Source organism: Micrococcus sp. 140720015-1 (genome assembly GCF_053627595.1).
Map to the genome: position 1 here is coordinate 115,344 of NZ_JBSEYC010000004.1, position 115,343 is coordinate 230,686.

The following is a 115,343-nucleotide window of genomic DNA, read 5'->3' on the forward strand; positions in this document are numbered from 1 at the left end:
CTCACAGCGCACCCGCCTTCCCGCCGGCGAGCACGGCCTCCGCCCAGTCGGCCACCCGGGCGCGGTCGATCTTGGAGTTGTGCCGGATGTCCGTGGGGATCTCATCGGCCACGAGCACCGCGGCCACCGGCAGCGGCTCGAGGGCCGCGCGCACGGCGGAGGCCAGCGCCGTCGGGGCGAGGCCCTGCTTGGGTCGGCCGTCGCGGTGGTGACCCGGGCGCCGCGCCGGGCGCGTGGCCGGCACGGCCGCCTCCACGACGACGACCACGGCCTGCGTGCCCCGAGGCCCGACGCCGACGACGGCGCTGCGCCGCACCGGCCCGAGGGCGTCGACGGTCTTCTCGGGCCCGCCCGGACCGATCGGGCCCTCGGGCGTGGTGATGACGTGCTGGAGCCGGCCCTCGAGCCAGACGCGGCCCTCGGCATCGATGTGGCCGACGTCGGCGGTGCGGTGCCACACCCGGCCGTCGCGCCGCCACAGCCCGTCTCGCTTGCTCTGCTGGTCGGTGTGCCAGAGCGCGTCGTAGCGGTCCTTCAGGTGGGGGGCGCTGACCACGATCTCGCCGAGGACGCCGTGGCCCCGCGCGGGGTCGAGGATGACGTCGTCGGCGCTGCCGTCCTCGAGCAGCGGCGCGATGGCCAGGGACACCGTGGGCAGCGCGGAGCCCACGCAGACGCCCTCGTCGTCGGCGGTGCGCAGGCGCTGCACCTCGGCGCCGTCGATGTCCGTGAGCAGCAGCCCCTCGGTCATGCCCCACGGCGTGTGGACCCGGGCGTTCGGCATGAGGTCCGAGACCTGACGCATCAGCTGCGGGTGCACGGGGGCGCCGGCCGAGAGCACGAGGCGCACGGCGTCGAGTGCCTCGCGCCGGGGCGCGTCGAGGCCGTCGGCGGTCGCGACCACGTTCGCCAGGGCGGCGGGGGAGGCGAACAGCACGCTCGACTGCCCGGCGATCGCGGCGTCGGCCAGCTTCTGCGCGGTGAGGGTGGCCGGCTGGGTGACGTCCATGTCCGGGGAGACGGACGCGGCGCCCAGGGCGGGTCCGAGCAGCGCGAACGGGGCGAAGCCGGCCAGCAGGGAGCCGCCCGGGCGGATGCCCAGGGTGCGGGAGATCAGCGCCACGAGGCGGCCCAGCCGCTCGTGCGTGTACACGACGCCCTTGGCCGGGCCCGTGGAGCCGGACGTGAACAGCACCGCGGCGTCCGCGTCCAGGGCTGGCTCGGGCAGCACGGTGCCGTGCTCGTCGACGGCGTCGGCCGCGGCCGGGTCCCGGTGGCGGTCGACCATCGCGTAGAGCGAGTCGGAGACGTCGAGCAGGCGGCGCTGGGCGGCGCCCGGCTCGGTCACGGAGATCCGGGTGCCCGGCCAGGACTGGGCGCGGGCGAGTGTCAGCCCGGGGGTGCGACCGATGATCCAGCGGGGGCGGGCCGACTTCATCGCCCGGGTCATGCCCTTGACGCCGAGGCCCTGGTCCGCCACCACGGCGACGGCGCCCACGCGCAGCACGGCGTACAGCGCCGCCGACAGGTCGCGGCCCGGCGGCACGAGCATGGCGACCCGGTCGCCCGGCCGCATGCCCGCGGCCCACAGCCCGGTGGCGATGGCCGAGACCATCTCCTGCAGCTCGCCCCAGGTGACCGCCACGGGTCGGCGGGCGGTGCCCACGAGCGAGCGGCCGGCCTGGGCGCCGGCCATGTCCACCAGCGCGGTGTACTCGCGGTGCTCCGAGCCGGGGGCGCCCCAGTCGCGGAGGTGGTCCCAGAGCCGGACCACACCGGGCTCGCGCGCTCCGGGATCCTCCCCGAGGTCCACCTCCAGGCCCGGTCCGGCGGCCGCGTCGGCGGTGGCGTGCGGGACAGGGCCCGGCAGCCCCGAGGCGGGGTCGGAGAGCTGCCCGCCGCGCAGCAGCTGGGCCCACTGCAGCAGGGGCGCGGTGATGTCGCGGTCGTCCACGAGCAGGTGCCCCGCCCGCTCGTAGCGGTGCACGCGCGCGTGGGGCAGACGGTCGCGGAGGTCGTCGAGGTAGCGGTCCAGGAAGACCGGGTCGTCCGCGCCCCACAGGATGAGGGCGGGCACGTCGGTGCGGCCCAGCGCGGCGAGGTCCTCGCCCACCTGCTGCAGTTCGGGATGGCTGCCGTGGCCGGGGTCGGCCGGGATGTCCGCGACGAAGCCGCCGACGCCGCCGCGTCGGGCCGCCGTGTCGTAGGGCAGGTGGTAGGCGGCCCGGACCTCGCGGTCGAGGGCCGGCGTGGCGAGGGAGGTCGTCACGGAGAGGAAGGCGTCCGTGGTGACGGTGGAGGCCGGCAGGACGGGCCCGGCGAGGGCGGCCTGCAGCGGGGCGGGGATCGGCGCCCCCTCGGGCTGGTGGACCGCGGTGTTCAGAGTCGCGACGCCGGCCACCAGCTCCGGATGACGCGCCGCCCAGCCAAGGGACACGACGCCGCCCCAGTCGTGGCCGAGCGTGATCAGCGGGTGGCCGGTGGCTGCCAGGTCGCGCAGCTCGAGAGCCGCCAGCAGGGCGTCCAGGTCGGCGATGCGGCCGCCCAGCGTGCGGTAGGTGTCGCCGGCGCGGCCCATCGACGCGGCGGACGGGGAGCCCGGGTGCGTGAGGCGCTCGGAGAAGCCCATGTCCAGCTGGTCCGGCGCCACGACGCGCCACGCGGCCATGCCCCGGCGTGCCCGGCGCACGGTCGCCGCGAGCAGGGAGCGCCACAGCCAGGACCACGTCGGGTTGCCGTGCACCGCCACGATCGTGCCGACGATCTCGGCCCCGGCCGCCGCGAGCACGGGACCGGTGTCCGCCACGTGCAGCGTCCGCACGGTCCCCTCCGGGTCCGCGGCGGAGCGGATCTCCACGAGGCGGGACCACGCCGGGTCCCAGCCGGGCAGTCGGTCGGCCGGCGGCAGGGCGGCGGGGGCGGCGGGGATCTGGGGCATGGCTCTGACTCCTTCAGCTCACCATTCGATCTCGAGCATCGCGGTGTTCAGGCCCGAGCCCACGCCCAGGCAGACCACCGTGTCCCCGTCCTCCAGGGCGTCCATCTCCCGCACGAGGGTGATGGGCAGCGACGCCGGGCCGACGTTGCCCAGCGTGGGGAACGTCGTCGGGATGCGCGCCGGGTCCAGGTGGGCGGACTCCGCGATCGCGTCGGTGTGCATCTGCGAGACCTGGTGGGTGATGAACCGGTCCGCCTCCGGCCACGCCCACTCCGCGGGGACGTCGTGCCACGCGTCCATCACGAGCTCGAGACCGTCCTTGAGCAGGGCGGTGGAGTCGGTGTACATGCCGTGGTGGTCGCCCACGCACAGGCCGTGGTGGTCGGTGCCGGCACGGGTGATCCCGCGGACGATCCGGTGGGCGTCCGGATGGTCCTCGATGCGGCCGACGACGGCGGCGGCGGCCCCGGAGCCCAGCGTCAGGGACGCGAACTGCTCCATGAAGTTGCCGCGGTGCGTGGTCTCGGCGTGCAGGTTGGCCACGGTGGCGGCCTGCACCTTCGAGGCGTCCTCGGCGGCGACCACGACCGCGTAGTCGATCTGGCCGGCGTCCACGAGGGTGGAGGCGAGCATGAGGCCGTTGACGAACCCGAGGCACGCGTTCGTGATGTCGAAGTTGGTCGCCGAGGTCGGCAGCCCCATGAGGTGGTGGATCCGCACGGCCACGGAGGGCTCGAGCGTGGCCCGGGTGACCGACGTGTTCACGAGCAGGCCCACCCGCTCCCGGGGCACGCCGGCCTGCTCCAGGGCCGCGACGCCGGCGCGGGCGGCGGCCTCCTGGAAGTCCTCGGTCTCGTCCCAGTTCCGTCGGCTGCGCACACCGGCCACCCGCTCCAGGAGTGAGCCGGGCAGGCGCAGGCGGGTGAGCACCTCCGCCAGCTGGTCGTCGAGGTCCTGCGAGGTGACTTCGACGGGGGCCTCCACCTCGGTGACCGCCAGGAGGGCGGCGCGGGAGTACTCGTAGCTGGCGTTGCCGGACACGTTCGTCACCAGGACCAATCTGCGGGGGGTCGGGGGAGGGGGCGCTCACCTGCGGTGAGACGACAGCCCACTGTATCGGAGGGGCCGGGCGGGGCGCCCGTCGGAGGCCTCGATCGGCCCGAGGCGAACACGCCCGGGGGTGCCGGCTCAGGGCAGGCCGAGCAGGGCGGCCGCGGTGGCCGCCGGCAGGGCGAGGGAGGCCGCCGCCACGAGCGCCGCCGCCGCGGCGGGCAGGGGCGCCGGCCGGGCGAGCAGCCGCGCGGCACGGTCGCCGAGGCCCGCAGGGGTCGGCCCGGTCGCGTCGGCCTGGCCGGCCGGACCGGCGGCGGGGCCCGGGGCGGCCTGCGCGAGGGCCCGGACGAGCACGTCCGCCGGGGCACGGCGCAGGGCGGCGTCGTCGGCGAGCATCTCGGTCACCTGGACCACGGCCAGGCGCGCGGTCTCGGCGGTGGGCAGCCACGCGCACGCCCGCGCCCACGCGGCGAAGGCCAGGCGCAGCAGGCCGTGGTGCTGGTCGAGGTGGGCCCGCTCGTGGGCCACGACGGCGTCCAGCTCCTCCGGCGACAGGCGCGCCAGCAGGCCGCTCGAGACGACGGTGAGGGCCTCCCCTCCGCGCGGGGAGCCGCGCACGCAGTAGGCCAGCGGGTCGTCGACGGGCAGCTCGCGGGCCCCGCGCGCCCCGCCGGGCCACCGGCCCGCGTCGGCGGGGCCCGTGGCCACGAGCTCGACGGCGTCCCGGTGGCGGGCCCGGGCCCGCAGGGTGCGGACGGCGGTCACGGCCGTGGTGAGCAGCAGGTGCACCGCGATCCCGGCCCCGGCGCCCACCGCCATCAGATGCAGGCCGACGGGCAGGCCGGTGGGCCGCGGCGCGGCGGCGGCGTCGCCGGCCAGGTGCGCGGCCAGCCGGGGCGCCGCCGCCACGAGGCCCTCGCCCCACGGCAGCAGGCCCCACACGAGGGGCGCGCCCAGCAGGGCGAGCCCGCCGGCGAGGGCGACGGCCTGCCAGGCGAGGGCGGCGAGCACGGGGGAGCGGGCCGGCCACGCGGCACGCCCGAGCAGCACGGGCACGGGTCCGGCCAGGGCCACGGCGACGACGGCGAGCAGCAAGACGGGGACGGACACGGTGCCTCGGCATCCGGGTCAGTCCAGCAGGCGGCGCAGGGCGGCGGAGTCGGTCTCCGAGATGCCGCCCACGAAGGCGGCCAGGACGGCCTCCCGGTCCGGGGCGGAGCCGAGGATGTCCCGCAGCAGCTCCGCCGTGTGGGCCTCCCGGGTCACGGCGGCGCGGAAGCGGCGGGGGCGGCCCCCCTCGACGGGGCGCACGCGGCCCTTGGCCGCCAGCCGGGTGAGGGCCGTGTGGACGGTGGTCAGGGCGGGCGGAGCGCCCTCGCGGTGCAGTAGGGTTCGGACCTCGGCGGCCGTGAGGCCCTCGGCGTGGTCCCAGAGGAGGTCCATCACGGCGCCTTCCAGGCGGGCGCGGGGCATGGGTCCTCCTTCGTCTCACCGGTGCGTGCCCCCCGATCCTAGGCCAGGGGCGCCGGCGAGGCACGTCGCCGTCGGCCGTTTTCTACAACGTGTAAAAAAAGTCGCTAGGGTGGAGGGGACCCTCCGGCCCGTACCCGCCGGAGCCCGCCTCGTCTCAGGAGCCGTCCGTGGATCCCCTCGACCTCGCCCGGTGGCAGTTCGGCATCACGACCGTCTACCACTTCCTCATGGTGCCCCTGACCATCGGCCTCGGCCTGGTGGTCGCCGTCATGCAGACCCTCTGGGTGCGCACCGGCCGGGAGCAGTACCTGCGCATGACGAAGTTCTGGGGCAAGCTCTTCCTGATCAACTTCATCATGGGCGTGGCCACGGGCATCGTGCAGGAGTTCCAGTTCGGCATGGCCTGGTCCGAGTACTCCCGGTTCGTGGGCGACGTCTTCGGGGCCCCGCTGGCCCTGGAGGCGCTCATCGCCTTCTTCCTGGAGTCCGTGTTCCTGGGCGTGTGGATCTTCGGCTGGGGCCAGGTGCCCCGCCGCCTGCACCTGGCGGCCATCTGGTGCGCCGTGATCGGGGCCCACCTGTCCGCGTACTTCATCATGGCCGCGAACGCCTTCATGCAGCATCCGGTGGGCTACGAGGTGGTCGACGGGCGGCCCGTGCTGAACGACATCGGTGCGGTGCTGGCCAACCCCATCGTCCTCACGCACTTCCCCCACACCATCGCCGGCTCCTGGGCCGTCGCCGGAGGCTTCCTGCTCGGCATCTCCTGGTACCACCTGTGGAAGCGCCGGCGGGACGGGATCGACACCGTGGACGAGCACGGGCGCGTCGTCGTCGGCACCACGGGCTCCAAGGCCCGCGACCGCCTGGACCACCGCGTGTGGATCACCTCCCTGCGCGCCGGCGCCGCGGTGGCGATCGTCGGCTTCCTCGGCACCGCGTTCACCGGGCACGCCCAGGCGCAGCAGATGATCGAGTTCCAGCCCACGAAGATGGCCTCCGCCGAGGCCGCGTGCCACGACGGCACCGCCTTCTCCGTCCTCACCCTGGGCGACCTGGGCGCGGGCGACCGCACCACGTGCACCGACGTCACCACGGTGATCGAGCTGCCCGGGCTGCTCTCCTACCTCGCCTACGAGGATTTCACCACCCCCGTGCCCGGCCTGAACTCCCTGCTGCCGGACTTCGAGGAGCGCTACGGCGCGCACCTGCCGGACGACCCGCTGTACGGCGAGCGCGCCGGAGCGCCCATCGACTACCAGCCGCTCATGGAGGTCACCTACTGGGGGTTCCGCCTCATGATCACCTTCGGCGGCCTCGGCGCGCTGGCCGGGGCGCTCACCCTCTGGATGACCCGCCGCGGCACGGTCCCCGACTCGCGGGGCTGGACGGCCACCGCCGTCGCCTCCATCGGCGCCCCCTTCGCGGCGAACGTGGCCGGCTGGGTGTTCACCGAGATGGGCCGGCAGCCCTTCGTGGTCTACCCGAACCCCGCCATGGGCGTCGACGAGGTGTACATGTTCACGGCCGCCGCGGTCTCCCCGGGCGTGAGCGCCCAGGAGGTGCTCGCCTCCCTGATCGTGCTCGTGGGGATCTACGCCGTGCTGCTCGTCGTCGAGGTGGTGCTGATGGTGCGCTACGTGCGCGGCGGCGTGCCCGCCGGCATGCCGGAGCTCACGGCGGACGAGCACCGGGACCCCGACGAGGACCGCCACGACCGCGACGACGTGCTCGCGTTCGCCTACTGACCCCCGCAGCTGAGAGGACCGAACGAGAATGGCCGAGGCCCAGCCCGTCTTCTGGTACGTGATCATCGCCGTGCTCTGGCTCGGCTACCTGGCCCTGGAGGGGTTCGACCTCGGCGTGGGCATGCTCATGCAGGCATGGGCCCGCGACGAGCGGCGCCGCCGGGTGCTGCTGAACGTGATCGGCCCCGTGTGGGAGGGCAACGAGGTCTGGCTCATCACGGCGATCGGCGCGATGTTCGCGGCGTTCCCGTTCTGGTACGCCTCCCTGCTCTCCACGCTGTACCTGCCCATGCTGCTGCTCCTGCTCGCCCTGATCCTGCGGGCGGTCTCCATCGAGTACCGCGGCAAGGCGCGCACGGACCGCACGCGGGCGGTGTGGACCTGGTGCCTGGCCCTGGGCTCCTTCACGGCCGCCTTCGTCGTGGGCGCCTTCCTGGCCCTGACCACCACCGGGCTGCCCATCGACGCGAACGGCGACCGCGTGGGCGGGCCCTTCGCGTGGCTCAACGGCTGGGCCGTACTGGGCGGGCTGGCCGTGGTCGGCTTCTCCATCGCCCAGGCGTGGGCGTTCATCGGGCTCAAGACCGACGGCGCCCCGCGGCAGGCGGCCGCCCGCTTCCTCTCGCGCTGGACCCCGGTGGCCCTCGCCCCGCTGCTCGTGTGGGCCGGCGCCGTGCTGCTGCGTGGCGACCGCCCCTGGACGTGGGCGCTGCTGGCCGCCGGCGTCGCGGCCGCGGCAGGGTCCGTCCTGGCCGCCCGCCGGGGCCGGGAGGGCCTCGCCCTGGCCGGCCTGACGCTGTTCCTCGTGGCGGCCTGGAGCGCCGTCATGATCGTCCAGTTCCCCGTGCTGCAGCCCTCCACCGTGGACCCGGCCTTCGACCTCACCGCCGAGATCGCGGCCTCCGGCCCGTACACGCTGGGCATCATGGCCGTCATCAGCCTCGTCTTCGTGCCGATCGTGCTGGCCTACTCCGCGTGGTCCTACTGGGTGTTCCGCCGTCGCGTGCGCGAGACCCACATCCCCGAGCCCCACGCCGTGGAGCCGGTGTGACCGACGACGGCGCGCCCCGTGGGCCCGGCCGCGGGCACGACGACGGCCCCCGGCGCCGCCGCGGCCCCGACCTGAGCCCGGCCGCGCGCCGCGCCGTCGCGGCGATGCTCGCGCTCGCCGCGCTGCGGGCCGCGGGCTGGATCCTGCTCGCCGAGTCGCTCGCCCGCCTGCTGACCCGCATGGCCGGCACGCTCGACCCCGAGGGCACGGCCCAGCTCTTCGAGATGCTCTTCCTCCCGCCCGCGCCCGTCGGGCCGGTCGGTGCGGCGTCGTCGTTCGCCGGGGCCCTCGCGCTCGGCGCCGCCGGCGTGGGGCTGCGCGCCCTGGCCGACGCCGGCCAGCGGGTGTGGGGCCACCGCGCCGCGCTCGGCGTGCAGGTGGGCGTGCGCCGCGACCTCGTGGCCCACCGCCTGGCCTCCGCGGACGGCTCGCGCCCCCGCTCGGGCGCGGACGCCGTGCTGGTCACCCACGGCCTGCAGGGCTTGGAAGACTACTACACCGAGGTCCTGCCGGCCCTGGCCTCCGCCGCCGTCGTGCCCCCGGTCCTCGGCGCCTGGATCCTCACCCGGGACCCGCTCTCTGCCCTCGTGGTGCTGCTGACCGTCCCGCTCGTGCCCTTCTTCATGGTCCTCATCGGCCGGCACACGCAGGAGCGGATCGACGCCGCCCAGGACGGGCTGGACCGCCTCTCCGGCCACCTCGTGGAGCTCGCCCGCGGACTGCCCGTGCTCGTGGGGCTGCGCCGGGCCGGCGTCCAGCGCCGCGCCCTCGAGCGAGCCTCGCAGCGGTACCACGCCGCCACCCTGGGCACCCTGCGCACCGCGTTCGTCTCCGGCATGGCCCTCGAGCTGATCGCCTCGCTCTCCGTGGCCGTGATGGCCGTGTTCATCGGCCTGCGCCTCGTCTACGGGCAGATGGACCTCGGCGCCGGGCTCGTGGTCCTCGTGCTGGCCGCCGAGGTGTACCTGCCCCTGCGCGACGTCGGCAGCGCCTACCACGCCTCCGAGGACGGCCGCGAGGCCGAGGGCCGGGCCCGCGCCGCCGCGCGGGCGCCCGTGCCCGAGGCGGCCCGGGACGCGCTCGCGGACCCGACCGCCGCCGCACCGGCGCGCGCGGCCGGCCCCGCGGCGGCCCCGCCCGGCGCGGTGGTCCTCGAGGACGTCGGCGTGGCCTTCGGGGACCGGCCCGTCCTGCAGGGCGTGGACCTGCGCGCGGCGCCGGGCACGCTCACCGTGCTCGGCTCGGCCTCCGGCACCGGCAAGTCCACCCTCCTGCACCTGCTCGCGGGACTGCTGCGCACCACGCACGCCCGCGTGCAGGGGAGGGTGGGCGGCGACCGGGAGCGCACCGTGTGGGTCGGCCAGCATCCGCGCCTGCTCGAGCCCACGGTGGGCGAGGAGCTCGACGCGGCAGCCGGCCGGGCGCTCGCGGACTCCGAGCGCGCCGCGGTGCTCGCCGCCGTCGCCCTGGAGGGCGCGGCGCACCGGCGGCCCGTGGAGCTCAGCCCCGGCGAGCTGCGGCGCGTCGCCCTGGCCCGGGCGCTGGCGCGCCTGACCGCCGCCGGCGCGGACCGGCGCCCCTGGCTCGTGCTCCTGGACGAGCCCACTGCCCACCTGGACGACGCCGCCGCGGCCGCCGTGCGCGCCGGCGTCGTCGCGCTCGCCCGCGCGGGCGTGCCCGGCCTGGCCCTGCCGCCGTGCATCGTGGTGGCCGCCTCCCACGACCCGGCGCTGCAACGCGCCGCGGACGCCCTCGTCGACGCGCAGGGCACGCCCCTGACCCCGACCGCGGCCGACGGCGCCGCGGATCCCGAGGCCGCCGCGCCCGTCGGCCCGGAGCCCGCCGCGTCGGCCGCCGTCGCCCTGCCGGCCGCGGTCGCCTCGCCGGTCGAGGCGGAGCCCGTCCCCGCCTCCGCGACCTCCACCGCGCCGTCCCCGGAGGCCGCGCGCCGCGCCCGCACGCGCGCCGCCCTGCGGATCCTGCCGTGGCGCTCGGGCCGGCTGTGGGCCGGCGTCGCGTGGGCCACGGGGACGCACCTGTCCGCGGCGCTGCTCGCGGGGCTCTCGGGCTGGCTCATCGTCACCGCGGCCGGACGGCCGCCCGTGCTGTACCTGCTCTCCGTGATCGTGCTGGTCCGCGCCTTCGGCCTGTCCCGCGCGGTGTTCCGCTACCTGGACCGGCTGGCCACCCACGACGCCGTCCTCGGCTGGTCCTCCCGGCTGCGGATGCGGCTATGGGACGCCCTGGGCCGCCGGCCCGCCCTGTGGGGGCGGCTGAGCCGCGCCGACGGGGCGCTGTCCGTCCTCGTCGCGGACGTGGACGCCCTGCGGGACGCCGCGCCGCGCGTGATGGTGCCCGTGCCGGCGGCCGTGCTCGCGTGGCTCGTGAGCGCCGGGGCCGTGGCCCTGCTGGCCCCGGAGCTGGCCGCGGCCGCCCTCGTGCCCGGCGCCCTGGGGCTCGTGGCGATCCCCGTCGTCGTCGCCCTGCTCGACCGGCGCCAGACCCAGGCGGCCGTGCGCCACCGCGCCGGGCTGCTGGACCGGGTCGCGGCAGTGCTCGCCGCCGCCCCGGACCTGCACGGCCTCGGCCGGGCCCGGGCGGCCGCCGACCGGCTCGCGGAGGCGGACGCCGCCCTGCAGGCGCCCCAGCGCCGGGCCGCGTGGGCCGCGGGCGCCGGCCGGGCGCTGGCGGTCCTCGTCTCCGGGGGCACCGCGCTGGCCGTGGCCCTGACGGCCACCCAGACCGGCACCGCCGCGGCCGTCGCCGCCTTCGCAGTGCTGCTCGTCCTGTCCTGGGCGGAGCCCTACGGGGCCCTCGCCCAGTCCGCTCAGGAGCTGGGCACCCTGGCGTCCCAGGCGCGCGCCGCGGCCGACCTGCTGGGCGAGGACGAGCCCGGCACCGCGGTCCCGGACGCAGCGGACCCGGGCCGGGCCTCGGCCACGCCCGACCCGACGTCCGCCCCGATGTCCGCCGACCCGGAGCCGGCGGCGCCCGTGCGCGTCACGGGCCTGGTCCTGCGCGGCGCGGCCGTCCGCTTCCAGGGCGCGGACGCGCCGCTCTGGAGCGGCGGCGACCTGCGCGTCGAACCGGGGCAGACCGCCGTCGTCACCGGGCCCTCCGGCGCGGGCAAGTCCACCCTGCTGGCCGTGCTGCTGGGGTTCCAGCCGCTGGCCGAGGGCGCCTACCTGCTGCGCACCGAGTCGGACGGGCGCCGCGTCGAGGCACCCGCGGACGCGGCGGCGCTGGCGCGCGTGGCGTGGACGCCGCAGGACGCGCTCCTGTTCGACTCCACCCTGCGCGGCAACCTGGCGCTCGCCCGGGATCCCGAGGACGCCCCGGACGACGCGGAGCTCACCGCGGTGCTCGAGCGCGTCGGCCTCGGCCCCTGGCTGGCCGCGGCCCCGGAGGGGCTGGACACGCCCGTGGGCGCCGGCGGCCGCGTGCTCTCGGGAGGCCAGCGCCAGCGCCTGGCCGTGGCGCGCGCCCTCGTGGCCCGGGCCGACGTCGTGCTCCTGGACGAGCCCACCGCGCACGTGGGCCAGGACGAGGCCCTGGCCCTGATGGCGGACCTGCGCGCGGCCCTGGCCGGGCGGATCGCCGTGGTGGTCACCCACGACGAACGCCTGGCCGCGGAGGCCGACGTGCGGCTGCGCCTGGGCGTCAGTCCGCCGAGACCCTCACGGGGTCGTCCGCGACCGGCGGCGCGCTGAGCAGCTCGGGGGAGGCGCCGGCGCCGACGGCCTCGATGCGCTGGTCCACGGGCACGCCCGAGCCGTCCCGGCGTCCGTACTCGATCGGCAGCGCGCGGGCCACCCCGGCCCGCGAGGCCGCGAGCGCGGGCGCGGCACCGATCCAGCCGAGCACGAGGCCGCTCTCGCCCTTGAGCAGCCGGTGGGCGCGCACGCCGCCGGTGCCGCGGCCCTTGGCCGGATACTCCCCGAGCGGCGTGACCTTGACGGAGCCCGGGGCCGAGCCGAGCACGTCCGCCTCGCCGTCCGTCACGGTCACCACGACGGCGGGCCGCGGGTGGGCCGCGGCGTCCGCAGCGGTCTCGGTCAGGGAGGCGGCGGGGGCCACCCCGAACGCGAGCACCGTGTCCCCGGCGGCCAGCCGGATGCCCGCGACACCGCCGCCGGCCGGGCCCTGGGGGCGCACGGCGGAGGCGGCGTAGCGCAGCAGCTGGCCGGTGCGGGTGAGGAAGACGAGCTGGTCGGCCTCGTCCGGGGCGGGGGCGGCGCCGACCACCGCGTCGCCGTCCTTCAGGGCGACGGCGTCGACGACCTGGCGGTTCAGGGGCCATTCCGGCCGGACGCGCTTGACGACCCCGTGGGCGGTGCCCAGCGCCAGGACGGTGTCCAGGGGGACCAGGGCCACGAGCGTCTCGCCCTTGGCCAGGGGCACCAGCTCTGCGGCGGGGACGGCCGCGGTCATCGCGGGGGCCGCGGACGGCTCGCCGGCCACCGGCAGGTCGACCGCCTGGAGACGGTGCAGCGCGCCGGCGGAGGTGAGGGCCCCGATCTCGCCGCGGGCCGTCGTCGGGACCACGGAGGTGAAGGCGTCGTGCTTGCGGCGCCGGCCCTGCGGGGCGATCGGCGTGCGGTCCGCGGTGCGCAGCAGGCGTCCGGAGGTGGAGAGCACGGCCCAGCACGCCGTGTCCGGGACCATCAGGTCCGCCCCGGCCTCCGCGGCGCCGGCGCGGGTGGGCCCGGACGGCGCGGGCCCGGCGGCGGGGGCCGCGGCGGTCTCGGCCTCCAGCAGGACCGTGCGGCGGTCGTCGCCGTGCTCGTCGGCCACGGACTGCAGCTCGGCCGAGACCACCTCACGCAGCCGCGCGTCGGAGGCGAGGATCGCCTCGAGCTCGGCGATCGCGGCCTGCAGCTCGTCGCGCTCGGCCTCCAGCTCGATGCGGGAGAACTTCGTCAGCTGGCGCAGCCGCAGCTCCAGGATGTGGTCGGCCTGCACCTGGGTGAGGTCGAAGACGCCCATGAGGCGGGTGCGCGCGGCCGCGGTGTCGTCCGAGGAACGGATGATCTCGATGACCTCGTCGATGTCCACGAGCGCCAGCAGCAGGCCCTCGACCAGGTGGAGGCGGTCGCGGTGCTTGCCGAGGCGGTGCCCGGTGCGGCGCCGCACCACGTCGAGACGGTGGTCCACGTAGACCCGCAGCAGGGGCAGCAGGCCCAGGGTCTGCGGCTGCCCGTCGACGAGCGCGACGTTGTTGATCCCGAACGTCTCCTCGAGCGGGGTGTGCCGGTACAGCGCGGCCAGCACGGCCTGGGGGTTGAACCCGGACTTGAGCTCGATCTGCAGGCGCAGCCCGTTCTTGCGGTCCGTCAGGTCCACGACGTCGGCGATGCCGCTGAGCTTCTTCGCGTCGACGCCGGCCTTGATCCGCTCGATGACCTTCTCGGGGCCCACGCCGTACGGCAGCTCGGTGACGACCAGGCCGGTGCGGCGCGCGGAGACCTGCTCCACGGCGACGGCGGCCCGCATGCGGAACGTGCCGCGGCCGGTCGCATAGGCGTCGCGGACGCCGTCGAGGCCCACGATCCGGCCGCCCGAGGGGAGGTCGGGGCCGGGGATGTGGGCCATGATCGCCTCGAGGTCCGCCTCGGGGTCCGCGAGCAGGTGGCGCGCGCCCGCCACGACCTCGCGCAGGTTGTGCGGGGCCATGTTCGTGGCCATGCCGACGGCGATGCCCGTGGTGCCGTTGACGAGCAGGTTGGGGTAGGCGGCGGGCAGCACGGCCGGCTGCTGGAGCTGGTTGTCGTAGTTGGGGACGAAGTCCACGGTGCCCTCGTCGAGGTCCGCGGTGAGCGCCAGGGCGGCCGGGGCCATGCGGGCCTCCGTGTAGCGCGGGGCCGCGGGGCCGTCGTCGAGCGAGCCGAAGTTGCCGTGCCCGTCCACCACGGGCAGGCGCAGGGAGAACGGCTGGGCGAGGCGGACCATCGCGTCGTAGATCGCGGCGTCGCCGTGGGGGTGCAGCTTGCCCATCACCTCGCCCACCACACGGGCGGACTTCACATGGCCGCGGTCCGGGCGCAGGCCCATGCGGGACATCATGTAGAGGATGCGCCGCTGCACCGGCTTGAGGCCGTCGCGCGCGTCCGGCAGGGCGCGCGAGTAGATCACCGAGTAGGCGTACTCGAGGAAGGACGCCTCCATCTCCTCGGAGACGTCGACGTCGACGATGTTCTCCTGCTCCAGCGGCAGCGGGCGCGGGGCGTCCTGCTCGGCGGGGCGGGAACGGGATGAACGGGCCATCATGGTGGTCGGGGAGTCCTCACGGCGTCGGGGATTGTCTACAGTGATCCTATGGGTGAGACCGAAGCCGTCCGCGGATATCCCTCCCACTGGGAAGCCGATGTGGTGCTCCGTGACGGCGCCACGGCTCACCTGCGGCCCATCTCGCCCGAGGACGCCGCCGAGCTGCAGCGCATGCACGCCGGGCAGTCCGAGAACTCCATCTACCTGCGCTACTTCACGTACAAGTCCGAACTGAGCGCCAAGGACCTGGACCGGTTCACCCACGTGGACCACCGGGACCGGGTGGCGTTCGTGATCACCCGGGGCGGCCGCCTGCTGGGCGTGGGCCGCTACGACCGCTACGGGGACTCCGACGCCGCGGAGGTCGCCTTCAACATCTCCGACGCCGCGCAGGGCCGCGGGCTGGGCTCCATCCTCATGGAGCACCTGGCCGTCGCCGCCCGCGAGAACGGCATCCGCCGCTTCACCGCCGAGGTCCTGCCCGAGAACCGCAAGATGCTCTCGGTGTTCCAGGAGTCCGGCTTCGAGGTGACCCGCCGCTTCGAGGACGGCGTCGTGGCCGTCGAGTTCCCCATCGACCCGACCGCCCGGTGGCGCGCCGTCGTCGAGTCCCGCGAGCACCGCGCCGAGTCCCGCAGCGTCGCCGAGCTGGTCGAGCCCGCCTCCGTGGCCGTCGTCGGCGCCTCCCGCGACCCGCAGTCGGTGGGCTCGCTCGTGCTGCGCCACGTCCTCGAGGCGGGCTTCACGGGCGCCGTCCACGCCGTGAACCGCGCCGCCGAGGACGTCCAGGGCCTCACCGCCCACCGCTCCCTGGCCGACATCGGCGAGCCGGTCGACCTCGTCGTCGTGGCCGTGCCCGCCGACGAGGTCGAGGCCCTCATCCCCGAGGCCGCCGCGGCCGGGGCCCAGGGCCTCGTGGTCCTCACCTCGGGCTACGCCGACGCCGGCGCGGAGGGAATCGAGGCTCAGCGCCGCCTGGTCTCGATCGCCCGCGCCCACGGCATGCGCGTGATCGGCCCGGCCTCCACCGGTCTGGTCCGCACGGACCCCGCGATCCGCCTCAACGCCTCCCCGTCCCCGGGCCTGGCCCAGCGCGGCCCCGTCGGCCTGTTCAGCCAGTCCGGCGCCGTCGGCGCCATGGTCTCCGCCGGCGTCAAGCGCCGCGGGGTGGGGATCTCCACCTCGATCAGCGCCGGCAACCGCGCGGACGTCTCGGGCAACGACGCCATGCAGTTCTTCGAGGCGGACCCCCACACCGCCGCCGTCGGCGTGTATCTCGAGTCGTTCGGCAACCCGCGCAAGTTCTCCCGCATCGCCCGACGGCTCTCCCGCACCAAGCCCGTCGTGGTCGTCCGCTCCGACGTCACCGGGCGCTTCCTGCCCCCGGGCCACGAGACCCGCACCACCCAGGCCCCCGAGGGCACCGTGGACTCGATGCTCGACCAGACCGGCGTGCTCGAGACCCACACGCACGAGGCCATGCTCGACATCCTCATGGCCGTGGCCAGCCAGCCCCTGCCCACGGGCCACCGCGTCGTCCTCGTGGCGGACTCGCTCGCCCTGGACCGGCTGGGCCGCGACGCCGCGGCCGAGGTCGGGCTCGAGGTCACGGCCACCGTCGGCCTCGCCGGCAGCGAGCAGGGCATCGCTCCGCCCGCCGACACGCTGGTCTCCGCCGTCCGGGACGCCGTCCGCCACGAGCAGGCCGACGCCGTCGTGGTGCTGGCCCGCCTCGGCCTGCACCAGTCGGACGACGAGCCGGAGCGGCTGGCCCACGCCCTCGCCGACGCGACCCGGGACGCCCGCATCCCCGTGCTCGGCTGTCTGACCGACGTCGTCTCCCCGCGCTATCGCGGCGCCACGCTCGGCGCGGCCGGGCCCGTGGACGACGACGCCGAGCCCGGCTCTCTGCAGCCCGGCCTGCCCTTCTACCCGTCGCCGCAGCAGGCCATGACCGTGCTCGGCGCGCTCGCGGACTACGTCCACTGGCGCCGTCAGGAGGTCGGCGAGCCGCTCGAGCCGACCGGCCTGCACCCGCGCGAGGCCGAGGAGCTCGTGGAGGCGGCCGCCGCGCGCGCCGAGGGCGCCGAACTCGTCCTGCTGTCCGACGAGGAGACCGAGACGCTGCTGGGCCACTATGGGATCACCGTGCTGCCCTCGGTCCGGTTCGAGACCGCCGACGAGGCCGTGGCGGCCGCCGAGCGGCTGGGCTTCCCCGTGGCCCTCAAGGCCGTGGACCCCCACCTGCGGCACCGCCTCGACCTGGGCGGCGTCCGCCTGAACGTGGTGGACGCCGACTCGCTGCGCCGCAACGTCGAGCACATGCGGCGTCTGCTCGCGCCGTTCGGGGTGCGCGAGCTCGAGGTCCAGGCCATGGCCCCCGCCGGGCAGGCCTGCATGCTCACGGCGCTCGAGGACCCGCTGCTGGGCCCCGTGGTCTCCTTCGGCATCGCCGGCGACGCCACGGACCTGCTGGGGGACTGGGTGCACCGCGTGCCCCCGCTCACGGACCGGGACGTGGCCCGCATGGTCCGCGCCCCCCGCGCCGCCGTGAAGCTGCGCGGCACCGGCGGGGTGCCCTCCGTCGACCTCGCCGCGCTCGAGGACCTCGTGGGCCGCGTCAGCGTCCTCAAGGACGACCTGCCGCAGGTCGCCCGCCTGCGCTTCGCCCCCGTGCTGGCCGCCCCCGAGGGCGTGACGGTGCTGCAGGCCGAGGTGCACGTCGCCAACGCGGCTCGCCGCACCGACTCGGCCCGGCGCGCGCTGCGCGGCCGCTGACCGGGCCGTCCACAGCGGGCCCGGGCGGCCCGGCGCCGGACCCGTAGCATGGGGGGCATGAGCCCGTTCCGCAGGAGTCACGAGCCCGGCCGTCCCGACCACCGCCCCGGCGCCCCCGAGGCCGAGGGCCGGCAGCACGAGGCCCGCACCCTGGACGGCAGCGGCGGCCTGAACGCCTCGCTCGTCCGCGCCGGCTTCTACCCGGACCTCGTGGCGCACGCCATCGCCGTCGAGCTCGAGGGCCGCACCCCGGACGCGCACCTCGTCCACGTGGACACGCACTTCGACTACGAGGAGATCCACCGGCACATCACGGCCCTCGTGCTCGCCGGGGACACCCTGCTGGCCGTCCACCTCGACGACCACGCCGCCGACCCGGCCGGCCAGGCGGTCCTCGCCCAGGTCTCCACCGAGATGGTCCCGGTCCGCGCCCTCGGCTCCGTGGTCCTGACCACGGGCCACGCCGACCCCGCCCGATTCCGGCCGTCCGACCCCGTGGCCGAGATGACCCTCGGGCTGATGTGGGCCGGCGGCCAGCGCCTGGACCTGCAGCCCGCCGGCTGCGCCGACCCCCAGTGCGACCTCGACCACGGCTACACCGGCACCGCCACCCGCGAGGACCTCGTGATCCGCGTCGCCGCCGACGCCGACGGGCAGGGGGCCGTCGACGGCGCCCTGGCCTTCGCCCGGGCCCTGCGCCGCGCCCACCTGGCGGCCACCACGTGACGGGGCCCGCCCTCCCCGCAGGCGTGGTCCCCGCCGACCGTGCCCTGCGCTCCGTCCTGACCTCCGCCGCGGCCGCCCTCGGCGTCCCCGACTGCGAGAACGCGCTCGCGGTTCCGGAGGGCCGCCGCGTGGTCGTCGCCCTGGTGGACGGCCTCGGCCGGTCCCTGCTGAAGCGCTTCGGCGGCCACGCCCCCACGCTGCGCTCCGCGATGGCCGACGGCGGCCGCGTCCTCGAGGTGGCCGTGCCCACCACGACGGCCGCCTCCCTCACGAGCCTGGGCACCGGGCTGGACGTCGGGGAGCACGGCGTGGTCGGCTACGACGTGCTCGACCCGGACCGGGACGTGGTGATCAACCAGCTGGGCGGCTGGGACGAGGCCACCGACCCGGTGGCGTGGCAGCCGAAGCCCACCGTGTTCGAGCGCGCCGCCGCGGCCGGCGTGGACGCCGTCACGGTCTCGCTGCCCGCCTTCGAGCGTTCGGCGCTGACACGGGCGGGGCTGCGTGGCGGCCGGTTCGTGGCCGGTCGCACCCTGATCGCCCGCGCCCAGGCCGCCGAACGCGTGCTGAAGGACGCCCGCGTGCCCACGCTCGTCTACTTCTACGTCAACGAGCTGGACAAGGCCGGCCACCGGGACGGCGTGGGCTCGGACCGGTGGCTGCACGCCCTCGAGGAGATCGACGCGGCGGTGCGGCGCCTGGTGGACCGCGTGCCCGCCGGGACGGTGGTGCTCGCCACCGGCGACCACGGCATGGTCGACGTGCCGCCGTCGCGCCGCGTGGACTACGCCGCCCTGGACGAGGCCGGGGAGCTCGCCGACCCCGCGCTGCTCGAGGGGATCGCGCACACCGCGGGGGAGCCCCGCCTCGTGCAGCTGCACTTCCGATCCGACGCGGGTCCGGACGTGCGCGCGAGGGTGCGGCGCGCCTGGGCCGAGCGCTACGGGGCGCATGCGTGGGTGCTCACGCGGGACGAGGCCGTCGACGCCGGCTGGTTCGGCGCCGTCGTCGAGGACCGGGTCCGTGCCCGCATCGGGGATCTGCTCGTCGCCGTGCACGGGGATCTGGCCCTCTACGACGGCCGGCGGGTGCCCCCGCACGCCTTCGAGATGGTGGGCCAGCACGGCGCGCCCACGCGCGCAGAGCGGGAGGTCCCGCTGCTCACCTGGCACCGCTGAGCCCGCCCCGGGGCCGGGGCCGGGCCGGGGTCAGTCGCCCTTGCGGCCGAAGACGATCTCGTCCCAGCTGGGCACGGACGCGCGGCGTGCGGCCGAGCGGGCCCGGGGGCGCGGCGTGACGGCCGGCATGGCAGGGCGCGCGGCACGCTCGCGGGGCGCGGGCTCCGCCCCCTCGTCCTCGACACCCGCGTCCGCGACCTCCGCCTCCGCGGCAGTGTCCTCGGCGCGGTCGGTCTCGGCGGCCGGTTCCGGCTCGTCGACGACCGGGGCGTCGTCGGCGGTCCTCAGGGCCCCCTCGGCGTCGACCGGGGCGAGCCGCTCGGGCGCCTGGGCGGCCTCGCGCCGACTCCGGTCCTGGTGCTCGCGGGCGATCAGGTGCGCGAGCGCGTCGTCCGACTCCAGGTCCGCGCCCACGCGCTGACCCCGGCGCACCCGCAGGATCTCCAGCAGATCGGCGTCGCGGTCGGCGGCCGGGGAGTGCGCACCCGCGGGGGTCACGGCGTCCTCGGCGTCCACGTCGTCCGTCACCGGTTCGGCCGCGGGGGCGCGGGGGACCAGGTCCCAGGCCTCCGCCTCGGACAGGGCGCGGGCCCAGGCGTTCTCGGGTTCGAGGTGGCGTCCGGCCGGGCGGAACGTCCAGAGCGCCGGCGGCTCCTCGCGGGTGGGCAGACTCCTCGCACCGGCCACGGCGAACCGGGCGGCCACGGTCCAGCCGGCCTGGTCCTCGCGCCACGCGTTCCACTCGAGGCTCGCCTCGTCCACGCCCAGCTCGGCGAGTCGGTGCGCGGCGAGCTCGCCGAGCGTCGTGGGGCCGCCGTCCTGGACGAGGTCCGAGTAGAGGTCGGGCCCGCCGACCCAGACCTCGACGGCGCGGGCCTGCCGGGCGATCCAGTCGCGCTCGGCCAAGACGGGGTGACCATAGGTGCGGATGCGAGAGAAGGCGTTCCCACTCTCCCGGGCCACCTGCTCCACGGAGGCGCCCGCACGGATGCGCTGCTGGATCTCCCGGGGGGTGAGGGGCACGGCCTCCTGGGTCGCGGCGGCCTTGACGGACTCCTGGTCGGTCAGCGGCGCCGGGGTCGGGCCGTCCGCGGTCTCGTCGTCGGCCACGGGCCGCGGGTCGATGCGCGGGGTGAGCGCGAGGTCCTCGTCCGGCCGGGCCGGGCCGGAGGGCACGTCGGAAGCTCGCACGCCCTCCTCCGCGGCGTCGTCGGCCTGCGTCGTCGCGTCCACCGGTCCCTCGGCGTCCTCGTCGCCCGTCCCGGGGACGTCCGTCTCCGTCATGTCGTGCCGGGCCGCGGGGCCGTCCTCGGCCGGTCGCCCGTCCTCGGGCGCAGCGCCCTCGATGACCAGCCGGCGCAGATAGGGGGAGAGGGCGAGCGTGTGCTCCTCACCCTCCGGCCCCGACAGGCGCAGCGCGTCGCCGTCCTCGGTGGGTCCGGTCAGTCGCAGCTCTGCCATGGCGGTGGTCCCTCCCACATCGTGTTCTGGTCACCGGGCATGTGGACGCCCGGCCGGGCATGCCCCGATCCTAGCCGCCGGGCCACAGACCACGGCCCGGGCGAGGGATGAGCGCCCGCGCGAATCCGCCCTGGGCGAGCATGCCCGACAACATTTGGCACGGGTTCGGCCATGGTGCACAATCTACGCGCAACGGCGCAGGCCGGTGATGCGTGGTCCGCCCACGACGCCGCCCGCGCAGTGCCGGCACCGGTCCCGGTGCCGTCCCCCACCAGCGGAGCGTGAAACCCCATGGCCACTGACTACGACGCCCCTCGCAAGAACGAGGAAGAGCTGAGCCAGAACTCCATCGAGGAGCTGAAGGCACGGCGCACGGACACCCAGTCCGCCGTCGTGGACGAGGACGAGGCGGAGGCCGCCGAGGGGTTCGAGCTGCCCGGCGCCGACCTCTCGGGTGAAGAGCTGATGGTGCGGGTGCTGCCCGCCCAGTCGGATGAGTTCACCTGCGCCTCCTGCTTCCTCGTCCGCCATCGCTCGCAGGCCGCGCGTGAGAAGAACGGCCTGATCTACTGCACCGACTGCGAGGGCTGAGCCCCCGCCGCCGGGGCGGTCAGCGGTCCTCGGCCGTCCCCTCCTGCCGGGCCATGGTCCCGCCGAGGGCCGCGACCAGCTCCTCCGGACGCCGGGTGCTGGTCAGCCAGTAGGGCGTGCGGTCGCGCTCGTCGGTCAGCTGGATCCGCACGACGGGCGCGATCCAGCCGCGCACGTTCACGAAGGCCAGCCCGTGCAGCAGCGGGCCGCGCTGGGCCCGGGCGTCCTCGCCGCGATACCCCGTGACCTGACCGACGTGGTGCCGTTCGATGCTGGCGCGGCCCACCTGGAGGGTGCGTTCGCGCACCACGATGCGCGGGGTGGTGGACACCAGGATCAGGACCTCGACGGCGAAGAACACGACGGCGGCCGCGATGCCCAGCCCGAGGTCGATCGGGGCGAACACGAGGATCGTCAGCGCCGCCAGCATGAGCGCCACGGTCCAGACCCCCGGGGAGGGCGTCAACCGCTCCTCGAACAGGACCGGATCGGGTCCCGCCGCGGCGCCCTCGGGGGCGCGGCGGGAGGCATCGGCGACGGGGTGCTGCTGGGGATCACGCATGGGTCCCAGCTTCCCACATCCGGACTCCGGTCCCGCCGCGCGGCACCGGCGAGGGCGCCCGCCCGGCCGCCTCGACGCGGCCCCGGGCCGACGGGTGTTCGTGTAGGGTCGGGCCTCGTGACCGACTCCGCCGAGCTGCCCGTGCCCCTGCACGCCCTCGATCCGGGCCTGGCCCCGCCCGCCTACGCGCAGCCGGGCGACGCGGGCGCGGACCTGCGCACCGCCGTCGACGTGACCCTGGCCCCGGGAGAGCGCGCCCTCGTGCCGACCGGCGTGGCGCTGGCCATCCCGGAGGGCCACGCGGGGTTCGTGCACCCCCGCTCGGGCCTCGCGGTCCGTCACGGCCTGAGCGTCGTCAACGCCCCCGGCACCATCGACGCCGGCTACCGCGGCGAGATCAAGGTGCCCCTGATCAACCTGGACCCGACGGAGCCGATCGTGCTGCGCCGCGGCGACCGGATCGCCCAGCTCGTGCTGCAGCCGGTCGTGCGCGCCCGCTTCGAGCCCGTGGACGCGCTGCCCGACTCCGAGCGCGGGGCCGGCGGCTTCGGCTCGACCGGCGGCTTCACCGCCGACAACACCCCTGGGAGGACGTCGTGATCTTCGGACGCAACCGCACCGTGCGCCACGAGCAGGTCAGCCTGCCGGCCGAGCTGCTGGAGGAGCGCGACCTCGAGATCGCCGCCGCGCCGGAGGCCGTCGACGTCGGCCCGCACGACGTCGCCACCCGCCCGGATCCCGCCGGCATGATCGACCTGGGGTCGCTGCGCCTGCGGGCGGTCCAGGGCATGAAGCTGCGCCTCGACGTCGAGGACGCGACGAAGCGGATCGTCGCCGCCACCGTCAGCCTCGGCCGCTCGGCCTTGCAGGTCCAGGCGTTCAGCGCCCCGCGCCGCACGGGCCTGTGGGACGACCTGCGCGCCGAGCTGCACGACTCCCTGTCGACCACCGCCCACGCGACCGTGCAGGAGCAGACCGGCCGCTTCGGCATCGAGATCCTCACGCGCGTGCCGGCGGCGCTGCCGGACGGCTCGCCGGGGTGGAACGTCGCCCGGTTCGTGGGCGTGGACGGTCCGCGCTGGTTCGTCCGCGGCGTGTTCCACGGCGAGGCCGCCTTCCAGCCGGAGGCCGCCGAGCCGCTGGAACAGGTGTTCTCCGACCTGGTCGTGGTGCGGGGCGACGAGCCGCTCCCGCCGCGCGAGCTGCTGCCCCTGCGTCCGCCTCCCAACGCGCGCCCGCTGCAGCGTCGCCGCCCGGCCCCGGACGAGGGCCGGGACGTGCTCGCGGACACCGCCGCCGGTCCGGGGGACGGCGCGGCACCGGAGGCCACCGCGCTGCCCGAGCGCGGTCCGGAGATCACGGAGATCCGGTGAGCCCCGCCGTCGCGGCCCGCCCGGCCGGCGCCGCAGGCCGCATCGAGCGCCGCGGGGTCATCGCCTCCGTCACGCTGCCCGGCGCGGACGAGGCGACCGTCTTCCGCGCGGCCCTGGCCGACCGCCCGCCCGCGCCCGGGAGCATGGCGCCCGCCGAGACGCTGCAGCTGGTCTGGCACGGGCGGCGCCGCGTGCCCGGCGTCATGCCGGGGGAGTGGCTGACGGTCCGCGGCCGCGTCACCCAGATGGACGGCGTGCCCACCCTGCACAACCCCGAGTTCGACCTGGTCGACGCGCCTGAGGCCACGCTCTGAGCACGGCCCCGAGAGGAGAGCCCATGACCGAGCCGCGTGGCCCCGTCACCGCCGCCCCGGACGGGGCCGGCCCCCTGCCGTCTCGAGCCCGCCTGGACGAGCGCGGCCGCCTCGACGCGCTGGGCAGCGTCGGTGGCTGGCGCGGCATCGTCGAGGCCTCCCTGCCCACCCTCGTCTACATGGTCGGCTACGTCGCCACCCAGCAGGTGTGGCCCTCCGGCGCGGCGGCCGTCGCGGTCGCTCTCGTGCTGGGCGTCGCGCGCCTCGTCCAGCGCCAGTCGCCGGTCCAGGTGCTGGCCGGCCTCGCCGTCGTCGTCCTGTCCGTCGTGGTCTCCCTGACCACCGGCCAGGCCCGCGACTACTACCTGTGGGGCTTCGTCACCAACGCCGCCTACGGCATCGCGTTCGCGGTGTCCGCCCTCGTGGGCTGGCCCGCGGCGGGCCTGGTGCTCGGCCTCGTGCGCGCCGAGGGCACCCGCTGGCGGGCCCACCGGCGTCGGCGCCGCGCCTACGCCGCGGCCACCTGGATCCTCGTGGCCGTGTTCGCGCTGCGCCTGGCGGTGCAGGTGCCCCTCTACCTCGGGGACGCCGTCACCGCGCTCGGGGTGGCCCGCCTGGTGATGGGCCTGCCGCTCTATGCCCTGGGGCTCTGGCTCGCCTGGTCCGTCAGCTCGCCCGGTCAGGACGACGGCGTGCCGGCGGACTCCGCCGTCTCCGAGCGCCCCTGAGCACGGCCCTCGCCGACGAGGAGGCGACGCAGGGCCGGCTCGGCGGAGCCGGCGGCCAGGAAGAAGAGCTCGTCGCCCACCTCCAGGACCTCGTCCGCCGATGCCTGCCGGGGGGCGCCGTCGCGCACGACCGCCACGAGCGGAGCCTCCTGCGGCCAGGACACGGTGCCGATGCGCCGGCCCTCGAGCCAGTGCTCCGCCGGGACCCGGAACTCGGACAGTGCCGCGCCGCCGGCCTCCAGTCTGAGCAGGCGCACGAGGTCCCCGGTCTCCACGGCCTCCTCCACGAGCGCCGTCATGATCGAGGGGGTGGACACGGCCACGTCCACGCCCCACGACTCGTCGAAGAGCCAGTCGTTGAGCGGGTTGTTGACGCGGGCCACGGTGCGGCCGACGCCGAACTCCGAGCGGCTCAGCAGGGAGCACACGAGGTTGACCCGGTCGTCGCCGGTCGCCGCGACGAGCACGTCCGCCTCCAGGGCGCCGCACTGCTCGAGCACGGTCAGGTCGCACGCATCCCCGAGGACGAGGCGGGCGCCGCCGACGTCGGCCTTGCGGGCCGCGTCCGTGCGCGCCTCGACGACGACCACCTCGTGGCCGTGCGCGTGCAGCTCCCGTGCGATGGAGGCGCCCACGGCGCCGGCTCCGGCGATGACGGCCCTCATGCCCGTCCCTCCTCGTCCTTGTCCGTGCCGTCCGGCACGCGTGCCTCGCCCTGCAGGGCGGCCTCCACCTGGTCCCGGTGGTCCACCGGGTAGACGGCGTGCAGCACGTCGCCCTCCTGCAGGCGGTCGCCCGACCGGGGCAGCTGGCCGTCGCCGAGCCGGGTGAGGTAGGCGATGCGCATCCCCACCGAGGACTCGAGGTCGGTCAGCCGACGGCCCCACCACGAGGAGTGGGGGACCAGCTCGGTCTCGAGCAGCCGGCCGGAGGCGTCACGGTGCTCCGCGTCGGCGGTGCCGGCCGGCAGCAGCCGGCGCAGCACCTGGTCGGCCGTCCATTGGATCGAGGCGACCGTGGGGATGCCGAGGCGCTGGTACAGCCGGGCCCGGTCGGCGTCGTAGATGCGCGCCACCACGTGGTCCACGTGGAAGGTCTCGCGGGCCACGCGGGCGGCGATGATGTTCGTGTTGTCGTCCGCGGTCACGGCCGCCAGGCCCTGCGCGCGGTCGATGCCGGCGGCGAGCAGTGCGGAGCGGTCGAAGCCCACGCCGGCCACGAGCTCGCCGGAGAAGCCGGGGGCCAGCCCCTCCACGGTCCGCGGGTCGCGGTCCACGAGGGCGACGCCGTGACCGGCCGCGTCCAGCGCGGCCGCCAGCCGGGTGCCCACCCGTCCGCCGCCGACGATCACGTAGTGGGCCATGCCCGTCCCTGCCTCTCGTGCGGTGCTCCGTGCGCCGGGGAGCCGACGCGCGCTCCATCCTCGCATCCGGCGGGCACGTCCGGGAGCATCCGCGTCGCCGCGGCGCCCGGGCCCGGCGGGGGTACCGTGGTGCGGTGGCCACGCTGTCCTCCCTCCTGCGCCGCGGCCTCCTCGGTCGCCCCGTCACGTCGCACGCCGCCGACGAGCCCCGCATGAACCGGTGGCGGGCGCTGCCCGTGACCTCGTCGAACGCCCTGTCCTCCCTCGCCTACGCCCCGGACGAGGTCATCCTGACCCTGGTCGCCGCCGGCACGTCCGCGCTCGCGCTCGGACCCGCGGTCGGCTGGGCCGTCGTCGCGGTGATGCTGCTCATCGTCGTGTCCTTCCGCGCGGCGGTCGCCGCCGTTCCGCACGGCGGCATCTACCACATGGCCGGCACGAAGCTGGGCCCGAGGGCCGGCGTCGTCGCCTCGGCCGCACTCCTGCTGGACTTCGTGTTCACCGCCGCGGTCTCCGTGGCCGCCTTCGCCCACTTCGTGGCGGCGCTGGCCCCCGGACTCACCGTCGGCAGCCGCGTGCTGGTGGCCTCGGCCGCGCTCGTGGGCGTGCTGCTGGCCGCGCTCCGCGGGGTGCGGCTGTCCCGGTGGGTGCTGCCCGTGCTCGTGAGCGTGTTCGTCGCCCTGACCGCGCTGCTCGTCCTGGCGGGTCTGTGGCAGGAAGGCCGTGGGCTGCTCGGCGCGGCGCCGACGGCCGGCTGGACGCAGGAGGGCGCCGGGGTCGGCGGGACCGTCGGCACCGTGGCGACGGCGCTGCTCGCCCTGCGCGCGTTCAGCGCGGGATCGGTGCTGCTCACCGGCGTCGAGGTGCCGGTCTCGAGCACCCGCCTGATGGCCCGGCCGGCCGTGCCGACGGTGCGGTGGGTGCTCACCGTGATGGCCCTCACCCTCGGCGCGCTGACCGTGGGCGTCATGCACCTGGCCCAGCGCACCGGCGTCGTCGTGGGGCTGGAGCTGGAGAACCTCCGGGACGCCGGGGGCGCCGAGGTCACGCCCGACCGTGCCCCCGCCCCCGTGCTCGCCCAGCTCGCGGACACCGTGTACGGCCCGGGCAGCGTCCTGTCCGTCGCCACCATCGCGGCCACCGCCCTGCTCCTGCTGTTCGCGGCCAAGTCGGCGTTCCGCTCGTTCCCCGCCCTGGCCGCGCGCGTGGCCGAGGACGGCTACCTGCCCCGGCAGCTGAGGGTCCGCAGCGACCGGCTCGTGCACACGTGGAGCGTCCTCGGGATGGGGGCCGTAGCCCTCTCGCTCGTGCTGTTCTTCGAGGCCCGGACCGCCCTGCTCGTGCAGCTCTACGTCATCGGCGTGCTGCTGGCCTTCACGCTCGCGCAGGCCGGCATGCTGCGGCTGTGGCGCCGCCGGCTCGTGCACACGCCGGGCGCCCGGGCCCGCGCGGCCGTCCGGCTGCGCCTGATCATCACGGCGGTGGCCTGGGTGGTCACGGCGCTCGCGGGCGTCGTCGTCCTGGTCACCCGCTTCACGCAGGGCGCGTGGGTGGCGCTGCTGGCGATCGTGCTCGGCTCGCTGGTGATGGGGCGGATCCGCCGCCACTACGCGGACGTGGACCGCGAGCTCGCACCGGACCCCCAGGACGACGCGCGGGCCCTGCCCTCGCGGGTCCACGTGGTGGTCGTCGTGACCACGCTGGACCGGCCGGCGCTGCGGGCGCTGGCCTACGCCCGCGCGTCGCGCCCGTCCTCCCTCGAGGCCGTCGTCGTGGACGCCGAGCGCGCCGCCACCCTGGAGGTGATCGACGCCTGGGAGCGTGCCGGCCTGCCGATGTCGCTCACCGTGATCGCCTCGCCCTACCGCGACACGGTGGCCCCCCTGGTGCGGCATGTGCGCGAGCACCGACGCCGCTCCCCGAGGGACCTGACCATGGTGTTCATCCCGGAGTACGTGGTCCGGCCGGGCTGGCGCACGCTCCTGCACAACCGGACCGCCACCCGCCAGACGCGGCGGCTGCAGCGGGAGCCGGGCGTGATGGTGGGCTCGGTGCCGTGGCAGGTTCACGAGGGCCAGGGCTCTTGACCGTCCCGGCGCCCCCGGCGAACGGCGGATGACGCCGTCCGACGGCGCGCCCAAGATCGAGGCGACACAGCCGCATCGGTCTGCAAGGATGATGATGATCTGACCAGTCGATGCTCAGGGCAAGACCTGAAGCGCGCTGCGATGCGAGAGGAGCCAGACATGGCAGTCGTCGACACGTCCACAGACGTCACCGGGATCGGAGGGACCATCGAGGTGGAGGTCGGGGCCATGGCCCACGGCGGCCACTGCGTGGCCCGGCACGAGGGGCGGGTCGTCTTCGTGCGCCACGCCGTCCCCGGCGAGAAGGTTCGGGTGGCCCTGACCGAGGCCGAGGAGGGCGCCCGCTTCTGGCGCGGCGACGTCGTGGAGGTGCTGCGGCCCTCCGAGTTCCGCCGCATCCACCAGTGGAAGCTGGCCGACATGCTGCGCGCCCACGCCTCGGGCCGCCCGCCCGTGGGCGGCGCCGAGTTCGGCCACATCGTGGTCCCGCACCAGCGCCGGCTCAAGGCCCAGGTCTTCCGGGACACGGTGCACCGCATCGCCGACCTCGCGGTGGAGCCCGAGGTGTGCTTCGCCGGCGCCGAGGACGAGCCCACCGGCCAGCGCTGGCGCACCCGCAACGCGTTCGCGGTGACCCCCCAGGGGCACATCGCAATGCACGCCTACCGTTCGGCGACCCTCCTGCCCGTGCGCAACATGCCGCTCGGCGTGCCCGCCCTCGACGCGCTCGCCCTGTGGGACTGGGACTTCACCGGGGCCGCCCGCGTGGACGTCGCGACGCCGGCCTCCGGCTCCCGTCCCCTCGTGCTGGTCACGCCCACCCCGCAGACGCGGGCGGACGAGGCCAAGCTGGGCCGGCTGCGCACCCGGATCCGCCAGGCGGCCAATGCGTGCGACGTGGACGTCTCCACCGGCCTGGCCCTGCCCGGCCCGAAGCGGTTCCAGCCGGTCAAGGTCGAGCGCATCACCGGCAAGACCTGGGTCGAGGAGACCGTGGAGTCCGAGCGCGGCGGCACCAAGCGCTTCCGCGTCACGGGCGACGGCTTCTGGCAGGTCCACCAGCACGCCCCGGCCACCCTCGTGGACGCGGTGCTCGAGGACGCGCGCGTCGAGCCGGGCCAGATCGTGGCCGACCTCTACGGCGGCGCCGGCCTGTTCAGTGCCTACCTGGCGGACGCCGTGGGCCCCGAGGGCCGCGTGTACTCGGTGGAGGCCTCCCGCCAGGCCTCGAAGGACGCCCGCCGCAACCTGCACGACCAGCCGCAGGCCTCGGTGCTCAACGGCCCCACGGACAAGGTGCTCGGCAGCTGGCTGAAGTACCCCGAGCGCCCCGTGGCCGACGGCGGCCTCGGCGGTGCCGCGCTGGACACCGTCGTCCTGGACCCGCCGCGGGCCGGCGCGGGGCGGCGGGCGATCGAGCGCATCCTCGCGCTCGAGCCGGGCCGCATCGTGTACGTCTCGTGCGACCCCGCCTCGTTCGCCCGCGACCTGGCGTGGCTGCGCGACGGGGGCTACGAGGTGGAGCGCGCCCGCGTGTTCGACCTCTACCCGGACACGCACCACCTCGAGTCGGTGACCGTGCTGGTGCCGGCCGCCCAGAGCGCACCGGCCCCGGCCGTCGTCGAGATCTGATCCGGCGCCCGCGCGGCGGCCTGCGGGCCGCCGCGCGCCATGCCCGCGTCACACGCGACCGGCGCGGTACCCTGGGACACAGTGCGGCACCTGTGACGCAGACGACGCCCGTCCCGGACGGCGCGCGGTCCGCGGCCGCGGGTGACCACCCCCCACTGGACGAGCGCCCGGAGGAAACCGGGCGGGAAGAGGAGTCCTCTCGTGACCACCGTCGACAGCTTCGGCTCCAAGGGCGTCCTGGACGTCAAGGGCGCCGAGTATGAGATTTTCCGTCTGAACAAGGTCGAGGGGGCGCAGAAGCTGCCCTACTCCCTGAAGGTGCTGCTGGAGAACCTGCTGCGCACCGAGGACGGCGCCAACGTGACCGCCGACCAGATCAAGGCCCTGGCCGCCTGGGACCCGGACGCCCAGCCGGACACCGAGATCCAGTTCACGCCGGCGCGCGTGATCATGCAGGACTTCACCGGCGTGCCCTGCGTCGTGGACCTGGCCACCATGCGTGAGGCCATCCAGGACCTGGGCGGCGACCCGGAGCGCGTGAACCCGCTCTCCCCGGCCGAGCTCGTGATCGACCACTCCGTGCAGATCGACTCCTTCGGCAACGACGCCGCCATCGAGCGGAACATGGAGATCGAGTACGAGCGCAACGGCGAGCGCTACAAGTTCCTGCGCTGGGGCCAGACCGCCTTCGACGACTTCAAGGTCGTCCCCCCGGGCATGGGCATCGTCCACCAGGTCAACATCGAGAACCTGGCCCGCACCGTGATGACCCGCGAGGTCGACGGCGTGCTGCGCGCCTACCCGGACTCCTGCGTCGGCACCGACTCGCACACCACCATGGTCAACGGCCTGGGCGTGCTCGGCTGGGGCGTCGGCGGCATCGAGGCCGAGGCCGCGATGCTCGGCCAGCCCGTGTCCATGCTGATCCCGCGGGTCGTGGGCTTCAAGCTGACCGGCAGCATCCCGTCCGGCGCCACCGCGACCGACGTGGTGCTGACCATCACCGAGATGCTCCGCCAGCACGGCGTGGTCGGCAAGTTCGTCGAGTTCTACGGCGAGGGCGTCGGCTCCGTGCCCCTGGCCAACCGCGCCACCATCGGCAACATGTCGCCCGAGTTCGGCTCCACCGCCGCGATCTTCCCGATCGACGAGGTCACCCTCGACTACCTGCGCCTGACCGGCCGCTCCGAGGAGCAGGTCGCCCTCGTGGAGGCGTACACCAAGGAGCAGGGGATGTGGCACGACCCGTCCGCCGAGGTCGCCTACTCCGAGTACCTCGAGCTGGACCTGTCCACCGTGGTGCCCTCCATCTCCGGCCCGAAGCGTCCCCAGGACCGCATCGAGCTCACCGACTCCAAGGACCAGTTCCGCAAGGACCTGCACAACTACGCCACGCAGGACGAGGCCGGCGAGGGCCGCCCGTCCAAGCTCGTGGACGTGGCCATGGCGGACGGCCGCCAGTTCCAGCTGGACCACGGCGCCGTGTCCATCGCCTCGATCACCTCGTGCACCAACACGTCCAACCCGTCCGTGATGATGGCGGCCGGCGTGCTGGCCCGCAACGCGGTCGCCAAGGGCCTGAAGTCCAAGCCGTGGGTGAAGACCTCCGTGGCCCCGGGCTCCCGCGTGGTGACCGACTACTACGAGAAGTCCGGGCTGCGCGAGTCCCTCAACGACCTCGGTTTCAACGTGGTCGGCTACGGCTGCACCACCTGCATCGGCAACTCCGGCCCGCTGGAGTCCGAGATCTCCGAGGCCATCCAGGAGAACGACCTGTCCGTGACCGCGGTGCTCTCCGGCAACCGCAACTTCGAGGGCCGCATCAACCCGGACGTGAAGATGAACTACCTGGCCTCCCCGCCGCTGGTGGTCGCCTACGCCCTGGCGGGCACCATGGACTTCGACTTCGAGAACGAGGCCCTGGGCCAGGACACCGAGGGCAACGACGTCTTCCTCAAGGACATCTGGCCGGACCCGACCGAGGTCCAGAAGATCATCGACGCGTCGATCGACACCGAGATGTTCACCTCGCAGTACGCCACGATCTTCGACGGCGACGAGCGCTGGCAGTCCCTGGAGACCCCCTCGGGCTCTACCTTCGAGTGGGACGAGAAGTCCACCTACGTGCGCAAGCCCCCGTACTTCGAGGGCATGACCATGCAGCCGGACCCGGTGTCGGACATCTCCGGCGCCCGTGTCCTGCTCAAGCTGGGCGACTCCGTGACCACGGACCACATCTCCCCGGCCGGCTCCTTCAAGTCGGACACCCCGGCGGGCCGCTACCTGCTGGAGAACGGCGTGCAGCGCAAGGACTTCAACTCCTACGGCTCCCGTCGTGGCAACCACGAGGTGATGATCCGCGGCACGTTCGCGAACATCCGCATCAAGAACCAGCTGCTCGACGGCGTGGAGGGCGGCTTCACCCGCGACTTCACCCAGGAGGGCGCCCCGCAGGCCTACGTGTACGACGCGGCGCAGAACTACGCCGAGCAGGGCACCCCGCTGGTGGTCCTGGGCGGCAAGGAGTACGGCTCCGGCTCCTCCCGTGACTGGGCGGCCAAGGGCACCGCGCTCCTGGGCGTCAAGGCTGTGATCACCGAGTCCTTCGAGCGCATCCACCGCTCGAACCTCATCGGCATGGGCGTGCTGCCGCTGCAGTTCCCCGAGGGCGAGAACGCCGACTCGCTGGGCCTGACCGGCACCGAGACCTTCGACATCTCCGGCATCACCGCCCTCAACGAGGGCACCACGCCGAAGACCGTGAAGGTCACGGCCACCGGCGAGGACGGCAAGGTCACCGAGTTCGACGCGGTCGTCCGCATCGACACCCCCGGTGAGGCCGAGTACTACCGCAACGGCGGCATCCTGCAGTACGTGCTCCGTCAGATCGCCTCGAAGGCCTGATCCACGGGACACCGCCCGCGCGCGGGCACCACGACGGCGGCCCGCCGCCCTCCGCACGGAGGGCGGCGGGCCGCCGTCGTGGGCGCCGGGGCCGACTCCGGTGCACGACCGTTCTTCATCCCCCAGTGCAGAGTCCGGCCAACCCTTGGACCAGACGGGCCTAGGGCGTGTCTGACAATGACGCCGGGGGCGGCCGGCACCCTCGAAGACACGTCCCGGTTTTAGATGCTCTCCCACGCCCCCACAGGCCGGCAGGGCCGGCCGTTCGCCGATACCCGCACGATGCTCGACGCCATCATCCACCGGTACAGGTGCATCGATCCCCTGGCGGGACCTGCCCGAGGTCTACGGGCCCTGGCAGAGAAGTGTGGACCTGGCACCGGCGCATGACCGAAGAGGGCACCTGGGACACGGTGCTGGCAACACTGACCCCGCAGCGGAGGCCGAAGGCCTGATCGATTGGTCGGTCTCGGTGGACTCCACGAACGCCTACGCACATCAACACGCGAGGAACACCATCCGGCTCACAGGGGGCTGGATCGAACGACAAGGAATCCGCGTGAAGAGCCCGCCGACCACGGCCTCGGGCGCTCACGGAGCGGGCTGAGCACGAAGACCCATCAGCTGGTCGACGGTGCTGGGCTAGAGGGCGTACTCATCGCGGGCGATCGGCACCCATCTGCGCGCCCGTGGCCTCAAGGCCGTCATCCCCGAACCGGCTGACCAGCAGGGCCACCGCAGACGCCGCGGCTCAGCCGGCGGCCGACCCGTGGTCCTGGACTCGGAGGCTGAGTAAGACCGGAACGTGATCGAGGGCCAGTACGTGCACCTGAAGCAATGGCCGGGGCTTGGCGAGCAGGTACGACAAGTACGCGATCGTCTACCGGGCTGCCGTGGTCCTGGATGCTGTGCTCGCGTGGTCAACGGCATTGTCGGACACGCCCGAGTGGCGTGTTCGAACGGATCGACGATCCAGGTCAAGTGCTCGAGAAGCTCGGCGAGGCTCAGCACCGGCAGGTATGAGCGTGAGGACCTGGACAGAGAGGATCCCCCGAAATGCACGTCGTGAAGCGGCGTGAGCGATGTAGTGCTCTTCAGTTGGCACTGGTTGATATTGGTCGACGAGGCTTCAGCCCGGTGTGGTGATGCCCTGCGATGACTCTGAAGCCGGCTCTCGGGCGAATCCTCACATCGGGACGCCGAGACCCTGTGGGAGTCCAAGGATGGGACGTCTCGACGCCTGATCTGTCGGCGCTGCAGAGGAGCATGAGGCCTGGGCCTTAAACCAGCTGAAGACCGGTCAAGCAGGTGGGGTCGTCGGGGCGGGTCGAGATGGCCTTTTTCGCGGTGCGGCCTTCAGCTGAGACAGTGAGAGTAGCGTCAATTCCACGCGGCAGCCAGACCCCGACGAATCCGTTGTCGTACGTCGTCAGCGTTTCATCGAGGAGGGTCTCCCCGGACGTCGCCTCGACCACGGTGACGTGGACGTCAGTATTGGCGAGTTCGCCGGTGCAGGTCGTGAGGCTGTGGAAGTAGCATTCGTGAGTCTGGCTGCGATACGGGGCGATAGAGACGTAGAACTCGTCTTCTGGCATCGGCACGGTGGTCTGATTGTTCTGATCGTCGGTCAGTACAAGCTGGTCGGGTTCAATCGACGCGATGAATTCAGACGAGCGATCTGTCACCTTCGTTGAGTCGAGGCGCTTGATGATCTCGCGAGCATTCAATCCGTCTAGATTGTGCTCGACCACCAGTGAGTGATCGGATCCTGCATCAGCGGACGGTCCCGCATCAGCACAGCCGCTGAGCAGGAGGACGGCGCTGGTCGCCAGACCGGTGAAGGCCGCGCAGATCCTCAGGCGGCTCCTGGAGGACTGGATCGGAGCAACAATGGCAAGTGGCATGCCCAACTCTTTTCTCAGGTGAACGTGTTCATGTCGTCAGGTTAGACAGAAGGCATCCCGAGTTCGCCGGTGCCAAGGGCGCGACGACGTGCAAAGCACGCCTGCCCGGAGACATCAAGAGCCTTGTCCTGATCTGGGGCCCACCGGTCCGAGGCACCCTGTGTTGACGACATCGGATGGTGTCAGGAGCGCACGAGGCGATTGATGGCGTCGGTGGCCTCCTGGATCTTGGCGATGGCCGCGTCTTCATCGCCTTTCTTGGCGGCGTCGAGCACGCAGTGCTTGAGGTGGTCATCGAGCAGACCGGTCGCCACTCCTTGCAGGGCGCGGGTGAGGGCCGAGACCTGGGTGAGGATGTCGATGCAGTACTTTTCGTCGTCGATCATCTTCGTGATGCCGCGGGCTTGGCCTTCGATACGCTTCATGCGGTTGCGGTAGCGGTCCTTGTCACTGATGTAGCCGTGCCGATGGGCTCCGGTGTCGGTACCGGTCTCATCGGCTGCAGTTTCAGTGGTCACGGGTGTGTCCTTCACTTCTGGTGCTCCAGGACGGAGCGGGTGCTGGCAGCTGGGGCGAGGTCGATGCGACGCAGCAGCTGGGCGTTGAGCGCGACGACGACGGTGGAGATCGACATCAGGATCGCACCTACTGACATCGGCATGACGAAGCCGACGGGTGCGAGCACGCCAGCCGCGAGCGGCACAGAGAGCAAGTTGTACCCTGCAGCCCACCACAGGTTTTGCCTCATTTTACGGTATGCGGCACGGGAGAGCTGGATCACCGAGAGCACGCTACGCGGGTCGGAGCTGGCGAGGATGACACCTGCAGAGGCGATGGCGACGTCGGTGCCGGCCCCGATGGCGATGCCGACGTCGGCCTGGGCCAGGGCAGGGGCGTCGTTGACGCCGTCGCCGACCATGGCGACCTTCTTGCCCTCCTTCTGCAGCTGGTCGACCTTGGTGGATTTGTCCTCGGGGCGGACGCCGGCGAAGACCCGGTCGATGCCGAGCTCTCTTCCCACCTCGTTCGCCACGGCTTCCGCGTCGCCGGTGATCATGACGACCTCGACGCCGAGCTGATGGAGCGCATCGACGGCGTCGCGGGACTCTGGGCGAACCTCGTCGGCGAGCTTGAGACCGCCGATGACCTTGCCGTCGCGGAGGACGTGCAGGATGATCGCACCCTCTGCCCGCCATTCGTCGGCGACACCGATCTCGTCCTGGCCGGTCTCCTCGAGCAGACGGGGTCCGCCGACGCGGATCTCATGGTCGGCCACCGTCGCGGTGACGCCGACCGCCGGGGAGGAGGTGAACCCGCTGGCCGGTTCGACGGCGAGGCCCTTCTCCTTGGCGGCGGTGACGATGGACCGGGCGAGGGGGTGCTCACTGTCGGCCTCGGCGGACGCGGCCAGGGCGAGGAGCTGTTCGGCATTCAGGCCGCCGGTCGGCTCCACGCCGGTGACGGTGGGCTCGCCTTTGGTCAGGGTGCCGGTCTTGTCGAAGAGCACCGCGTCGACCTGGCGCATGGACTCCAGGGCGAGGCGGTCCTTGATCAGGACGCCGCCGCGGGCGGCGCGCTCGGTGGCGATGGACACGACCAGAGGGATCGCCAGACCCAGCGCATGGGGGCAGGCGATGACGAGGACAGTGATGGTGCGAACGACCGCGTCGTCGGGGAGCCCGAAGAGCGTCCAGACGACGGCGGTGATCAGCGCAGCTCCGAGGGCGAACCAGAACAGCAGGGCCGCAGCCCGGTCGGCGATGCGCTGGGCACGGGAGGATGAGCCCTGCGCCTCGGCGACGAGCCTGTTGATGCCTGCCAGAGCCGTGTCGTCGCCGGTGGCGGTGATCTCTACGCGCAGGCCGGAGTCGGTGGCCACGGTGCCGGCGGTGACGTTCTCGCCCTCGCCGCGGGCGACGGGGTGTGATTCGCCGGTGATCATGGACTCGTCCATGTCGGCGCGGCCGTCGACGATGGTGCCGTCGGCGGGGACGCTGCCGCCAGGCCGGACGATGACGACGTCGCCGACGCGCAGCTCTGCCGGGTCGACCTTGACGACGTCGTCTCCCTCTATACGCTCAGCCTCGTCAGGGAGCAGCGCGGCGAGGGAGTCCAACGCCGAGGTGGTCTGGGCCAGTGAGCGCATCTCGATCCAGTGGCCCAGCAGCATGATGACGATCAGCAGCGCCAACTCCCACCAGAACTCGAGCTCGGGGTGGACGAGACCGACAGTGGCGGCCCAGGAGGCGAGGAACGCTACGGTGATGCCGAGCGCGATGAGCAGCATCATCCCCGGCTGGCGGCTTTTCAGCTCGCTGACAGCACCGGTGAGGAATGGGGTGCCGCCCCAGGCGTACATGACGGAGCCGAGGACTGCGGCGACCCAGCCCGCCCAGCTGGGGACCGAGTAGCCCAGGAGCATGGCGAACATGGGGGAGAACGCGACCACCGGGATGGCGATGATCAGGTTGATCCAGAACAGCCGCCGGAACTGGCCGACGTGGTCGCCGTGGCCCGCGTGACCACCGCCGTGATGACCGTGCCCGGCGTGGTCACCGTGTTCCATGGTGTGGTCTTCGTTCTCGGCGCGCGAGTCGTCACGGTGGCCGGACTCGGTGGTCGCGACGCCGGCGTGGTCATGGTGATGCGTGGTCGGGTCCGTCATGCTCTTCGCTTCCCCTCGTCATTCCCCGATCTTTCCTTCGATCGGGTCGTATTTCGCCGCGGACCTTCAGCGCGCCCGCGGCGATCGGCTCAGGAGGCCGGCTTGAGCTCGCTCTCGACGACCCACTTGTGGTTGGTCATCGTCATGCCGTCGGACTCGTAATCGACCATGTAGACGGTCTCCTCGGTGGAGGAGGCGATGGTCGCCTTCGCGCCCTTCATGCCTTCCATGTGTTCGGCCTCGAGAGTGACCTCGGTGCCGTCGGCCAGACGTTCATCTCCGGCGTCCTTGATCTCCTGCTGGACGACCCACTTGTGATCCTTGACCGGCTCCCCGCCTGCGGACGGCGTGAAGTCCACCGCATAGGTGTACGTGTCGTACGCGCCGGCGATCGTCGCGTTCGCACCGTCCATGCCCTCCATGTGGTCGGCGGTGAGCGTGACCTCGGTGCCGACCGGGTATGTGGGCGACGCAGCCGTCTCGATGCCCTCGGGGGCGGGGCCGCCGTCCATCGGATGCTCCATCCCGCCGCTGTCAGAGCTGCTGCCGTGGCCCTCGTGCTGGCTGGTCGTCGAGGGGGTCCCTTGGTCCTGGTCGCCGCCGGTGCTGCAGCCGGTGAACACGAGCGCTCCTCCGAGCACTCCTGCGGCGACGGTGGTCATGAGGTGCTTGCGCATGAAGTCTCCTGTTCGTTCTGGTCCAGTCAACGCTATACCCCTCCCGGGTATCAAGTCGATGTCGATCGGCGGGCGTGGAATCGCCCGGCCAAGATCCAATCGACCCGGGGTGGCAGCGCTGAGGCTGCGATGGAACATCGGCTCGGCGGCTCTGGTCGCAGATGGAATCGAGGCCCGAACGGACGGGCTCACCTCGCTCGCCGTCGTGACGGGATCGGCTGCGTCGTCTCGTGAACATCACCGTGGTGAGGAGACGATCCCAGTACCGCCGATCACCCAAGAGAAATTGGTCTTGTACGGTTGCATCGTCGGGCGTCCCATCGAGACAGGGATCCTGAGAGCCGACGGAAGCTGTGCAACTATCGCCAGGCAGAGCGAAGCATGTCTCAGTACGTGCTCCGTCAGATCGCCGCGAAGGCCTGATCCACGGGGCCCGCCCGCGCGGGCCGCCGCCCGCGTCCCGCCCGGGTGCGGACCCGCGGAGTACGCTGGTCGGACCATGGAACATCTGCCCCCCACGAGCCCCGGCGCCCCGCTGCTGCCGCAGATCGCCCGCCCGGCGGACCTGTCGGCCCTCACGGAGGACCAGTTGACCGCGCTGGCGGCGGAGATCCGCGCCTACCTGATCGCCCACGTCTCCAAGACGGGCGGCCACCTCGGACCGAACCTGGGTGTCGTCGAGCTGACGCTGGCCGTGCACCGCGTGTTCGAGTCGCCGAAGGACGCGGTCATCTTCGACACGGGCCACCAGTCGTACGTGCACAAGCTGCTCACGGGGCGCCAGGACTTCACGACGCTCCGCCAAGAGGGGGGCCTGTCCGGCTACGGCGACCGCACCGAGTCCGAGCACGACGTGGTGGAGTCTTCGCACGCCTCCAGCTCGCTCTCCTGGGCGGACGGCATCGCGCGGGCCTGGGCGCAGACCGGGCAGGGGGACCGCACCGTGGTGGCCGTGATCGGCGACGGCGCGCTCACGGGGGGCATGGCCTGGGAGGCCGTCAACAACATCGCCGCCGGCCGGGACCGGCGCGTGGTGATCGTCGTCAACGACAACGGCCGCTCGTACGCGCCCACCGTGGGCGGCGTCGCCGAGCACCTGGGCGGACTGCGCCGCGGGGTGCTGGACAAGGTGCGCACCCACCACCGCTACGAGCAGACCCTCGACTACCTCAAGCACCGCCTCCAGGAGGCCGGCCTCGCGGGCGAGCTGGTGTACCGGCCGCTGCACGCGGCGAAGAAGGGCCTCAAGGACCTCTGGGCGCCGCAGGGCCTGTTCGAGGACCTGGGCATGAAGTACATCGGCCCGGTCGACGGTCACGACCTCACCGCGATGGAGGAGGCCCTCGAGGACGCGCGGGCGTACGGCGGGCCCGTGATCGTCCACGCGATGACCGAGAAGGGGCACGGCTATCCGCCGGCGGTCGCGCACGAGGCGGACCAGTTCCACGCCATCGGCGTGATCGACCCCTCCACGGGCGAGCCCATCACCTCGTCGACGGCCCAGTCCTGGACCTCCGTGTTCGGCGAGGAGATGGTCGCGATCGCGGACGAGCGGCCGGACGTCGTGGCCATCACCGCCGCCATGCAGAACCCCGTGGGGCTGGCCCCGATGGCGCTGGCCCATCCGGACCGGGTGTTCGACGTCGGCATCGCCGAGCAGCACGCGGTCACCTCGGCCGCCGGCATGGCCTTCGGCGGTCTGCACCCCGTGGTGGCCGTCTACGCGACCTTCCTCAACCGCGCCTACGACCAGGTGCTCATGGACGTGGGCCTGCACCGTGCGGGGGTGACGTTCGTGCTGGACCGCGCGGGCGTCACCGGGCCGGACGGCCCGAGCCACCACGGCATGTGGGACCTGGCCCTGCTGCAGTCGGTCCCGGGGCTGCGGATCTCCGCGCCCCGCGACGCGGACACGCTCCGGGAGGAGCTGCGCGAGGCCGTCGCCGTCGAGGACGCGCCCACCGTGGTGCGGTTCGCGAAGGGCTCGGTCGGCGAGCCGGTGCGCGCCCTGGAGCGGCTGTCGGACGGCACGGACGTGCTCGCCCGGCGCGGCGAGGCCGGCGGACGCGACGGCGCCGAGCGGGACGTGCTGATCGTGGCGGTGGGTGCGATGGCCGAGCTCGGCCTCGACGTCGCCGAACGGCTCGAGCGGCACGGCATCAGCGCCACGGTGATCGACCCGCGTTGGGTCCTGCCCGTGGCTCGGTCCGTGATCGACACGGCCGCCCGCCACCGGATCGTCGTGTGCCTCGAGGACGGGGTGCGGGCCGGCGGCGTCGGCTCGCGGATCCGACAGGAAATGCGCGCGGCCGGCGTGGACACCGCCCTGAACGAGGTCGGCCTGCCGGTCGAGTTCCTCGCCCACGGCAGCCGCGAGCAGGTGCTGGCCCGCGTGGGCCTCACCGCGCAGCGCATCACCCAGGACACCGTCGCCCAGGTCCTCGGCGCCAAGGTCCCGTACGCCCGGCCCGTCCCCGAGGACGCGGCCGCCCCCCACCACCAGGAGCAGGCATGAGCATCGTCCGGCTGTACCGTGAGACCGTCGGCGACGACGGCACCCGGCTCTTCGAGTACCGCGAGGCATGGGCCGACGCGGAGGCCGGGGAGTTCGTGGTCCACCACGGCCGGGTCGGCCAGCCCGGCACCGTCGGGGAGCAGCCCCTGGCCGACCAGGCCGAGGGTGATCAGCTGCTGGCCGCGTTCGTGGCGCAGGGCGCGGAGGAGGGCTTCGCCGAGGCGGACCCCGCGACCTTCGCCGTGCTGCCGGTGGCCTACCGGCTCCGCGGCCGGGAGGCCACGGCGATCGAGCGGCGCACCGTCGAGCGGCTGCGCGTCGAGGTGACCCACCAGCTGGCCTGGCGCGGTCTCGGCGAGGTCGAGGAGGTCGTCGAGGAGGTCGGTGCCCTCGTGCTGCGCGTCCGGACCCCCCACGCCCGTAAGGCCGCCGCCGAGATCCCGGCGGCCGCCAAGCGCGCCGACGGCGTGCAGCCGAACAAGGTGGACGTCCGCACCGCAGAGCAGGAGGGCTGACCCGTGCGCCACACCCGTCTCGGCCGTTCCGGGCTGACCGTCTCCGTCGTCGGCCTGGGCTGCAACAACCTCGGCCGCCCCGGGACCGCCACACTGGAGCAGGCCGGCACCGACGCCGTCGTCCACGCCGCGCTCGACGCCGGCATCACCTTCTTCGACGTCGCCGACATCTACGGCGCCGAGCCCGGCCTGTCCGAGGAGCGGCTCGGCCGCGCCCTGGGCGCCCGCCGCGACGAGGTGGTGATCGGCACCAAGTTCGGCATGGACATGGGCGGTGTCGCCGGTGACGACGGCGGCGCGCGGGGCTCACGCCGGTACATCGTGCGCGCCGTCGAGGACTCCCTGCGACGCCTCGGCACCGACTGGATCGACCTCTACCAGTTCCACACCCCGGACCCGGCCACGCCCATCGAGGAGACCCTTCGCGCGCTCGACGACCTCGTGCGGGCCGGGAAGGTCCGCTACGTGGGCCACTCGAACCGGGCCGGGTGGCAGATCGCCCAGGCCGAGTACGTGGCGCGCGAGCTGGGCGTGGAGCGCTTCGTGTCCGCGCAGAACCACTACAACCTGCTGGACCGCCGGGCCGAGCTCGAGGTGGTCCCGGCGGCGGCCGAGTTCGGGCTCGGCTTCCTGCCGTACTTCCCGCTGGCCAACGGGCTGCTCACGGGCAAGTACTCGCAGGGCGACGCCCCCGAGGGCTCGCGCCTGTCCCACGTGCGCCAGCACATGGTGGCCGACGCCGACCTGGAGCAGCTGGCCGCGTTCGGTCGGTTCGCCCGGGAGCGGGGGATCACCGAGGTCCAGGCCGCGATCGGGTGGCTGGCGGCGCAGGGACCGGTGTCCTCCGTGATCGCCGGCGCCACCCGTCCCGCGCAGGTCGTGGAGAACGCGGCGGCGGCCGACTGGCTCGCCACCGCGGAGGACCTGGCCGAGCTGGACGCTCTGTTCCCGGGCCCGGAGAAGGTCGCGCTCTTCTGATGGCCGGCGCGCTGACCGGCGCGGCCGCCGCGGCGGCCGCGAACCCGCTCGTGCCGACGCCGGGGGAGGCCGCCCTGGGCTGGACCGTGTCCGTCGTGGCCGGCGCGCTGTGGGTGGCCGGCTTCGTCTCGCTGGGCCGCAGCCCCCTGGACGCCCGGGCACGCCTGCCGTGGGTCGGCCTCATGCTGCTGCTGCCGGTGCTGGGGGCGCTCATCTGGTTCTGGTGGCGGCACCACTACTACCCGGCCCGGCGGCGCGAGCAGCCGGCGTGGGACCCCAACGACCGCTCCGCCGTCGTGGTGCCCCCGCGCCGGCGCTTCGGCGCGCCGGAGGAGTGAGCCGGGTTCAGAGCTTGACGACGATTCGGTCGTCGACGACGGCCGCGTCGTAGTCCATGAGGGCCTGGCGGGCCGGGCCGCCGAACGGCTTGCCCGAGGTGACGTCGAAATGCGAGCCGTGGCAGGGGCACGCATAGGCCGGGCCCTCCTGCCGGTCCACGACCTGGAGCAGGCAGCCCTGGTGCGTGCACACGTTGGTGAAGGCGGTCACCGTGGTCTCGTCCACGCGGTGCATCATCAGGGTCCGGCCCTGCACCTGGACCTCGCGGGACGCGCCCACGGGCAGCTCGGCGGCGGGCAGCGCGTCGACGGCGTCGGAGCCGGTGTAGTGGTCCTGCGCGGTGTCCTTCTCGCGCAGCTGGTCCGTGCAGCCGGCCAGCGCGAGTGCGCCGGCACCCGCGGCGGCGACGGCGGCGCCGCGGCCCAGGACGGTGCGGCGCGAGGTGTCCGGGCGGGCGTGGCCGCCGCAGCAGGCGGACCGGGAGGAGTTCGGGATGAGGGGGGAGTCCTGCGTGGTCATCGACCCATTATCGCCCGCGGCGAGGGCGGATGCGACCGGGCCCCACGGGTGCGAGGATCGGGGGGACGGACCCCCGAGCTTCAGGAGCACCGCCGTGACCGACCCCGCCCCGCGCCCCACCGGCGCCGCCCGCTTCGACCTCACCCCCTTCGAGCGGTGGGAGGCCGTGACCCTCGACGACGTGCACGTCGGCTTCCTGCACCGGGTGCTGGAGGACGGCGTGCTGACCACCCGGACGGGCTTCGCCCCCACGCCCGCCCAGCGCGCCGCCCGCGGCGGTCTGCCCGAGCGTTACCTCGCCCAGACGCAGGTCGGCTTCACGCCCGACGGCGACGGCTGGGCTTGGACGACCCACGAGGACTCCGCCGGTGCCCAGCGGGTGCGCATCGACCGTGAGCGGGCCGGCATCGACGCCGCGGTGCTGCCCTCGTACGCGGAGTACCTCCTCCTCGCGCGGGTCGCCGCCGAGGGCCCGCTCGCCGTGGACCGGCTCGAGGAGGCCTCGCCCCTGCAGGGCGGGCTGCGCGCGCCCCGCGCCGAGCTGCGCCCGGCGGACGCGGGCGGGTCGGACGTGCGGGTGGCCGTCGTCGCAGACGGTGTGGAGCTGGGGGCCCACCTGGTGCGCGACGGCGCCGTGGTCGCCTCCGACTGGGGCGGCGGCACCGCCTCCACCCCCGTGGCCGACCGGGCCGCGGCGACCGCCGGGCTCGACGCGCACGTGGTCACGTTCGCCGGGCTGCCGATCGCCTGAGACGTGGGCCGGGCCGTCGCGGACGGCCCGGCCCGGGCCGGTCAGGCCTGCGCGGCCGGGTGGAAGCGCCGCCCGTTCACCCGCTCGGCGGCCCCGCAGTCGTCCAGGTACGGCGTGATGCCGCCCAGGTGCAGGGGCCAGCCGGCACCGAGGATCATGCACAGGTCCACGTCCTCGGGGGCCGCGACGACGCCCTCGTCCAGGAGCAGGCCGATCTCCTCGGCCAGCGCGTCCTCGACCCGGCGCAGCAGCTCCTCGGGGGTCTGCGGGGTCGAGCCCTGCTCCAGCAGGGCCGCGGTCGCCTCCGGGATCTGCTCGCCGGTCGCGCCGGCGGCCTCCTCGTCGCGCCGGTCCGGGCGGACGTCCTTGGCCCAGATCGCGGTCTTGCCGGCGTCGATCAGGCGCTGCAGGTTCGCCGAGACCGGGAAGCGCTCCGCGCCGAAGGACGCGGAGAGGGACTCGGACACGTGCTGGGCCACGGGGATGCCGACCATGGCCAGCAGGGTGAACGGCGTCATCGGCAGGGCCAGCGGGTCCACCGCGTGGTCGGCCTGGTGCGCGTCGGTGCCCTCGTCGAAGGAGTTCTGCACCTCGCCCATCATGCGCAGCAGGACGCGGTTGACCACGAACGCGGTGGCGTCGTGGACGAGCACGCCGGTCTTGCGCAGCCGGCGGGTCAGCTCGAACGCGGTGGCCACGACCTCGTCCGTCGTCGCCTCGGTCCGCACGATCTCCACGAGCGGCATGACCGCCACCGGGTTGAAGAAGTGGAAGCCCACGAGGCGCTCGGGATGCTCGAGGACCTCGGCCATGGCGGCCACGGACAGGCTCGAGGTGTTGGTCATCAGGATGGCGTCCTCACGCACGATGCCCTCGAGCTCGCGGAAGACGGTGCGCTTGACCTCGAGCTCCTCGAAGACGGCCTCGATGACGATGTCGGCGTCCGCGTACACCGCCTTGTCCGTGTCCGCGGTGATCAACCCGGCCAGGGCCTCGCCGTCCTCGGCGGAGAGCCGACCACGGGAGACCATCTTCTCGACCTGCGCGCGCACGCCCGCCAGGCCGCGCTCGACACGCTCGGCGTCGATGTCCGTCATGACGACGGGCACCCGCAGGTGCCGGGCGAAGACGAGGGCGAGCTGGCCGGCCATCAGGCCCGCACCGACGATGCCGACCTTGCGGACCTCGCGGGCGAGCTCGCGGCCCGGGTCGCCGGCGGGGCGCTTGGCGCGGCCCTGGACGAGGCCGAGGAACGCGTACACGGTGCGGCGGAACTCGGGGGAGTGCAGCAGGGTCCCGAGGGCGTCCGCCTCGGCCTGGGCGGACTCGGCGCGGGTGCGCGTGCGGGCCCCGGTGAACAGGTCCTCCAGGTGACGGCGCGCCGGCAGGTGGCGTCCGGGGCGAGCGGCCTGCAGCCGCTCCAGCGCCGCCAGGGCGCGGTCCCAGGCGGCGTCGGACACGTCGCGGTCGCGGTGGGCGGCCAGTTCGGCCGCCACGGACTCGTCCCCGGCGACCAGGGCGGCGGCGAGCTCGAGGCCCGCGTCGAGGAGGTCCCCCTCCACGATCCGGTCCATCAGGCCGAGCCCGTGCGCCGCGCGGGCGTCGAGCATGCGGTTGTCGTCGAGGGGGTTCTTCAGCACGACGTCGACGGCGGCCTCCGGGCCGATCAGATGGGGCACGCGCCACACGCCGGACCAGCCGGGGATCAGGCCGAGCCGGACCTCGGGCAGGCCGAAGCCCTTCGCATCGGCGGCCACCACGCGGTGTCCGGCGGCCAGGGCCAGCTCGAGGCCGCCGCCGAGGGCGAGGCCGTTCACGAGCGCGACCGTGGGGATCTCGAGGGCCGCGAGCCGGTCGTAGACGGCGTGGCCGAGCAGGGCCAGGTCACGGCCGACGTCGTCGGTGATGCTCGCGATCAGGGACAGGTCCGCCCCGGCCGCGAAGGTCCCCTCCACACCGGTCACGGCCAGGGCCTGGATCTCGCCCGCGGCGGCCCGGGCGGCCTGCTCGTCGAGCACCCGGCCGAGGCCGAGGAGCGTGGCCGGGCCCAGGGTCGCGGGCCGGCGGGGCCCCTGTCCGTTGTCCAGCGTGAGCAGCGCGAGCGTGCCCGCGCCCTCGGGCAGGGCGTGGTCGGTCACGGTGACGGTGGTGACGACCTCGTCCGGTGCCAGGGCGGGCAGGTGGTCGAAGGAAGCAAGAGAAACGGATGTCATGCGGGTCACACTACCGGCGGGTAGCCTCCGCGTCGACGCGACGCGACGGACCGATCCGGCGGGCCGCGACGGGGGCTCAGGCGTCGGCGGGATCGGGGTCCAGCAGCGCGACCGTGACGATCGCGCCGACGTTCTCCACCTGCCACGGTCGCGCGCCCCGCTCGGTCAGGAACGCGTCCACGGTCTCGGGGGTGATCGGGGCGGGCGGGGCCCAGCAGATCCGCCGGAGGGTGTCCGGGGTGAGGAGGTTCTCGGTGGGCATCCCCAGCTGCTCGGCCCGCCGGGCGACGCGGGCCTTGGCCGTGCGCAGGCGGCGGTCCGCCACCGGGTCGCGGTCCTTCCAGGCCCGGGGTGGGGGCGGGCCGTCCCCGGTGCGGATCTGCGCCGCGGGGGCGTCGCCCCGCTCGGCGTCCTCGACGCCGGCCCGGATCGCGGCGATCCAGCGCGGGGCCTCGCGGCTCGCGGCGCGGCCGTGGAAGCCGGAGGTCTGGCGCAGGGCGGGGACGGTGCGCGGCTGAGCGGCCGCGGCGGCGACGATCGACCGGTCCGGGATGAGCCGGCCGGGGGCGACGTCGCGGTGGCGGGCGAGGTCCTCGCGGGCCTCCCACAGGCGCTTGAGGACCGCGCGCTGCACGGGGCGGCGCAGCGTGTGGGAGCCCGAGGTGCCGCGCCAGGGGTCCTTCTTCGGCGCGGGCGGCGGGGCCGTGCGCACGTGCTCGAACTCCTGCTCGGCCCACGCGAGCTTGCCGTCGGCCTCGAGGCGCGCGATCAAGGCCTCGCGCAGCGGGACGAGCAGCTCGACGTCGAGCGCGGCGTAGGCGAGCATCGCCTCGGGCAGCGGGCGCACCGACCAGTCGGCGGCCGAGTGCTCCTTGGCGAGGGTGACCCCCAGCAGCTCCTCCAGGACCGCGGCCAGGCCGACGCGCGGCAGGCCGGCCACCCGGGCCGCGAGCTCGGTGTCGAACAGCCGATCGGGGCGCAGCCCCTGCTCGGCCAGGCAGGGCAGGTCCTGGCTGGCCGCGTGCAGGATCCACTCGACGCCCGCGAGGGCCTCCTGCAGCGGGGCCAGCCCGTCGAGGGCCTCGGGGTCGACAAGCCAGATGCCGGCGCCCTCGCGCTTGAGCTGGACGAGCATGGCCCGTTGGCCGTACCGGATCCCGGAGGCGCGCTCCGCGTCGACGGCGACGGGCCCGGTCCCCGCGGCGAGGGCCGCGGCGCAGGCCTCCAGGCCCGCGCGGGTGTCGGTGAGCCGGGGGACTCCGCCGGCCGGTGTGGCGATCAGCCGCGGGGGCGCGTCCGGGGCGGCCGTCTCGGGGGCGTCGGTCATGCTGCTCCTGTTCGGGGAGGTCGGGGACGGGCCGGGGCCCGGTGTGCCGGAGGCGCGGGCGCGCGGTCAGGGGCCGGCCGTGGAGACGTCCGCGGCGTGCTCCGGCGGCAGGCCGGCGAACGCGCAGATCATGTCCGACCACGCCTCGAGATGCGAGCCGAGGTCCCGCGGGGCCGGAGTCCACGAGGCGCGCAGCTCGATGTCGGTGGTGTCCGGGGTCGCACTGAGCGTCCCGAAGCCCTCCGCGATGCTGCGCGTCGCGGTGCCGCCGGCGTGGGAGTGCTCGGCGTGGCGGCGCTCGAGCGCCTCCACCAGCCACGTCCACGCGACGGCGCCGGCCAGCTGGTCCAGCGCGACGTCCGGTTCCAGGCTCGCACGGATCCAGGTCACCGCCCGGAACCCGCCCGGCCACCGGGCGTCCGGGGCCGGGTCGTGCAGGAGGACGAACCGCCCCGTGGCCAGCACGCCGCCGGTCGCCCCCGGCCCACCGCACACGTCGGCGGCGAGGGCGACGGCGAAGGGCGCCTGCCCCTCGGGCGCCGGGATCTCCCGCAGCCGCACCTCGGTCCGCGGCCGCGCATCGCGCAGGTCCGCCAGGGCACGCCGGAACACCCCCGGCGGCACGGGCGCCTCGACCGCCCGGGGGGCGGCGGAGAGGCGACGGGGCCCGATCACGCTCATGCCCGTCAGCCTAGGCCGCGGGGCCCACCGGGCCGCGGGGGCGCGCCGTGGAGGCCACGGCGCTCCCGCACCGGTTCAGCGCGCCCCGTCCGGGGCCGCCGCGTCGTCGGCGGGGGCCAGGCGCAGCGAGATCGAGTTGATGCAGTAGCGCAGGTCCGTGGGGGTGTCGTAGCCCTCGCCCGCGAAGACGTGACCCATGTGGGAGCCGCACGCCGCGCACCGCACCTCGATCCGCTCCATGCCCAGGGTGGTGTCCTTCAGGTACTCCACCCGGTCCTCCGCGAGCGGCGCGAAGAACGAGGGCCAGCCGCAGTGCGCGTCGAACTTCTCGTCCGAGCGGAACAGCTCGGACCCGCACGCCCGGCACGCGTACACGCCCTTCACGTGCGAGTCCCAGTACTCGCCCGTGAAGGGCCGCTCCGTGCCGGCCCGGCGCAGCACCTGGAACTCCTCGGGCGTGAGCCGTCGGGCCCACTCCTCGTCCGTCAGGCGGGCGCCACCCGGGGCGGCCAGGGTCTGCTCGGGAGCGGGGGCGTCCCGCGCGGGGTCGGGGGTGGGACCGTCATGGGGGGTGTGGGGAGTCTCGGTCATGCCCGGTGCAACGGTCCGGAGCGCCGTGGTGTTCCCGGCCGGCGCCGCATTGGCGGGCGCGCCCGCCCGTGGAGGACAATGGCGCGCATGGCCGCACGACCCCGCCGTCCCCGTCCCCGCCCCGCCGACCTGCCGCCCGCCCTGGCCGCCGCCGTCACCGTGGCATCCCGGCGGGCCGGGGGCCGCGACTCCCGCGTCCGCCGAGCGGGCCGCCTGGTCCGCCGCGGGGTCAGCGGATCGGTGCGCGGCGGCGTGGCCGTGGCCTCCCCGGTGGCCCGCTGGGCCCCGCCCGTGCTCAGCGTCGCCGCGGCCTCCGCCTTCGTGCTGGCCGGGGCGAGCTCGGCGCTCGCGGGCGTGTTCGCCCGCACCGTGGTGACCCCCGTGCGCCGCCACGCCGAGTCCACGCCGATCCTCGCCGTCGTCGACACGCCCGCCGGGCAGGACGTGATCCTGCAGGCCGACGAGTACACCACCGTGCCCGGGCAGTACTCCCTCACGTTCGACGACGGCGCCGGATGCGCCCGGATCGGGGAGATCACCTCCTTCGACCCCCGGGACGGCACGGTGCAGCGCGCGGTCGAGGAGGTCTTCTCCGGGGATCTGACGACGGCGACCCGGGGCCGGTTCACCGGCTTCGTCTACCCGACCCCCGCCGACGCCGGGCTCGACGCCGAGGACGTGCAGGTGCCGGTGCCCGGCGGCCACGCCCGCGCATGGCGCATCGCGCCGGGCCCCAGCGAGGACGGCGAACCCCGTCCCGCGGAGGGGCTGTGGGCGGTGATGGTCCACGGCCGCGGCGCGCGCCGCAACGAGGGCATCCGCGCCGTGCCGACCGCCCGCCGCCTGGGCATGACGTCGCTGCTGATCTCCTACCGCAACGACGGGGACGCCCCGGACGCGGCCGACGCCCGCTACGGGCTCGGCACCACCGAGTGGGAGGACGTCGAGGCCGCGATCCGCTACGCCCTCGACCACGGCGCCCGGGACGTCGTCCTCTTCGGCTGGTCCATGGGCGGGGCCGTGGTGCTGCAGACCGTGGACCGCTCCACGCTGGCCCCGCACGTGCGCGGCGTGGTCCTGACGGGCCCCGTCGTGGACTGGGTGGACGTGCTGCGCCACCAGGCCCGGCTCAACCGGATCCCCGAAGCCGTGGGCCTGCTCGGCCAGTGGCTGCTGGCCAACCGGGCCGGCCGGTTCATCACGGGCCTGGCCGCCCCCGTGGACCTCAAGGCCCTGGACTGGGTGACCCGCGCCGACCACGTGCGCGTGCCCACGCTGATCCTGCACTCCGAGGACGACGAGTACGTGCCCGTCGGCCCCTCGCAGGACCTGGCCGAGCGCAACCCGGACCTCGTGCGGTTCGTCCGCTTCCACCAGGCCCGCCACACCCGCGAGCAGAACGTGGACCCGCGCAAGTGGGACACCACCGTGCGCGGCTGGCTGCGCGCCGTGCTCAGCGCCCCCCGCCCCGGCGGCCGGGGGCGCTGACCGGGCTCAGGCCGCGGCGTCCGCCAGCCCCCGACGGCGCAGCAGCGGCTCGAGCTCGGCGTCCCGGCCGCGGAACGCGCGGTAGGACTCCAGCACGTCACGCGTGTCGCCCCGCGAGAGCAGCTCGTCCGCGAACCGGCGGCCGTTCTCCCGCGTCATCCCGCCGTGCGCGCGGAACCACTCCACGGCGTCCGCGTCCAGCACCTCGGCCCACACGTAGGAGTAGTACCCGGCCGCGTAGCCGCCGCCGAAGATGTGCTTGAAGTAGCCGGTGCCGTAGCGCGGAGGCACCAGGTCCGGATCGATGCCCGCCTCGGTCAGCACCCGGCGCTCGAAGGCGGCCGGGTCGGCCGTGGCGGCGTCCACCGTCTCCTCCGTCACCGAGTGCCAGGCCCAGTCCACGAGCGCCGCGCCCAGGTACTCGACCGTGCGGTGCCCCTCGCCCCACAGGTCCGCCGCCTCGAGCCGCTCCAGCGTCCCGGCCGGCAGCGGCTCGCCCGTCTCCACGTGCCGCGCGTACGCGGCCAGCAGGGACGGCTCGCGCAGCCACACCTCGTTGACCTGCGACGGGAACTCGACGACGTCGCGCGGCACGTTCGTCCCGGTGAGGGAGGCGTACTCGCCCCGGGCCAGCAGTCCGTGCAGGGCGTGGCCGAACTCGTGGAACAGCGTCGTGGCCTCATCCAGCGTCAGCAGGGCCGGACGCCCCGCCGCCGGGGCCGGCACATTCATCGTGGTGAACACCACCGGGCGCTCGCCCAGGGCGTCCGCCATGTCCCGCACCGTGTGCATCCAGGCGCCGCCCGACTTGGTCGGCCGCGCGAACAGGTCCGCGACGAACAGACCCACCCCGGCACCGTCCTCACCCGTCACCTCGAACACCCGGATCCCGGGGCGGTACAGGTGCCGCGCCAGCTCCGGGCGCTCGGCGAACGTGAGCCCGTACAGCGCCGTCGCCGCCGCGAACACGCCCTCCGTCAGCACCCGGTCCAGCTCGAAGTACGGGCGCAGGGCGTCCGCGTCCACGGCGAACTCCTCGCGCGCGTACGCCGCGGACAGCGCCGGCCAGTCCCACGGGGCCACCTCGGCGTCCGTCCGGCCCGCGTGCGCCGCCGCCGTCGCCGCGTCCGCCCGCGCGTTGGCCATCGCCCGCGGCGCCATCGCGGCCAGCAGATCCTCCACGGCCGCCGTCGACGGCGCCGCCCGGTCCTTCAGCGCCTGCTCGGCCCAGCTCTGCGCCCCCAGCAGCCGCGCCTTGCGCAACCGCAGCCGCACCATCGCCATCGCCGTCGCCAGCGTCTCGTGCTCCCCGGACCCGCCCCGGCCCGTCGACGCCTCGAACACCTCGCGCCGCATCCCCTCGTCCTGCAGGGACGCCAGCCACGGCTGCGACGTGAACAGGGACAGCGTCAGCAGCCACGGGCCCGCCGCCGCGTCCCCGTCCCCGTGCCCCGCCTCGGCGGCCGCCCCCGCCGCCGCGGCCAGGTCGTCCTCGCTCAGACCGGCCAGGCGCTCGCGGTCCGTGACGAGCACGGCGCGGGCCGCCGTGTCCGCCACGAGGCGGCGCGTGTAGGCGGCCGAGAGGGACGCCAGCTCCGTGTTGATCCCGCGCAGCTCCTCGCGCGCGGCCTCGTCCAGGTCCGCCCCCGCCAGGGAGAGGCGCAGTCGCAGCGTCTCCAGCAGGCGGGCGTCCTCGCCGGTGAGGCCGCCGTCGTCGATCGCCGCGACGCGCGAGGCCAGCCGCGGGTCCAGCAGGATCGCGTCCTCGTGGGCCGCGAGCTCGGGGGAGAGCTCCTCGGCCAGGGCCTGCCGCGCGTCCGTGCCGTCCGAGCCGACGAGCGTGAAGAACATGGCGGCGGAGCGGCGCAGCAGCTGGCCGGACAGCTCGAGCGCACGGACGGTGTTCTCGAAGGTCGGCGCCGTGGCCGCCCCGAGGATCTGGTCGACCTCGGCGCGCTGGGCCGCCATCCCCGCGCGCACGGCCTCGGCCAGCTGCGCGTCGGAGACGGCGGAGAAGTCGGGCAGGCCGTAGGGCAGGTCGGAGGGGGTCGCCAGCGGGTGGTCGGCGGGCAGGACGGAGGGCGCGGAGGTGTGGGTCATGGGCGCGAGTGTAGTCAGCCGTGATCCGCGCCACCCCACCGGGCGTCGCTAGACTGGGCGGTCGAGCCAGCAGACGAGATCCAGACCTGAGGAGGCGTGATGGCAGGACATTCCAAGTGGGCGACCACCAAGCACAAGAAGGCCGTCATCGACGCGCGGCGCGCCAAGGCGTTCGCGAAGTACATCAAGAACATCGAGGTCGCGGCGCGTGCCGGCGGCCCCGACGTCGCCGGCAACCCCGCGCTCGACCTGGCCGTGTCCAAGGCCAAGAAGGCCTCGGTGCCCAACGACAACATCGACCGCGCCGTCAAGCGCGGCGCCGGCCTGACCGGCGAGGTCATCGACTACGCCGAGATCATGTACGAGGTCCGCGGCCCCCAGGGCTCGGCGCTGCTGGTCGAGTGCCTGACCGACAACAAGAACCGCGCCGCCGCGGACGTGCGCGCGGCCGTCACCCGCAACGGCGGCACCATGGCGGACTCCGGCTCCGTCTCCTTCCTCTTCGAGCGCAAGGGCCTCGTGCGCCTGCCGGCCGAGGGCAACACCGAGGACGGCCTGCTCGAGGCCGTGCTCGAGGGCGGCGCGGACGCCGAGGAGGTCGTCCTCTCCGGCGACTCCTTCGAGATCCTCTCGGACCCCTCCGACCTGCAGTCCGTGGCCAAGGCCCTCGACGAGGCGGGCGTGGAGTACGAGTCCGACGAGCTCGAGTTCGTCCCCACCATGAAGGTGGACCTGGACGCGGCGGGCGCCCGCACCTTCCTCAAGCTGGCCGACGCCCTCGAGGACCTCGACGACGTCCAGAACGTCTTCTCGAACGTGGACATCGCCCCCGAGGTCCTCGCCGAGCTCGACGAGGACTGATCGCGCTGAGCGCGCGCCGGCCCGCCGACGTCGTCCGGATCCTCGGGGTGGACCCGGGGCTCACCCGCTGCGGGATCGCCGTGGTGGACGTGGACGCGCGACGGCGGGCCGGGCTCGTCCACGTCGAGGTCACGGGCACCCCGCCCACCGCCTCCCTGGACCAGCGGCTCCTGCGCATCGACGAGGCCGTCTCCGCGGTCCTCGCCGCGCACCGGCCCGACCGCGCCGCCGTCGAGCGCATGTTCGCGAACACGAACACGCCGACCGTGCTGGGCACGGCCCAGGCCGCGGGCGTGGCGATCGCCGCGGCCGCGCGCGCCGGCGTCCCCGTGGGCCTGCACACCCCCTCCGAGGTCAAGGCCGCCGTCACCGGGCACGGCGACGCGGGCAAGGAGCAGGTCACCACGATGGTCACCCGGATCCTCCGCCTCGACGCCCCGCCGCGCCCGGCCGACGCGGCCGACGCCCTCGCCCTGGCCATCGCCCACGGCTGGCGCGGCACCGCCCTCGGCGCGGCCGCCGGCCAGACCGGCCTCGACACCGCGGACCTCGCCTCCCGGGCGGGGCGCTCGCAGTTCGCCGCCAAGGCGCCCGCGCGCGCCCGCCCGCGGGGCCAGCTCACCGCCGCCCAGCGGGCCTGGCTCGACGCCGAGCGATCGGCGGGCGGCGGACGACGCCGGTAGGCCGCCGCCGGGCCGGCGTTCGATGATATGTTCGAATCCGCGCCGACCGGCGTCCGTCCGTCCCGACAGGAGGGCCCCTCATGATCGCCTCGCTCAGCGGCACCGTCGAGCACGTGGCCCTCGACCGGGCGGTCATCGCCGTCGGCGGCCTGGGCGTGCAGTTCTCCGCCACCCCGCAGACGCTGGCCACCCTGCACGAGGGCCGGCCGGGGGCGGTGCAGACCCACCTCGTGGTCAAGGAGGACGCCCTGACCCTCTACGGCTTCGCGGACCGTGACGAGCGCGAGGTGTTCGAGGTGCTCATCACGGCCAACGGCGTGGGTCCCCGCCTCGCCCTGGCGATCCTCTCCGTCCACCACCCCGAGACCGTGCGCCGGGCGGTCACCGAGGAGGACGAGAAGACGCTCACCCGCGTGCCCGGCATCGGGCCGAAGATGGCGCGCAAGATCATCGTCGAGCTCTCCGGCCGCCTCGCGCCCACCGGGGAGCAGGTACCCGAGGCGGAGGCCGAGGCGAGCGCCGAGCCGGCCGTCGAGACGGTCTGGCACGCCGACGTCGTGCAGGCGATGGCCGGCCTGGGCTGGTCCGAGAAGGAGGCGCTCAAGGCCGTCGAGGCCACCGTGGCGGCCCGCCCGGAGCTGGACGAGGGCCGCGACGTCGCCGCGCTGCTGCGCGCCACCCTGCGCGACGTCGGCAGGGCCGGCGCGGTGCGAGGCGGGCGATGAGCGCGGAGTCCTCACCGCTGTCCGCGGCGGCCGTCGACCCGGAGGAGCGCCGGCTCGAGGCCGCGCTGCGCCCCAAGCATCTGGACGAGTTCGTGGGCCAGATGCGCGTGCGCGAGCAGCTGGACCTCATGCTCGCCTCCGCCCGGCTGCGGGACCGCGCCGCGGACCACGTGCTGCTCTCCGGCCCGCCCGGGCTCGGCAAGACCACGCTGGCGATGATCGTGGCCGCGGAGATGAACGCCCCCCTGCGGCTGTCCTCCGGCCCCGCGATCCAGCACGCGGGCGACCTCGCGGCCATCCTGTCCTCGCTCACCGAGGGCGAGGTGCTCTTCCTCGACGAGATCCACCGGATGTCCCGCCCGGCCGAGGAAATGCTCTACATGGCCATGGAGGACTTCCGCGTGGACATCGTGGTGGGCAAGGGCGCCGGCGCCACCTCGATCCCGCTCGAGCTGCCGCCCTTCACGCTCGTGGGCGCCACCACGCGGGCCGGCCTCCTGCCGGGGCCGTTGCGCGACCGCTTCGGCTTCACGGGCCACCTGGACTTCTACACCGAGGGGGAGCTCGAGCGCGTCCTGCGCCGCTCCGCCCTGCTGCTGGACATGCGGCTGGACACGGAGGGGTACCGGCAGATCGCCCGGCGCTCGCGCGGCACCCCGCGCATCGCCAACCGGTTGCTGCGCCGGGTGCGGGACTGGGCGCTCGTGAAGGGGCTGGCCGAGGTCGGCCCGCACGACGCCGCCGCCGCCCTGGACATGTACGACGTCGACGGGCGGGGCCTGGACCGGCTCGACCGGTCCGTGCTCACCGCCCTGTGCACCACGTTCGGCGGCGGGCCCGTGGGGCTCAGCACGCTGGCCACCGCCGTGGGGGAGGAGGCCGAGACCGTGGAGACCGTGGCCGAGCCCTTCCTCATCCGCGAGGGCATGGTGGCGCGCACCCCCCGTGGCCGTGTCGCGCTGCCGGGGGCCTGGGAGCACCTGGGCCTCGCCGCTCCGGAGGCCACGCCGGGGCCGTGACGCCCAGGGCGGGCCCCTACACTGGACAGGCCCGCCCACCCCGAGCATCAGGAGTCCCCCATGCCCGTCGCCACCGCCGCGACCCTGCCCGTGATCGCCCAGCAGGCCCAGGGAGGCGGCGGCAGCATGCTCATGCTCATCGCCTTCGCCCTGCTCGCGGTGATGCTCTTCGTCTCCTTCCGCAAGGGCAAGAAGATCCAGCAGCAGCAGGCGCAGATGCGCAGCACCCTCGCCCCGGGCGACGAGGTCATGACCGGCGCCGGCATCTTCGGCACCGTCGTGGCCGTGGACGCCGAGGCCCAGCGGGTGACGCTGGAGACCGCGCCGGGCACCCGCATGGACGTGCACCTGCAGGGCATCACCACCGTCGTGGAGCCCGAGACGGCCGCCGCGGCCGAGGCCCCGGCCAGCGTCGACCCCGCCGCCGCGCCCACCACGGACCCGTCGCGTCTGGATGACGCCCCCGGCACCGAGTACCGCGCCGACGACGCCGATCCGCGTCCGCGCCGCGACGACCTGGCCTGAGGCCCACCCACCCCTGCACACGCGGCCCCGCCTGGCGGGGCCGCTCGGATGTGACGGAAGCACCTGAGCAATGGCGAAGAGAACACCCACCGGCTCCGCCGGGCGCACCCTGGCCTGGCTGGCCGCCCTCCTCGTGGTCCTGGCCGCGATCCTCGGCGGGGGCGTGGCCTCCGGCGCGGCCTCCTGGGCTCCCAAGCTCGCCCTCGACCTCGAGGGCGGCACGCAGATGGTGCTGGCCCCCGAGACCTCGACGGGCGAGTCCGTCACCCCCGAGCAGCTGGACCAGGCCGTGGAGATCATCCGCCAGCGTGTGGACGGCTCCGGCGTGGCCGAGGCGGAGGTCGCCACGCAGGGCTCCCAGAACGTGGTCGTCTCCCTGCCCGGGGTCCCGGACGAGGAGACCCGCCGCCTGATCCAGGCGTCCGCGGACATGCAGTTCCGCCCCGTGCTGCAGTCCGGCTCGGGGGAGGCCACGCCCGAGGACCAGCGCCTGCCCGAAGACCAGCTGCCCGCGCCCGACGGCGAGCCGGCCGACGCCTACGACCCGAACTGGGTCACCCCGGCCCTGCTGGCCGAGTTCCAGGCCACGGACTGCACCGCCCCGCGGGACCCGGCCGCGCCCCCGCCGCCGTCCGACCGGGCGATCGTCGCCTGCCAGCCCTCCGGGGAGCTCGCCGACGGCGCCGTCACGCCGGCCCAGAAGTACATCCTGGGCCCCGTGGTCATCCCGGGCACCCAGATCAAGGGCGCGTCCAACGGCATGGCCCAGGCCCAGGGCGGCGTCTCCACCAACCAGTGGGTCGTCAACATCGACTTCGACGAGGAGGGCGCCAAGACCTTCACGGAGGTCACCCAGAAGCTCACCCCGTACCCCGAGGGCGACCCGCGCAAGCAGTTCGCGATCCTGCTGGACGGGGCCGTGATCTCCGCGCCGCAGTCCAACGTGGTCATCACCAACGGCAGCGCGCAGATCAGCGGCCCCACCCTGAACGAGCAGACGACGGCGCAGCTGGCCGAGCAGCTCGACTACGGCTCCCTGCCGATCTCCTTCTCGATCGAGTCCGAGCAGCAGATCTCCGCCACGCTCGGCCGGGACCAGCTCTTCTGGGGCCTGATCGCCGGCCTGATCGGCCTCGGCCTCGTGGCCGTGTACCAGTTCTTCCAGTACCGGGCCCTGGGCCTGCTGACCTTCGCCTCGATCATCGTGGCGGGCGTGCTGACGTGGCTGGCCATCGCGATCCTGGGCTGGACGGACAACTACCGCCTGTCCCTCGCGGGCATCGCCGGGCTCATCGTGGCGATCGGCCTGACGGCGGACTCGTTCATCGTCTACTTCGAACGCATCAAGGACGAGCTGCGCGCGGGCCACACCGTCCCCGTCGCCGTGCACGAGGGCTGGAAGCGCGCCCAGCGGACGATCACCGCGTCCAAGGCCGTGAACCTGCTGGCCGCCGTCGTGCTGTACTTCGTGGCCGTCGGCAACGTGCGCGGCTTCGCGTTCACCCTCGGCCTCACCGCGATCGCCGACCTGATCGTGGTGTTCATGTTCACCCACCCGCTCATGGTGCTGCTGGCCCAGACCCGCTTCGTGGGCGAGGGGCACCCGATGTCCGGGCTGGACCCGTCGCTGCTGGGCGGGCCGTCCCTGTATCAGGGCGCCGGCCGCTTCCGCGAGCCCGCCACCGGGCTCCCGGCGGAGGCCGCCGACGAGTCGACCGGCGCCGGCGACACGGAGGCCGCCGACGCCCCGCGGCCGCTCGTGGCGACGGGCGCCCCCCGCGCGGGCTCGTCCGGCCGGGGCGGCCGCCGCTCGCGCACCGAGCCGCCCATGACGATCGCCGAGCGACGCCGCGCCGAGCGCCGTCGCCAGGAGGAGGACCAGTGAACCGCTTCGCCGACTGGGGCAACGCCCTCTACTCGGGCCGCACCTCCTACCCGTTCATCCAGCGCTGGCGGCGGTGGTTCGCCCTCGCCGCCCTGCTGCTCGTCCTCGCCGGCGGCCTGACCGCCCTGCGGGGCGGCTACAACCTCGGCATCGAGTTCCGGGGCGGCTCCGAGTTCACCGTCTCGCAGACGGCCTCCACCGACATGGCCGCGGGCGAGCGCGCCGTGACCGACGTGCTGGCCGACGGCCACGCCACCGTCACGAACGTCGCCCCGGGCACCGTGCGCGTCCAGACCGAGCAGCTCGACGACGCCCAGACCCGAGCCGTGGCCGCGAACCTGCAGGAGGCCTACGGCGTCGGCCAGGACCAGGTGACCTCGACCTTCGTGGGGCCGACCTGGGGCGCCGCCGTGTCGCAGCAGGCCCTGATCGGCCTGGTGATCTTCGTGGTGCTCGTGACCCTGTTCATGGCCGTGTACTTCCGCACCTGGAAGATGTCCCTGGCCGCCGTGCTCGGCATGCTCTACGTGGTCGCGCTGACCGCCGGCATCTACGGCGCCACCGGCTTCGAGATCACGCCGTCGGCCATCATCGGCTTCCTCACGATCCTGTCCTACGCGCTCTACGACACCGTGGTGGTCTTCGACAAGATCCGTGAGAACACGATCGGGTCCGAAGAGGACCCGGAGCGCACCTTCGTCGAGAACGTGAACCTCGCGGTGAACCAGACGCTCGTCCGGTCCATCACGACCTCCGTCGTCGGCATCCTGCCGGTGGGCTCGATCCTGTTCATCGGCGCGGGGCTGCTCGGTGCCGGCACGCTGCGGGACATCGCGCTCGCGCTGTTCGTGGGCATCATCGTGGGCACCCTGTCCACCCTGTTCCTCCAGGCGCCGCTGTACGCCCTGCTGCGCCGCAACGACGCGGACGTGCGCGACCACGACGCCCGGGCCGCGGCCCGGGCCACCCGGGAGCGTGGCTCAGACGCGGTCGCCGATCCCGACGTCGCACCCTGGGACGACGGCGCACGGCTCTGACGGAGCCGCTGCGGCCCCGGCGGTCTTCCTGGGGCGGGGTGGGACGGGCGCGGGTAGACTCGCCGATCATCCCGGCCGGAGCGGTCGGGGCCGCACGAGTCAGGAGGCGTGGCCCATGAGCGAGCAGGACCCCACTCCCGCCCCGGCCCGTCCCGCCCCGGTCCGGCCCCGCAGCCGGATCGCACGCCTGACCGGCCGGCACGCCACCGAGTACTCGCCCCTGCTCGAGCCGCTGATGCGCACGGTGCGGCAGCGAGCCACCAAGACCGAGCTGGCCGAGATCGTCCGCGCCTTCGAGGTCGCCCGCGCGGCACACGAGGGGCAGATGCGGCGCTCCGGGGACCCGTACATCACCCACCCCGTCGCGGTCGCCACGATCCTCGCCGAGATCGGCGTGACGGGCCCGACGCTCCTGGCGGCCCTGCTGCACGACACCGTCGAGGACACGGACTACTCCCTGGAGCGCCTGCGCGCCGACTTCGGCTCCGAGGCCGCCCTCCTCGTGGACGGCGTGACCAAGCTGGACAAGGTGACCTACGGCGCCGCGGCGCAGGCCGAGACCGTGCGCAAGATGGTCATCGCCATGGCCCAGGACGTGAACGTCCTGCTCATCAAGCTCGCCGACCGGCTGCACAACGCGCGGACGTGGCGGTACGTCTCCCCGGAGTCCAGCGCCCGCAAGGCCCAGGAGACCTTGGACATCTACGCCCCGCTGGCCCACCGGCTCGGCATGAACACCGTCAAGTGGGAGCTCGAGGACCTCTCCTTCGCCGCCCTCAAGCCCAAGATGTACGCGGAGATCGTGCGCCTCGTGGGGGAGCGGAACCCGGAGCGGGAGAAGCACATCGCGGCGCTGCGCACCGTGATCGAGGAGCACCTGCGCGAGCACCGGATCCGGGCGACCGTCACCGGACGGCCGAAGCACTACTACTCGATCTACCAGAAGATGGTGACGCGCGGGAAGGACTTCGACGACATCCACGACCTGACGGGCATCCGGGTGCTCGTGGACTCCGTGCGTGACTGCTACGCCGTGCTCGGCGTGATCCACGCCCGCTGGAACCCGGTCCCGGGCCGGTTCAAGGACTACATCGCCGTCCCGAAGCTGAACATGTACCGCTCCCTGCACACCACGGTGATGGTCCCGGGCGGCAAGCCGGTGGAGATCCAGATCCGCACGCAGGAGATGCACCGCCAGGCCGAGTACGGCGTCGCCGCGCACTGGCGGTACAAGGCCCAGGTCGCCGATCAGGCGCCGGTGCAGGCCACGCCGGCCTGGCTGCGCTCGGTGATGGACTGGCAGGCGGACACCCGGGACCCGGACGAGTTCCTCGCCTCGCTGCGCACCCAGATCGGGGCGGACGAGGTGTACGTCTTCACGCCGAAGGGGGAGATCCGGACCCTGCCGGCCGGCTCCACGCCCGTGGACTTCGCCTACGCCATCCACACCGACGTCGGCCACCGCACCATCGGCGCCCGGGTCAACGGCAAGCTCGTCCCGCTGTCCACGCCGCTGAGCCACGGCGACACCGTGGAGGTCTTCACCTCGCGCGCCGAGGACGCGGGCCCGAGCCGGGACTGGCTGGGCTTCGTGGTCTCGCCGCGGGCCCGGTCCAAGATCCGTCACCACTTCGCCACGCAGCGCCGCGACGAGCAGGCCGACCGGGGACGCGAGTCGCTGACCCGTCAGCTGCGCAAGGCCGGCATGGCCGTGCAGCAGGTGCTCGGCGGCGAGGAGCTGGTGCAGGTGGCCGCGGATCTCGGCTACGCGGACCTCGACGGGCTGTTCGTGGCCCTCGGCGACGGTCACGTGTCCGCGCAGTCCGTGCAGGAACGCGTCGCGGAGCGCCTCGCCCCGCCGTCTCCGACGCAGGCCGAGCCGCAGGGCGAGCTCACCGTCGGCGAGGTGGACCTGCAGGAGCTGGTCCCGGCCCAGGCGCGGCGGGCCCCCGCGCGGGCCACCAACGACGCCGGCGTGCTCGTGGACGGCGACGGCGGCGTCATGGCCAAGCTGGCCCGGTGCTGCAACCCGGTGCCGCCGGACGCCATCGACGGGTTCGTCACCCGAGGCTCCGGGGTCTCCGTCCACCGGGTCGACTGTCCCAACCTGGCGACCCTGCTGGCCCAGGAGCCGGAGCGCCGCACCCCGGTCAGCTGGGCGCCGTCGCGGGACACCGTCTACCTGGTCGAGATCCAGATCGAGGCGCTGGACCGCAAGTCGCTGCTCTCCGACGTCACACGGGTCCTCTCCGAGAACCACGTGAACATCCTCTCGGCCTCCGTGAACACCACCCGCGACCGCGTGGCGATGAGCCGGTTCGTCTTCGAGATGGGCGACCCCCGGTTCCTCGGGCACGTGATCGACGCGGTGCGCCGCATCGACGGCGTCTTCGACGTGCACCGCACCTGAGCCTCCCGGCCTCAGTCGGGGACGTCCAGCGCCGCCAGCAGCGCGCCCAGCCGGCGCCGGGCCGCCACGACGCCGGCACGGCGGGTCCGGCGGGCCAGCCGCTCCCGCAGCCCGGCGGCGCCGTGGGCGCCGATCACGGCGGCCGCGCGCCGCGCCGCATCCGGGTCGGCGCTGAGCAGCAGGTCTTCGACCGTCCGGGCGGGCGTCGTGACCCGCACGGGGCCGAACCGGAGCACGTCGTGCTCGGCGGGGGCGACGCCCGAGGCATCGGCCGCGACGTCCGACTGCGTGAGCGTCCAGGGCAGCGGGCCCCCGCCGGCGGGGCGCCGGTGGAAGTGCGGCACGGCGGCGTGCAGCCGCCCGGGCGCCGCGCCGCCGGCCAGGATCCAGGCCGCCGACGGGCCGATCGCGGTCCAGCCGGCGGCCAGGAGCGGGCCGCCGAGGGTCCACAGGGCAGCGGCCCGGACCGCGGGATCGTCCGCCGCGTCCGGCCGCGCCCACACTCCGGGCAGCAGCGGCCGCACGGCGCCCCGCGCGCCGAGCGCCTGCAGCTCCGGCTCTGAGAAGGGGTCGCCCGCCAGCACGAGCGCACCGGTCGGGGCGGTCTCCTCGATCGTCTGGGTGGTCATGCCCGGAGCCTGCCAGAGACGAGGACGCCCCCGCGGCCGGCTGTGGACAGGCGGGCCGCGGGGGCGTGCTCGAGACGGGTGGGACTCAGCGGAGCTCGGAGGCCGAGGCCTCGAGGGCCTGCTTCCACTGCAGGCGCGCGTCGAGCGCCTCCTGGGCCTTCTTGACGGCGCGCTGATCGCCCTGGGCCTGGGCCCGGGCGAGATCCGCCTCGAGCCCGGCGATGGTCTCCTCGAGCTGCGTGAGGGCGGAGTTCGTGCGGGCCTTGGTCTCCGGGTCGGTGCGGCGCCAGTGCTCGTTCTCCGCCTGCTTGAGGGCGTCCTCGAGCTTGCGGAAGCCCTCCTCCATGCGACGGACGTCCCCGCGGGGCACGCGGCCGGCATCCTCCCACCGCCCGCGCAGCTCGTTGAGCGCGCGCCGCCCGGCCTTGACGTCCGTGAAGGGGAGCAGCTTCTGGCCGTCGGCGAGGATCTGCTCCTTCACCTTCAGGTTGGCCCCGTACTCGCGGTCGATCTCCTGGTTCGCGGCCTTGCGGGCGGCGAAGAAGACGTCCTGGGCGCCACGGAAGCGGGTCCAGAGGGCGTCGTCCTCCTTGCGGGAGGCCCGGGGGGCGCGCTTCCACTCGTCCATCAGGTCGCGGTACTTGCCGGCGGTCACGCCCCAGTCGGTGGAGGTGGACAGCTCCTCGGCGCGGGCGATGAGGCGCTCCTTGACCTGCTTGGCCTCGGCCGAGGCGGCGTCCAGCCGGGAGAAGTGGGCGCGGCGGGTCTTGTCGAACGTGGTGCGGGCGCCGCGGAAGCGCTTCCACAGGTCGTCCTCGACCGACTTGGCCAGACGCGGGCCGGCCTTCTGGGCGGCCTTCCACTCCTCGAACAGCTCCGTCATGCGCTTGGACGCGGTCTTCCAGGGCATCCGCTCGGCCGGGGTCTGGGCGAAGGTCTCGGCCTCGGCGACGATGGCCTCGCGGGTGGCCAGCTGCTCGGCCTGGGCGGCCTGCCGGGCCTCCTGTTCCGCGGCGCGGTAGTCGCCCAGGAGGGTCTCCAGGGCCGCCAGGCGGGTGCGGAGGGCGTCCATGTCGCCGACCATGTGGCGCTCGTTCACCGCGGTCGTCATCTGACCCAGCGCCCGGCCCAGCTCACCCGAGGGGGCGCCGGCGGCGATGCGCTGCTCGAACAGGGCCATCTGGGCGCGCACGTCGTCGTACTTGCGCACGAAGTACGCCAGCGCGTCCTCGGTGCTCGCGTCCGGCACCTGGCCGACCGCGTGCTCCTCCTGCCCGTCCAGCAGCGTGACGTGGCCGTCCTCGCTCACCCGGGCGAACCTGGCGGCCTCCTCCACCGGGGTGGGCGGCACGGTCGGGGCCACGACGGGGGCCGGGGCGGCGGACGCGGCGGCGGGCGTCGCGGGGCGCACGGCGGCCGGGCTGGCCTTCTTCATCGCGGCCGGGGAGGGCACGGCGGGCGCCTCGGCGGGCTGGGAGGAATCACCGTGCGCCGGGGCGTCGGGGACGATCTCGGGGACGGGACGGGCCTCGGCGGGCACGGTCGTCTCGGCGGACTCGGCCGACGCGGGGGTGGCCTCGGTGGCGGGGGACTGCTGGTCGTCGGGCTGCATGTGATTGGTCACCGCTGGAACTCTCCCTGACTGCGCCGGCGCGCCGTCGTCGAGGGATGCGGCCGGTCGGGATGGACACGAACAGGGCCAGCGTACCGGGCCGGACGGCGCCCGCGCCTAGAATGGGCCGGTGCGCCGGCGGGGGACCGTCGCGCGTCCCCGCCGTCGTCGTCTCGAAGGATCGCCATGTCCCGCAAGGCCTCCCTGTCCGGTTTCCACGAGTGGCTGCCCGCCGAGCGGCTCGTGGAGCAGCACGTGCTCGACACGCTGCGGCGGACCTTCGAGCTGCACGGGTTCGTCGGCATCGAGACCCGTGCCGTGGAGACCCTGGGCCAGCTGCTGCGCAAGGGCGAGGTGGACAAGGAGGTGTACGCGGTCTCGCGCCTGGCCGAGGACGAGGAGGTCGCCGCGGGCCTGCGCGATCCCAAGGACCCGGCCGACCCCAAGCGCCTGGCCCTGCACTTCGACCTCACCGTGCCGTTCGCCCGCTACGTCGTGGAGAACGCCGGCCACCTCGCCTTCCCCTTCCGTCGCTACCAGATGCAGAAGGTCTGGCGCGGGGAGCGCCCTCAGGAGGGCCGCGCCCGCGAGTTCACCCAGGCGGACATCGACGTCGTCGGCGACGGCGCCCTCTCGCCCCGGTACGACGCCGACGTCGCACTGGTGATGGCCGAGGCGCTCGGCGCCCTGCCGATCGGCGACTTCCTCATCCGCGTGAACAACCGCAAGCTCGCCGAGGGCTTCTACCGGGGCATCGGCCTGGAGGACACCGCCGGCGTGCTGCGCAGCATCGACAAGCTGGAGAAGGTCGGCCCGGAGGAGGTCGCGCGGCTGCTCCAGGAGGAGGTCGGCGCGAGCCCCGAGCAGGCTGCGCAGGCGCTGGCCCTGGCGGACATCCGCACGTCGGACACCTCGTTCGTCGAGCGGGTCCGCGCCCTGGGGGTGACCCACGAGCTGCTCGAGGAGGGGCTGACCGAGCTGGCCGACGTCGTCGCCACCCTGCACCGCCGCGCCCCCGGGCGCGCCGTGGCGGACCTGTCCATCGCGCGCGGCCTGGACTACTACACGGGCACCGTCTATGAGACCGTCCTGGTGGGCCACGAGCAGCTCGGCTCGATCTGCTCGGGCGGCCGCTACGACGCGCTCGCGTCCAAGGGGAACCGCGTGTTCCCCGGTGTCGGACTGTCCATCGGCGTGACGCGGCTGGTGATGCGCATGCTGTCCCAGCAGATGGCCGCGGCCTCCCGCTCCGTGCCGACCGCGGTGTACGTGGCGCTGACGGCGGACGAGGACTGGTCCGAGGCCCAGGACGTCGCGGCCCTGCTGCGGGAGCGCGGCATCCCCGCGGAGGTCGCGGTGTCCGCGGAGAAGTTCGGCAAGCAGATCAAGTATGCGGACCGCCGCGGCATCCCGTTCGTCTGGTTCATGGGTCGGGACGACGCCGGCGCGCGGGTCCACGAGGTGAAGGACATCCGCTCCGGCGAGCAGCACGCCGCGGACCCGGCCGACTGGACCCCGCCGGCCGAGGACCTGCTGCCGCAGGTCGCCCGCGCCCAGGACTGAGCGGGCGGGCCGGTGCGCCGGCCCCGGCGTGCGGCGCCGACACCCGTCCGCGCGTCGGGTCACCCGCTCCGGCGCCCGGCCCGCACGAACGCGCGCCCGCCCACCCCGATCAGGAACACGCCCGCCATCGCGGCCACGGACATCGGCGGCAGGCAGAGGGCGAGCAGCAGGCACAGGGCCAGGCCGAGCACGTTGACGGCGCGAGGGACACGCAGCGGGCGCGGCCGGGCCGGGCGGCGGCCGTCGTCGTCCCTGCGCAGCGTCAGGGCGGACAGGTTCGCCACCGCGTAGTAGACGAGCACGCCGAACGAGCTGAAGCCCACCACGGTGAGGATGTCCGTGGTGAGCAGGAGCAGGATCACGGCCAGGGCCACCGTCAGCTGAGCCGTCCACGGCGTGCCGGTCCCCGCATGGACCCGTGCCAGGGGGCGGGGCAGGTCGGCCTCGCGGGCCATGGCCAGGGCGGTGCGGGAGACGCCCGTCAGCAGGTTGAGCATGGCCCCGGCCGCGGCGAGGGCGGCGCCGGCCACGGCCACCCAGCCCCAGCCGGAGCCCAGGGCGGTCTCGAGCAGGTCGCGCACGGGCGCCGGGGACCGGGCCAGCCCGGAGATCCCGAGGCCCGAGATCAGCGCCGTGGCGAGCAGCAGGTACAGCGCCACAGTCACCGAGAGGGCGATCAGGATGGCGCGCGGGATCGTGCGTGCGGGGTCGATGACCTCCTCACCCATGGTGGCCACGCGCGCGTAGCCGGCGAACGCGAAGAACAGGACGCCCGCGCCCATGAGCACGCCCTGCACGGGGGAGTCGACGCCGAGCGCCGCGGCCGAGCCCCCGGGGGCCTCGCGCGTCAGGCCGGCGCCGATGGCCAGGACGAGCACGGCGAGCACGGGCACGAGGATCGCCGTCGTCGCCTGCGCGGTCCGCGTCACGCCCGCCATCGCCACCCCGGTGAGCACGACGACGGCGGCCACGCCCGTCCACCGGGCCGCGGCGGCGTCGTCGGGGAAGAGGTACAGGCCGAGGGTGGCCGCCATCGCGGCCACCGACGCGGTCTTGCCCGTGACGAAGCCCCAGCCGGCGACGAAGCCGGCCCACGGGTGCAGCTGCCGCCGGCCGTAGACGTAGGCGCCGCCGGACTCGGGATGGACGGTGGCCAGCTGCGCCGTGGACAAGGCGTTGCACAGGGCCGCGACGGCCGCGATCGCCAGGGCCGCGTACAGCAGGCCGGGGTGGCCGCCGGTGAGCGCGGCCGCCAGGCCGATCGCGGTGAAGACGCCTGCGCCGATCATCGAGCCGAGGCCGATCGCGACGGCGTGGAGCAGGGTCAGGCGGCGCTGCAGGGCGGCGGTCATGACGGGGTCCTCCTGGGCTGGGGCAGTGCGGACGGGGCACTAGACTGACGGGAACGGCGCGCGCCCGCCCCGCAGGCGTATCACACGGCGTCGACCATCACATGAACCCCGCACATCGTCCGGCGACCGGACGGAGAGGATCCTCGTGCTGCGCACCCACTCCCTCGGCGAGCTCAACGCCTCGCTCATCGGCCAGACCGTCACCGTCACCGGCTGGGTGGCGCGGCGGCGCGACCACGGCGGCGTGGCCTTCGTGGACCTGCGCGACGCCTCGGGCTTCGCCCAGGTCGTGGTGCGGGACGAGGCGGACTTCGATCCGCTGCGCAACGAGTGGGTCCTGCAGGTCACCGGCACGGTCGAGCGCCGCCCCGAGGGCAATGAGAACCCGAACCTGCCCTCCGGTGAGATCGAGCTGATCGCGGAGACCGTGACGGTGCTCAACACCGCCGCCGCGCTGCCGTTCCAGGTGGACGAGCACGTGGAGGTCGGCGAGGAGGCCCGGCTGCGCCACCGCTACCTGGACCTGCGCCGCCCGCAGCCCTCGCGCATCATGCGCCTGCGCTCCGAGGTCAACCGCACGGCGCGCGAGCTGCTGCACGGCGAGGGCTTCGTGGAGGTCGAGACCCCGACCCTCACGCGCTCGACGCCGGAGGGCGCCCGCGACTTCCTCGTCCCGGCCCGCCTGGCTCCCGGCTCCTGGTACGCCCTGCCGCAGTCGCCGCAGCTGTTCAAGCAGCTGCTGCAGGTGGGCGGGATCGAGAAGTACTACCAGATCGCCCGCTGCTACCGTGACGAGGACTTCCGCGCGGACCGTCAGCCCGAGTTCACCCAGCTGGACATCGAGGCCTCCTTCGTGGAGCAGGACGACGTGATCGCCCTCGGCGAGAAGATCGTCAAGGCCCTGTGGGCCCTCGTCGGTGTGGACGTGCCGACGCCGATCCGCCGCATGACCTACGCCGAGGCGATGGAGAAGTACGGCTCGGACAAGCCGGACCTGCGCTTCGGCCTCGAGCTGACGGACCTGACCGAGTACTTCAAGGACACCCCGTTCCGCGTGTTCCAGAACGAGTACGTGGGCGCCGTCGTGATGCCGGGCGGCGCCTCCCAGGCCCGCCGCACCCTGGACGCCTGGCAGGAGTGGGCCAAGCAGCGCGGCGCCAAGGGCCTGGCCTACGTGCTCATCCAGGAGGACGGCTCGCTCACCGGCCCCGTGTCCAAGAACATCTCGGACGAGGAGAAGGCCGGCCTGGCCGCCGCCGTCGGCGCGAACCCGGGCGACTGCGTGTTCTTCGCCGCCGGCAAGCCCAAGGAGTCCCGCGCCCTGCTGGGCGCCGCCCGCGTGGAGATCGGCCGCCGCTGCGAGCTGTTCACGGACGCCGGGAACGGCGTCGAGGCCAAGGACGCCGACTGGGCGTTCGTGTGGGTCGTCGACGCCCCCATGTTCGAGCCGGCCGCGGACGCCGTGGCCTCCGGCGACGTGGCCGTGGGCTCCGGCGCCTGGACCGCCGTGCACCACGCCTTCACGTCCCCCAAGCCGGAGTTCGCGAACACCTTCGACACCGACCCGGGCTCCGCGCTGGCCTACGCCTACGACATCGTGTGCAACGGCAACGAGATCGGCGGCGGCTCCATCCGCATCCACCGCCAGGACATGCAGGAGCGCGTGTTCTCCGTGATGGGCCTGTCCCAGGAGGACGCCCAGGAGAAGTTCGGCTTCCTGCTCGAGGGCTTCAAGTACGGCGCCCCGCCGCACGGCGGCATCGCCTTCGGCTGGGACCGCGTGGTGGCGCTGCTCGCCGGCACCGAGTCCATCCGCGAGGTCATCGCCTTCCCGAAGACCGGCGGCGGCTTCGACCCGCTCACCGCCGCGCCCGCGCCCATCACCGCGCAGCAGCGCAAGGAGGCCGGCGTCGACGCGAAGCCCGAGCCGAAGAGGGCCGAGGCCGCCGGGCAGCCGCAGGCGTGATCTCGCCGGGGACCGGCCGCACGGCCGCCGGCGCTCGGACTCCCCGGGCGCGGCGGCGGTGCGGCCGGTCTCCGCATCCGGGCGGGCGGACCCGGCCGCCCGCCGTCCTCCTCGGCCTGCTCGCCGCGGGGCTGCTCGCCCTGACCGGGTGCGCCGACCCCGCCCCCACGGCGCCGTCCCCCGGTACGGCTGCATCCGTGGGCCCCGCGCACGAGAGCGAGGCGGCGCCCGGGGTGGACGAGCCGGACGACCGGCCGGTCGTGCCCTTCGCCGCCCTCGACGACGACGCCCGGCGGGCGCTGCTGGGGTTGCCCGCCTCGGACGTCGGCGGGGAGGGCGCCTGCGGTCCGGCGGACGTGCGCGCGGCGCTGGTCTTCGAGGACGCGGCCCTGGGGCACCGCTACGGGACCATCACGATCACGAACGCCGGCGCCGAGCCGTGCTCCCTGCGCGGGTACCCCGGCCTCGGCGCCCGGGGCGCGTACGGCCACCGCTTCACCCCCGAGGTCCAGCAGCTGCCCTTCACCGAGGGGTTCCAGCACGGCGACGAGGGGGCCGTCGCCACGGACCTGCGGGTCCCGGCGGGCGGCGCGGCGCAGGTGCGGATCGAGTGGTCGGGGGCCCTCGGCGGGGCCGAGAGCGAGCCCCTGGGCGACCTCGTGCTGCAGCTGCACGCCGACCAGCCGCCCCTGCGCGTCGAGGACGCCGAGCGCGAGGCCGCCGACATCGGGGCGTTCACGAGCCTGCGGGTGGGGCCGTTCTCGCTCAGGTGAGCCCGGCGGCCTGCAGGTCCGCGGCGATGCGCTCGGCCTGCGCGCGATCCTCGGTCACCACCGTCCACCGCCGCCCGTCGCGCGTGCGGAGGGCCACGGCGGCGGAGCCGCCCAGGGTCAGCCGCACCCCGCCGCGCGAGGCCGCCCGCCCGGACACGGGCCAGTTGAGCCACCCATGCTGCTGCCCGTCGTCGTCCCGGACCTCCACACGGGCCAGGTCCGCCAGCGGGACCTCACGGGCATATAGGGGGCCGCGCAACCGCACGACGGCGGCGCCCCGGTCGACCTCGACCCGCAGCCGGGCGCGCAGGAAGCCGGCCTGCAGGAGGACGACCAGGAACGCCAGCGCGGCCAGGGAGGCGATCGCGGTGCCCGGGGTGCGCGCCGACGGCTCCAGGAGGGGGAGCAGGACGAGGGGCAGCGCGGCCACGCCGAGCACGCCCCAGCCGAGGGCCGCATGGCCCGGCGGCGCGGTCACCGTGTGCACGGCGGCCTCCGACGCCGGCCGGGCGGCGCCGGCGCGCCGCTTCGCGCGGGCCCGTGCGGCGGAGGGGCGGGGGTCGCCGCTCATCCGCGCCGCGGCCCGGCGAGGTCGGCGGTGTCCACGATGAGCGTGAAGGGGCCGTCGTTGACGAGGGCGACGTCCATCTGCGCGCCGAACACCCCCCGCTCCACGCGCACGCCCTCCGCCTCGAGCCCCGCGGCGAACCGCTCGTACAGCGGCTCGGCGTGCTCCGGGCGGGCGGCGCTGGTCCAGGAGGGGCGACGGCCCTTGCGGACATCCCCGTAGAGCGTGAACTGGCTGACCACGAGCGCGGGCGCACCGGCGCTGACGAGCGAGGCCTCGCCGTCGAGCATGCGCAGGGTGGCCACCTTGGCCGCCAGGGCGTCGGCCTCGGCGCCGGTGTCCTGCGTGCTCACCCCGAGCAGGATCACCAGCCCGGCGCCCTCGAAGGAGCCGACCACCTCCCCGGCGACGGTGACGGAGGCGGATCGGGCGCGCTGCAGGACGGCTTTCATGGGGTCATTCTGCCCCGAGCCGTCCCGCAGCGCGCCTGTGAGATGAGCGCCAGGCCCGCGTCAGAGGTCACTGGCGCTTGCCGCCCTTCACCGGGTCCACCTCGTACAGCGTGGTGGAGCCCGAGACCTCGTTGGCCACGATCAGCAGGGCGGTGCCCGAGGGGGAGTCGGAGGCCGGCACGAAGGCCAGGCCCTCCGCGCCCATGTCGCCCAGACCGGCGTCACCGTCCTCGCCCACGGCGTCCCAGGCCCGCTCGTTGACGTAGTCCACGTAACGGGCGTCGGTGGGATCGGTGATGTCGAAGACCATCATGCCGCCGATGCGCTCGAGGCCCACGAACGCGTACTGGCGCCCCTGCACCTCGCCGACCACCACCGACTCGGGCTCCACGCCCTTGTCGTCGGAGCGGGAGTCGAAGCTCGGGGTCTCGTCGTTGTTCGCGTTGAAGGCGTGCGCGGGCAGCTCGCCCACGGCGATCAGGCGGGCGATCTGCTCTTCGAGCATCCCGGACGAGTCGAAGAGCCGCTGCCCGTCCGCGGTGTAGATAGAGAAGCCGCGGCCGCCCAGGGCGTGCAGCTCGGTGTGGCAGCCGCGCTCGGCGTCGTAGCCGAGGTCGGTCAGGACGTTCAGACGGCCGAGGGCCTCGTTCTTCTGCAGGGCCTTCGCGTGGGGGAACACGTCGGCGCAGAGCTCGAGGTCCTTCACCCGCTCGGCGTCCACGAAGTCGCCCCACTCACGGGAGTCGCCTTCGTTGGCGGTGACCACGAGGGTCTCGCCGCGGTACTTGTAGGTGGCCAGGCCGTCGGGCATCGGCACACCCAGCACGGGCTGGTGCGCCAGGGAGATCGCGCCGTCCTTGTCGGAGACGTCGAGCACGCCCTCGGTGGACCAGTCGGTCAGCTGCAGGGCCCAGAAGTCCGCGAGGGAGGCGGACGCCAGGTCCACCGCCACCACGGCGTTCGCCTCCTGCACGGAGACGTACGCGGTGCGGCCGGTCGGGTCGATGGAGACGTACTCCGGCTCGAGGTTGCGGGCGATGCGGCCGGCCTCCTCGTGGCCGGCGGGGACGGCCACGTCCGGGCCGAAGACGCGCACGCCCTCGGGCAGGGCGGCGCCCTCGTCGTAGGCGCGGAAGTCCACGGTGCGCACAGCGTCCTGGCCCAGACGGGCGAACTGCCGGGCGTTCTTCGGGACGGACACCACGGAGATCGTGCCCTCGGGGTCCGCGGAGAAGTCGTCCGCCGGCTCGCCCTCGTTCGCGACCACGGCGTACGCCCCGTTCGGGGCGAGGGCCACGGAGTCCGGCAGGGCGCCCACGCGGACGCCGCCGAGGAACCCGAGGGTCCGGGTGTCGAAGAAGGCGAGCCAACCGTGGCCCGTCTTGTCCTCGGCCTCGACGGTCGCGGCCATGACGCCGCCGGCCACCGCCACCGAGTTCACCACGGCGCCGGCGTCCGTCACCGAGCCGTCCGCGGCGGGCAGTCCGGCCACGGAGAGCACGGTCTCGGCGGCGGGCGCGGCGTCCTCGCCCACGGTCAGCACGTCGATCGCGCCCTTCTGCGCGTTCACCACGAACAGGCGGCCGGTGGTCTTGTCGAAGGCCGGGATCTCGGCGGCGGAGGCGTCGAACACGCCGGTCTCGTGGGTGCCGGCGGCCGTGAGCTCGATGCTCCTGCCGGACGGGTTCGCCGCGGGCGCGGCCACGGTCAGCGGGGCGACGACGGCGGCGGACAGGGCGACCATCGAGGTCGCGGCGGCCAGGCGGGACAGGGTGCGCATGGGGATGCTCCTGGGGCGGGGGACGGGGATGCGCCCTCGAGCACACGCCACGCGGATGAACGGGATCCGTGCGGCCGGTCAACGCCCGGCCAACCCCGGGTGACCCCCGGGGCACGCGCGTCGGGGCGGGCGACGGGGCCGCGCGCCGTCGTCGTGCGCCGTCGTCGTGTCCGGGGCGGGGCCTAGGCTGGGGGCACCATGGCTGACCTCTTCTCCGCGGCGCACGAGTCCGACGACGACGGCCCGGCCGGCACCGTGGCCGCCCCGCACCCCGGCGCGCCGCTGGCCGTGCGCATGCGCCCGCGCACGCTGGATGACGTGCTGGGCCAGCGGCACCTCATGCGGCCGGGCTCCCCGCTGCGCAAGCTCGCCGAACCCGATCCAGACTCCGCCGCGGGCCCGAGCTCGGTCATCCTGTACGGGCCGCCGGGCATCGGGAAGACGACGCTGGCCCACGTGATCGCCCGCGCCCCCGGGCGCACGTTCACGGAGCTGTCCGCCATCACGGCCGGCGTGAAGGACGTGCGGCAGGTGATGGAGCAGGCCCAGCGCGAACGCGACCTCTACGGCCGCACCACCGTCCTGTTCCTCGACGAGATCCACCGGTTCTCCAAGGCGCAGCAGGACGCGCTGCTGCCCGGCGTCGAGAACCGCTGGGTCGTGCTCGTGGCGGCGACCACGGAGAACCCGTCCTTCTCGGTGATCGCACCCCTGCTCTCCCGGTCGCTGCTGCTCACGCTGCGTCCCCTCACGGACGACGACATCGTCGGGCTGCTGGACCGTGCCGTCACCCAGGAGCGCGGGCTCAACGGGGCCGTGGTGCTCGAGGACGACGCGCGGGACTACCTGGTGCGGATGGCCGGCGGCGACGCGCGGCGGGCGCTCACGGTGCTGGAGGCCGCGGCCGGCGTCGCCCTGGACAAAGCGCGTGAGGCCGGCCGGGCGGGGGAGGGCGCCGTCGCGGTCACGGAGGAGGACGCCGCCCAGGCGATGGACCACCACGTCCAGCGCTACGACAAGGACGGCGACCAGCACTACGACGTGATCAGCGCCTTCATCAAGTCCATCCGCGGCTCGGACGTGGACGCGTCGATGCACTATCTCGCCCGGATGCTGGAGGCGGGGGAGGACCCCCGGTTCATCGCCCGGCGGCTGATCATCTCCGCGTCCGAGGACGTGGGCATGGCCGACCCGACCGCGCTGCAGACCGCCGTGGCCGCCGCCCAGGCCGTGCAGCTGATCGGCATGCCGGAGGGACGCATCATCCTGGCGCAGGCCGTGACGCATCTGGCCACCGCGCCGAAGTCCAACGCGAGCTACACCGCCGTGAACGAGGCGATCGCGGACGTGCGGGCCGGCCACACGGGCGGGGTGCCGGCGCACCTGCGGGACGCGCACTACCCCGGCGCGGCGGCCCTCGGCCACGGCCAGGGCTACGTCTACAGCCACGACGAGCCGCACGCCGTGGCGCGCCAGCAGTACGCCCCGGACCCGCTGGTGGGCAAGGACTACTACCGGCCCAAGCCCATCGGCCACGAGAAGCGGCTCGTGGAGCAGGTGGCCGCGCTGCGCCGGATCGTCCGGGGGCAGTGAGGGGCGAGCGACGGTGGGCGCCCTCCCGCCCGCCGCAGAGTGGTCACGACACGCCGCGTCGTCGGGGCGCAGACGGCGTGTCGTGACTACAGCGTGGGCGCCGACCCGGCTCTGGTAGAGTGGTCCGCTGTCTGGCAGGCGCTGCGCCCCGGACGCATCCCCCTCGAACGGTCCACGGGACACCCGCGTGCCCGGTCGAGGGACGCGCAGCGCATCAGTGGATGACGGGCGGCGGCACGCCCCTCAGCTCTCCTCAGGATCGCGGGGAGGCCAGGTTCGAGTCCCCTTGACCCGTGCGCCCCGGCGCTCGGACGAGACCTCGAGACAAACCCGAACCGTGCCGCACGTCAAGGAAAGGCAGGTCCACCATGAGTGGCAACCTTCGCACCCGCCGCACCGTGCGGCACTCCCGCGCCCTGGGCATCGCGCTGACCCCCAAGGCCGAGAAGTACATGGAGCGTCGTCCGTACGGCCCCGGCCAGCACGGCCGCGCCCGCCGCAAGCAGGACTCGGACTACGCGGTGCGCCTCAAGGAGAAGCAGCGTCTGCGCGCCCAGTACAACATCCGCGAGGCCCAGATGCGCCGCTACTTCGAGGAGGCCAAGCGCACCGCCGGCCTGACCGGTGAGAACCTGGTCGAGCTCCTCGAGCAGCGCCTTGACGCCCTCGTGCTGCGCGCCGGCTTCGCCCGCACCATCCAGCAGGCCCGTCAGCTCGTCGTGCACCGCCACATCATGGTGGACGGCAAGCGCGTGGACGTCCCCTCGTTCCGCGTGAAGGAGGGCCAGATGATCCACGTGCACGAGCGCTCGGAGAAGATGGTCCCCTTCCAGCTGGCCGCCGCCGGCGCCCACCAGCAGGTCCTGCCCGCCACCCCGGGCTACCTGACCGTGGAGATCGAGAAGCTGCGCGCCACCCTCACCCGTCGCCCGAAGCGCTCCGAGGTCCCCGTGACCTGCGAGGAGCAGCTCGTGGTCGAGTACTACGCGCGCTGATCCGCCCCGTCCGGGCCCGTCCCGGACGACGGCGCCCCGCGCGTCCCGCAGGCCCGGTCACCTCTCGGAGGTGGCCGGGCCTGCGGCGTCCCCGGGCCCGCCGCCGGGGATCGGCGCCGCGCCCGGTAAGGTGGGGCCGGAATCCCTGCCGTCCGAAGGAGGCCCCGCCATGCTCCGCTCGTTGCTGCTCGTCGGCGCCGGCGCCGCGTCCGGCTGGTTCGCACACCGCGCCCTCGGCGACCGTGCCCACCCGGCCACGGACGGGACCGACGCGCCGACGTCGGGCCCCGGCTCCGCCGGGGGGCGCGCGGGGTTCTCCGCCCGCCTGGACCCGGAGCGTCTGGCCCGCCAGGCCGGCGAGGCCGCCGCCGACGCCGCGGCGGCCGCTCTGCAGGACGGCGCGCGGCGCCTGGCCGACCGCGTGCGCTCCCAGGCCCCCTGGGCCGCCCCCTACCTGCCCCACACGGGGCCGATCATCTCCGGGGAGACCGTGGAGCCGCCGTCACACGGCGCCGCCCGCCCCCAGACCACCACCACGCAGAAGGACACCCCCGCATGAAGTCCCAGGAGATCGCCCGCCGCTGGACCGCCTTCTTCGAGTCCAGGGGGCACCGCGTGGTGCCGTCGGCGTCGCTCGTCTCGCCGGATCCGTCGCTGCTGTTCACGGTGGCCGGCATGGTCCCGTTCATCCCGTACTTCCTGGGGGAGCAGACCCCGCCGAGCCCGCGCGCCGTCTCGGTGCAGAAGTGCATCCGCACCGCGGACATCGAGGAGGTCGGCAAGACCGTCCGCCACGGCACCTTCTTCCAGATGTGCGGCAACTTCTCCTTCGGCGACTACTTCAAGGAGACGGCCATCCCGATGGCCTGGGAGCTGCTGACGTCCTCGGTCGAGGACGGCGGCTTCGGCCTGGACCCCGAGCGCCTCTGGGTCACCGTGTACCGCGAGGACGACGAGGCCGAGCGCATCTGGCGCGAGGACGTGGGCGTCCGTCCCGAGCGCATCCAGCGCATGGGCAAGGACGACAACTACTGGAACACCGGCCAGCCCGGCCCGGGCGGCCCCTGCTCGGAGATCTTCTACGACCGCGGCCCCGCGTACGGCGTCGACGGCGGCCCGGCCGCGGACGACACCCGCTACATCGAGATCTGGAACCTCGTGTTCATGCAGTACCGCCTCTCCGCGGTGCGCTCGAAGGACGACTTCGACATCGCCGGCGAGCTCGAGCACAAGAACATCGACACCGGTCTCGGCCTCGAGCGGCTCGCCATGATCCTCCAGGGTGTGGAGAACATGTACGAGACGGACCAGGTCCGCCCCGTGCTCGACCGCGCCGCGCAGCTGGCCGGCCGCGCCTACACCTCCACCGAGGACCCGGCCGACCCGCACTACGACGACGACGTCCGCCTGCGCATGGTGGCCGACCACGTGCGCTCGGCCCTGATGCTGATCAGCGACGGCGTGCGCCCCGGCAACGAGGGCCGCGGCTACGTGCTGCGCCGCCTCATCCGTCGCGTGGTCCGCGCCCTGCGCCTGATGGGCGTCACCGAGCCCGTGTTCCCCGAGCTGCTGCCGGTCTCCCGGGACGCGATGAAGGGCACCTACCCGATGGTCGCGGACGAGTTCGAGCGCATCTCCCGGATCGCCTACGCCGAGGAGAAGGCGTTCCTGCGGACCATCGCCGCGGGCACGGCCCGTCTCGAGGCCGCGGTGGGCCAGGCCCGCTCGGCGGGCGGCGGCATCGCGGGTCCGGACGCGTTCGAGCTGCACGACACCTACGGCTTCCCGATCGAGCTGACGCTGGAGATCGCGGAGGAGGCCGGCGTCGCCGTGGACGAGGCCGGGTTCCGCGCCCTCATGGCCGAGCAGCGCGACCGCGCCCGCGCGGACGCCAAGGCCAAGAAGGCCGGCCACACGGACACCGCCGTGTACCAGCGCCTGCGCGCCGAGGGCCAGACCCACTTCACCGGCTACACCGAGCACACCACCGAGTCCGTGGTGCGCGGCCTGCTGCAGAACGGTGAGGAGGTCGCGTCCGCGGGCGCCGGCACGGAGCTCGAGCTCGTCCTGGACGCCACGCCGTTCTACGCGGAGTCCGGCGGCCAGGCCGCGGACACCGGCCTGATCACCGGCGACGGCTTCCGCCTCGAGGTGCTCGACGTGCAGGCCCCCGTGAAGGGGCTGTCCGTGCACAAGGTCAAGGTCCTCGACGGCGAGGTCGCCGCCGGCGCGCAGGCCCTCGGCGCGATCGACCTGCAGCGCCGCCTCGACGGCGAGAAGGCCCACTCCGGCACCCACCTGGTGCACGCCGCGCTGCACCAGGTCCTCGGCCCCGAGGCCACGCAGTCCGGCTCCTTCAACAAGGAGGGCTACCTGCGCTTCGACTTCCGCTGGGCTGAGGCGCTCTCGGCCGGGGCCCGCTCCGAGGTCGAGGACGTGGTGAACATCGCCATCCGCGACGACCACGCCGTGCTCACCCAGGAGATGAGCCTCGAGGAAGCGCGCGCACTCGGCGCGATGAGCCTGTTCGGCGAGAAGTACGGCGACCGGGTGCGCGTCGTGGAGATCGACGGCGCCTGGTCCCGCGAGCTGTGCGGCGGCACCCACGTGGGCCGCACCGCCCAGATCGGCTCGCTGACCCTGCTCGGCGAGCAGTCCGTGGGCTCGGGCAACCGCCGCGTCGAGGCGCTTGTCGGCCTGGACTCGTTCCGCCACCTCGCCGCGGAGCGCACCCTCGTCTCCGAGCTCTCGGAGATGTTCAAGGCCCCGGCCGAGGAGCTCAAGGACCGCATCGGCGCCACCCTGGACCGGCTCAAGGCGGCCGAGAAGCAGGTCGCGGAGCTGCGGGCCCAGGCGCTGCAGGCCCAGGCCGGCCAGCTCGCCGGGCAGGCCCAGGACGTCACGACGTCCGCCGGGACGTCGGTGCGGGTGCTGGCGCACCACGTCGGCGACGTGGCCGGGGACCAGCTGCGTTCCCTCGTGCTGGACCTGCGCGCCCGGATCGAGTCGGCCGGCGGCAACGCGGCGGGCACGCCCGTGCTCGTGGCCCTCACGGCCGAGGCCAAGGGCCGGCCCCTCGTGGTCGTGGCGACCAACGAGGCCGCCCGCGCGGCCGGCCTCAAGGCGGGCGCCATGGTCAAGATCGCCACCGGCGTGCTCGGCGGCGGGGGCGGAGGCAAGGACGACGTCGCCCAGGGTGGCGGCCAGGACGTCACGCGCGTCGGGGACGCGCTGGACGCCGTCGTCGCCGCGGTGCGCGCGGTCTGAGGCGGACGTGAGCGCAGGTCAGGACGGGGCCGCTGTGGTGACCGACGCCGTGCGCCGGGGGCGCACCCTCGGCGTCGACGTCGGCCGTGCCCGCGTGGGCGTCGCGTCGGCCGATCCCGACGGCCTGATCGCCACCCCCGTGGCCACCCTGCGGCGGGATGCGCGTCGACGTCGTGACGTGGACGAGCTCGTCGCCCACGCACGCGAACTCGACGTCGTCGCCGTGTACGTCGGCCTGCCGGTGAATCTGCGGGGCGAGCACACGCCGTCCACGCAGGACGCCCTCGACTACGCGGACGCCGTCGCCGCCGCCCTGGTCGAGGCGGGCCACCCCGTGCCGGTCCGGTTCGTCGACGAGCGGCTCAGCACGGTCTCCGCGCAGGCCGGACTGCGGGCCGCGGGCCGGACCGTCAAGGACAGCCGCGGCGTGATCGACCAGGCGGCCGCCGTCGCGATCCTGCAGGCCGCCGTGGACGAGCAGCGCCGCACCGGACGCTGGGCCGGCCAGGACCGGGAGCAGATCCGGTGACCGGCGACCACCAGCACGCGCGGCGTGAGGACCACTGGGACGATCTGCTCGACGACGAGGCCGACGTCCACGACGACCTCGACGTGTTCGGCTTCGCCCACGACGAGGCGGACGAGGCCGATCTCGGCGCCCCGTCCCAGTCGGTCGACGCGGCCGGCCCACGCCGGCCTCGCACGTTCCTGCGTCGCCGGGGCACCGGGTCCCATCCGGCCCCGCGGGTCGACCGCGCCGCCGGCCGGCGGCGGACGGCGCTGGTGCTGGGCACGGTGCTCGTGGCGTTCGTCGTCGTGGTCGGGCTGATCGTGCGCGGCTTCCTGAGCGGCGCCGACCACACGGCCGTCGAGGGTGACGAGGTGACGTTCTCGGTGGAGCCGGGCGAGGACCTGGGCTCCGTGGCGGCGCGCCTGGACCGGGCCGGCATCGTGGCCTCCGCCCGTGCGTTCGAGCGCGCTGCCCGGGACACGGACAGCGGTCTCGTGCGGTCGGGGGACTTCGTGCTGCGCGAGCGGATGCCTGCAGCCGACGCCCTCGCGGTGCTCCAAGGCGCCACGGACGGGGCCGTGCACTACGTGCTCGTGGAGCGCGGGCGGCGACTCACCGAGGTGCTGGACGCCGTCGCCGAGGCCACGGGGCTGCCCCGCGAGGAGCTCGAGGCCGCCGCCCAGGACCCGACCCGCTACGGCGTCCCCGCGGAGGCGGGCACGCTCGAGGGCTGGCTCGACGCGGGGGAGTACCGCCTCCCCGTCGACGCGACCGCCGAGCAGGTGCTCGACGCCCTGATCCGGCCCACCCTCGCCGAGCTCGACGCCCTCGACGTCCGCGACCCGGCCGAGCAGCAGCGCGTGCTCACGATCGCCTCCATCCTCGAGGCGGAGGCCCTGCCTCAGGACTACCGGCAGGTCGCCGGCGCCATCGAGAACCGCCTCGCCCCGGACAACACCGAGACGCACGGGCTCCTGCAGATCGACGCCACCGTCACGTACGGCCTCGGCGTGCGCAGCCTCAGCTTCACCTCGGGCCAGCGGCAGGACGCCTCGAACCCCTACAACACGTACGTGCACCCGGGCCTGCCGCCGGGTCCGATCGGCATGCCCTCCGACGCGGCCGTCGAGGCCGCCCTCGACCCGGCCGAGACGGACGCCTACTACTGGGTGACCACGGACATCGGCACCGGCCACACCGAGTTCTCCCGCACCTATGAGGAGCACCAGCAGCACGTGCGCACCCTGCAGCGCTACTGCGCGTCCAATCCGGGGGTGTGCTGATGCGCCCCGTGCTGCGCGCGGCGGTCCTGGGCCGGCCGATCGCCCACTCGCTCTCTCCGGTGCTGCACGCGGCCGCCTACCGGGTCCTGGGCCTCGACGTCGACTACGGCCGCCGAGACCTGGGCGAGGACGAGGTGCTCGCCTTCGCGGCCGAGCACCTCGGCGCCCCGGGCGCGGCCGACGGCGGCGCGGCCGCGGCCCGTGGGCAGGACTGGCTCGGCTGCTCCGTCACCATGCCGCTGAAGCGCGCGGTCGTCGCCGCCGCCGGGCACGTCAGCGACCGCGTCCGGCTCCTGGGCACCGCGAACACCCTCGTGCGCGACCACCCCGCCGCCCCCGGGGTCGTCCACGCGGAGAACACGGACGTGGACGGCATCCTCGGCGCCCTCGCCGCGGCCGGCCTCGACCGTGCCGCCCGGGGCGGGACCGTCGGCGTCCTCGGGAACGGGGGGACCGCGACGGCGGCCGTCCTCGCCGCCGCCACGCTCGGCGCGGACGCGGTGCTCTTCGGCGTCCGCGACGCCGCCCGCGCCGCCGAGGTGACGGCCCTGGCCGACGCGCTCGGGCTGCGCTGGGCGACCCTGACCCAGGCGGATCTGCTCCGGCGGGCGCCGGGGCTGCGTGCCGTCGTCGCCACCCTGCCGCCGCGCGCCGCAGACGCCCTGGCCGCACACGTGCCGGCCGACGCCGCCCTGCCGCCCCTGCTGGACGCGGCCTACGACCCGTGGCCCTCCGTGCTGGCGGCCGCCTGGTCCCGGGAGGGCGGTCCGGTGGCGTCCGGGCTGTCCATGCTGCTGCACCAGGGCGTCGAGCAGGTCCGGCTGTTCACGGCCCGGCCCCGCGCCGCGGCCGGGATGCCCGGGCCGGACTGGGCGGCGGTGACGCGCGCCGCGGCGGACGCCCTGGGCCCGGCCGCCGGCTGAGCGCCGGACGCCGGATCCGGCGCGTCCCGTCCGGTCACACGTGACGGCGCGGTGCCCCGTGCGTGAGAGACTGCACGCCATGGTGCGCTGGTTGACAGCGGGGGAGTCTCACGGCCCCGCGCTCACAGGAATCGTTGAGGGACTGCCGGCCGGGATCCCGGTCACGACGCAGGACGTGCAGGACGCGCTCGCGCGCCGCCGCCTGGGGTACGGGCGCGGCGCGCGCATGAAGTTCGAGCAGGACGCGGTGACGATCCTCGGCGGAGTCCGCCACGGCCGCACCCTCGGCTCGCCCGTGGCGATCCAGGTGGGCAACACGGAATGGCCCAAGTGGGAGAAGGTGATGGCCGCCGACCCCGTCCCCGCGGAGGAGCTCGACGGTCTGGCCCGCAACGCGGCGCTCACCCGCCCGCGGCCCGGCCACGCCGACCTGACCGGCATGCAAAAGTACGGCTTCGACGAGGCCCGCCCCCTCCTCGAGCGCGCCTCCGCCCGGGAGACCGCCGCCCGCGTGGCCCTGGGCACCGTGGCCCGCGCATTCCTCGGCGAGCTCGGCGTGCGGATCGTCTCCCACTCCGTGGCCTTCGGGGAGGCGGCCCTGCCGGAGGGCCACCCGTTCCCCGTCCCCGAGGACGAGGCCCGTCTCGACGCCGACCCGGTCCGCTGCCTCGACCCGCAGACCTCGGCGGCGATGGTCGCCGAGGTCGACGACGCCCACCGCGCCGGGGAGACCCTCGGCGGCGTCGTGGAGGTGCTGGCGTACGGCGTGCCGATCGGCCTGGGCTCCCACGTGCACTGGGACCGCCGCCTCGACGCGCGGCTGGCCGGGGCGCTCATGGGCATCCAGGCGATCAAGGGCGTGCAGGTCGGCGACGGGTTCGCCACGGCCGCCCGACGCGGCTCCGCCGCCCACGACGGGATCGCCCGCGGTGCGGACGGTCGGCCCCGGCGCACGAGCGACCGGGCCGGCGGCATCGAGGCCGGCATGTCGACGGGCGAGCTGCTGCGCGTGAGCGCCGCGATGAAGCCGATCGCCACGGTGCCGCGTGCGCTGCCCACGGTCGACGTCGCCACGGGCGCGGAGACCACGGCCCACCATCAGCGCTCCGACGTGGCGGCCGTGCCCGCCGCGGGCATCGTCGCCGAGGCCATGGTCGCCCTCGTCCTGACCGATGCGATGCTCGAGAAGTTCGGCGGCGACTCCGTGGCCGAGACGCGCCGCAACCTCGAGGCGTTCCAGGCCGCGGTCCCCGCCCTGCCGGAGCCGGGCGCCGACGTCGTGGCGGACGGCCCGATGGGCGACCCCCTGCCGTGACCGACACCCCCGGGACCGCGTCGGCCCCGGGACCGGACCCGAGCACGCGTCCCGTCCCCGGGCCCGTCACCGTGTGCCCGTGGGAGGGCATGACCGGCGCCCTCGAGGCGCGCCTGACGGCCGCGGCCACGGTGGCCGCCGCGGCCGACGAGGACCCGGACGCGCGCCCGGCCCGCCGGGTCGTCCTCGTCGGCCCGATGGGGGCCGGGAAGACGACGGTCGGCCGGGCCCTGGCCGCCGTGACCGGGCTGCCCTTCGTGGACTCCGACGAGCTGTTCACCCAGGTCCACGGCCCGATCCCCGAGTTCTTCACCGCGCACGGCGAGGCCGCGTTCCGGGCGGAGGAGGCCCGCGTCATCGGCCATGTGCTCGGCCGTCCCGCCCCGTGCGTCCTCTCGTGCGGCGGCGGCGCCGTCGTGCATCCGGGCACCCGCCGCGCGCTGGCCGGTCCGGACTCCGACGTCGTCTACCTCGCGGTCGGAGAGGACGAGGCGCTGCGCCGCGTGGGCGGCGGCACGGGCCGCCCCGTCCTGGCCGGCGACCCCGCCGGGACCTGGCGGCGCATCCTCGCCGAACGCGAGGGCCTGTACCGCGAGGTCGCCGACCTCGTGCTCGACACCACAGGCCTGACGGCCGCCGAAGCGGCCTGGCGTATCGTGGGGGACGCCCACCGCCCCCGAAGGAGTGAGTCACACCCATGACCGACCGTCAGCCGGACATCACCGAGCAGGAGACCCCGGGGGCGGCGCCCGCGGCCGCTCCGGCCGCACCCGAGGACGTGACGGTCATCCCCGTGGCCGGCGGCCACGAGGCGGCCGTCCACGGCGGCTACGACGTGGTGGTGGGCCGGGGCCTGCTCGCGCGCCTGCCGGACATGCTCGGCCCGACCGTCCGACGCGTGCTGGTCATCCATCCGCGCGCCCTCCGGGCGACCGGCGACGTCGTCAAGAACGACCTCGAGGCCGTGGGCCTGACCGCACTGACCGCCGAGATCCCGGACGCCGAGGAGGGCAAGCACCTGCAGGTGGCCGGGTTCTGCTGGCAGGTGCTCGGCCAGAACGACTTCACCCGGTCGGACGCGATCGTCTCCGTGGGCGGCGGCGCCGTGTCCGACCTGGCCGGCTTCGTGGCGGCCACGTGGCTGCGCGGCGTCCGCGTCGTGCACATGCCCACCACCCTGCTGGGCATGGTGGACGCGGCGGTGGGCGGCAAGACCGGCATCAACACCGCCGAGGGCAAGAACCTGGTGGGGGCGTTCCACAATCCGGCCGGCGTCCTGGCGGACCTGGACACGCTGCTCACCCTGCCGGCCAACGAGCTGATCTCCGGCCTGGCGGAGGTCGTGAAGTGCGGCTTCATCGCCGACCCCGCGATCCTCGACCTCATCGAGGAGGACCCGGCCCAGGCCCAGAACCCGCACTCCGCGCGGCTGCGCGAGCTGATCGAGCGCTCGATCCGGGTGAAGGCGGACGTCGTCTCCCGCGACCCCCGCGAGTCGGGCGCCCGCGAGACGCTGAACTACGGCCACACGATGGGGCACGCGATCGAGCTCGCCGAGCGCTACCAGTGGCGCCACGGCGCCGCGGTGTCCGTGGGCCTGGTCTTCGCGGCCGAGCTGGCCCGCTCCCTCGGCCGGCTCGACGACGCCACCGCGGACCGCCACTGGTCGGTGCTGACGGCCCTGGGCCTGCCCGTCTCCTACCGCGGGGACCGGTGGCAGACCCTGCTCGAGGGCATCCGCCGGGACAAGAAGAACCGCGGGGACCAGCTGCGCTTCGTCCTGCTGGACGGGCTCGCGCAGCCCACCACCGTGGACATCCCGGACGCGTCCCTGCTCTTCGCGGCGTACCAGGAGATCGCGGAGTGAGCCGCCGCTGACCCCGGCCCCGCGCAGGGCCTCCCGTAGACTGGCCCGCGCACATCCAAGACCCCACCCACTGCAGGCGGACCCGTGACGGTCCGCGAGACCGATCGGGAGCACACACACGTGGCAACGAGCAACGACATCAAGAACGGCGCCGTCCTGAAGCTGGAGGGCCAGCTCTGGAACGTCATCGAGTTCCAGCACGTCAAGCCGGGCAAGGGCGGCGCGTTCGTCCGCACCAAGATGAAGAACATCACCACGGGCAAGGTCGTGGACAAGACCTTCAACGCCGGCGCCAAGGTCGAGTTCGCCACCGTCGACCGCTCCGACTACCAGTACCTCTACCAGGACGGCGCGGACTACGTGTTCATGGACGTCAAGGACTACGACCAGATCACCGTGCCCGGGTCCGTGGTCGGCGACGCCGCGAAGTACATGCTCGAGAACACCCAGGTGGTCATCGCCCTGCACGAGGGCACGCCGCTGTACCTCGAGATGCCGGCGTCCGTGGTCCTGGAGATCACCTACACCGAGCCGGGCCTGCAGGGGGACCGCTCGTCCGCCGGCACCAAGCCCGCCACCGTGGAGACCGGCGCCGAGATCCAGGTGCCGCTCTTCGTGGAGCAGGGCACCCGCGTCAAGGTCGACACCCGGACCGGCGACTACCTCGGCCGCGTCAATGACTGAGCGGGCCTCCGCCGGCTCCGCTGCCAAGCGGGGGACCACGGCGCGCAGCCGCTCCCGGCAGCGTGCGGTGGAGATCCTGTTCGAGGCCGAGCAGCGCGGCTCCACCGTGCTGGAGGGCATCCGCACCCGCCGCGAGAGCACCGACCTGCAGGTGAACGCCTACACCCAGCGGCTCGTGGAAGGCGTCATCGCGGACCAGGAGCGGCTCGACGAGGCCCTGAGCTCCTACTCCCGCGGCTGGTCCCTGGACCGCATGCCCGCCGTCGACCGGGCGATCCTGCGCGTGGGGGCCTGGGAGCTGCTGTTCCAGGACGACGTGCCGGACGCCGTCGCCATCTCCGAGGCCGTCGCCCTGGCCGCCCAGCTGTCCACGGACGACTCGCCCGAGTTCGTCAACGGTCTGCTCGGCCGCCTGCAGCAGGTCAAGCCGACACTGCTCGCCTGAGCCGCCGAGAGCTCCGTCACGAGGCCCGTCCCGCACCGCGTCATCCGCGCCGTGGGGCGGGCCCCGCTGGTAGAGTCGACGACGTCCCGCGCGGGGGCCCACAGGCCACCGGGGACGAACCACGCATCCTTTAAGAGCCGTCCTGTGAGGCGGGGAAGGAGGCGCCGGCATGGGAACTGATCCCGCCGCACCTCGTGCTGCCCGGACCGTGCTGTCCGCGTCCGAGATCGACCGGGCGCTGACCCGGATCGCCCACGAGATCCTCGAGTCCAACAAGGGCGCCGAGGGTCTCGTCCTGATGGGGATCCCGCGCCGCGGGGCGCCCCTGGCCCGGCGGCTCGGCGCCCTGCTGGCCCGCATCGAACCGGCCTTCGACCCCACCGCCGCCGTCGGCGAGGTGGACGTGACCCTCTACCGGGACGACCTCCGCCGCGGCACGGCCCGCACCCCGATGCCCACCCGCCTGCCCGAAGTCCCCCTCGACGGCGCCGTCGTCGTGCTCGTGGACGACGTCCTCTTCTCCGGCCGCACCGTCCGGGCCGCCCTCGACGCGATCGCCGACCTGGGCCGCCCCGCCGTCGTGCGCCTGGCCGTCCTCGTGGACCGCGGGCACCGTGAGCTCCCCGTCCGGGCCGACTTCGTCGGCAAGAACCTGCCGACCTCCACCGCCGAGCGCGTCCAGGTCCGGCTCATGGAAATCGACGGCCCCGAGGGCACCGGCGAGGTCACCGAGGACGCCGTGAGCATCGTCGACCGCGTCGCGACCAGGGAGGGCTGAGCCGTGCGCCACCTGCTGTCCACCGCCGACCTCTCCCGCGCCGACGCCCTCGCCGTCCTCGACACCGCCGAGGAGATGGCCGCCGTCAACCAGCGCGAGGTCAAGAAGCTGCCCGCCCTGCGCGGCCGCACCGTGGTGAACCTCTTCCTCGAGGACTCCACCCGCACCCGCATCTCCTTCGAGGCCGCCGCCAAGCGGCTCTCCGCGGACGTGATCAACTTCTCCGCGAAGGGATCGTCCGTCTCCAAGGGGGAGTCGCTCAAGGACACCGTCCAGACGCTCGAGGCCATCGGCGCGGACGCCATCGTGATGCGCCACTGGTCCTCGGGCGCGGCCCGCCAGCTGGCCGACTCCGGCTGGGTGCGCTCCGCCGTCGTCAACGCCGGCGACGGCACCCACGAGCACCCCACCCAGGCCCTCCTGGACGCCTTCACCCTGCGCCGGCGCCTCGCCGCGGCGACGGGAGAGGACCTGGTCGGCCGGGACCTGACCGGCATGCGCGTGGTGATCGTGGGGGACATCCTGCACTCGCGCGTGGCCCGCTCCAACGTGTGGCTGCTCAGCACGCTGGGCGCACAGGTCACCCTGGCGGCGCCGCCCACCCTGCTGCCCGTGGGCGTGGCCGCGTGGCCGTGCCAGGTCACCTACTCGCTGGACGAGGCCCTCGACGCCGGCCCCGACGCCGTCATGATGCTCCGCGTCCAGGCCGAGCGGATGGGCGGCGCCTTCTTCCCGTCCGCGGGGGAGTACACCCGGACCTGGGGGCTGACCGACGACCGCTTCGCCCGCCTCATCGCCGGCCGCGGCGCCCTGCTCGACGAGCCCGTGGTCATGCACCCCGGCCCGATGAACCGCGGCCTGGAGATCAGCCCGGCGGCGGCGGACTCGCCCCGCAACACCGCCCTCGAGCAGGTCGCCAACGGCGTGTCCGTCCGCATGGCGGTCCTGCACCTCGTCCTCAACCACGACCAGGAGGTCCGCCCGTGAGCGCCCTCAGCCCCGCCCCCCTGCTGCTGCGCAGCGCGCGCCTGACCACGGGCGAGACCGCCGACGTGCTCATCGCCGAGGGCCGGATCGCCGCCCTCGGCCCGGGTGCCGCGGCCCACGCCGCCGGCCTCGAGCCGACCCCCGAGGAGGTCGACTGCGCCGGCCTGGTGCTGCTGCCCGGGCTCGTCGACCTGCACACCCATCTGCGCCAGCCCGGCAAGGAGGATGCGGAGACGGTCGAGACCGGCACCCGCGCCGCCGCGATGGGCGGCTTCACCTCGGTCCACGCGATGGCCAACTCGACGCCGACGGCGGACACTGCCGGCGTGGTGGAGCAGGTGTGGCGGCTGGGCCGGGACGCGGGCTGGTGCGATGTGCACCCCGTGGGCGCGGTGACCGTGGGCCTGGCCGGCGAGGCCCTGGCCGACCTCGGCGCGATGGCCGACTCGCAGGCCCACGTGCGGATGTTCTCCGACGACGGCATGTGCGTCCACGACGCCGTGCTGATGCGCCGGGCGCTCGAGTACGTGAAGTCCTTCGGCGGCTTCGTGGCCCAGCACGCCCAGGAGCCGAACCTCACCGCCGGCGCCCAGATGAACGAGTCCGAGCTCTCCGGCGTCCTCGGACTGGCCGGCTGGCCCGCCGTGGCGGAGGAGGCCATCATCGCCCGTGACGTGCTGCTGGCCCAGCACGTGGACTCCCGCCTGCACGTGTGCCACGTCTCCACGGCCGGCTCCGTCGAGCTGATCCGCTGGGCCAAGGCCCAGGGCGTGGCCGTGACCGCCGAGGTCACCCCGCACCACCTGCTGCTCACCGAGGAGCTCGTCCGCTCCTACGACCCCGTGTTCAAGGTCAACCCGCCGCTGCGCCGCGAGTCCGACGTCCTGGCCCTGCGCGCCGGCCTGGCCGACGGCACCATCGACACCGTGGGCACCGACCACGCCCCGCACACCGCCGAGACCAAGCAGTGCGAGTGGACGGTCGCGGCGATGGGCATGACGGGCCTCGAGACCGCCCTGTCCGTGGTGCAGCAGGCGATGGTGGACACCGGTCTGATGGACTGGGCGGGCGTCGCCCGCGTGATGTCCACGGCGCCGGCCCGGATCGCCGGCCTGACCGATCAGGGCCAGGCCGACGAGCGCGGCGTCCCGCGCGTCGGCGCCGTGGCCAACCTCGTGCTCGTGGACCCGCAGGCCCGCCGCACCGTGGACCCCGAGCAGCACCTGACGAAGTCCCGCAACAGCCCGTACCGGGGCATGGAGCTGCCGGGGGCGGTGCGCCACACGGTCTATCGCGGCGCCCGCGTCGTCGCCGACGGCGCCCCCGCCCGGCCGTACCGCCACCCGGCCCTGACGGAGACGGGGGAGCGCGCGTGAGCATCACTCCCCTGGCCGCCGCCCTGGCGGCCCGTCCCGTCCCGCCGCGGACCCCGACGAAGGACTACGCGGACGTGTGGCTGCCGGTGACCCTGGGCACCCTGGCCGTCGTCCTCGTGCTGCTCGGCCTGCTGGCCCTCGGGTGGCGGGCCCGCCGCCGGGCGCAGGCCGGGATCCCGGCCCCGGCCCCCGTGCCGACGGCCCTCTACGACGCCGAGCCGACGCTGTCCGCCGAGGGCATGCACGTGGGCACGGTGCGCCGCGAGGACCGGCTGGACCGCGTGGCGGTGCACGGCCTGGGCCTGCGCTCGCGCGCGGTGCTCGAGGTCCACGACGCCGGCGCCCACCGCGGCCTGCTCGTGCTCCGCCCCGGGGCCGCCAACCTGTTCATCCCCGCGGACGACCTCGTCGAGGCCGGCCTGTCCGCCGGGATCGCCGGCAAGTTCGTCGAGCCGGGCGGGCTCGTCGCCTGGGGCTGGCGCCTCGGCGACGTCGAACTCACCTCCGCCTTCCGCCCCGACCGCCCCGAGGACCGTGACCGGCTCCTCGCCGCCCTGCAGACCATCATCGACCCCGCCCCGGCCGACCCGGCCGGCCGCGCAGGAGAAGGAGACCCCCGATGAGCACCCCCACCGACGACCTGGCCCTGCTCGTCCTCGAGGACGGCACCGTCCACCGGGGCCGGGCCTACGGCGCCCGCGGCCGCACCCTGGGCGAGGCCGTGTTCACCACGGGCATGACCGGCTACCAGGAGACCCTGACCGACCCGTCCTACGCGGGGCAGATCATCGTGCAGACCTCCCCGCACATCGGCAACACCGGGGTCAACGACGCCGACTGCGAGTCGCGGGCGATCTTCGCCGCCGGCTACGTGGTCCGCGACGCGGCCCGGCGTCCGTCCAACTGGCGTGCCGAGCGCACCCTCGACGAGGAGCTCGAGGCGTCCGGCGTCGTCGGGATCCGCGAGGTCGACACCCGGGCCATCACCCGCCGCCTGCGCACCGAGGGCTCGATGCGCGCGGGCGTGTTCTCCGGCGAGCACGCCGCCCGCCCGGAGGCCGAGCTGCTGGCGGAGGTGCGCGCCCAGCCGTCGATGGCCGGCGCCCGCCTCGCGGAGTCCGTCACCACGGAGCAGCCGTACGTCATCGAGCCGGCCGAGCACGGCTGGGAGGGTGAGCCGGTCGCCGAGATCGCCGCCCTCGACCTCGGCATCAAGGCCGCCACGCCGCGGCACCTGGCCTCCCGCGGCATCCGGGTGCACGTGCTGCCCGCGGGCACGGACATGGCCGGCATCCGCGCCGTGGACCCGGACGGCGTCTTCCTGTCCAACGGTCCCGGCGACCCGGCCACGGCGGACGCCCAGGTGGAGCTGCTGCGCGAGGTCCTCGATGCCGGCCTGCCGTTCTTCGGCATCTGCTTCGGCAACCAGATCTTCGGCCGCGCGCTCGGCTTCGACACCTACAAGCTGAAGTTCGGCCACCGCGGCCCGAACCAGCCGGTGCTGGACAAGGCCACGGGCCGCGTGGCCATCACCTCCCAGAACCACGGCTTCGCCGTGGACGCCCCCCTCGGCGAGCCGATCGAGGCGCCGGAGTCGCGCTTCGGCCGCGTCGAGGTCTCCCACTGGTCCCTGAACGACCAGGTCGTCGAGGGCCTGCGCCTGCTCGACCGGCCCGCCTTCTCCGTGCAGTTCCACCCCGAGTCCGCGGCCGGTCCCAACGACACCCTCGACCTGTTCGACCGCTTCGTGCAGCTGCTCACCGAGCACCGCACCGCCACCACCCCCGCCACCGAAGGAGCCTGATCCATGCCCAAGCGCACCGACCTGAAGTCCGTCCTGGTCATCGGCTCCGGCCCCATCGTGATCGGCCAGGCCGCCGAGTTCGACTACTCCGGCACCCAGGCCATCCGCGTCCTCAAGGAGGAGGGCGTCCGCGTCGTCCTCGTCAACTCCAACCCGGCCACGATCATGACCGACCCGGAGCTGGCCGACGCCACCTACGTCGAGCCCATCACCCCGGCCGTGGTCGCCAAGATCATCGAGAAGGAGCGCCCGGACGCCCTGCTGCCCACCCTGGGCGGCCAGACGGCGCTGAACACCGCCATCGCCCTCGACAAGGACGGGGTGCTCGAGCGCTTCGGCGTCGAGCTGATCGGCGCGAACATCGCGGCCATCGAGCTCGGCGAGAACCGCGAGCTGTTCAAGGGCGTCGTGGAACGCGCCGGCGGCGAGTCGGCCCGGTCCCACATCGTGCACACGATGGAGGAGGCCCTGGCCGCCGTCGAGGACCTGAAGTACCCCGTGGTGGTGCGCCCCTCGTTCACGATGGGCGGCCTCGGCTCCGGCATGGCCTACGACGAGGCCGACCTGTACCGCATCTGCGGCGCCGGCCTGCAGTACAGCCCGACCTCCGAGGTCCTGCTCGAGGAGTCCATCCTCGGCTGGAAGGAGTACGAGCTGGAGATGATGCGCGACAAGAACGACAACGTCGTCGTCGTCTGCTCCATCGAGAACGTGGACCCCGTGGGCGTGCACACCGGTGACTCCATCACCGTGGCCCCGGCCATGACGCTGACGGACCGCGAGTACCAGAAGCTGCGGGACATCTCGATCAACGTCATCCGCGAGGTCGGCGTGGACACCGGCGGCTGCAACATCCAGTTCGCGGTGAACCCCGTGGACGGGCGCGTCGTCGTCATCGAGATGAACCCGCGCGTGTCCCGCTCCTCGGCGCTGGCCTCGAAGGCCACGGGCTTCGCGATCGCCAAGATCGCCACCAAGCTGGCCCTGGGCTACACGATGGACGAGATCCCCAACGACATCACCCAGAAGACCCCGGCGTCCTTCGAGCCGGTCCTGGACTACGTGGTCGTGAAGGTCCCGCGCTTCGCGTTCGAGAAGTTCCCGGCGGCGGACCCCACGCTGACCACCACCATGAAGTCGGTCGGCGAGGCCATGGCCATCGGCCGCAACTTCACGGAGGCCCTGCAGAAGGCCCTGCGCTCGCTCGAGCAGAAGGGCTCGGAGCTCGCATTCCCGCAGGACGCCGACCCGCAGGCCCTGCTCGCGGCGGCGCGCACGGCCACCACCGACCGGCTCTCCCAGACCCAGCAGGCGCTCTACGCCGGCGCCACGATCGAGGAGGCCTTCGAGGCCACCGCGATCGACCCGTGGTTCCTGGACCAGTTCGTGCTCATCAACGAAGTCGCGGACGAGATCCGCGACGCCGAGGTCCTCGACGAGGCCCTGCTGCGTCGCGCCAAGCGGCACGGGTTCTCCGACGCCCAGATCGGCTCGCTGCGGCACATGGACGCGGCGGTGGTGCGCGGCGTGCGTCACGCCCTGGGCGTGCGCCCCGTCTACAAGACCGTGGACACCTGTGCCGCCGAGTTCGAGGCCTTCACCCCGTACCGGTACTCCAGCTACGACCTCGAGACCGAGGTCGCCCCGCACGAGGGCGAGTCGGTGATCATCCTCGGCTCGGGCCCGAACCGGATCGGCCAGGGCATCGAGTTCGACTACTCGTGCGTGCACGCCACCATGGCGCTGCGCGAGGCCGGCTACGAGACCGTGATGGTCAACTGCAACCCGGAGACCGTGTCCACGGACTACGACATCTCCGACCGCCTCTACTTCGAGCCGCTCACGCTCGAGGACGTCCTGGAGGTCATCGCGGCCGAGGAGGCCTCCGGCGGCGTGCGCGGCGTCTTCGTGCAGCTCGGCGGCCAGACCCCGCTCAAGCTGGCCCAGCAGCTCGCCGACGCCGGCGTGCCGATCCTGGGCACCTCGCCCGCGGCCATCGACCTGGCCGAGCACCGCGGCGAGTTCGCGCTCGTGCTCGAGCGCGCGGGCCTGGTGGCGCCGAAGAACGGCACGGCCGTCTCCTTCGACGACGCCAAGCGCGTGGCGGACGAGATCGGCTACCCCGTGCTCGTGCGCCCCTCTTACGTGCTCGGCGGCCGCGGCATGGAGATCGTGTACTCCGAGGAGGCGCTGGCCCACTACGTGGCGCACGCCACGGAGATCACCCCCGACCAGCCGATGCTCGTGGACCGCTTCCTCGAGGACGCGATCGAGATCGACGTCGACGCCCTCTACGACGGCACCGAGCTGTACCTCGGCGGCGTCATGGAGCACATCGAGGAGGCGGGCATCCACTCGGGTGACTCCGCGTGCGTGCTGCCCCCCGTCACCCTGGGCCCGGACGTGCTCGAGCGCGTGCACCGCGCCACCGAGCGGATCGCGGCCGGCGTCGGGGTGCGCGGCCTGATCAACATCCAGTTCGCGCTCGCCTCGGACGTGCTGTACGTGATCGAGGCGAACCCGCGCGCCTCGCGGACCGTGCCGTTCGTCTCGAAGGCCACGGGCGTCCAGCTGGCCAAGGCGGCCGCGCGGATCGGCGTCGGTGAGAGCATCGCCGATCTGCGCGCTGCCGGCATGCTGCCCACGGCGTACGACGGCGGCACCCTGCCGATCGGAGCGCCCGTGGCGGTCAAGGAGGCGGTGCTGCCGTTCACCCGCTTCCGCACCGCGGAGGGCCGCGTGGTCGACTCGCTGCTGGGCCCGGAGATGCGCTCGACGGGCGAGGTCATGGGCATCGACAAGCACTTCGACACCGCGTTCGCCAAGTCCCAGTCCGCCGCCGGCGGCCCGCTGCCCACCTCGGGGCGCGTGTTCGTGTCGGTCGCCAACCGGGACAAGCGCACCCTCGTGGGCCAGGCCAAGCGCCTCGTCGACCTCGGCTTCCAGGTGGTCTCCACCGGCGGCACCGCCGAGGTGCTGCGGCGCAACGGCATCCCCGCGGAGGTCGTGGCGAAGATCGCCGACGCCGGGCACGAGGACGGCGCGGGCACCGTGCTGGAGCAGCTGCACGCCGGCACCGTCGATCTCGTGCTGAACACGCCCTCCGGCGGCGACGCCCGCACGGACGGCTACGAGATCCGCGCGGCCGCGACGTCGCTCGGCGTGCCGGTGATCACGACCACGGCCGAGTTCGGGGCGTGCCTGCAGGCCATCGAGGCCATGCGGTCCTACGAGTGGTCCGTCACCTCACTGCAGGAGCACGACGCGCGCCTGCAGCAGGCCGTCGCCGGGCCGGAGGCCGCGGCGTGACCACGACGGCGACGGGCGGCGCGGGGCCCCGCGCCCCCTTCGGGCGGCGGCTGGCCCACGCCATGGAGGCGGCCGGTCCGCTGTGCCTCGGCGTGGACCCCCATCCGGCCCTGCTGCGGCAGTGGGGCCTGAGCGACACCCCGGCGGGCCTCGAGGCGTTCTCCCTGACCGCCCTCGAGGCGGCGGTGGGTCCCGACGGGCCCCGCGTGGCGGCGATCAAGCCCCAGGTGGCGCTGTACGAGCGCCACGGATCGGCCGGCCTGGCGGCCCTGGAGCGGCTGCTCGCGGCCGCCCGGGACACCGGGGTGCTCACGATCGCGGACGCCAAGCGCGGTGACATCGGCTCGACCATGGACGGCTACGCCGCCGCGTGGACCTCCGACGCCTCGCCCCTGGCCGCGGACGCGGTGACGCTCAGCCCGTACCTGGGGTTCGGCACCCTCGTGCCGACCATCCGCGCCGCCCACGAGGTCGGCCGCGGCGTGTTCGTCCTCGCGCTGACCTCCAATCCGGAGGGCCGCGAGGTCCAGCACGTGGGCGAGGGGTCGGCCGAGGGATCGGTCGCCCGGCGCATCGCCGCGGCCGCGGCCGCCGAGAACGCGGCCCTGCGCGGCGACGACGCGTGGGGGCCGGTGGGACTCGTCCTGGGCGCCACGGTGGCCGCCGAGGCGGACCGCCTCGGCCTGGACCTGCCGGCCCTCGGCGGGCCCCTGCTGGCCCCCGGGTTCGGTGCCCAGGGCGCCACGGCCCCGGGCATGCGGGCCGACTTCGGAACGGCCTGGCCGCAGGTCTTGGCGACCTCGTCCCGCGGCATCCTGAGCGCGGGTCCGTCGGTGGCCTCGCTGGTGGACACGATCGAGGCGAATCGCGCCGCCCTGCGGTGACGCTCGCGTCCTCCCGGCTCGCCCGTGCCGTGTGGACGGGATGGTATTTTCCCTTTCGATCGGCTGTGATCGTTGCTCTTGACCGTGGAAGGGTCACGACGGGGCCGGTGAGGAACGAGAGGCATCGAGGTCAGAGCCATGGCGTTGCGGCAGCTCAGTGTGCAGGAGCGGGCGGAGGCCCGAAGGAAGGCTCTCCAGGCCCGCCGGGCGCGGGCGGAGCTCAAGGCGGCCTTCGCCGCCGGTGAGGTCGGCCTGGCCGACATTTTCGCGCGCGCGGACGCCGACGACGCCGTCGCCCGTCTGCGGACCGTGGACCTGCTGCTGGCCCTGCCGGGCGTGGGCGAGGTCCGGGCCCAGGAGGCGATGGCGGGGTGCGGCATCTCGCCGCGGCGTCGGCTGGGCGGCCTGGGCCGTCGTCAGCGCGAGGCGCTGATCGCCTATATTGGCCGGTGACCCCCACACCCCGGCGGGTCGGCGCCGGCCCGGGTGAAGGGCCTGCGAGGCCCGTCCCACCAGGAGGATGCGTGACCGACACGTTCGACCCCGGACCCGCCCCCGCCGTCCCGGTGGCCCGCACCGCCGTCCAGGAACGCCCCCCGGGCCCGGGCGTCACCGTCCTGGCCGGCCCCACCGCCGTCGGCAAGGGCACCGTCTCGGCCTATGTCCGCGAGCACTACCCCGAGGCGTGGCTGTCCGTCTCCGCCACCACCCGCCCGGCACGCCCGGGCGAGGAGGACGGGGTGCACTACTACTTCACGACGCCGGAGGAGTTCGACTCCCTCGTCGAGGCGGACGAGATGCTGGAATGGGCCGTCGTGCACGGCGTCCACCGCTACGGCACGCGGCGCGACCGTGTGATGGAGGCTGTGGCGCAGGGCCGCCACGTCCTGCTGGAGATCGACCTGCAGGGCGCGCGCCAGGTCCGCCGCGCGCTGCCGGAGGCCACCTTCGTGTTCCTGGCGCCGCCGAGCTGGGAGGAACTCGTGTCCCGGCTGCTCGGCCGCGGCACCGAGAGCCCGGAGGAACAGCGCCGCCGGCTCGAAACGGCTAGACTGGAACTCGCCGCGGAACCCGAGTTCGACGCCGTCGTCGTGAACGACCGCGTGGAGCGGGCCGCCGAGGAACTGGTGAGACTCATGGGGCTGGACCCCGAGCGCCGTCCGACCGAGGCCTGAGGACCGGCCGCACCGACGCCGCACCCGGCGCCGACGTGACAGTGAGATGAAGACTTTGGAGACCCCGTGACCGAACAGTACGAAGGCATCGTCAACCCGCCCATCGACTCCCTGCTGGAGCGGGTCGACTCGAAGTACGCCCTGGTGCTCTTCGCCGCCAAGCGGGCCCGGCAGATCAACGCCTACTACTCGCAGCTGCACGAGGGGCTGTTCGAGTACGTCGGCCCGCTCGTGGACACCCAGCTGAACGAGAAGCCGCTGTCCATCGCCCTGCGCGAGATCGAGACCGACCTGCTCGAGTCCCACGAGGCCGTCGAGGCCACCCCGGAGGCCGACCTGGCCGCCGAGGACTTCGGCGACTTCTCCCTGCCGGGCGAGGACGACCCGTTCGCCACCCTCGAGTCGTCCGACGCCCGCCAGCCGATGGGCGATCCCGCCGCCATCGAGGAGGCCGCCGAGACGGTGCGCGCCGAGGAGGGCACCTCCGAGGACGCCCCGGAGGCCTGAGCCCGTCATGGAGATCGTCCTCGGGGTCGGCGGCGGCATCGCGGCCTACAAAGCGGCGCTGCTGCTGCGCCTCATGACCGAGGCCGGCCACGGCGTGACCGTGGTGCCCACCGCCAACGCCCTCGAGTTCGTGGGCGCGGCGACGTGGGAGGCCCTCTCCGGTCGCCCGGTCCGCACGGACACGTTCGAGGCGGTCGACGAGGTGAACCACGTCCGGCTCGGCCGGCGTGCGGACCTCGTGGTGGTCACGCCGGCCACCGCCGACCTGCTCGCGCGCACCGCCGCGGGGATGGCGCCCGACCTGCTGGGCAACGTGCTGTTGACGGCCACGTGCCCCGTCGTCCTGGCCCCCGCCATGCACACCGAGATGTGGCACCACCCCGCCACGGCCGCCAACGTCGCCCTCCTGCGCGAGCGCGGCGTCACGGTCGTGGACCCCGCCGTGGGCCGGCTCACCGGGGCCGACTCCGGCGCCGGGCGTCTGCCTGAGCCCGCCGAGATCTGGGAGCGTGCGCAGGCCGCCGCGGCCGCGGGCGCCCCGCGCCGTCTCCGGGCCTCCGGGTCCGACGCCGCGCCGACACCCGGCCCGCTGGCCGGTCGCACCGTGGTGATCACGGCCGGGGGCACCCGCGAGGCCCTGGACCCGGTCCGCTACCTGGGGAACCGCTCCTCCGGCAAGCAGGGGGCCGCCCTGGCGCGCGCCGCCCTCGAGGCCGGCGCCACCGTGCGGTTCGTCGCCGGGTCCATGTCCGTCCCGACGCCCGAGGGCGTCGAGCGTGTCGTGCCCGTGGAGTCCACGCAGGACCTGCTCGAGGCCGTGCTGGCGGAGGCCGCCGACGCCGACGTCCTCGTGATGGCGGCGGCCGTCGCGGACTTCCGGCCGGCCGAGGTCTCCGACGCCAAGATGAAGAAGGGCGACGACGGCGGCGCGCCCGTCATCGTGCTCGAGCGCACCCCGGACGTGCTCGCCACGGCCGTGCGGACCCGCTCCGAGGGCGGGCCCATGGCCCCGCTCATCGTCGGCTTCGCCGCGGAGACCGGCGACGCGACGTCCTCCGTGCTCGAGTACGGCCGGGCCAAACTGGACCGCAAGGGCTGCGAGATGCTCGTGGTCAACGAGGTCGGCACGGACAAGGTGTTCGGCCGGGACGAGACCGCCGTGACCATCCTGTTCGCCGACGGCCGCCCCGCCGTGGAGACCGTGGGCTCCAAGGACCAGGCGGCGGCCGCCGTCGTGCAGGCGATCGTGGATGACCTCGCCGGTCGCGACCCCGCCGGCGCGTCGGGCCGCTGACCTAGACTGGGTGGCATGACCGATGCCGCCTCGCTGAGCCCCGCCCGCCACGCCGACCCGTATTCGGGGGTGGGCGGCGGAGAGCTCCGCCTCTTCACCTCCGAGTCCGTCACGGCGGGCCACCCCGACAAGATCTGCGACCAGATCTCCGACGCCATCCTGGACGCGATCCTCGCCGCCGACCCGTCGGCGAAGGTGGCCGTGGAGACCCTGACCACCACCGGCCTGGTGCAGGTGGCCGGTGAGGTGAACACCTCGGCGTACGTGGAGATCCCCAAGATCGTGCGCGAGACCATCCTGGACATCGGCTACGACTCCTCGGCCAACGGCTTCGACGGCGCCCAGTGCGGCGTGAACATCTCCATCGGCCAGCAGTCCTCGGACATCTTCGCCGGCGTCTCCCGGTCCCTCGAGGCCCGCGAGTACGGCTCGGCGGACGAGGTGGACGAGCAGGGTGCGGGGGACCAGGGCATCATGTTCGGCTACGCCACGGACGAGACCCCGGCGTACATGCCCATGCCCATCTACCTCGCGCACCGGCTCTCCGAGCGGCTCACCGCGGTGCGCCGGGCGGAGAACTCGCCCATGCCGTACCTGCTGCCGGACGGCAAGACGCAGGTCACCATCGGATACGCGCCCGGCCACGTGCCCACCACGGTCGAGGCCGTGGTGGTCTCCACGCAGCACCACGAGTGGGTCACGCAGGAGCAGCTGCGGGCGGACGTGGAGGAGCACGTGATCCGGCCCGTCATCGAGCGCTCCGGCCTCGACACCTCCGGCATGCGGATCATCATCAACCCGGGCGGCAAGTTCGTCATCGGCGGGCCCGTGGGCGACGCCGGCCTCACCGGGCGCAAGATCATCGTGGACACCTACGGCGGCATGGCCCGGCACGGCGGCGGCGCCTTCTCCGGCAAGGACCCGTCCAAGGTGGACCGCTCCGCCGCCTACATGCTCCGCTGGGTCGCGAAGAACGTGGTGGCCGCCGGCCTCGCCTCGCGCGCCGAGTTCCAGGTGGCCTACGCGATCGGCTCGGCCCGGCCCGTGGGCCTGTACGTCGACACCTTCGGGACGGCCACGGTGCCGGAGGAGAAGATCATCGAGGCCGTGAACGCGGTGTTCGACCTGCGTCCGGCCGCCATCGTGAAGGAGCTGAACCTCCTGCGGCCCATCTACCGGCGGACCGCCGCGAACGGCCACTTCGGCCGGGACGACGCCGACTTCACGTGGGAGCGCACGGACCGCGTCGAGCAGCTGCGCGCCGCGGCCGGCCTCTGACCCGGAGGCGGGCATCACGGACGCGCTGTTCGCCCTCCCGGAGCCGGAGGACGCGCCCCGACTGCCGGAGCGGGCCGAGGGGTGGCCGGAGCGGCCGATCGCACGCGTCCTGCTGGACTCGCCCGTGCCGCACCTGGACCGCGAGTTCGACTATCTCGTGCCCGTGGCCCTGGACGCCCGGGCGGTCCCCGGCTCCCGCGTGTCCGTCCGCTTCGGCGGACGGGCCATGACGGGCTGGCTCGTCTCGCGGGAGCAGGAGCCGGCCACCGGCGCCCAGCTCACCGAGCTCACCGGCGTGCTCACCGTCATCCCGCCGCTGACGGAGGAGGTCCTGGCGACCGCTCGCGCGGTGGCCCGCCGCCAGGCCGGCGTCGTCACGGACGTGCTGCGGGCCGCGGTGCCCCCACGCGTGGCGCAGGTCGAGAAGGCCGCCCTGGCGGAGGACGCGGAGGCCGCGGCGGACCACCCCGTGACGCTGACCGGCACGGGCGCCGAGCGCCCGGAGCCTCCCGCGGCGGAGGAGGGCCTCGTGCCCACGGTGTGGGAGTCCCTCGAGGGGGGCACCGCGTTCGTGTCCGCGGTGCTGGCCGGGGACGCCGCGCGGGCGGCCGCCGTCGTGCCCTCGCGCCTGTTCGAATGGGACGAGGCGGCCGCGCTGGCCGCTCTGGCGCGCACGGTGGCCGCCTCGGGCGGCGGCGTCCTGCTGCTCGTGCCCGACCACCGCGACCTCGACCGGCTCTGTGCCGCCCTCGACGAGCACGTGGGCGAGGACGCCTACGCGCGGATCGGCTCCGAGGACGGCAACACGCCGCGGTACCGCGCCCACCTGGCCGCGCTGCGCGGCACCCGGCGCATCGTGGCCGGCACCCGGGCCGCCGTGTGGTCGCCCGTACGCGACCTGCGGCTGGTGGTGCTCTGGGACGACGGCGACGACGCGTGGGCTGAACCCCGTGCGCCCTACTTCCATGCCCGAGAGGTGGTGCTGGAGCGGGCCCGCGCGACCGGCGCGGCGCTGCTCTTCGCCGGGCCCTCCCGGTCCGTCCCGGTGCAACGGCTCGTGGAGTCCGGCTGGCTGCTGCACCTGGGACCCTCCCGTGCGGCCCAGCGGGAGCTCGGGCCGCGGGTGGTCTCCACCGCCGACGCCTGGGAGACGGCGCGCGACCCGTTCGCGCAGCGGGCCCGGCTGCCGCAGGCCGCCTGGGCCGCCGCCCGCGCCGCGCTGCTCGGGCCCCGGCCGGGCCCGGTGCTCGTGCAGGTGGCCCGGGCCGGCTTCATCCCCGCCCTCGTGTGCGAGCGGTGCCGCACGCCCGCCCGCTGCCGCGTCTGTGCGGGGCCGCTGGGCTTCCGCGACGCGCGGGCCGCCCGGCACGGGGAGGTGGCCTGCCGGTGGTGCGGCACCCGGGAGCGCGGCTTCCGGTGCACCGAGTGCGGCGGCACGACGCTGCGGGCCGGCGCCCGCGGCGTGGATCGCACGGCCGAGGAGCTGGGCCGGGCGTTCCCGCGCGTGCCCGTGCACGCCTCCTCGGCGCAGCACATGCTCGGCTCGGTGCCGCCCGGGCCCTCCCTGGTGGTGGCGACCGTGGGGGCCGAGCCGGTGACGCCCGACGGCTACGCGGCCGCCCTGCTGCTCGACGGGGACAGCCAGCTCCAGCGCGAGGGCCTCGACGTGCCGGGCCGGGTGCTCGCCCGCTGGCTCGCGGCCGCCTGCCTGGTCCGGCCCGCCTCCGCCGGGGGCGTCGTGGTGGTCACCGCGGACGCGGGGGAGGCGGTGAACGCGCTCGTCCGCCGGGACCCCGACGGCTTCGCCGCGCGCCAGGTTGCCGAGCGGCGCGAGCTGCACCTGCCTCCCGCCGGCCGCCTCGCAGAGGTCACGGGGGAGGCCGCCGCCGTCGCGGAGTACCTCGAGCTCGTGGAGGCCGCCCGCCGGGAACGGCCGGACGAGGACGTCCACGAGGATCCGCACTCGGCCCCGCTCGACGGCGGCCCGGCGCGGCTGCCCTGGATCGGGCCGGTGCCGGACCCCGCCGACGAGACCCGCTCCCGCGCCCTGCTGATCTTCCCGTACGCGGCGGCCGAGGCCACCGTCGGCGCCCTGCGCGCTGCCCGGTCCGCGGCGAGCGCCCGGCGCGAGACCGCCCCGGTGCGGGTGCGGCTCGACCCGGCCGGGGTGCTCTGAGGAGCGCGTCAGCGGCCGGCGCGGCGGAGCCAGTCGCGGATCAGCGCCGCACAGGCGGCCGGCCGCTCGTAGTGCAACAGGTGCCCGACGCCGTCGAGGACGTGCAGCTCCGCCGTGCCGCCCGCGTCATCGATCGCCGCGGCGAGCGCCTCCTGTGCCGGCACCGAGCCCAGCGGATCCTCCCGCCCCGCGACCAGCAGCACCGGCAGGGTGAGGCGGGCGGCGACGTCGGCCACGCAGCCCGTGCTCGAGGCGCGGTACGCCTCGGAGAGCATGCGCGCGGAGGCGAAGCCCGAGAAGTGGCGCCGGTGCTGGTCATGGGTGTACGCAAGGACATCCCTGTCCCTGGTGCGGGTCATGGCGAGCGTGGTCACCCACACGACCGGCGGCGCGCCCAGCAGCAGCCGCGCCGGGCGCTCGGGCAGGCGGGCGGCGACCTCGTAGTACCCCTCGGCGACGGCGGCCAGCACCCGGCTCGTCACGGACGCGGACGCCTGCAGCGCGGGTTCGGCGATGGGGTTGAGCAGGGCCAGCCGTCCCCATCGGGACGGGTCCCGGGCGACCAGCTCGGCCGCCACCGTCGTCCCGTAGGAGTGCGCGACCAGCACGGGGGTCGTCGGCAGACCCAGGGCGGCGACGGCGGCGGCCACCGCGTCCGCGTGATGGGCGACGGTGTGCTCGGCGCGGGGGAAGGGCTCCGAGGCCCCGAAGCCGGGCAGCTCGATCGAGTGGATCGGATGCTCCGGGAGCGCGTCGGACAGCAGGGCGAGGCCGTGGTGGTCCCCGCGGAAGCCGTGCACGAACACCAGCGGGGCCGCGGCCGCGGCCCCCTCGGGTGCCCCGGGCGATCCCGGCGCGGCCTCCGGAACGGGGTCGTACTCCCAGACGGCCACGGACGACGGGGTCCCGCTGACGGGATCCGGGACGGCCAGGGTGCGCCGGCGGGGCGTCCGGGCGCGGTGGCCCGTCAGCACGCGGGGATCGGCGGGCGCCGCGGGCGGCCGCAGCAGATCGCGCAGGCGGACGGGCGGGCCCAGGGCGGCGGGCGGCGTCGGGACAGGCACGTCCCCACCCTAGCCAGGCCGTCGGCCGCCGCGGCGGTGCGCCCCCGCTAGGGTCGAGGGCATGAGCGCAGCCGAGCACGTCGTCGCCGTCGACCAGGGCACCACCTCGACCCGCGTGGCGGTCTTCGACGCCGCGGGCACGGTGCGCGGAGCCGCCCAGCGCGAGCACGCGCAGCACTTCCCCGCGCCGGGCTGGGTCGAGCACGACCCCGTGGAGATCTGGGAGGCCGTGCGTGAGCTCATCTCGCTCGCGCTCACCCGGGCGCGCGTGGGCGCGGGCGACGTGGCCGCCGTCGGCATCACGAACCAGCGTGAGACCGTGGTCGCCTGGGACGCGGCGACCGGCCGCCCCGTCCACCGGGCGATCGTCTGGCAGGACACCCGGACCGCCGACGCCGTGGCACGCCTGGTCGCCGCGGGCCACGAGCCCGCCGCCCGCGAGCGCACCGGGCTGCCGCTGACCGCGTACTTCTCCGCCTCGAAGATCCGCTGGCTGCTGGACGAGGTGCCGGAGGCCCGCGAGCTCAGCCGGTCCGGCCGGCTGCGGGTGGGCACCATGGACGCCTGGCTGGTCTGGAACCTCACCGGCGCGACCGGCGGCGGCGAACACGTCACCGACGTCACCAACGCCTCCCGCACGCTGCTGATGGATCTGGACGCGGGGACGTGGTCCGCCGAGATGCTCGGCCTCTTCGGGTTCGACGAGGAGCAGTGGGCGGCGATGGCCCCGCAGATCCGCCCCTCCATCGGTCGCCTGGGCGACCTGGCCGCCGGCGAGGGGCTCGCGGGCGTGCCGGTCGCGGGCGTGCTGGGGGACCAGCAGGCGGCTTCGTTCGGCCAGGCGCTCTTCCGTCCCGGGGACACCAAGAACACGTACGGCACCGGCTGCTTCCTGCTCCAGCACACCGGCACCGCACGCCCGACGTCGGAGCACGGCCTGATCGCGACCGCGGCGTACCAGCGGGAGGGCGGCCCGCTGCACTACGCGCTGGAGGGCTCGGTGGCCGTGGCCGGTTCGCTCGTCCAGTGGCTGCGGGACGGGCTCGGGCTGATCTCGACCTCGGCCGAGGTGGAGGTGGCCGCCGCGTCCGTGCCCGACAACGGCGGCGTCGTGATCGTCCCCGCCTTCTCCGGCCTCTACGCGCCCCACTGGCGGGCCGACGCCCGCGGCGTGATCGCCGGACTCACCGGCCACGCCACCCGCGGCCACGTGGCCCGCGCCGCACTGGAGGCCACGGCCTACCAGAGCCGCGACCTCCTCGAGGCGCTCGCCGCGGACACCGGCCGACGCGTCGAAACGCTGCGCGTGGACGGCGGCATGACGGTGAACGACGCCCTGCTCCAGTTCCAGGCGGACATCCTCGGGGTGCCCGTGGTCCGGCCCGGCGTCACCGAGACCACGGTCCAGGGGGCGGCCTGGGCCGCGGGCCTGGCCGTGGGGGTGTGGGACGACCTCGACACCCTGGCCGGGCTGTGGCGCGAGGACCGCCGGTGGGAGCCGGCCATGGAGGCGGGGGAGCGCGATCGCCTGCTCGCGCGGTGGTCCCACGCCGTCGAGGCCTCCCTGGGGTGGGCCTGAGGCCACGCTGTCCGGAACCCGTCGTCTCCCGGTTCTGGCCACGACGGCGCGCGCGTGCCTACCGTACTCCGGCCCGTCCCCCAGCCCCGGGGCCCGGACGGGCGCGCCCCGTCCCCCACGAAAGGTCCGTGCGTGCAGCACCCCGTCGCCCTCAGATCCCTGAAGATCGCCCTCGCCTTCGTCGGCCTCCTGGTCGGCGCCGGCTTCGCCACCGGCGCCGAAGTCATCCAGTACTTCGTCGGCTTCGGCTGGATCGGCATCGTGGGCGCGGGCCTGGCCGGCCTGCTCGTCACCGCCGGCGGCGCCGTCATCCTGCAGCTGGGCAGCGTGTTCCTCGCGGCCGACCACAAGGTCGTCTTCCGCAGCGTCTCGCACCCCGTGATGGCCCGCATCCTGGACGTCGTGGTGACGGTGACGCTCTTCGCGATCGGCGTCGTCATGCTCGCCGGAGCGGGCTCGACGCTGGCCCAGCAGTTCGGCTGGCCGACGTGGGCGGGCTCCACCCTGATGACCCTGCTCGTGGTCGTGACGGGCATGCTGGACGTGGAGAAGGTCTCCGCGATCATCTCCCTGATCACGCCCCTGGTGATCGTCGCGGTCGTGGCCGGGTTCGTCCACGTCCTGGTCACCCGCGACGGCGGCTTCACCGCCCACGAGTCCCTCGCCGTCCAGGCCACCACGCCGGTGGACCCGTGGTGGCTGTCCTCGGTCAACTACTTCGGCCTCGTCGTCGTGATGGCCGTGTCCATGTGCCTCGTGATCGGCGGGTCCATCACCCACCCCCGTGAGGCGTTCCTCGGCGGCCTCACCGGCGGCCTGATGTACACCGTCCTGCTCCTGATGGCCTCGATGCTGCTCTACCTCGGCTACGCCGAGATCGGCCGCGCCGACGTCCCCATGCTGCAGCTGTTCGCCTCGATCGCGCCCTGGCTGGGCTGGGCGATGGTCGTGGTGATCTACCTGATGATCTACAACACCGCGATCGGCATGTTCTACGCGCTGGGACGCCGCCTCACGGCCGACCATCCGGGCCGCTACCGCCCCGTGTTCGCCGGTGTCACGCTGCTGGCCTTCGCGGTGAGCTTCGTCGGCTTCGGCGACCTGATGAACGTCGTCTACCCGGCGCTGGGCCACCTGGGCATCGTGCTCGCGCTCGTGCTCCTCGTCTGGTGGCTCACCCACCGCCGGCAGATCTCCGCCGAGTCGGGGCTGCGTCTGCGCCTGCTCGCGCTGCTCCGCCTGCGTGAGCATCCGGAGAAGACCTTCACGGCCCAGCACGCCGTGCAGCTGCAGGAGGCGGTCGGGGACTCCGTGGCGGCCCCGGGCGCGGTGACGGAGGCCCTCGAGGACGAGGTCGCCCAGGTGCTGGAGGAGGACGACGCGGTCACCTCCGACGAGGTGCGCCCCGGTCCCGACGCCGGGCCCGAGCGTCCGGCAGGCGGCAGCCACTCCGCCTGAACGCGCCTCACCGGCCGGGCACGGCGTCTCGGAGCGGCCCTGCGGCCGAGCCGGGGCGCCGTCGCCGTAGGATGGGGTGGCCGGCCGTGCCGCCGGCCCCGTCCGCGCCGCCCGAGGGCCGGCGCCCCATCCCGACTGCGTGAGGATTCGAACCGCCGTGAGCCAGACCCCCGACAGCGCCGTGCCGGCCACCCCCAGCATCCCCGCCGACGCGGAGTACTCGTTCCGCGACGTGGAGGCCCGCTGGGCCGGGTACTGGGAGCAGGCCGGGACGTTCGCCCCGCGCGAGGACGGCTCCGAGACCCGCACCGTGGTCGACATGTTCCCCTACCCGTCGGGCGACCTGCACATGGGGCACGCCGAGGCGTTCGCGATGGGCGACGTCGTCGCGCGCCACTGGATGCAGCGCGGCTTCGACGTGCTGCACCCCATCGGCTGGGACTCCTTCGGCCTGCCGGCCGAGAACGCCGCCATCAAGCGCGACGCCCACCCGGCCGAGTGGACCTACGCGAACATCGAGACGCAGAAGCGCTCCTTCCAGCGGTACGGCATCGCCGTGGACTGGTCCCGTGAGCTGCACACCTCGGACCCCGAGTACTACCGGTGGACCCAGTGGCTGTTCCAGCAGCTGTACCGCAAGGGCCTGGCGTACCGGAAGGACTCCCCGGTCAACTGGTGCCCCCAGGACCAGACGGTGCTCGCCAACGAGCAGGTCGTGGACGGCCGCTGCGAGCGATGCGGCACCGAGGTCACCAAGCGGACCCTGAACCAGTGGTACTTCCGCATCACCGAGTACGCGGACGCCCTGCTGGACGACATGGACCAGCTCACCGGCCACTGGCCCGAGCGCGTGCTCGCCATGCAGCGCAACTGGATCGGCCGCTCCGAGGGCGCCCACGTCGACTTCCAGGTCGAGGACGGCCCCGTCGTCACGGTCTTCACCACCCGGCCGGACACGCTGCACGGCGCGACCTTCATGGTGGTCGCGGCCGACGCCCCGCTGGCCGCCGAGCTCGCCGGCGACGACGTGCGGGCCGAACTCGAGGCGTACCGCGAGGACCTGAAGAAGGTCTCGGACATCGACCGCCAGGCCACGGACCGCCCGAAGAGCGGCGTGTTCCTGGGCCGCCACGCCGTGAACCCGCTGACCGGTGAGCGCCTGCCGATCTGGGCCTCGGACTATGTGCTGGCCGACTACGGCACGGGCGCCATCATGGCCGTGCCGGCCCACGATCAGCGCGACCTCGACTTCGCCCGCGCCATGGGCCTGCCCGTGCGCACCGTGCTGGACACCGGCGAGGAGGACCCAGCGGTCTCCGGCGTCGCGACGACCGGCGAGGGCATCCTGGTGAACTCCGGCGAGCTCGACGGCCTGGACAAGACCGCGGCCATCGCGCGGGCCATCGAAATCGTGCAGGAGCGCGGCACCGGCCGGGGCACCACCACGTACCGCCTGCGCGACTGGCTGCTCTCCCGTCAGCGCTTCTGGGGCACCCCGATCCCCGTGGTCCACTGCCCGGACTGCGGCGAGGTGCTCGTGCCCGAGGACCAGCTGCCGGTCACCCTGCCGACCGACCTCAAGGGCGAGCAGCTCGCCCCGAAGGGCCAGTCGCCCCTGGCCGCGGCGACGTCGTGGGTCGAGGTGGACTGCCCGCAGTGCGGCGGCCCCGCGCGACGGGACACCGACACCATGGACACGTTCGTGGACTCGTCCTGGTACATCCTCCGCTATGCGTCCCCGAACGACGACGCCCGCGTCTTCGACCCCGACGCCCTGCGTCGCTGGCTGCCCGTGGACCAGTACGTGGGCGGCGTGGAGCACGCGATCCTGCACCTGCTGTACGCCCGCTTCTTCACCAAGGCCCTGCACGACCTCGGCCTGGTGCCCTTCACCGAGCCGTTCCGCGCCCTGCTCAACCAGGGCCAGGTGCTCAACGGCGGCAAGGCCATGTCCAAGTCGCTGGGCAACGGCGTGGACCTGGGCGACCAGCTGGACGAGTTCGGCGTCGACGCCGTGCGCCTGACCATGGTGTTCGCCTCGCCGCCCGAGGACGACGTGGACTGGGCCGACGTCGCCCCGGGGGCGGCCGGCAAGTTCCTGGCCCGCGCGTGGCGCCTGGCCCGTGACGTCCGCGCGACGGGCGCCCCGGCCGGCACGGACCCGGCGGACGGGGCCGTGGCCCTGCGCCGGGTGACCCACCGGACCGTGCACGAGGCCCAGCAGCTGCTGGACGACGGCAAGTTCAACGTGGTCGTCGCCAAGACGATGGAGCTGGTCAACGCGGCCCGCAAGGAGATCGACGCGGGCGCCGGCGCGGCCGACCCCGCCGTCCGCGAGGCCGCCGAGGCCGTGGCCGTGCTGCTCTCCCTCGTGGCGCCGTACACGGCCGAGGACATGTGGGTCCTGCTGGGCCACGAGCCCTCCGTGGTCCGCGCCGGCTGGCCCGCGGTGGACGAGGCGCTGCTGGTCGAGGACACCGTCACGGCCGTCGTCCAGGTCAAGGGCAAGGTCCGCGACACCCTCGAGGTGCCCGCGGACATCACCGCCGAGGACCTCGAGGCGCGCGCCCGCGCGTCGCAGAAGGTGCGGAACTTCATCGGGGACGCCGAGATCGTCAAGGTGATCGTGCGCGAGCCCAAGCTCGTGAACCTGGTGATCCGCTGACCGCGTGAGACCGGCCCCGACCGGGCCGGGGGAGAGGAGGCAGGCCGTGGCGAGCATCGAGCAGTGGCGCGACGATGCGCTCGTCCGCCTGCGCTCCCGCCGCTCCCAGCTGGCCGGGCGGGCACGCTACGGGTTGCGCCCGCCCCGCCGGGACCGCACGGCCGTCGTCACGGACTCGGCCGCGGCCCTGCCCGGTGCCGTCCTCGGACATGGTCTGGCTGCCGGGATCCGCCAGGTGGCGCTGCCCGTCATGGTGGGCGAGCAGATCCACACGGAGGGCACGGACGAGCTCGCGCTGGAGCTGCCGCTGGCCCTGGCCGCCGGCACCCCGGTGCGCACCTCCCGGCCCTCGCCGGGCGCGTTCCGGACGGCCTACGCCGAGCTGGCCCGCGCCGGCTACGCACGCATCCTCTCCGTCCACCTCTCCGGCGAGCTCTCCGGCACCGTGGAGGCCGCGCGCGTGGCCGCCGCGGACGCCGAGCGCCCGGTGACCGTGGTGGACTCGCGCACCGTGGGCTTCGCGCTGGGCATGGCCGTGGTGGACGCCGCCGTGGACGCGGGGGTGGGCATGCCCGTGGCCCGCATCCGCGAGCGGCTCGAGGCCACCGTGGACTCCAGCCATGTGCTGTTCACGGTGCCCAGCCTCGAGCAGCTGCGCCGGGGCGGGCGGATCAGCGGGCTCGCCTCGCTGCTGGGCACGCTGCTGCAGGTGCGCCCCGTCATGGCTGTCGACGACGGCGCGATCGGCCTGGTCGACCGCCCGCGGTCCGCGGCCCGGGCCGTCGACCGGCTCGCGGAGCTCGCGACCGAGCGGGCCGGTGAGGACCCGGTGCGGATCGCCGTGCACGAGTACGGCGACCCCGAGACGGCCGCGCAGCTCGCGGAGCGGCTCCAGCCGATCTCCACCACGCCCGTGCCCGTCGTCGAGCTGCCCGCCGTGCTCGCCGCGCACCTGGGACTGGGCGCGCTGGGTGTGGTGATCTGCCCGCTGGAATCGCCCACGGGGGGCTCGGGGGACTGAGGCCTCCCGTGCAGGCGAGCCGAGGAGACGGGCGCGTCCGTTCCTGCACACCGCCCCGGACCGCGGTGGTGATCCCCAGGCCGGGTGCGGGACGCGCCCGACTCGGCGACGGGGACGCAGACTGCCCGCATGAGCCCCAGCCACCGCCTCTGCGACGATCCGCCCGCGTTCGCCCCGGACCCCGCGCCCGCGGCCGTCCCCGACGTCGACACGGCCGGCCCGCACGCCGCGTCCGGGTGGGAGCGCACCCCGCCCCGGGGCCCGGTGCTGCGGTGGCGGTCGGCCCTGCTGGCCGTCACCGTGCTGCTCGTCGCCGCGGCGGCCTGGTGGGCGGTGGCCTGGCTGACCACCCCGGCGCCGCCCGCGGCGATCCCGGCGGCCGCGGCCGGTGCAGGCGTCTCGCAGACCGGCGCGTCCTCCGCCGCCCCGTCGGCGGCGGGCACCGACGCGCGGACGTCCGAGGCGGGGCCGTCGGGGGAGGCGCCCGAGCCCGCCGGGTCCGGCCCGCTGCGGGTGCACGTGGTGGGCGAGGTCGCCCGGCCGGGAGTGGTCAGCCTCGCGCCGGGCTCCCGGGTGGCCGACGCCGTGCACGCGGCCGGCGGCCCGACCCGGCACGCCCGGGCGGAGCGCATCAACCTCGCGGCCCCGCTGGACGACGGCCAACAGGTCCTCGTCCCCTCTGCCCACACGCCGCAGGACGCCCTGGACCGGGTGGCCGGGGCCGCGCAGGCGCAGCCCACGCCGACCACGGGCGGGGCCGGTGCCGGAGGCGAGCCGGGCGGTGCCGAGCGGGGCGGCACCGTGGACCTGAACACCGCCGACGCCGCGGTCCTGCAGACCCTGCCCGGCGTCGGCCCCGCCACGGCGGAGAAGATCATCGCCCACCGCGAGACGGTCGGCCCGTTCACCGGCCTGCAGGACCTGGACGCGGTGCCCGGCATCGGCCCGGCCACGCTCGACCGGCTGCGTGACCTCGTCTCGTGGTGAGTCCGGCCCCGGGCCCGCCCAGCGATCCCGTGGACCGCCGCGCCCGGCGCCGCGAGGTGCCCGGCCCGCTCGAGGCCCGGTGGGTGCCCGCCCTGCTCGCCTGCCTGACCCTCGGGATCCTCGGCGTCGGCTGGGACGCCCCGGCCCGCTCGTCAGCGGCCTTCACGGGGCTGGCCGTCGCCGCGGCCGCCGTCCTGGGTGCCGCCCGCTCGACCGGTCGGATACGGGGCGTGGCCACCGCGGCGGCGCTGGCCGGCGTGGCCGCGGCGCTGATGCTGCAGCACTCGGCCGGGCCCACTGCCGCGGCCGAGGGCAGCGGCTGGACCGGCGCGGTGCACGCCGGCTCACCGCTGCGGCTCGAGCTGACCCTGGACGGGCCCGCCACCCGGAGCGAGGCGGCCTTCGGTCCGCGCTGGAGCGTGCCCGTGCGGGTCGAGGCGTTCGGTCACCCGCCGCGAGCCCCCGAGGCGGCCGCGACGGCCCGACTCACGGGCGGGGGCCCACCGCCCGAGACGATCGCCGCGCCGTCGGACGGGACGGCGGCCCCCGGCGGCGGGCCGGGATCGCTGGTGTGCGTGGTGGCCCGGCCGTCGAGGTCCGGTTCCACCGTGTTCCTGGCCGCCGCGGCCGTCCCGCGGCCGGGTCCCTGCCCCGGCGGGGCGGAGACGGCAGGCGGGGCCACCGGCGGCGAGCCGGGCCCGCCGCGGCGGGAGGCGCTGCGCGCCGCGTTCCGTCAGTCCGCGGAGGGCACGGTCGGCGCGGCGCCGGAGCTCATCCCGGGGCTGGTGCTGGGCGACCGCTCCGCCCAGGGGCCCGCCCTCGACGACGCCATGAAGGCCTCGGGCCTGTCGCACCTGTCTGCCGTGTCCGGGGCGAACGTGGCCATGATCCTCGGCGCGGTCGCGATCACCCTGCGCTGCGCGCGGGTGCACCGGGCGGTGGTCCTCAGCGCCGGGCTGGCGGCCCTCGGGGTGTTCGTGGTCGTCGTGGGGCCGGAGCCGTCCGTGCTCCGGGCGGCCGTGATGGGCGCCCTCGGAGCCCTCGCGGTGTTCTTCGGCCGCGCGCGGCAGGCGTTCGGACTCCTGACGGTGGGCGGCACGGCCCTGCTCGTCGCGGTGCCGGCCCTCGCCGTGGAACCGGCCTTCCACCTCTCCCTGGCCGCGACCGCGGGCATCGTCCTGGGCGGCGCGCCCCTCGACCGTGCGCTGCACGCCGGGCTCGGCCGGGTGCTGCCCGACGTCGTGGCGCGGTGGCTCTCGGCGTCGCTCGCGGTGACCGTGGCCGCCCACCTGGCCTGCCAGCCGATCATCCTGGCCATGACCGGTGAGGTGTCGGCCTACGCGGTGCCGGCCAATCTGCTGGCCGCCCCGGCCGTGCCGCCCGTGACCGTCCTGGGCACCCTCGCCGCGGCCCTCGCCCTGCCTGCGCCGGGGATCGCCGCCGCCCTCGTCGCCGTGATCCAGTGGCCCGCGGCCTGGATCGGGTGGGTCGCCCACACCAGCGCCTCCCTGCCCGGGGCGCTGCGCCCGTGGCCGGCCGGGGCCCTCGGCGCCGGGCTGGGCGTCCTGCTGGTGGCCGCGACGCTCCTCGGATTCGCCGCCGTGCTCCTGCTCGAACGACGCCGGGCCGCCCCGGTGCGGCGTGTCGGCCGCGGCGCGCCGCGGACCCGCGAGCGCCTCCCCGCCCTGGTCGTGCTCGCCGCCGCGCTGGCCGCGGCCACCACGGGTGCGGTCGGGGCGGTCCTCGTGCCGCGGGCCTCGGGCGCGGCCCCGCCGGACTGGGCGGTGGCGTTCTGCGACGTCGGCCAGGGGGACATGGCCGTGTTCCGGTCCGGCCCGCGCGCGGGGGTCGTCGTCGACGTCGGGCCCGAGCCGGAGGTCGCGAGTCGCTGCCTCGACGACCTCGACGTCGACCGGGTGGACGCCGTGCTGCTCACCCACCTGCACGCCGACCACGCCGGGGGGCTGGCCGGCGTGGTCGACCGCGCCTCCCCCGGGGCGGTGCACTACGCGACCCGGGACGCACCGGGGCAGGGCAGGGGAGGGCGCGGCGGCGAGGCGGACGGCGTCGACCCGCCCGCCGACGCGGCACGGCTCCGCACCGGCGCGACGGGCACGGCCGGGCCGGTGCGGTGGCACGTGCTGCTCGCCGACGGGCGGGCCCCCGAGGAGAACGACGCCTCCGCCCAGGTGCTGGTCACGGTCGAGAGCGGGGCCGGTCCGGTCACGACGCTGATCACCGGCGACATGGAGGAGGACGCCTCCGCGGCATGGGTCGCGGGACGCCGGTCCGATGCCGCCGCACCGCCGCGCGTGGACGTGCTCAAGGTCGCCCACCACGGGGCCCGCAACGGTGGGACGGCCGTGCCGCGCGCGGCCGGCGCCCGCCTGCACGTGGTCTCCGTGGGCGCCGACAACCCGTATGGACACCCCCACCGGGCCACGGTGGACGCGCTCGGCCGTCTCGGGCCGGTGGCCCGCACGGACCTGCACGGCACGCTGGCCCTCACGGCCGCGGACGGCCCCGACCCCGACGGCGCGCCCGAGATCGCGGCCCACACCGTCCGCCCGCCCTCGAGCGTCCGCACCGGACCCTAGGATGGGACGCATGTCCGCCGCCCGCAGCCCCCGTTCCGGCCGAGCCGGCCGCACCGACCCCCTGGCCTGGCGGAGGGCCGAGCCCGCCCCGCTCATGCTCCTCAAGGGGCCCGAGGACCATGCCGCCCGCTGGGTGACGGACCGCGTGACCCGGGCTCTGCGCGAGCGCCACGGCCAGTTGGAGATCCACCGGCTCCGCGCGGGGGAGTACCAGCCCGGCCAGCTGGCCACCGCGGCCAGCCCGTCCCTCTTCGCCGAGCCCACCCTCATCACGGTCGAGGGCCTCGAGGCCATGAACGACGCGTTCCTCGAGGACGCCCTGCGCCTCGTCCAGCAGGGCCCCGGCGCGGACGACGTCACGCTCGTGCTGCGCCACACCGGCGGCACCCGCGGCAAGAGGCTGCTGGACGCCGTCGCCCAGGCCGGCACGGTGGTGGAGTGCGTGCCGCTGAAGAAGGACGAGGAGCGGCTGGCCTTCGTGCAGGCCGAGTTCCGCGACCGGCGTCGGCGCATCGACGAGGAGGCGGCCCGCGCGCTCATCCGCGCCACCGGCGCCTCGCTCACGGAGCTCGCGGCCGCGTGCGCCCAGCTCGTCGACGACACCGAGGGCGTCGTCACCGTCGAGACCGTGGACACCTACTACAGCGGCCGCGTGGAGGCCACGAGCTTCGCGGTGGCCGACGCGGCGCTCGAGGGGCAGGCGGCGAGGGCCGTGTCCCTCGTGCGGCACGCGATGGCCACCGGCGTGCACCCGGTGATGATCACCGCGGCGCTCGCGCTCAAGGCGCGGCAGGTGGCGCGGATGATCGACGCCCGCCGGCCCGCCGCCGAGCTGCCGTCCCTGCTCGGGGTGGCCCCGTTCCAGGTGCGCTACATCCAGCAGGCGGCGCGGCACTGGACGGCGGCCGGCATCGCGCAGGCCGTGGAGTGGATCGCCCAGGCCGACGCCGAGGCCAAGGGCGCCTCCCGCAACCCGGAGTTCGCCGTCGAGCGCGCGGTGATCCGCGTGGCCACCGCCGTCAGCCGCTGACGGGCGCCGCCGGACGGCACCCCACGGGGGCAGCCCGGACACGACGCGGCCCCCGCACCGATCGCTCGGGGCGGGGGCCGCGGTCACAGCCGGGGGCGTGGATCAGCCGAGGAGGGCCTTCACGCGGGCGGCGATGCCGGACTTGCGGTTCGCGGCCTGGTTCTTGTGGATGACGCCCTTCGAGGCGGCCTTGTCCAGCTTGCGGGAGGCGGTGCGCAGCGCGGCGGCGGCGGCCTCGGCCTCGCCGGCGGCGACGGCCTTGTCCACGGCGCGGATGGCGGTCTTCAGCTCGGACTTCACCGCGACGTTGCGCTGGCGCGCCTTCTCGTTGGTGAGGATGCGCTTCTTCTGGGACTTGATGTTAGCCAAATCGGGTCCTTCGTCGTCGGCGGCGCGGACGAGGGTCCGGGCGCCGCATGAACAGGGGGTCGTGGAGGGTGCCCGGATCCGTGGACTGAGCGGCGTGGGGAACACCGATGATGACCCGTTCCGGGGGTGCCCGTCGACCGGCGGACACAATGCGGACGATCCTACCACCCAGACCCCGCGATCCGCGCGGCCGACTCAGCGCCCCCGCCGCCGGGCGCGGGCCAGCGCGGCCGTGACCCGGTCGAAGGCCGCCCGGTCCAGGACGCCGCCCTCCCGGCGCACCGCGGCCGGATCCACGCGGACCACCCGGTCCAGCTTCGCCTCCGAGGCGCGGCCGGACCGGTCCCAGGCGCCCGAGCCCACGTCCACGTAGTCCTCGTCGCGGGCCAGGGCGTTGTTCCGGTCCCGGCTGGTCAGCATGAGCCCGAGCAGGTGCACCCCGTCCCGGCCGATCAGGAGCACGGGGCGGTCCTTGCCCCGGCCGTCCATCTCCTCGTACGGCACCCAGGTCCACACGACCTCGCCCGGCCCGGCCGTCGGCCCGGGCACGGGCGCGTACTCGACGCGGACGGTCCCGGTGAAGTCCGGCAGGGACACGTGGCGGCCGGCGTCCTGTCGCCGGGGCCGGCGCTCCTGCCCGGGCCCGGGCATCGGCCACGAGTCGGTGGGCTCCGTGGGGTCCCACGCGGGCCCGGGAGGCCCGGGCGGGCCCGGGAAGGGCGACGGGCCGCTCCGGTCGCCGGCCCGCCGACCGGCCTCGGAGGCGGCCCGACGCGGCCGGGCGTCGTCGCGGAGGGCGCCGATCAGGCGTGCCGTCCGGCGGCCGAGGGACAGGGCGCGATGCAGGTCGAAGGCCATGGGCGTGAATCTAGTGGACGCGCGGGCCCGGCGTCCGGGTCGGGTCGGCGGCGGATCATGAGAGACTAGGCGGTCAGAGTCCCGTCCCCGTCACCCGTAGAGGAAGTGCCCGTGTCGCCCCTGGCGTCGAACCCCCCGGTGCCCGCTGCCACCGACCCCTCGGTGATCCGCAACTTCTGCATCATCGCCCACATCGACCATGGCAAGTCCACGCTGGCGGACCGCATGCTGCAGGCCACCGGCGTCGTGCAGCCCCGCGACATGAAGGCGCAGTACCTGGACCGCATGGACATCGAGCGTGAGCGCGGCATCACCATCAAGTCCCAGGCCGTGCGCATGCCCTGGTCCGTGGACGGGGTGGACTACGCCCTGAACATGATCGACACCCCCGGGCACGTCGACTTCACCTACGAGGTCTCCCGCTCGCTGGCCGCGTGCGAGGGCGCGATCCTGCTGGTGGACGCCGCCCAGGGCATCGAGGCCCAGACCCTGGCGAACCTCTACCTCGCCATGGAACACGAGCTGGAGATCATCCCCGTGCTCAACAAGATCGACCTGCCCGCCGCGGATCCGGACCGCTACGCGGCCGAGCTGGCCTCCCTGATCGGCTGCGAGCCCGAGGACGTGCTGCGCGTCTCCGGCAAGACGGGCGTCGGCGTCGAGGAGCTGCTGGACCGCGTGGTCCGCGCCATCCCCGGCCCGGAGGGCGACGCGGACGCCCCGGCCCGCGCGATGATCTTCGACTCCGTGTACGACACCTACCGGGGCGTCGTCACGTACGTGCGCGTCGTGGACGGCCGGCTCTCCCCGCGAGAGAAGGTCCGCATGATGTCCACGGGCACCACCTACGAGCTCCTCGAGATCGGCGTCTCCTCCCCGGAGCCCGTGCCCACGAAGGGCCTGGCCGCGGGCGAGGTGGGCTACCTCATCACCGGCGTGAAGGACGTGCGTCAGTCCAAGGTGGGCGACACGGTCACCAACCACGCCCACCCGGCGGAGCAGTCCCTCGGTGGCTACGAGGACCCCAAGCCCATGGTGTTCTCGGGCCTGTACCCCATCGACGGCTCGGACTATCCCGTGCTGCGTGACGCCCTGGACAAGCTCAAGCTCAACGACGCCGCGCTCGTCTACGAGCCGGAGACCTCGGTCGCGCTCGGCTTCGGCTTCCGCGTCGGCTTCCTCGGTCTGCTGCATCTGGAGATCGTGCGCGAGCGCCTCGAGCGCGAGTTCGACCTCGACCTCATCTCCACCGCGCCCAACGTGGTCTACGAGGTCACCCGGGAGGACCGTGAGGTCGTCACCGTGACCAACCCCTCCGAGTTCCCCGAGGGCAAGATCCTCGAGGTGCGCGAGCCCATGGCCTCGGCCACGATCATCGTGCCGGCCGAGTTCATCGGCGCCGTCATGGAGCTGTGCCAGGCCAAGCGCGGCAATCTGAAGGGCATGGACTACCTCTCCGAGGAACGCGTGGAGATCCGCTACTGGATCCCGCTGGCCGAGATCGTGTTCGACTTCTTCGACCAGCTCAAGTCCCGCACCAAGGGGTACGCCTCGCTGGACTGGAAGGCCGACGGCGACCAGGTCGCCGACCTCGTCAAGGTGGACATCCTGCTCCAGGGCGAACAGGTGGACGCGTTCTCCTCCATCACCCACAAGGACAACGCCTACGCGTACGGCGTGATGATGACGGGCAAGCTCAAGGAGCTGATCCCGCGCCAGCAGTACGAGGTGCCGATCCAGGCCGCCATCGGCTCGCGCATCATCGCCCGTGAGAACATCCGCGCGATCCGCAAGGACGTGCTCTCCAAGTGCTACGGCGGCGACATCTCCCGCAAGCGCAAGCTGCTCGAGAAGCAGAAGGAGGGCAAGAAGCGCATGAAGATGGTCGGCCGGGTCGAGGTCCCGCAGGAGGCCTTCATCGCCGCCCTGTCCTC

Annotated in this window: 93 protein-coding genes and 1 pseudogene (2 of these 94 cut by a window edge); 65 read left to right on the forward strand and 29 right to left on the reverse strand. The window is 74.6% G+C overall.

What is annotated here, in order from left to right; translation table 11 throughout:
- The 5 genes from ACUXPL_RS07920 to ACUXPL_RS07940 form a co-directional block, all read right to left on the reverse strand.
- Positions 1 to 5: the 5' end (the start) of an NAD-dependent epimerase/dehydratase family protein gene (locus ACUXPL_RS07920; RefSeq protein WP_454183085.1), read on the reverse strand. 1,069 nt of this gene lie to the left of the window's left edge; the window shows 5 of its 1,074 coding nt (coding positions 1–5); it begins with the start codon at positions 3 to 5; its stop codon lies beyond the left edge, outside the window.
- Positions 2 to 2,938 (reverse strand): alpha/beta fold hydrolase, encoded by a 2,937-nt coding sequence (locus ACUXPL_RS07925; protein WP_454183087.1) that lies wholly within the window; start codon positions 2,936 to 2,938, stop codon positions 2 to 4. The genes ACUXPL_RS07920 and ACUXPL_RS07925 overlap by 4 nt, the downstream gene beginning before the upstream one ends.
- 18 nt (positions 2,939 to 2,956) lie before the next feature.
- A complete protein-coding gene (locus tag ACUXPL_RS07930) occupies positions 2,957 to 3,988 on the reverse strand; it encodes a 3-oxoacyl-ACP synthase III (RefSeq protein ID WP_002858168.1) in 1,032 nt (343 codons plus the stop codon).
- A 138-nt stretch (positions 3,989 to 4,126) separates the two neighbouring features.
- Positions 4,127 to 5,101 carry a M56 family metallopeptidase gene (locus ACUXPL_RS07935; RefSeq protein ID WP_041104610.1) on the reverse strand — a complete coding sequence of 325 codons (975 nt, stop codon included), beginning with the start codon at positions 5,099 to 5,101 and terminating at the stop codon, positions 4,127 to 4,129.
- Positions 5,102 to 5,119: 18 nt separating this feature from the next.
- The gene (locus ACUXPL_RS07940) at positions 5,120 to 5,464 is read right to left on the reverse strand and encodes a BlaI/MecI/CopY family transcriptional regulator (RefSeq protein ID WP_041104611.1); all 345 of its coding nucleotides are present in this window, start codon (positions 5,462 to 5,464) and stop codon (positions 5,120 to 5,122) included.
- A 167-nt stretch (positions 5,465 to 5,631) separates the two neighbouring features.
- On the opposite strand from ACUXPL_RS07940, the gene ACUXPL_RS07945 reads away from it, so the two are divergent.
- Genes ACUXPL_RS07945 through cydC form a run of 3 tightly spaced genes read left to right on the forward strand, consistent with a single transcriptional unit; the run spans position 5,632 to position 11,973 of the window.
- Complete coding sequence (locus tag ACUXPL_RS07945) at positions 5,632 to 7,212, forward strand: cytochrome ubiquinol oxidase subunit I (protein WP_041104613.1); 1,581 nt, start codon at positions 5,632 to 5,634, stop codon at positions 7,210 to 7,212.
- A gap of 28 nt (positions 7,213 to 7,240) precedes the next feature.
- The gene (gene cydB / locus ACUXPL_RS07950; RefSeq protein ID WP_454183090.1) at positions 7,241 to 8,263 is read left to right on the forward strand and encodes a cytochrome d ubiquinol oxidase subunit II; all 1,023 of its coding nucleotides are present in this window, start codon (positions 7,241 to 7,243) and stop codon (positions 8,261 to 8,263) included.
- A complete protein-coding gene (gene cydC / locus ACUXPL_RS07955; RefSeq protein WP_454183092.1) occupies positions 8,260 to 11,973 on the forward strand; it encodes a thiol reductant ABC exporter subunit CydC in 3,714 nt (1,237 codons plus the stop codon). Before cydB ends, cydC begins: the two co-directional genes overlap by 4 nt.
- Here the strand turns inward: cydC and ACUXPL_RS07960 are convergent.
- A complete protein-coding gene (locus ACUXPL_RS07960; protein ID WP_454183094.1) occupies positions 11,924 to 14,530 on the reverse strand; it encodes a DNA gyrase/topoisomerase IV subunit A in 2,607 nt (868 codons plus the stop codon). The genes cydC and ACUXPL_RS07960 overlap by 50 nt on opposite strands.
- Positions 14,531 to 14,578: 48 nt before the next feature.
- Here ACUXPL_RS07960 and ACUXPL_RS07965 point away from each other — a divergent pair, with 48 nt between their 5' ends.
- Genes ACUXPL_RS07965 through ACUXPL_RS07975 form a run of 3 tightly spaced genes read left to right on the forward strand, consistent with a single transcriptional unit; the run spans position 14,579 to position 19,212 of the window.
- Positions 14,579 to 17,308: a bifunctional acetate--CoA ligase family protein/GNAT family N-acetyltransferase gene (locus tag ACUXPL_RS07965; protein ID WP_180535710.1), complete on the forward strand. Its 2,730-nt coding sequence runs from the start codon at positions 14,579 to 14,581 to the stop codon at positions 17,306 to 17,308.
- A 57-nt stretch (positions 17,309 to 17,365) separates the two neighbouring features.
- Positions 17,366 to 18,034, forward strand: coding sequence for a DUF5998 family protein (locus ACUXPL_RS07970; RefSeq protein ID WP_255166059.1), 669 nt, complete (start codon positions 17,366 to 17,368; stop codon positions 18,032 to 18,034).
- Positions 18,031 to 19,212 carry an alkaline phosphatase family protein gene (locus ACUXPL_RS07975; protein ID WP_454183097.1) on the forward strand — a complete coding sequence of 394 codons (1,182 nt, stop codon included), beginning with the start codon at positions 18,031 to 18,033 and terminating at the stop codon, positions 19,210 to 19,212. Before ACUXPL_RS07970 ends, ACUXPL_RS07975 begins: the two co-directional genes overlap by 4 nt.
- Positions 19,213 to 19,242: 30 nt before the next feature.
- Here the strand turns inward: ACUXPL_RS07975 and sepH are convergent, their stop codons facing one another.
- Positions 19,243 to 20,673, reverse strand: coding sequence for a septation protein SepH (gene sepH, locus ACUXPL_RS07980; protein ID WP_454183099.1), 1,431 nt, complete (start codon positions 20,671 to 20,673; stop codon positions 19,243 to 19,245).
- A gap of 291 nt (positions 20,674 to 20,964) precedes the next feature.
- On the opposite strand from sepH, the gene ACUXPL_RS07985 reads away from it, so the two are divergent.
- Positions 20,965 to 21,264: a DUF4193 domain-containing protein gene (locus tag ACUXPL_RS07985; protein WP_002858157.1), complete on the forward strand. Its 300-nt coding sequence runs from the start codon at positions 20,965 to 20,967 to the stop codon at positions 21,262 to 21,264.
- A gap of 19 nt (positions 21,265 to 21,283) precedes the next feature.
- On the opposite strand, the gene ACUXPL_RS07990 is transcribed toward ACUXPL_RS07985, so the two are convergent.
- A complete protein-coding gene (locus tag ACUXPL_RS07990; protein ID WP_095694660.1) occupies positions 21,284 to 21,826 on the reverse strand; it encodes a DUF3093 domain-containing protein in 543 nt (180 codons plus the stop codon).
- A 117-nt stretch (positions 21,827 to 21,943) separates the two neighbouring features.
- On the opposite strand from ACUXPL_RS07990, the gene dut reads away from it, so the two are divergent.
- From dut to ACUXPL_RS08010, 4 genes are read left to right on the forward strand one after another with little or no spacing between them, the layout of a single operon-like run.
- Entirely contained in the window at positions 21,944 to 22,426 is a 483-nt protein-coding gene (gene dut / locus ACUXPL_RS07995) for a dUTP diphosphatase (RefSeq protein ID WP_020625076.1), read from the forward strand.
- Positions 22,423 to 23,199, forward strand: a complete 777-nt coding sequence (locus tag ACUXPL_RS08000) for a DUF3710 domain-containing protein (protein ID WP_115166176.1) — start codon at positions 22,423 to 22,425, stop codon at positions 23,197 to 23,199. Before dut ends, ACUXPL_RS08000 begins: the two co-directional genes overlap by 4 nt.
- Positions 23,196 to 23,513 carry an OB-fold nucleic acid binding domain-containing protein gene (locus tag ACUXPL_RS08005; protein ID WP_180535705.1) on the forward strand — a complete coding sequence of 106 codons (318 nt, stop codon included), beginning with the start codon at positions 23,196 to 23,198 and terminating at the stop codon, positions 23,511 to 23,513. Before ACUXPL_RS08000 ends, ACUXPL_RS08005 begins: the two co-directional genes overlap by 4 nt.
- A 23-nt stretch (positions 23,514 to 23,536) precedes the next feature.
- Complete coding sequence (locus ACUXPL_RS08010; RefSeq protein WP_454183101.1) at positions 23,537 to 24,241, forward strand: DUF3159 domain-containing protein; 705 nt, start codon at positions 23,537 to 23,539, stop codon at positions 24,239 to 24,241.
- Here ACUXPL_RS08010 and ACUXPL_RS08015 read toward each other — a convergent pair.
- Positions 24,193 to 24,906 carry a potassium channel family protein gene (locus ACUXPL_RS08015; RefSeq protein ID WP_454183103.1) on the reverse strand — a complete coding sequence of 238 codons (714 nt, stop codon included), beginning with the start codon at positions 24,904 to 24,906 and terminating at the stop codon, positions 24,193 to 24,195. The two genes, ACUXPL_RS08010 and ACUXPL_RS08015, sit on opposite strands and share 49 nt — an antisense overlap.
- Entirely contained in the window at positions 24,903 to 25,604 is a 702-nt protein-coding gene (locus ACUXPL_RS08020) for a potassium channel family protein (RefSeq protein ID WP_454183105.1), read from the reverse strand. The genes ACUXPL_RS08015 and ACUXPL_RS08020 overlap by 4 nt, the downstream gene beginning before the upstream one ends.
- Positions 25,605 to 25,738: 134 nt before the next feature.
- Here ACUXPL_RS08020 and ACUXPL_RS08025 point away from each other — a divergent pair, with 134 nt between their 5' ends.
- The 4 genes and pseudogenes from ACUXPL_RS08025 to ACUXPL_RS08040 all read left to right on the forward strand — a co-directional run.
- Entirely contained in the window at positions 25,739 to 27,691 is a 1,953-nt protein-coding gene (locus ACUXPL_RS08025) for an APC family permease (RefSeq protein WP_454183107.1), read from the forward strand.
- 159 nt (positions 27,692 to 27,850) lie between these two features.
- On the forward strand, positions 27,851 to 29,323 hold the full coding sequence (locus tag ACUXPL_RS08030) for a class I SAM-dependent RNA methyltransferase (protein ID WP_454183109.1): 1,473 nt from the start codon (positions 27,851 to 27,853) through the stop codon (positions 29,321 to 29,323).
- 201 nt (positions 29,324 to 29,524) lie between these two features.
- Entirely contained in the window at positions 29,525 to 32,227 is a 2,703-nt protein-coding gene (gene acnA / locus ACUXPL_RS08035) for an aconitate hydratase AcnA (protein WP_255166042.1), read from the forward strand.
- Between the two features lie 225 nt (positions 32,228 to 32,452).
- Positions 32,453 to 33,171 (forward strand): annotated as a pseudogene (locus ACUXPL_RS08040) (transposase); the annotation flags it as partial.
- A gap of 336 nt (positions 33,172 to 33,507) precedes the next feature.
- Here ACUXPL_RS08040 and ACUXPL_RS08045 read toward each other — a convergent pair.
- From ACUXPL_RS08045 to ACUXPL_RS08060, 4 genes are all read right to left on the reverse strand, one after another.
- A complete protein-coding gene (locus ACUXPL_RS08045) occupies positions 33,508 to 34,131 on the reverse strand; it encodes a CueP family metal-binding protein (protein ID WP_454183111.1) in 624 nt (207 codons plus the stop codon).
- A gap of 182 nt (positions 34,132 to 34,313) precedes the next feature.
- Positions 34,314 to 34,649, reverse strand: a complete 336-nt coding sequence (locus ACUXPL_RS08050; protein WP_271437975.1) for a metal-sensitive transcriptional regulator — start codon at positions 34,647 to 34,649, stop codon at positions 34,314 to 34,316.
- A gap of 11 nt (positions 34,650 to 34,660) precedes the next feature.
- Positions 34,661 to 36,796, reverse strand: a complete 2,136-nt coding sequence (locus tag ACUXPL_RS08055; protein ID WP_454183113.1) for a heavy metal translocating P-type ATPase — start codon at positions 36,794 to 36,796, stop codon at positions 34,661 to 34,663.
- A gap of 89 nt (positions 36,797 to 36,885) precedes the next feature.
- A complete protein-coding gene (locus ACUXPL_RS08060) occupies positions 36,886 to 37,473 on the reverse strand; it encodes a YdhK family protein (protein WP_041103644.1) in 588 nt (195 codons plus the stop codon).
- A gap of 499 nt (positions 37,474 to 37,972) precedes the next feature.
- Between ACUXPL_RS08060 and dxs the strand changes: the two genes are divergently transcribed.
- The 4 genes from dxs to ACUXPL_RS08080 are packed head-to-tail and all read left to right on the forward strand — an operon-like array spanning position 37,973 to position 41,819.
- The gene (dxs, locus tag ACUXPL_RS08065; RefSeq protein ID WP_255166029.1) at positions 37,973 to 39,988 is read left to right on the forward strand and encodes a 1-deoxy-D-xylulose-5-phosphate synthase; all 2,016 of its coding nucleotides are present in this window, start codon (positions 37,973 to 37,975) and stop codon (positions 39,986 to 39,988) included.
- On the forward strand, positions 39,985 to 40,503 hold the full coding sequence (locus tag ACUXPL_RS08070; protein ID WP_454183115.1) for a hypothetical protein: 519 nt from the start codon (positions 39,985 to 39,987) through the stop codon (positions 40,501 to 40,503). The genes dxs and ACUXPL_RS08070 overlap by 4 nt, the downstream gene beginning before the upstream one ends.
- A 3-nt stretch (positions 40,504 to 40,506) precedes the next feature.
- A complete protein-coding gene (locus tag ACUXPL_RS08075) occupies positions 40,507 to 41,481 on the forward strand; it encodes an aldo/keto reductase (protein ID WP_454183117.1) in 975 nt (324 codons plus the stop codon).
- Positions 41,481 to 41,819: a PLD nuclease N-terminal domain-containing protein gene (locus tag ACUXPL_RS08080; RefSeq protein ID WP_406892236.1), complete on the forward strand. Its 339-nt coding sequence runs from the start codon at positions 41,481 to 41,483 to the stop codon at positions 41,817 to 41,819. Before ACUXPL_RS08075 ends, ACUXPL_RS08080 begins: the two co-directional genes overlap by 1 nt.
- A gap of 7 nt (positions 41,820 to 41,826) precedes the next feature.
- Here the strand turns inward: ACUXPL_RS08080 and ACUXPL_RS08085 are convergent, their stop codons facing one another.
- The gene (locus ACUXPL_RS08085; RefSeq protein ID WP_454183120.1) at positions 41,827 to 42,339 is read right to left on the reverse strand and encodes a Rieske (2Fe-2S) protein; all 513 of its coding nucleotides are present in this window, start codon (positions 42,337 to 42,339) and stop codon (positions 41,827 to 41,829) included.
- Between the two features lie 94 nt (positions 42,340 to 42,433).
- On the opposite strand from ACUXPL_RS08085, the gene ACUXPL_RS08090 reads away from it, so the two are divergent.
- Positions 42,434 to 43,090, forward strand: coding sequence for a hypothetical protein (locus ACUXPL_RS08090; RefSeq protein WP_369997237.1), 657 nt, complete (start codon positions 42,434 to 42,436; stop codon positions 43,088 to 43,090).
- Positions 43,091 to 43,131: 41 nt separating this feature from the next.
- On the opposite strand, the gene ACUXPL_RS08095 is transcribed toward ACUXPL_RS08090, so the two are convergent.
- From ACUXPL_RS08095 to msrB, 4 genes are all read right to left on the reverse strand, one after another.
- Positions 43,132 to 45,303, reverse strand: coding sequence for a 3-hydroxyacyl-CoA dehydrogenase NAD-binding domain-containing protein (locus ACUXPL_RS08095; protein WP_454183122.1), 2,172 nt, complete (start codon positions 45,301 to 45,303; stop codon positions 43,132 to 43,134).
- Between the two features lie 76 nt (positions 45,304 to 45,379).
- On the reverse strand, positions 45,380 to 46,630 hold the full coding sequence (locus ACUXPL_RS08100; protein ID WP_454183124.1) for an HRDC domain-containing protein: 1,251 nt from the start codon (positions 46,628 to 46,630) through the stop codon (positions 45,380 to 45,382).
- A gap of 66 nt (positions 46,631 to 46,696) precedes the next feature.
- Entirely contained in the window at positions 46,697 to 47,311 is a 615-nt protein-coding gene (locus ACUXPL_RS08105) for a DUF3000 domain-containing protein (RefSeq protein ID WP_155932988.1), read from the reverse strand.
- Positions 47,312 to 47,386: 75 nt separating this feature from the next.
- Positions 47,387 to 47,902 carry a peptide-methionine (R)-S-oxide reductase MsrB gene (gene msrB / locus ACUXPL_RS08110; RefSeq protein ID WP_144819011.1) on the reverse strand — a complete coding sequence of 172 codons (516 nt, stop codon included), beginning with the start codon at positions 47,900 to 47,902 and terminating at the stop codon, positions 47,387 to 47,389.
- An 87-nt stretch (positions 47,903 to 47,989) separates the two neighbouring features.
- Between msrB and ACUXPL_RS08115 the strand changes: the two genes are divergently transcribed.
- A complete protein-coding gene (locus ACUXPL_RS08115; protein ID WP_454183126.1) occupies positions 47,990 to 49,390 on the forward strand; it encodes an alpha/beta hydrolase family protein in 1,401 nt (466 codons plus the stop codon).
- A gap of 6 nt (positions 49,391 to 49,396) precedes the next feature.
- Here ACUXPL_RS08115 and ACUXPL_RS08120 read toward each other — a convergent pair whose 3' ends face one another.
- Entirely contained in the window at positions 49,397 to 51,490 is a 2,094-nt protein-coding gene (locus tag ACUXPL_RS08120) for a M3 family metallopeptidase (protein ID WP_454183128.1), read from the reverse strand.
- A 99-nt stretch (positions 51,491 to 51,589) separates the two neighbouring features.
- On the opposite strand from ACUXPL_RS08120, the gene ACUXPL_RS08125 reads away from it, so the two are divergent.
- The 8 genes from ACUXPL_RS08125 (at position 51,590) to ACUXPL_RS08160 (ending at position 60,635) form a co-directional block, all read left to right on the forward strand.
- Positions 51,590 to 52,351 carry a YebC/PmpR family DNA-binding transcriptional regulator gene (locus tag ACUXPL_RS08125; RefSeq protein ID WP_200968886.1) on the forward strand — a complete coding sequence of 254 codons (762 nt, stop codon included), beginning with the start codon at positions 51,590 to 51,592 and terminating at the stop codon, positions 52,349 to 52,351.
- Between the two features lie 47 nt (positions 52,352 to 52,398).
- On the forward strand, positions 52,399 to 53,034 hold the full coding sequence (ruvC, locus tag ACUXPL_RS08130; RefSeq protein ID WP_180535688.1) for a crossover junction endodeoxyribonuclease RuvC: 636 nt from the start codon (positions 52,399 to 52,401) through the stop codon (positions 53,032 to 53,034).
- An 80-nt stretch (positions 53,035 to 53,114) separates the two neighbouring features.
- Positions 53,115 to 53,759 carry a Holliday junction branch migration protein RuvA gene (ruvA, locus tag ACUXPL_RS08135; RefSeq protein WP_180535687.1) on the forward strand — a complete coding sequence of 215 codons (645 nt, stop codon included), beginning with the start codon at positions 53,115 to 53,117 and terminating at the stop codon, positions 53,757 to 53,759.
- Positions 53,756 to 54,778, forward strand: a complete 1,023-nt coding sequence (ruvB, locus tag ACUXPL_RS08140; protein ID WP_180535686.1) for a Holliday junction branch migration DNA helicase RuvB — start codon at positions 53,756 to 53,758, stop codon at positions 54,776 to 54,778. Before ruvA ends, ruvB begins: the two co-directional genes overlap by 4 nt.
- 60 nt (positions 54,779 to 54,838) lie before the next feature.
- A complete protein-coding gene (yajC, locus tag ACUXPL_RS08145; protein ID WP_454183131.1) occupies positions 54,839 to 55,303 on the forward strand; it encodes a preprotein translocase subunit YajC in 465 nt (154 codons plus the stop codon).
- A 70-nt stretch (positions 55,304 to 55,373) separates the two neighbouring features.
- Positions 55,374 to 57,188 carry a protein translocase subunit SecD gene (gene secD, locus ACUXPL_RS08150; RefSeq protein ID WP_180535684.1) on the forward strand — a complete coding sequence of 605 codons (1,815 nt, stop codon included), beginning with the start codon at positions 55,374 to 55,376 and terminating at the stop codon, positions 57,186 to 57,188.
- On the forward strand, positions 57,185 to 58,225 hold the full coding sequence (gene secF / locus ACUXPL_RS08155; protein ID WP_180535683.1) for a protein translocase subunit SecF: 1,041 nt from the start codon (positions 57,185 to 57,187) through the stop codon (positions 58,223 to 58,225). Before secD ends, secF begins: the two co-directional genes overlap by 4 nt.
- 115 nt (positions 58,226 to 58,340) lie before the next feature.
- A complete protein-coding gene (locus ACUXPL_RS08160; protein WP_454183134.1) occupies positions 58,341 to 60,635 on the forward strand; it encodes a RelA/SpoT family protein in 2,295 nt (764 codons plus the stop codon).
- 11 nt (positions 60,636 to 60,646) lie between these two features.
- Here ACUXPL_RS08160 and ACUXPL_RS08165 read toward each other — a convergent pair whose 3' ends face one another.
- Together ACUXPL_RS08165 and ACUXPL_RS08170 are read right to left on the reverse strand one after the other, a co-directional pair.
- Positions 60,647 to 61,264, reverse strand: coding sequence for a hypothetical protein (locus ACUXPL_RS08165; protein ID WP_180535681.1), 618 nt, complete (start codon positions 61,262 to 61,264; stop codon positions 60,647 to 60,649).
- Positions 61,265 to 61,349: 85 nt separating this feature from the next.
- Positions 61,350 to 62,888 carry a DUF349 domain-containing protein gene (locus tag ACUXPL_RS08170; protein ID WP_180535680.1) on the reverse strand — a complete coding sequence of 513 codons (1,539 nt, stop codon included), beginning with the start codon at positions 62,886 to 62,888 and terminating at the stop codon, positions 61,350 to 61,352.
- Positions 62,889 to 63,062: 174 nt separating this feature from the next.
- On the opposite strand from ACUXPL_RS08170, the gene hisS reads away from it, so the two are divergent.
- Positions 63,063 to 64,439 (forward strand): histidine--tRNA ligase, encoded by a 1,377-nt coding sequence (gene hisS, locus ACUXPL_RS08175; RefSeq protein WP_180535679.1) that lies wholly within the window; start codon positions 63,063 to 63,065, stop codon positions 64,437 to 64,439.
- Positions 64,440 to 64,498: 59 nt separating this feature from the next.
- Here hisS and ACUXPL_RS08180 read toward each other — a convergent pair whose 3' ends face one another.
- Positions 64,499 to 65,791, reverse strand: a complete 1,293-nt coding sequence (locus ACUXPL_RS08180; protein WP_454183138.1) for an APC family permease — start codon at positions 65,789 to 65,791, stop codon at positions 64,499 to 64,501.
- Between the two features lie 145 nt (positions 65,792 to 65,936).
- On the opposite strand from ACUXPL_RS08180, the gene aspS reads away from it, so the two are divergent.
- The gene (gene aspS, locus ACUXPL_RS08185) at positions 65,937 to 67,757 is read left to right on the forward strand and encodes an aspartate--tRNA ligase (RefSeq protein ID WP_454183140.1); all 1,821 of its coding nucleotides are present in this window, start codon (positions 65,937 to 65,939) and stop codon (positions 67,755 to 67,757) included.
- A gap of 197 nt (positions 67,758 to 67,954) precedes the next feature.
- A complete protein-coding gene (locus ACUXPL_RS08190; RefSeq protein ID WP_180535676.1) occupies positions 67,955 to 68,530 on the forward strand; it encodes a DUF4232 domain-containing protein in 576 nt (191 codons plus the stop codon).
- Here the strand turns inward: ACUXPL_RS08190 and ACUXPL_RS08195 are convergent.
- The 3 genes from ACUXPL_RS08195 to ACUXPL_RS08205 form a co-directional block, all read right to left on the reverse strand.
- Positions 68,523 to 69,101 carry a hypothetical protein gene (locus tag ACUXPL_RS08195; RefSeq protein WP_060775684.1) on the reverse strand — a complete coding sequence of 193 codons (579 nt, stop codon included), beginning with the start codon at positions 69,099 to 69,101 and terminating at the stop codon, positions 68,523 to 68,525. The two genes, ACUXPL_RS08190 and ACUXPL_RS08195, sit on opposite strands and share 8 nt — an antisense overlap.
- Entirely contained in the window at positions 69,098 to 69,550 is a 453-nt protein-coding gene (dtd, locus tag ACUXPL_RS08200) for a D-aminoacyl-tRNA deacylase (protein ID WP_180535675.1), read from the reverse strand. The genes ACUXPL_RS08195 and dtd overlap by 4 nt, the downstream gene beginning before the upstream one ends.
- Before the next feature lie 67 nt (positions 69,551 to 69,617).
- Positions 69,618 to 71,330 carry a choice-of-anchor I family protein gene (locus tag ACUXPL_RS08205; protein ID WP_060775682.1) on the reverse strand — a complete coding sequence of 571 codons (1,713 nt, stop codon included), beginning with the start codon at positions 71,328 to 71,330 and terminating at the stop codon, positions 69,618 to 69,620.
- Positions 71,331 to 71,528: 198 nt separating this feature from the next.
- Between ACUXPL_RS08205 and ACUXPL_RS08210 the strand changes: the two genes are divergently transcribed.
- The 25 genes from ACUXPL_RS08210 (at position 71,529) to ACUXPL_RS08330 (ending at position 99,781) form a co-directional block, all read left to right on the forward strand.
- Entirely contained in the window at positions 71,529 to 72,923 is a 1,395-nt protein-coding gene (locus ACUXPL_RS08210) for a replication-associated recombination protein A (protein WP_454183143.1), read from the forward strand.
- A 368-nt stretch (positions 72,924 to 73,291) separates the two neighbouring features.
- Entirely contained in the window at positions 73,292 to 73,918 is a 627-nt protein-coding gene (gene rpsD, locus ACUXPL_RS08215; protein ID WP_010078585.1) for a 30S ribosomal protein S4, read from the forward strand.
- Between the two features lie 169 nt (positions 73,919 to 74,087).
- A complete protein-coding gene (locus ACUXPL_RS08220) occupies positions 74,088 to 74,477 on the forward strand; it encodes a hypothetical protein (RefSeq protein WP_180535673.1) in 390 nt (129 codons plus the stop codon).
- Positions 74,474 to 77,185 (forward strand): alanine--tRNA ligase, encoded by a 2,712-nt coding sequence (gene alaS / locus ACUXPL_RS08225; protein WP_454183145.1) that lies wholly within the window; start codon positions 74,474 to 74,476, stop codon positions 77,183 to 77,185. Before ACUXPL_RS08220 ends, alaS begins: the two co-directional genes overlap by 4 nt.
- 7 nt (positions 77,186 to 77,192) lie before the next feature.
- Positions 77,193 to 77,714, forward strand: a complete 522-nt coding sequence (gene ruvX / locus ACUXPL_RS08230; protein WP_454183147.1) for a Holliday junction resolvase RuvX — start codon at positions 77,193 to 77,195, stop codon at positions 77,712 to 77,714.
- Complete coding sequence (mltG, locus tag ACUXPL_RS08235) at positions 77,711 to 78,979, forward strand: endolytic transglycosylase MltG (protein ID WP_454183149.1); 1,269 nt, start codon at positions 77,711 to 77,713, stop codon at positions 78,977 to 78,979. Before ruvX ends, mltG begins: the two co-directional genes overlap by 4 nt.
- On the forward strand, positions 78,979 to 79,902 hold the full coding sequence (locus tag ACUXPL_RS08240) for a shikimate dehydrogenase family protein (protein WP_454183369.1): 924 nt from the start codon (positions 78,979 to 78,981) through the stop codon (positions 79,900 to 79,902). The genes mltG and ACUXPL_RS08240 overlap by 1 nt, the downstream gene beginning before the upstream one ends.
- Positions 79,903 to 79,981: 79 nt before the next feature.
- Positions 79,982 to 81,217 carry a chorismate synthase gene (gene aroC, locus ACUXPL_RS08245; RefSeq protein ID WP_454183371.1) on the forward strand — a complete coding sequence of 412 codons (1,236 nt, stop codon included), beginning with the start codon at positions 79,982 to 79,984 and terminating at the stop codon, positions 81,215 to 81,217.
- Complete coding sequence (locus ACUXPL_RS08250) at positions 81,214 to 81,918, forward strand: shikimate kinase (RefSeq protein WP_454183151.1); 705 nt, start codon at positions 81,214 to 81,216, stop codon at positions 81,916 to 81,918. Before aroC ends, ACUXPL_RS08250 begins: the two co-directional genes overlap by 4 nt.
- Positions 81,915 to 83,084, forward strand: coding sequence for a 3-dehydroquinate synthase (gene aroB, locus ACUXPL_RS08255; protein WP_257643110.1), 1,170 nt, complete (start codon positions 81,915 to 81,917; stop codon positions 83,082 to 83,084). Before ACUXPL_RS08250 ends, aroB begins: the two co-directional genes overlap by 4 nt.
- A 120-nt stretch (positions 83,085 to 83,204) precedes the next feature.
- Positions 83,205 to 83,768, forward strand: coding sequence for an elongation factor P (efp, locus tag ACUXPL_RS08260; RefSeq protein ID WP_180535667.1), 564 nt, complete (start codon positions 83,205 to 83,207; stop codon positions 83,766 to 83,768).
- Entirely contained in the window at positions 83,761 to 84,213 is a 453-nt protein-coding gene (nusB, locus tag ACUXPL_RS08265) for a transcription antitermination factor NusB (RefSeq protein WP_049145306.1), read from the forward strand. The genes efp and nusB overlap by 8 nt, the downstream gene beginning before the upstream one ends.
- Positions 84,214 to 84,382: 169 nt before the next feature.
- Complete coding sequence (gene pyrR, locus ACUXPL_RS08270; protein WP_454183154.1) at positions 84,383 to 84,991, forward strand: bifunctional pyr operon transcriptional regulator/uracil phosphoribosyltransferase PyrR; 609 nt, start codon at positions 84,383 to 84,385, stop codon at positions 84,989 to 84,991.
- Between the two features lie 3 nt (positions 84,992 to 84,994).
- The gene (locus tag ACUXPL_RS08275; RefSeq protein WP_454183156.1) at positions 84,995 to 85,978 is read left to right on the forward strand and encodes an aspartate carbamoyltransferase catalytic subunit; all 984 of its coding nucleotides are present in this window, start codon (positions 84,995 to 84,997) and stop codon (positions 85,976 to 85,978) included.
- Positions 85,975 to 87,354, forward strand: coding sequence for a dihydroorotase (locus ACUXPL_RS08280; protein ID WP_454183158.1), 1,380 nt, complete (start codon positions 85,975 to 85,977; stop codon positions 87,352 to 87,354). The genes ACUXPL_RS08275 and ACUXPL_RS08280 overlap by 4 nt, the downstream gene beginning before the upstream one ends.
- Complete coding sequence (locus ACUXPL_RS08285) at positions 87,351 to 87,977, forward strand: PH-like domain-containing protein (RefSeq protein WP_454183160.1); 627 nt, start codon at positions 87,351 to 87,353, stop codon at positions 87,975 to 87,977. The genes ACUXPL_RS08280 and ACUXPL_RS08285 overlap by 4 nt, the downstream gene beginning before the upstream one ends.
- Positions 87,974 to 89,158, forward strand: coding sequence for a glutamine-hydrolyzing carbamoyl-phosphate synthase small subunit (carA, locus tag ACUXPL_RS08290; protein WP_454183162.1), 1,185 nt, complete (start codon positions 87,974 to 87,976; stop codon positions 89,156 to 89,158). Before ACUXPL_RS08285 ends, carA begins: the two co-directional genes overlap by 4 nt.
- A 3-nt stretch (positions 89,159 to 89,161) precedes the next feature.
- Positions 89,162 to 92,467: a carbamoyl-phosphate synthase large subunit gene (gene carB / locus ACUXPL_RS08295; protein WP_454183164.1), complete on the forward strand. Its 3,306-nt coding sequence runs from the start codon at positions 89,162 to 89,164 to the stop codon at positions 92,465 to 92,467.
- Positions 92,464 to 93,351, forward strand: coding sequence for an orotidine-5'-phosphate decarboxylase (gene pyrF / locus ACUXPL_RS08300; RefSeq protein WP_454183166.1), 888 nt, complete (start codon positions 92,464 to 92,466; stop codon positions 93,349 to 93,351). The genes carB and pyrF overlap by 4 nt, the downstream gene beginning before the upstream one ends.
- A gap of 138 nt (positions 93,352 to 93,489) precedes the next feature.
- A complete protein-coding gene (gene mihF, locus ACUXPL_RS08305) occupies positions 93,490 to 93,804 on the forward strand; it encodes an integration host factor, actinobacterial type (protein WP_454183168.1) in 315 nt (104 codons plus the stop codon).
- Between the two features lie 71 nt (positions 93,805 to 93,875).
- A complete protein-coding gene (gene gmk / locus ACUXPL_RS08310) occupies positions 93,876 to 94,526 on the forward strand; it encodes a guanylate kinase (protein ID WP_010078602.1) in 651 nt (216 codons plus the stop codon).
- A gap of 66 nt (positions 94,527 to 94,592) precedes the next feature.
- Positions 94,593 to 95,033, forward strand: coding sequence for a DNA-directed RNA polymerase subunit omega (rpoZ, locus tag ACUXPL_RS08315; protein ID WP_180535657.1), 441 nt, complete (start codon positions 94,593 to 94,595; stop codon positions 95,031 to 95,033).
- Positions 95,034 to 95,040: 7 nt separating this feature from the next.
- A complete protein-coding gene (gene coaBC, locus ACUXPL_RS08320) occupies positions 95,041 to 96,327 on the forward strand; it encodes a bifunctional phosphopantothenoylcysteine decarboxylase/phosphopantothenate--cysteine ligase CoaBC (protein ID WP_454183170.1) in 1,287 nt (428 codons plus the stop codon).
- Between the two features lie 15 nt (positions 96,328 to 96,342).
- Positions 96,343 to 97,605 carry a methionine adenosyltransferase gene (gene metK / locus ACUXPL_RS08325; RefSeq protein ID WP_454183172.1) on the forward strand — a complete coding sequence of 421 codons (1,263 nt, stop codon included), beginning with the start codon at positions 96,343 to 96,345 and terminating at the stop codon, positions 97,603 to 97,605.
- Between the two features lie 112 nt (positions 97,606 to 97,717).
- The gene (locus ACUXPL_RS08330; RefSeq protein WP_454183373.1) at positions 97,718 to 99,781 is read left to right on the forward strand and encodes a primosomal protein N' family DNA-binding protein; all 2,064 of its coding nucleotides are present in this window, start codon (positions 97,718 to 97,720) and stop codon (positions 99,779 to 99,781) included.
- An 8-nt stretch (positions 99,782 to 99,789) separates the two neighbouring features.
- Here ACUXPL_RS08330 and ACUXPL_RS08335 read toward each other — a convergent pair whose 3' ends face one another.
- Positions 99,790 to 100,845: an alpha/beta fold hydrolase gene (locus ACUXPL_RS08335; RefSeq protein ID WP_454183173.1), complete on the reverse strand. Its 1,056-nt coding sequence runs from the start codon at positions 100,843 to 100,845 to the stop codon at positions 99,790 to 99,792.
- Positions 100,846 to 100,906: 61 nt separating this feature from the next.
- On the opposite strand from ACUXPL_RS08335, the gene glpK reads away from it, so the two are divergent.
- The 7 genes from glpK (at position 100,907) to holA (ending at position 112,182) form a co-directional block, all read left to right on the forward strand.
- Complete coding sequence (glpK, locus tag ACUXPL_RS08340; RefSeq protein WP_454183175.1) at positions 100,907 to 102,424, forward strand: glycerol kinase GlpK; 1,518 nt, start codon at positions 100,907 to 100,909, stop codon at positions 102,422 to 102,424.
- A 132-nt stretch (positions 102,425 to 102,556) separates the two neighbouring features.
- On the forward strand, positions 102,557 to 103,882 hold the full coding sequence (locus ACUXPL_RS08345; protein ID WP_180535652.1) for a YkvI family membrane protein: 1,326 nt from the start codon (positions 102,557 to 102,559) through the stop codon (positions 103,880 to 103,882).
- 157 nt (positions 103,883 to 104,039) lie between these two features.
- On the forward strand, positions 104,040 to 106,547 hold the full coding sequence (gene leuS / locus ACUXPL_RS08350) for a leucine--tRNA ligase (RefSeq protein WP_454183177.1): 2,508 nt from the start codon (positions 104,040 to 104,042) through the stop codon (positions 106,545 to 106,547).
- A gap of 46 nt (positions 106,548 to 106,593) precedes the next feature.
- Positions 106,594 to 107,568, forward strand: a complete 975-nt coding sequence (locus tag ACUXPL_RS08355; RefSeq protein ID WP_454183179.1) for a DegV family protein — start codon at positions 106,594 to 106,596, stop codon at positions 107,566 to 107,568.
- A gap of 129 nt (positions 107,569 to 107,697) precedes the next feature.
- Positions 107,698 to 108,555, forward strand: a complete 858-nt coding sequence (locus tag ACUXPL_RS08360) for a helix-hairpin-helix domain-containing protein (RefSeq protein ID WP_454183181.1) — start codon at positions 107,698 to 107,700, stop codon at positions 108,553 to 108,555.
- Positions 108,552 to 111,152 carry a ComEC/Rec2 family competence protein gene (locus ACUXPL_RS08365; protein WP_454183183.1) on the forward strand — a complete coding sequence of 867 codons (2,601 nt, stop codon included), beginning with the start codon at positions 108,552 to 108,554 and terminating at the stop codon, positions 111,150 to 111,152. The genes ACUXPL_RS08360 and ACUXPL_RS08365 overlap by 4 nt, the downstream gene beginning before the upstream one ends.
- A 10-nt stretch (positions 111,153 to 111,162) precedes the next feature.
- A complete protein-coding gene (gene holA, locus ACUXPL_RS08370; protein WP_180535647.1) occupies positions 111,163 to 112,182 on the forward strand; it encodes a DNA polymerase III subunit delta in 1,020 nt (339 codons plus the stop codon).
- A gap of 102 nt (positions 112,183 to 112,284) precedes the next feature.
- Here holA and rpsT read toward each other — a convergent pair whose 3' ends face one another.
- Positions 112,285 to 112,551, reverse strand: coding sequence for a 30S ribosomal protein S20 (gene rpsT / locus ACUXPL_RS08375; RefSeq protein ID WP_002854699.1), 267 nt, complete (start codon positions 112,549 to 112,551; stop codon positions 112,285 to 112,287).
- 195 nt (positions 112,552 to 112,746) lie between these two features.
- Positions 112,747 to 113,409: a type II toxin-antitoxin system PemK/MazF family toxin gene (locus ACUXPL_RS08380; protein ID WP_454183185.1), complete on the reverse strand. Its 663-nt coding sequence runs from the start codon at positions 113,407 to 113,409 to the stop codon at positions 112,747 to 112,749.
- Between the two features lie 111 nt (positions 113,410 to 113,520).
- Here ACUXPL_RS08380 and lepA point away from each other — a divergent pair, with 111 nt between their 5' ends.
- Positions 113,521 to 115,343, forward strand: partial view of a translation elongation factor 4 gene (gene lepA, locus ACUXPL_RS08385; protein WP_129044192.1) — the 5' portion only. Its footprint extends 37 nt past the window's final position; only the first 1,823 of its 1,860 coding nucleotides appear in the window; it begins with the start codon at positions 113,521 to 113,523; the stop codon falls past the right edge of the window.

Excerpts from the sequence above, each read along its gene's own strand:
- ACUXPL_RS07925 (WP_454183087.1), bottom strand. The coding sequence starts at position 2,938 with ATGCCCCAGATCCCCGCCGCCCCCGCCGCCCTGCCGCCGGCCGACCGA.
- ACUXPL_RS07940 (WP_041104611.1), bottom strand. The coding sequence starts at position 5,464 with ATGCCCCGCGCCCGCCTGGAAGGCGCCGTGATGGACCTCCTCTGGGAC.
- cydB (WP_454183090.1), top strand. The coding sequence starts at position 7,241 with ATGGCCGAGGCCCAGCCCGTCTTCTGGTACGTGATCATCGCCGTGCTC.
- ACUXPL_RS07960 (WP_454183094.1), bottom strand. The coding sequence starts at position 14,530 with ATGATGGCCCGTTCATCCCGTTCCCGCCCCGCCGAGCAGGACGCCCCG.
- ACUXPL_RS07965 (WP_180535710.1), top strand. The coding sequence starts at position 14,579 with ATGGGTGAGACCGAAGCCGTCCGCGGATATCCCTCCCACTGGGAAGCC.
- ACUXPL_RS07970 (WP_255166059.1), top strand. The coding sequence starts at position 17,366 with ATGAGCCCGTTCCGCAGGAGTCACGAGCCCGGCCGTCCCGACCACCGC.
- sepH (WP_454183099.1), bottom strand. The coding sequence starts at position 20,673 with ATGGCAGAGCTGCGACTGACCGGACCCACCGAGGACGGCGACGCGCTG.
- ACUXPL_RS07985 (WP_002858157.1), top strand. The coding sequence starts at position 20,965 with ATGGCCACTGACTACGACGCCCCTCGCAAGAACGAGGAAGAGCTGAGC.
- ACUXPL_RS07990 (WP_095694660.1), bottom strand. The coding sequence starts at position 21,826 with ATGCGTGATCCCCAGCAGCACCCCGTCGCCGATGCCTCCCGCCGCGCC.
- ACUXPL_RS08010 (WP_454183101.1), top strand. The coding sequence starts at position 23,537 with ATGACCGAGCCGCGTGGCCCCGTCACCGCCGCCCCGGACGGGGCCGGC.
- ACUXPL_RS08015 (WP_454183103.1), bottom strand. The coding sequence starts at position 24,906 with ATGAGGGCCGTCATCGCCGGAGCCGGCGCCGTGGGCGCCTCCATCGCA.
- ACUXPL_RS08020 (WP_454183105.1), bottom strand. The coding sequence starts at position 25,604 with ATGGCCCACTACGTGATCGTCGGCGGCGGACGGGTGGGCACCCGGCTG.
- ACUXPL_RS08030 (WP_454183109.1), top strand. The coding sequence starts at position 27,851 with ATGGCAGTCGTCGACACGTCCACAGACGTCACCGGGATCGGAGGGACC.
- ACUXPL_RS08045 (WP_454183111.1), bottom strand. The coding sequence starts at position 34,131 with ATGCCACTTGCCATTGTTGCTCCGATCCAGTCCTCCAGGAGCCGCCTG.
- ACUXPL_RS08055 (WP_454183113.1), bottom strand. The coding sequence starts at position 36,796 with ATGACGGACCCGACCACGCATCACCATGACCACGCCGGCGTCGCGACC.
- ACUXPL_RS08060 (WP_041103644.1), bottom strand. The coding sequence starts at position 37,473 with ATGCGCAAGCACCTCATGACCACCGTCGCCGCAGGAGTGCTCGGAGGA.
- dxs (WP_255166029.1), top strand. The coding sequence starts at position 37,973 with ATGGAACATCTGCCCCCCACGAGCCCCGGCGCCCCGCTGCTGCCGCAG.
- ACUXPL_RS08070 (WP_454183115.1), top strand. The coding sequence starts at position 39,985 with ATGAGCATCGTCCGGCTGTACCGTGAGACCGTCGGCGACGACGGCACC.
- ACUXPL_RS08080 (WP_406892236.1), top strand. The coding sequence starts at position 41,481 with ATGGCCGGCGCGCTGACCGGCGCGGCCGCCGCGGCGGCCGCGAACCCG.
- ACUXPL_RS08085 (WP_454183120.1), bottom strand. The coding sequence starts at position 42,339 with ATGACCACGCAGGACTCCCCCCTCATCCCGAACTCCTCCCGGTCCGCC.
- ACUXPL_RS08095 (WP_454183122.1), bottom strand. The coding sequence starts at position 45,303 with ATGACATCCGTTTCTCTTGCTTCCTTCGACCACCTGCCCGCCCTGGCA.
- ACUXPL_RS08100 (WP_454183124.1), bottom strand. The coding sequence starts at position 46,630 with ATGACCGACGCCCCCGAGACGGCCGCCCCGGACGCGCCCCCGCGGCTG.
- ACUXPL_RS08105 (WP_155932988.1), bottom strand. The coding sequence starts at position 47,311 with ATGAGCGTGATCGGGCCCCGTCGCCTCTCCGCCGCCCCCCGGGCGGTC.
- msrB (WP_144819011.1), bottom strand. The coding sequence starts at position 47,902 with ATGACCGAGACTCCCCACACCCCCCATGACGGTCCCACCCCCGACCCC.
- ACUXPL_RS08115 (WP_454183126.1), top strand. The coding sequence starts at position 47,990 with ATGGCCGCACGACCCCGCCGTCCCCGTCCCCGCCCCGCCGACCTGCCG.
- ACUXPL_RS08120 (WP_454183128.1), bottom strand. The coding sequence starts at position 51,490 with ATGACCCACACCTCCGCGCCCTCCGTCCTGCCCGCCGACCACCCGCTG.
- ACUXPL_RS08125 (WP_200968886.1), top strand. The coding sequence starts at position 51,590 with ATGGCAGGACATTCCAAGTGGGCGACCACCAAGCACAAGAAGGCCGTC.
- ruvA (WP_180535687.1), top strand. The coding sequence starts at position 53,115 with ATGATCGCCTCGCTCAGCGGCACCGTCGAGCACGTGGCCCTCGACCGG.
- ruvB (WP_180535686.1), top strand. The coding sequence starts at position 53,756 with ATGAGCGCGGAGTCCTCACCGCTGTCCGCGGCGGCCGTCGACCCGGAG.
- yajC (WP_454183131.1), top strand. The coding sequence starts at position 54,839 with ATGCCCGTCGCCACCGCCGCGACCCTGCCCGTGATCGCCCAGCAGGCC.
- secD (WP_180535684.1), top strand. The coding sequence starts at position 55,374 with ATGGCGAAGAGAACACCCACCGGCTCCGCCGGGCGCACCCTGGCCTGG.
- ACUXPL_RS08160 (WP_454183134.1), top strand. The coding sequence starts at position 58,341 with ATGAGCGAGCAGGACCCCACTCCCGCCCCGGCCCGTCCCGCCCCGGTC.
- ACUXPL_RS08165 (WP_180535681.1), bottom strand. The coding sequence starts at position 61,264 with ATGACCACCCAGACGATCGAGGAGACCGCCCCGACCGGTGCGCTCGTG.
- hisS (WP_180535679.1), top strand. The coding sequence starts at position 63,063 with ATGTCCCGCAAGGCCTCCCTGTCCGGTTTCCACGAGTGGCTGCCCGCC.
- ACUXPL_RS08180 (WP_454183138.1), bottom strand. The coding sequence starts at position 65,791 with ATGACCGCCGCCCTGCAGCGCCGCCTGACCCTGCTCCACGCCGTCGCG.
- ACUXPL_RS08195 (WP_060775684.1), bottom strand. The coding sequence starts at position 69,101 with ATGAGCGGCGACCCCCGCCCCTCCGCCGCACGGGCCCGCGCGAAGCGG.
- dtd (WP_180535675.1), bottom strand. The coding sequence starts at position 69,550 with ATGAAAGCCGTCCTGCAGCGCGCCCGATCCGCCTCCGTCACCGTCGCC.
- ACUXPL_RS08205 (WP_060775682.1), bottom strand. The coding sequence starts at position 71,330 with ATGCGCACCCTGTCCCGCCTGGCCGCCGCGACCTCGATGGTCGCCCTG.
- ACUXPL_RS08210 (WP_454183143.1), top strand. The coding sequence starts at position 71,529 with ATGGCTGACCTCTTCTCCGCGGCGCACGAGTCCGACGACGACGGCCCG.
- rpsD (WP_010078585.1), top strand. The coding sequence starts at position 73,292 with ATGAGTGGCAACCTTCGCACCCGCCGCACCGTGCGGCACTCCCGCGCC.
- ACUXPL_RS08220 (WP_180535673.1), top strand. The coding sequence starts at position 74,088 with ATGCTCCGCTCGTTGCTGCTCGTCGGCGCCGGCGCCGCGTCCGGCTGG.
- alaS (WP_454183145.1), top strand. The coding sequence starts at position 74,474 with ATGAAGTCCCAGGAGATCGCCCGCCGCTGGACCGCCTTCTTCGAGTCC.
- ACUXPL_RS08240 (WP_454183369.1), top strand. The coding sequence starts at position 78,979 with ATGCGCCCCGTGCTGCGCGCGGCGGTCCTGGGCCGGCCGATCGCCCAC.
- aroC (WP_454183371.1), top strand. The coding sequence starts at position 79,982 with ATGGTGCGCTGGTTGACAGCGGGGGAGTCTCACGGCCCCGCGCTCACA.
- aroB (WP_257643110.1), top strand. The coding sequence starts at position 81,915 with ATGACCGACCGTCAGCCGGACATCACCGAGCAGGAGACCCCGGGGGCG.
- nusB (WP_049145306.1), top strand. The coding sequence starts at position 83,761 with ATGACTGAGCGGGCCTCCGCCGGCTCCGCTGCCAAGCGGGGGACCACG.
- pyrR (WP_454183154.1), top strand. The coding sequence starts at position 84,383 with ATGGGAACTGATCCCGCCGCACCTCGTGCTGCCCGGACCGTGCTGTCC.
- carA (WP_454183162.1), top strand. The coding sequence starts at position 87,974 with ATGAGCACCCCCACCGACGACCTGGCCCTGCTCGTCCTCGAGGACGGC.
- carB (WP_454183164.1), top strand. The coding sequence starts at position 89,162 with ATGCCCAAGCGCACCGACCTGAAGTCCGTCCTGGTCATCGGCTCCGGC.
- mihF (WP_454183168.1), top strand. The coding sequence starts at position 93,490 with ATGGCGTTGCGGCAGCTCAGTGTGCAGGAGCGGGCGGAGGCCCGAAGG.
- coaBC (WP_454183170.1), top strand. The coding sequence starts at position 95,041 with ATGGAGATCGTCCTCGGGGTCGGCGGCGGCATCGCGGCCTACAAAGCG.
- metK (WP_454183172.1), top strand. The coding sequence starts at position 96,343 with ATGACCGATGCCGCCTCGCTGAGCCCCGCCCGCCACGCCGACCCGTAT.
- glpK (WP_454183175.1), top strand. The coding sequence starts at position 100,907 with ATGAGCGCAGCCGAGCACGTCGTCGCCGTCGACCAGGGCACCACCTCG.
- ACUXPL_RS08360 (WP_454183181.1), top strand. The coding sequence starts at position 107,698 with ATGAGCCCCAGCCACCGCCTCTGCGACGATCCGCCCGCGTTCGCCCCG.
- holA (WP_180535647.1), top strand. The coding sequence starts at position 111,163 with ATGTCCGCCGCCCGCAGCCCCCGTTCCGGCCGAGCCGGCCGCACCGAC.
- ACUXPL_RS08380 (WP_454183185.1), bottom strand. The coding sequence starts at position 113,409 with ATGGCCTTCGACCTGCATCGCGCCCTGTCCCTCGGCCGCCGGACGGCA.